The following is a 91,679-nucleotide window of genomic DNA, read 5'->3' as shown; positions in this document are numbered from 1 at the left end:
GACGTTGATAGGCTGGGTGTGTAAGTGCAGCGATGCATTGAGCTAACCAGTACTAATGACCCGAGAGGCTTAACCTTACAACACCAAAGGTGTTTTAGAGTGGCTCTGAAGTAGATTTTCAGCTGAAGTTCCGAGATTGGTTCGTAGTGCAAGCCTGATTTAAGGTGCGCGTTATGGATGAAACAGAATTTGCCTGGCGGCACTAGCGCGGTGGTCCCACCTGACCCCATGCCGAACTCAGAAGTGAAACGCCGTAGCGCCGATGGTAGTGTGGGGTCTCCCCATGCGAGAGTAGGGAACTGCCAGGCATCAAACAAGTGGAAAGCCCTGTACTGACGTACAGGGCTTTTTGCTGTGTGGAATTTGAGTAATCGTGTTCATTAATTGTTCAATTACCCGCATAAATTGACATCCTGAAGCATTCTTTTTATCTCTCTCCGCCCCTTATTTTCCTTTCTTTATAACCAGATCCTCTAAATTAATAACCTAAGCTGAAACATTTTCACTTACCGGATGCAGGCTCGACATTGATTCAAAAAACCGTTATCTTCGGCTGTCTAGAAGTCTAAACGTATAAATGGATGCAGTGAGGAAGTTGTTATGCCGATCCGGGTTCCAGATGATTTACCAGCCGTTAATTTCCTGCGCAATGAGAATGTCTTTGTCATGACCTCTTCACGTGCGAAAACCCAGGAAATCCGTCCTCTTAAGGTGCTGGTTCTCAACCTGATGCCGAAAAAAATTGAGACTGAAAATCAGTTTTTGCGGCTGCTTTCCAACTCTCCATTGCAGATAGATGTGCAGCTGCTGCGTATCGACAGCCGCGAGTCAAAAAATACACCCGCCGAGCATTTGAATAATTTCTACTGTGATTTCGAAGATATCCAGCATGACAATTATGATGGTCTGATCGTCACGGGCGCACCTCTTGGTCTGGTCGATTTTTGTGATGTAGCTTACTGGCCTGAGATTGAACGGGTTATTCATTGGGCAAAAGAACATGTCACGTCAACGCTGTTTGTCTGCTGGGCCGTTCAGGCTGCTTTAAATGTGTTGTACGACATACCCAAGATGACCCGTGAAACCAAGCTCTCGGGCGTATATCCGCACCAGACGTTGCAATCTGTCGCACTGCTCACCCGCGGGTTTGATGAAACCTTCCTGGCTCCACATTCACGCTATGCTGATTTTCCGGCAGATGTGCTGCGTCAGTACACAGATCTCGACATACTGGCGGAGTCAGAGGAAGCGGGTGCTTACCTTTTCGCGACGAAAGATAAGCGTATGGCGTTCGTTACAGGCCATCCTGAATATGATGCAGGCACGCTGGCCGGTGAATATCTGCGAGATGTCGCGGCCGGTCTTTCTCCCGATATGCCCTATAACTATTTCCCGCAGGATAATGTAGAGCTCTCTCCTAAAGCGACCTGGCGTAGCCACGGGCATTTGCTCTTCACTAACTGGTTGAATTACTACGTTTATCAAATCACACCGTTTGATCTTCGCCAGATGAACCCTACCCTCGAGTAATACTTTGCACGTTCTGACAGACGATCCCCGCGATCGTCTGTTCCATTTCAACGTCTGCCAGATTTATCCCTTCTAAGAAATCCCCCTTCGTCATATTCCATATGCAATTACGAAATTCATTATCATTTTTTGAAAATTAATTTTCTTCATATCTTATTGATCATAAATACAAATTATTTTTATTTAAAATAAAATGGAAATCGTTTTTGATTTTGTGGAAATCCTGATTACGCTTAAATCTATCGGGCAATAAATAACCAGAGCCAAATCGTCAAACGTTGCATCTGACGACGCTGGATTGTTTTCTACCCTAAAAGTATCTGCTAAGTGAGGCGGTCTGGCAGATTAAGCAGATAAATCAGGAGAATAGCGATGTCAGAGCAAATTATCCGCAGTCAGCTTGGCTTCACACGCCGTTTTGGTGAGCACGAAACACATATTCTGACAGAGGAAGCCGTCGATTTTCTTGCGGAACTGGTCATGCGTTTCACGCCACAGCGTAATCGCCTGCTGGCCGAACGCATCGCTGTACAGCAGAGAATTGATCAGGGAGAGCTGCCTGATTTTATTTCGGAAACTGATTCCATTAAAAAATCCGAATGGAAAATCCGTAGTATCCCTGCTGATTTACAGGACCGGCGTGTTGAAATCACTGGCCCTGTTGAACGCAAAATGGTCATTAACGCGCTCAATGCCAATGTAAAAGTATTCATGGCGGATTTCGAAGATTCACTGGCTCCGGACTGGCAGAAAGTCATCGAGGGGCAGATTAACTTGCGTGACGCCGTTAATGGCACGATCAGCTACACCAATGAGTCGGGCAAGATTTATCAGCTCAGGCCAGACCCTGCCGTGCTGATTTGCCGCGTTCGGGGTCTGCATCTGCCGGAAAAGCATGTCACCTGGCAGGGCGAAGCCATTCCCGGTTCGCTGTTTGATTTTGCTTTGTACTTTTTCCACAACCATCGCGCCTTGTTGTCAAAAGGCAGCGGTCCCTATTTTTACCTGCCGAAAATGCAGTCTTATCAGGAAGCTGACTGGTGGAGCAAGGTCTTCAGCTTTGCCGAAGATTATGCGGGATTGTCGCGCGGCACGATCAAAGCGACGGTGCTGATTGAAACCCTGCCCGCCGTTTTTCAGATGGACGAAATTCTTTACCACCTGCGTGATCACATCGTTGGCCTGAACTGTGGCCGCTGGGATTACATCTTCAGCTATATCAAAACGCTGAAAAATCACGGCGATCGCGTTCTTCCCGATCGCCAGTCAGTCACCATGACGCAGCCCTTCCTCAATGCTTACTCACGATTACTGATCAAAACCTGCCATCGACGCGGCGCCTTCGCGATGGGGGGAATGGCGGCATTTATTCCCAGCAAAGATGCCCGGCGTAACGAATGGGTACTGAACAAAGTCAGAACGGACAAAGAGCTGGAGGCAAAAAACGGGCATGACGGTACCTGGATAGCGCATCCGGGGCTGGCTGACACCGTGCTTGAAGTGTTCGATAAAGTGCTGGGTAATCGCTCAAACCAGCTTGAGGTATTACGTGAAGAAGATGCTGGTATCACCGCAGAGCAGTTGCTGGAGCCTTGTGCCGGCGATCGCACTGAAGAGGGAATGCGCGCCAATATCCGCGTGGCCGTGCAGTATATCGAAGCCTGGATTTCCGGCAACGGCTGCGTGCCGATTTACGGACTGATGGAAGATGCGGCGACCGCAGAAATTTCCCGCACCTCGATCTGGCAGTGGATCCACTACGGTAAAACGCTCAGCGATGACCAGCTTGTTACCAAGCCGATGTTCCGGCGCATGCTGAATGAAGAAATGCTGGTGATCCAACAGGAGCTGGGGGAACAGCGTTTCAGCGCCGGTCGCTTCACACAGGCCGCTGCATTGATGGAAAAAATCACCACACAGGACGAACTCATCGACTTCCTGACTCTGCCGGGCTATCAGCTCCTGGCCTGATCTTTCTTACCCTACTTATAAAAAGACCGGAGCACTCGCCATGAAAACAACACGTAATCAGCAAATTCAGCAGCTTGAAGAAACATGGAAACAACCCCGCTGGGCAGGGATCACCCGCCCCTACACTGCAGCACAAGTGATCAGTCTGCGCGGTTCTGTCAATCCGGAATGTACTCTGGCTCAGCACGGAGCCTCCCGTCTGTGGAATTTATTGCACGGCTCGTCACGCAAAGGTTATGTGAACTGCCTCGGCGCGTTGACTGGCGGTCAGGCTTTACAGCAGGCAAAAGCCGGTATTGAAGCCATTTATCTCTCCGGCTGGCAGGTTGCCGCCGACGCCAATACGGCTTCGAGCATGTATCCGGATCAGTCGTTATATCCGGTGAATTCAGTGCCTGAAGTGGTGGCGCGGATCAATAACACCTTCCGCCGTGCAGATCAGATCCAATGGTCGAATAACATTGAACCGGGTCAGCCGGGCTATACCGACTATTTCCTGCCGATTGTGGCTGATGCTGAAGCCGGTTTTGGCGGCGTACTCAATGCCTTTGAGCTGATGAAATCCATGATTGAAGCGGGTGCGGCGGCGGTCCATTTTGAAGACCAGCTTGCTGCGGTGAAAAAGTGCGGTCATATGGGCGGCAAGGTGTTAGTGCCGACTCAGGAAGCGGTCCAGAAACTGGTGTCTGCGCGTCTGGCTGCGGATGTGCTTGGCGTGCCGACGCTACTGGTTGCCCGAACCGACGCCGACGCTGCGGATCTGCTGACGTCTGACTGCGACCCGTATGACAATCAGTTTATTACCGGTGAGAGAACACACGAAGGCTTTTACCGCACGAATGCCGGTATCGAGCAGGCGATCAGCCGCGGACTGGCGTATGCGCCTTATGCGGACATCGTCTGGTGCGAAACCTCTACGCCAGATCTGGCGCTGGCCCGGCGTTTTGCGGACGCCATTCACGCCAGATTCCCCGGAAAATTACTGGCTTATAACTGTTCGCCATCCTTTAACTGGAAGAAAAATCTCGACGACAAGACCATTGCCAGCTTCCAGGATCAGCTTGCTGCGATGGGCTATCAGTACCAGTTCATCACGCTGGCGGGTATCCATAGCATGTGGTTCAACATGTTTGATCTGGCACATGCCTACGCGCAGGGTGAGGGCATGAAGCATTATGTCGAAAAAGTTCAGGAACCGGAGTTTGCGGCGATAGGGCGCGGCTATACCTTTGCCTCGCATCAGCAGGAAGTGGGGACCGGTTACTTTGATAAGGTCACCAACATCATTCAGGGCGGACATTCTTCAGTCACTGCGTTAACCGGTTCGACGGAGGAACAGCAGTTTTCCCCAACGCCTCACTGATTTCTCTTCAGCCCGGTGTCAGCCGGGCATTTCGCCTTCAGGAACCCAGACTATGCGCATAGAGTTGTTGATTGCTCAGACGATTTTGCAGGGATTCGATGCACAGTATGGCCGTTTTCTGGAAGTCACTGCGGGGGCTCAGCGGCGTTTCGAGCAGGCAGACTGGTCAGCTGTACAGGCGGCGATGAAACAGCGGATCCACCTTTATGATCATCATGTCGGGCTGGTGGTCGCGCAGCTGAAATGCATTACCGGTCCGCATTTTTATGATGCGGCATTCCTTATCCGCGTTAAGCGCTGTTATTCCGGTTTACTGCCAGACTATCCGCGGGCAGAAATTGCCGAAAGTTTCTTTAATTCCGTCTACTGCCGGATCTTTAAACATCGGGATCTGACCGCAGACAAACTCTTTATTTTCAGCGAACAGCCGGTTCACCGTCCGCAACATTGCGCGCGTCCGTTAGCCAGACAGTATCCGGTACAGGGTCATCTCGCCGATCGCCTCGGGAAAGTGCTTGATGATTTGCCGATACGTTTACCCTGGGAAGACGCCCGGCGTGATGTCGGATTAATCATCACTGTGCTGAAGCAGCGTTTTGACGTGGCAGAACTCTCAGATGCGGTTCTTGAAATGGCGACTGAAATTTTCTACCGCAACAAAGCGGCGTGGGTCATTGGAAAAATCCGCGTTAATCAGCAGACTTTTCCGCTGTTGCTGCCGGTACATCTGAGCCATAAAAATGAATTATTTGTCGATGCCTGCCTGACGGGCAGCGATGACGCCAGCATCGTGTTTGGTTTTGCCCGTTCCTATTTTATGGTGTATGCCCCTCAGCCGGGCACGCTGGTGGAATGGTTGCGCGAGATTTTACCCGCTAAAACCACCGCTGAACTTTACAGCGCGATCGGCTGCCAGAAGCACGCCAAAACCGAATGTTACCGTGAGCATTTACGCTTTATGGCGCAGACAAATGAATCGTTCATTATTGCACCGGGCGTAAAAGGAATGGTGATGCTGGTGTTTACCCTGCCGGGCAGTGACCGGGTGTTTAAGGTGATTAAAGACCGTTTTTCACCTCAAAAAGAGGTCACCGAAGCGCAGGTTATGGCGTGCTATCAGCTGGTGAAAGAACACGACCGCGTGGGGCGAATGGCGGATACCCAGGAGTTCGAGCATTTTATTCTGGAGAAGAAAAATATCAGCCCTGAACTCATGGCAGAATTACTACGCGAAGTGCCGGCCAAAATAGAAGATCTGGGAAACAGCATTGCGCTTCGGCATCTCTACATTGAAAGACGCATGACACCGCTGAATATCTATCTGGAACAGGCGAGCGATCAGCAACTGTATGATGTGATTGAAGAATATGGCAACGCGATAAAACAACTGGCAGCGGCTAATGTTTTTCCGGGTGACATGTTGTTTAAAAATTTCGGTGTCACCCGCCACGGACGGGTAGTGTTCTATGATTACGACGAAATTTGTTATATGACAGAAGTGAATTTCCGCAATATCCCTGCACCGCGTTATCCCGAAGATGAACTCGCCAGCGAACCCTGGTACAGCATCGCGCCACAAGATGTTTTCCCGGAAGAGTTTCGGTATTTCCTGTGTACTGATCCGCGCATTCGGCATGTGCTGGAAAATCTACACGGCGATATCTTTAAAACAGATTACTGGCAAAGACTCCAGCAGAGGATCCTGAGCGGTCATGTGGAAGATGTTTATGCCTACAGACAAAAGCAGCGTCTGAAAAATATATCAGGGCATTGAATACCCTGATATATAATTAAAAATTCTGAGATTATTTAGCTGTTATATCCATCACTCATATTGGATGCTCTGCTGCAATGAGAGCCAAAGGAGGAAAAACTTGAAATATCGGACATGCCCCGCGAACTTGCAGAACCTGCCGAGCTAAATTGTCTGTCAGCGCCCGTACTCAGGCATTCAAAGTCATACGCACTAAAAAGGCTCTCCGGAAGGATTTTCTTAATATTAGGATAGAGATTCGTATGACGGCGATCCGGTGCAGGTTGATAATGCCCGCTCGCGTTACTCCATGATACTAAAGTACGATGATTGAAAAGCATGTCTCCGGCAAAAAGCACGTCCTGGCATTGTGTCAGTGAAGTATGCCCTTCAACTTCGCACCGGGTGGTCGAATTAAATACGTTACCCATTGCATCAGCGCCTCTGTCAGATTTATTACTGCCAGAACTTTCGAAGGCTAAAAACTGATTAATGGAGTCGTAAGCTAATCCGCAATAAATTTGTGCAGGGTTGCTGGAAAGAATAACAAACAAGAAGCGACCATTTAAAGGCGGATTAAATATAGAGGATCCTTCAATAGGCGTAATAGAATAACCTTCGGCCAGGCTATGTTGCAAAGTGAAAATCTTATCTCTTCTTGCCGGCGTTTGCGGGGTGTTCAACACAACCTCCATTGGCATTAAAGGATACTTTAGCGAATTGGCTTTTTTTATCCTTTCTAAATGTTTTTCCTTAAGTCCGAAAGAAAAATAGGTTTCCAGCAATTTTAATTCTCTGTGATTCAATGTGAAATATCCTTATAAAACACGGGTGCTATTTTTCAAAAACAGAGGTTATCCTGACTGTCTTTGAAAATCCGTAGCCTGCCTTTCGGCCCATTTGCTACCCCGCTATTTTCTCTTTTAATGCTTACCACCGCCATAGGCTTGCGTAATTTCTTTCGCTGCATGGATAACTAATGCACCTAACTCGGTCACACGATCGTCGGTGATGCGCGAGATCGGGCCTGAAATCGAAATAGCGGCATACGCATCATTATGCTCATCGTAAATGCAGGTCGCCACGCAGCGCAGGCCAAGTGCATGTTCCTCATCATCAAAGGCATACCCACGTTTACGGGTGTCGGCCAGCTCCTGTTTCAGGTTTACCGGAGACGTTTTGGTCAGCGGCGTATAGCTGTGCAATCCGATTTTATGCAGCAACTTCACCAGCCGCTCTTCCGGCAGCGTGGAAAGAAAAGCTTTCCCCGCGCCCGAAGCATGCATCGGTAATTTTCCGCCGATGGGGGCGGACATGCGCATCAGCGCATTGCATTGCACCTGATCGATGATGATCGCCTGATAATCACTGTGATCCAGTACCGCCAGATTCACCGTTTCTCCAGATTCCTCCATCAGACGGCGCAGCATCGGGTGCACCATCGCCAGTAAATTACGACTTTGCAGGAAGCTGCTGCCCACCACAAAGGCATGTGAACCTATGGTCCACAAACCCAAATCGCCGACCTGACGAACAAACCCCTGCTGTTGCATGGTGGTCAGCAAACGGTGGGTGGTGGAATTCGGTAAACCGGCCTGCTGTGCCAGATCAGTCAGCGCCACGCTGCCCTGAGCTTCGGCAATGTATTCCAGCAATTTCAGTCCACGTGTCAGGGATTGCACCTGCCCGGTGGCGGCGCTGCCTGTCGCGGCAGCGGCTTTAGGTTTTTTAACACGTTTGGCCGGAGTGGATGCGGAAGTTGCCATGAGTCTGTTCCTTATAAGATGCGCCAAAGACTGGCAAAGAAAAAATCGTTTTTGGAATTGGTTTTCGTTTTTACAGTATGGATCGCAACCTGCCTTTGCGCTCATCCGATGTGTTGCACGCTATTTGCGGGATGTCTTCCCGAATTGAAAAAGTCTCACGTCGGCACGGCCTTTTGGCCGGGGAAGGTATGCTAGGATGTTGACCATAATTTCCGGCGCAGAAATGAACAATTTGCCGGGTGTGCGTGATGGGTGATGAGGTGAAAGTGACTAATCGAGTAGAGGCGCTACATAAGCAGCTGGCACAGCGCATTTTGGTTCTGGACGGTGGCATGGGCACCATGATCCAAAGCTATCGTCTGGAAGAAGAGGACTACCGTGGCGAACGTTTTGCTGACTGGGAAAGCGATCTTAAAGGCAATAACGATCTTCTGGTGCTCTCCAAACCTGAAGTGATCGTCGAGATCCACAATGGCTACCTGGCTGCTGGCGCCGATATCCTCGAAACCAACACCTTTAACTCGACCACCATCGCGATGGCTGACTACCATATGGAATCGCTGTCAGCTGAAATTAACTACGAAGCGGCCCGGCTGGCGCGCCAGTGCGCCGATGAGTGGACCGCCCGCACGCCGGACAAACCGCGTTATGTGGCCGGTGTGTTAGGGCCGACTAACCGTACCGCCTCAATTTCCCCGGATGTGAACGATCCGGCGTATCGCAACGTTTCTTTTGATCAACTGGTAGAAGCCTACCGGGAATCTACCCGCGCGCTGGTTAAAGGTGGCGCGGATTTGATCATGATCGAAACCGTTTTCGACACGCTTAACGCCAAAGCCGCCACCTTTGCGGTAGAAACTGAATTTGAAGCACTGGGCATCGTGCTGCCGGTGATGGTTTCCGGCACCATCACCGATGCCTCTGGGCGAACCTTATCAGGCCAGACCACCGAAGCCTTCTACAACTCACTGCGTCACGTTAAGCCGCTGACCTTTGGTCTTAACTGCGCGCTGGGGCCGGATGAATTGCGCGAATATGTCGCCGAACTATCACGTATCGCGGAATGCTACGTCACCGCCCACCCGAATGCCGGTCTGCCGAACGCCTTTGGTGAGTACGATCTGGAAGCCAAAGAAATGGCGGAGCACATCGGTGAGTGGGCCCGTTCGGGCTTTCTGAACATCGTCGGTGGCTGTTGTGGCACCACGCCCGCGCATATCGCGGCGATGGTGAAAGCCGTAGAAGGCGTGCCGCCGCGCGTTCTGCCTGACATTCCGGTTGCCTGTCGTCTGGCCGGGCTTGAACCGCTGACCATCGATGCGAAAACGCTGTTTGTGAACGTCGGCGAACGAACTAACGTGACCGGTTCCGCCCGTTTTAAGCGGCTGATCAAAGAAGAAAAATACGCAGAAGCGCTCGCCGTCGCCCGCCAGCAGGTGGAAAGCGGCGCGCAAATCATTGATATTAATATGGATGAGGGGATGCTCGACGCGGAAGCGGCGATGGTGCGCTTCCTCAATCTGATTGCCGGTGAACCGGATATTGCCCGTGTGCCGATCATGATCGATTCCTCCAAATGGAACGTCATAGAACAGGGCCTGAAATGCATTCAGGGAAAAGGCATTGTTAACTCGATCTCCATGAAAGAGGGCGAGGAAGCTTTCCTGCATCATGCACGCATGGTTCGCCGTTACGGTGCCGCCGTGGTGGTGATGGCCTTCGATGAAACCGGGCAGGCGGATACCCGCAAACGCAAAATAGAAATCTGCCGTCGTGCCTATAAATTGCTGACAGAGAAAGTCGGTTTTCCGCCGGAAGACATCATTTTCGATCCGAACATTTTTGCGGTCGCCACCGGCATCGAAGAGCACAACAACTATGCTGTCGATTTCATTGAGGCCTGCGCAGATATCAAAGCGCAGCTGCCGCACGCGCTGATTTCCGGCGGTGTTTCCAACGTCTCATTCTCGTTTCGCGGTAATGACCACGTTCGCGAAGCCATTCACGCCGTTTTCCTCTATCACGCCATCCAGAACGGTATGGATATGGGGATTGTTAACGCCGGTCAGTTAGCCATTTATGATGATCTCCCGGCTGAACTGCGCGATGCCGTTGAAGACGTGATCCTTAACCGGCGCGACGACGGTACTGAGCGCCTGCTCGATCTGGCGGAGAAATATCGCGGCAATAAAGATGATGGGGAAGCCAATAAGCAGCAGGCCGAATGGCGCGGATGGGATGTAAAAAAACGTCTCGAATACTCGCTGATTAAAGGCATTACCGAGTTTATCGAACTGGATACGGAAGAGTGCCGCCAGCAGGCTGCGCGCCCGATTGAAGTGATCGAAGGGCCGCTGATGGACGGCATGAACGTGGTGGGCGATTTATTCGGCGCCGGTAAAATGTTTCTGCCGCAGGTGGTGAAATCTGCCCGCGTGATGAAGCAGGCCGTGGCTTACCTCGAGCCATACATTGAAGCCAGCAAAGAGAAAGGCAAAACCAACGGCAAAATCCTGCTGGCTACGGTGAAAGGCGATGTGCATGACATCGGCAAAAATATCGTCGGTGTGGTGTTGCAGTGCAATAACTACGAGATTATCGATCTTGGCGTGATGGTCGCGACTGACAAAATTCTGAAAACGGCCATCGAAGAAAAGGTCGATATCATCGGGCTTTCCGGCCTGATCACACCTTCGCTGGATGAAATGGTGAACGTGGCCAAAGAGATGGAGCGACGTGGCTTCACAATGCCGCTGCTGATCGGCGGCGCAACGACCTCCAAAGCGCACACCGCCGTTAAAATCGAGCAAAACTACAGCGGCCCGACGGTCTATGTACAAAATGCCTCGCGTTCGGTGGGCGTGGTGTCTGCGCTGCTGTCCGATGAACAGCGCGGCCCTTTCATCGAGCGCACGCGCAAAGAGTACGACACCGTGCGTATTCAGCATGGCCGTAAAAAACCACGCACGCCGCCGGTCAGTCTGGAGGTCGCGCGTGATAACGCCACCACCATTGACTGGGAAAGCTACACGCCGCCGGTGGCACACCGTCTGGGCGTACAGAAAGTGGAAGCCAGCATTGAAACGCTGCGCAATTACATCGACTGGACGCCGTTCTTTATGACCTGGTCGCTGGCCGGAAAATATCCGCGCATTCTTGAAGACGAAGTGGTCGGCGAAGAGGCGAAGCGCCTGTTTAAAGATGCCAATGACCTGCTCGATAAACTCTCCGCAGAGAAATTACTCAACCCGCGTGGCGTTGTCGGCCTGTTCCCGGCAAACCGCAGGGGCGATGATATTGAGATCTACAGCGATGAGCGTCGTCAGGATGTGCTGGTTGTCAGCCATCATCTGCGCCAGCAAACGGAAAAAACCGATTTCGCCAACTACTGCCTGGCTGACTTTGTCGCCCCGAAATCCAGCGGTAAGAAAGATTACATGGGCGCATTCGCCGTGACCGGCGGGCTGGAGGAAGACGCGCTGGCCGAGGCCTATGACAGGCAGCACGACGACTACAACAAAATCATGATCAAAGCGCTGGCTGACCGTCTGGCGGAGGCCTTTGCAGAATATTTGCATGAGAAAGTGCGTAAGGTCTACTGGGGCTTTGCGGCCAACGAGAACCTGAGCAATGAAGAGCTGATCCGCGAGAATTATCAGGGGATACGTCCGGCGCCGGGTTATCCGGCCTGTCCGGAACATACGGAAAAAGGTCAAATCTGGACGTTGCTGGATGTGGAAGCCAACACCGGCATGCAACTGACCGAATCTTTTGCGATGTGGCCGGGAGCAGCAGTTTCTGGCTGGTACTTCAGCCACCCGGACAGCAAATATTTCGCCGTGGCGCAGATTCAGCGCGATCAGGTCGAAGACTACGCCGCGCGTAAGAATATGCCGGTCGCCGAAGTTGAACGCTGGCTGGCGCCAAACCTGGGTTACGACGCCGACTAATACCTGTCATCCTTCATGCTGACTCTGCGTTGGCCTGCTATCACAAACCCCAGTCACTTTCTAAAATAAGTGACTGGGGTTCATTCAGTTGCCGCCTTGATTCATCCCGAATGATTCAGGGTATCCCGGCAGTGTTTTTGCCCACTGAAATCAATTCACTTCTACATCAATGTGCAGCGCGTCATAGCGCCAGTATTCCAGATCGCAGTCGATGACCCGATCGTGCTGGTCGCGGTTGGTGCGCGTAATAAACAGCGCCGGACTGCCGGAGGCGACTCTCAGCGCGCGTGAAGCTTGCTCGGACAGCAGCGTGGGCACCATATCAAAACGAACGCGTCCGTAATGAATATCATAGCGGGCAGCGTATAAATCTGTCAGAGATGTCGTGAGATCGGCGTCGAGAATACCCTGAAAATACAGCGGATTAAGGTAGTGCTCGACATACAAAACGGGGCGCTTGTCGATATAACGTAACCGGCGGATACAAATCACCTCACTCCCTGATGGCAACAGGAGTTTCTGGCAGACCGTCTCACTGGCAACGCAATATTTCGCATCAATGACTTCAGTTTGCGCATCGCGCCCCTGATCTTTCGCCATCGCGTGAAAATGACTTCTTTGCAACGGGTTATAGACAATGCGCGGCGGTGACACAAACCAGCCGCGCCGGACTTCGCGATAAATCAGCCCCTGCGCTTCGAGCTGGCTCAATGCTTCCCGCAGCGTGATGCGGGTTGTGGAAAAGTGGTCACTCAGCGCACGCTCAGAAGGCAGCCTTCCCTCGGCTGAAAATGCCCCCGTTGCGATACTTTCACTTAACGCCTTACAAATCACGGCAACGGTCGTCTGCGATTCACCCATCGGTCAGCAAGCCTCATTTCAGTGCGTTTTTGCACCAATCCGACCCTTTACTGTGTAAATAATGTGCGCCCGTTAACAGCTGTAAGCTTAAAACTGCTGCTTTTTCACGCTGACATATAATTATCACAATTGATCGTTAGATTGGCTTGGTTCTTGCTGGACTAGACCAGCACTTCACACACTACCATCTGGAGCATCCGTTATGAAACAGTTGTTCGCTTCTGTGTTAACCAGCGCGCTCGTATTGTCCACCTCTGCCGCTTTTGCCGCTGAGCCTCCTGCTGAACTCGTGAAAGCGGCGCAAGCTGAAGGCACGGTAAACAGCGTCGGTATGCCTGATGACTGGGCGAACTGGAAGGGAACCTGGAGTGATTTGAGCACCAAATATGGCCTCAAACACAGCGATACTGACATGAGCTCGGCGCAGGAAATCGCCAAATTCCTCGCGGAAAAAGACAACGCCAGCGCAGATATTGGCGACGTAGGAGCCGCGTTCGGGCCGGTAGCGGTGCAGAAGGGCGTCACCCAGCCTTACAAACCGACCACCTGGGATCAGGTGCCGGACTGGGCGAAAGATAAAGAAGGTATGTGGGCACTCGCTTACACCGGCACCATTGCTTTCATCATTGATAAATCTCAGGTGAAAGATGAGCCGCACAGCTGGGCCGATCTGCTGAACAGTAAATACAAAGTCACTATCGGCGATGTGAGCACCGCAGCGCAGGCCGCCAACGGCGTGCTGGCAGCCACTTACGCCATGGGCGGTAACGAAACTAACCTGAAACCGGGGCTGGAATACTTTGGCAAGCTGGCGAAAGCAGGGCGTCTGAGCCTCACTAACCCGGTGATCGCCTCTCTGGAAAAAGGTGAAGTGCAGGTCGGTGTGGTCTGGGACTTCAACGGTCTGAGCTATCGCGACAAAATCGACAAAACCCGCTTCGACGTGGTGATCCCATCTGATGGTTCCATCACTTCCGGCTATACCACCATCATCAACAAATTCGCCAAACACCCGAACGCCGCCAAACTGGCGCGCGAATACATCTTCTCTGATGCAGGCCAGATCAACTTAGCGCAGGGTTATGCCCGTCCGATCCGTGCCGACCACATCACCCTGCCTGATGATGTGAAAGCCAAACTGCTGCCATCGAGCGAGTACAAAAATGCGCATCCGATTGCGGATACGGCTGCCTGGGATAAGAGCGCTAAAACCTTGCCTCGCCTGTGGCAGGAAAACGTCATGATCAATATGCAGCAGTAAGCGTGGGATCAATAAAATAAAAGCGAACAGCGAAAGCATTGTTTTCATTACAACACCTGCACCAAAGGCAAACGTGTCATGAAGAGCATTCTGGTAGTACTGGACGGCCTGAATTATCAGGTCGGCCACGACGCAATGGGGTATTTACAGGCGCAGTGTGCCGCAGGACGCGGCCGCTTGTATCCGCTGGAATGTGCACTGCCTTCGCTGTCCCGGCCACTGTATGAGTGCATCCTCACCGGCATCACGCCGGTGATGAGCGGCATTGTGAATAATCAGGTTGACCGGTTATCCACACAGCGCAGTATTTTTCATTATGCCCGCGACGCCGGTCTGACGACGGCAGCTGCGGCCTATCACTGGGTCAGTGAGTTGTATAACCGCACGCCGTTCGACCCGCCGAGGGACCGCCATACCAGCGATGACACGCTGGCTATTCAGCACGGTCATTTTTATTACGACGACGTCTACCCGGATTCGCATTTGTTCGACGATGCCGAGAGTCTGCGCCGCCGCCACGATCCGGATTTCCTGCTGATCCACCCGATGAACATTGACGACGCCGGGCATAAATTTGGTCTGTCGACGCCTCAGTACCGCAACAAAGCGCGGACGGCAGACGGCATCCTGTCACGCTATCTGGGGGACTGGCTCGATGCGGGTTATCAGGTCATTGTCACCGCTGACCACGGCATGAACGACGATCGCAGCCACGGCGGCATTTTGCCGGAAGAGCGCCAGGTGCCGTTATTTGTTTTCGGCAGTGCGTTCAGCTTGCAAGACGCCGCGCCTCTGCAAACTGAGCTGTGCGGAACCCTTTGTCAGATCCTCAATATTGCCCACGATAAGCCACACTGCGCGGCATTACTGGCCTGAATCCCGTCACTTTTAAAGGATACCCGATGAAAGCTAAGTGGATTGCAGCGCTGTTTATGCTGCCGTTTCTGGTGTTCTTCATTGCCTTTCAGCTGGCGCCGCTGGCCTGGATTGCGGTCAGCAGCTTTTACAGTGAAACCTATGAAGCCTGGGGGCTGGGAAATTACACCGACATCCTGACCTCGCCGTTCTATCTGCAGGCCATGCGTTTCTCGCTGGATATTTCGATCTGGTCAAGCGTCTACGGTTTGCTGATTGCGTTAGTGGGCAGTTACTCACTTCGCCAGCTCGGCCCGACAAAGCTGCATGACTTCGTGATGTCGTTTACCAACATGACCAGTAACTTTGCGGGTGTCCCGCTGGCCTTCGCCTTTGTGATACTGCTCGGTCTTAACGGCTGCCTGACCCTGCTGCTGCAAAAATACGGGCTGATGGAAAACTTCAATCTGTATTCAAAAAGCGGACTGATCGTTCTCTATACCTATTTTCAGATCCCGCTGGGCGTATTGCTGATGTACCCGGCATTTGATGCGCTGCGCGAAGACTGGCGGGAGTCTGCCGCTTTGCTGGGGGCCGGCCGCTGGAGTTACTGGCGCTACATCGGTATGCCGGTACTGTTTCCGGCGCTGATGGGGACGTTCGTGATTTTGCTCGCCAATGCACTCGGCGCCTACGCCACGGTGTACGCCCTGACCACCGGCAATTTTAACGTTGTGCCGGTGCGTATTGCCGCGCTGGTGTCCGGCGATATTTCCCTCGACCCCAATATGGGCAGTGCGCTGGCGATGTTACTGGTGGTGCTGATGGCCTTTATCACGCTGATCCATCAGTGGTTATTGCGTAAAAGTTATCTCAGTCAGCGCAGCTGATTGCCGGAAAAAGGAACGTAACATGTCGCGGTCTGAAGCAATTTACCACCGTGTGGTGATCTGGGTTTTACTGATTTTACTGATGCTGCCGCTGCTGGCGACGCTGGTGTATGCGCTGGTGCAGGAGTGGGGCGCGACGATTTTGCCAAGCGGTTTTACGCTGAAATGGCTGGTGGCGTTATGGAGTGATCCGCGATTTCTTATCGCGCTCTGGCACTCGCTGCTGGTGTGTTTCGGCACGCTTTTCCTCTCGCTGGTGCTGATCCTGCCACTGATGTTTGTGATCGCTTACTATTTCCCTAAGCTCGATGCGCTGATGAATATCCTGATCCTGCTGCCGTTTGCGGTGCCGCCGGTGGTGTCTTCCGTCGGTCTGATGCAGCTCTACTCCGGCGACCCTTTTCCCCTCACCGGGACGCCGTGGATCCTGATTGGCTGTTACTTCACTATCGCGCTGCCGTTTATCTATCGCGCCATCTCCAACAACATGCAGGCCATCAACCTGCGTGACCTGATGGACGCCGCGCATTTGCTGGGAGCCAGCACCTGGAAAGCGGCGCTGCTGGTGGTTTTACCGAACTTACGCAAAGGCGGGATGATCGCAGTCCTGCTCTCATTCTCCTTCCTGATTGGTGAATTCGTGTTCGCCAACCTGCTGGCAGGCAGCCGTTATGAAACGGTGCAGGTCTATCTTTACAACATGCGTAATGGCAGCGGCCATTTCACCAGCGCGCTGGTCATCTCCTATTTTATGGTCGTCCTGATGTTTACCTGGGTGGCGAACATACTGAACAAAGGAAAGAGCTGATATGTCATATTTGCAGGTCACTCAACTCAACAAATCGTATGGCCCGACGCAGATTTTTCACAACATTGATTTCTCTGCCGAAGAGGGTGAATTTGTGACCCTCCTCGGGCCGAGCGGTTGCGGAAAATCAACGCTGCTGCGCTGTCTGGCCGGCCTGACCTCCGTCGACAGCGGAAAAATTCTGATCCAGGGGCAGGATATTGTGCCATTGCCGCCACAACAGCGCGGCATCGGCATGGTCTTCCAGAGCTATGCGTTGTTTCCCAATATGAGTGTCGAGGCTAACGTGTCTTTTGGCCTGAAAATGCAGAAACTGCCCGCTGCTGAAGTGCATCGCCGCGTCGGCGAGGTGCTGGAACTGGTGGAAATGAGCGATTATGCCAAACGTTATCCGCATCAGCTTTCCGGCGGGCAGTGTCAGCGTGTGGCGCTGGCGCGATCGCTGGTGACGCAGCCGCGTCTGTTGCTGCTCGATGAGCCGCTGTCGGCGCTCGATGCCCGCATCCGTAAGCATTTGCGTGAACAAATCCGCCGTATACAGCGTGAAATGAACCTTACCGCGATCTTTGTCACCCACGATCAGGAAGAAGCGCTGACCATGTCAGACCGGATTGTGCTCATGAACAAAGGACAAATCGTCCAAAATGCCGATGCCGAAACCTTGTATACTGAACCTGTCGATGCGTTCGCCGCAGGCTTTATCGGCAGCTACAATCTGCTGAGCCCTGAACAGGCGATGGCGCTGACCGGCATGACCTACACTGGCCGCGTCGCCATTCGTCCTGAATCGGTCACGATGTGCGAACTGATTGAAGGGATACCGGCAAAAATCCTCAGCCACAGCCTGCTCGGTAACGTTGTGCGCTATCGCGTTTTAGCGCACGGCGTGGAGCTTTCTGTGGATGTTTTAAACCGTTCTGTGGCCTCACTTCGCGCCGACGGCAGCGATATTGGTCTACAGTTAGATCTTGTTACGTTACGGGAAGTTGCATGAAACTGGCGCTGTTTGATCTCGATGAAACCCTGATTAGCGGCGACTGTTCCAGCCTGTGGTCAGCGTATATGGTGGCACAGGGCTGGGTGGCCGATAAACAGGCTTTCCTGCAACAGGACGCCGCCCTGATGCAACAATATGCGGTGGGAAAGATGGATATGCAGGAGTACATGCGATGTACCCTGATGCCGCTGACCGGTCGCAGTGAACATGACGTGGCGGCGATGGTTGGCCGGTACGTAGAAGAAATTATCGCACCGCGCATTTATGCGCAGGCGCGTGAGTGTCTGGCCACTCACCGCGCACAGGGCGACCGGACGGTGATTATCTCCGCGTCCGGTGAGCATCTGGTGCGACCGATCGCCCGTTTCCTCGGTGTTGAGGAAACGCTGGCGATCGGTATAGACATTCAGCATGGCCGCTTTACCGGGGCCACGCAGGGAACGATGACCTATCGCGAGGGCAAGGTTTCGCGATTGTTGGAACTCATCAATCAGGACGCATCCCTGCTGCAACAAGCCAGTTTTTATTCGGATTCTCATAACGATCTGCCGTTACTGACCAAAGTGGGTCAGCCGCATGCAGTGAATCCGGACGCCATCCTGCTCCAGCACGCCCGGCAGGCAGGATGGCCGGTCTATGCCTGGCGTTAATGGAGCTGTTTTTTCGTGTTAACCCTTCTTCATCTGTTATCTGCTGTCTCGCTGCTGGTGTGGGGGACGCACATCGTCCGTACCGGCATCATGCGTGTTTTCGGCGCCAATTTGCGCCGTGTGCTGAGCAGTAGCGTAGAAAAAAAACCGCTGGCCTTCGTGGCCGGTATTGGTGTGACCGCGCTGGTGCAAAGCAGTAATGCCACCGCGCTGCTGGTGACGTCCTTTGTTTCTCAGGGGCTGGTTGCGCTGGCACCTGCGCTTGTGATCATTCTCGGTGCGGATGTCGGTACCGCCGTGATGGCGCGTATCCTGACGTTCGATCTCTCCTGGCTTTCTCCGCTGTTTATCTTCGTCGGCGTGGCGTTTTTCCTCAGCCGTAAACAAACCCGTGCCGGCCAGATGGGGCGCGTCGGTATTGGCCTCGGGCTGATTTTACTGGCGCTTGAACTGATTGTTTCCGCGGCGACGCCGATCATGCAGGCGTCGGGCGTCAAAGTGCTGTTCTCCTCGCTGACCGGTGATGTGCTGCTTGATGCCCTGACCGGCGCGGTTTTTGCCATCATCAGTTACTCGAGTCTGGCAGCCGTTCTTCTGACCGCCACGCTGACGGCAACCGGCGTGATTTCCCTGAAAGTGTCATTGTGCCTGGTGATCGGTGCCAACCTTGGCAGCGGTTTACTGGCGATGATCAACGCCAGCAAAATGAATGCGGCGGGCCGCCGCGTGGCGCTCGGCAGCACCCTGTTTAAACTGATTGGTCTGGTGATTGTGCTGCCGTTTGTCGGGCCGCTCTCGACGCAACTGGCGCGGCTGGGCATTCCGGACGAAGAGCTGGTGATCTATTTCCACATGTTCTACAACCTGATCCGCTGTCTGGCGATGGTGCCACTGACCGCGCCGATGGCCAGAGTGTGCGAGATGATGATTGCTGATGTGCCGGAAGACGATCCGCGCCTGCGCCCGCGCCATCTGGACGTCAGTGCGATTGATACCCCCACGCTGGCGCTGGCCAATGCCGCCCGCGAAACCCTGCGCATGGGCGACGTGGTGGAACACATGCTGATCCTCAACCGGGAAGTTATGCACGGCAAACTGGCACAGGATCGCGAAGTGCGCCGTCTCGATGACGATGTGGACGTGCTGTACACCGCCATCAAACTTTATCTGGCGCAAATCAACAAAGAAGGGCTGGGCGAAGAGGATTCACGCCGCTGGGCTGAAATCATCGAAATGGCGCTCAACCTGGAGCAGGCGGGCGATATTATCGAGCGCATGACCGGCGATATTACGGCGAAATCTCATGCCACGCGCCGCGCATTTTCCCCTGAAGGGCTGGTGGAACTGGACGCGCTGCACGAAAAACTGCTGGATAACCTGCGTCTTAGCCTCGGGGTGTTCCTGTCGAATGACCTGACCAGCGCCCGTCGTCTGCGCCGTTCTAAACATCGTTTCCGTATTCTTGACCGCCGTTATGCGCACGCGCACGTTGACCGCCTGCATCAGCATAACGTGCAGAGTATCGAAACCAGTTCGCTGCACCTTGGCCTGCTGGGCGACATGAAGCGTCTGAATTCGTTGTTCTGTGCGGTCGCGTATAACGTGCTGGATCAGGACGAGCAGGAAGATGAACAGCGTGAACCGAATGATGATATGAAGCGGGTTTAATATCCGCTTTCATGAGTAAAAAAAACGGGCGCTGAGGAAGGCGCCCGTTTTTTATTGCTCTTTTAAATGTCTGAAATCAGTCTTTTTTGACCGGTTTACCCGACCAGTAACCGGCCAGCAACGAGCCGGAAAGATTGTGCCAGACCGAGAACAGGGCGCCTGGCAACGCGGCCAGCGGGGAGAAGTACATTTTCCCGAGCGTCGCGGCCAAACCCGAGTTCTGCATACCGACTTCCATCGCCAGCGTGCGGCAGGTGGTTTCGTCAAAGCCAAACAGCTTCCCGCCCCAGTACCCGCTCAGCAGACCGATACCGTTGTGCAGAATCACCGCCACAATCACCACTAAACCTACGGAACCGATAAAGCCCTGACTTCCGGCCACTACGGCGCTGATGATGGCGATGATGCACACCATGGAAAACAGCGGCAGCAGCGGTTCGATGCGTTTCACGATTTTCGTGAACAGATGATGAATGATAAGGCCAGCCAAAATCGGGATAACCACGATCTGCAAAATGCTCAGCAACATGCCTTCCACATCCACCTTGATGTGCGTATCCACATATAAGCGCGTCAGCAGTGGCGTGGCGAAAACGCCGACCAGCGTGGAAACCGCAGAAATGGTCACGGAAAGGGCGACGTCACCTTTCGCCAGATAAATCATTACGTTGGATGCCGTGCCGCTGGCAACGCTGCCAACCAGAATCATGCCGGCAGATAAATCCGCGGGCATGTGGAACAGTTTTGCCAGTACCCAGGCCGCCAGCGGCATGATCAGATAATGCAGGAAGGTGGCGGCGGCTACCGGGCCGGGGCGGGAAAGGACGCGTTTGAAATCCCCGAATTCAAGGGTGACGCCCATCGCGAACATAATCAGCATCAGCAGGGTAGACACATGGGGGCCGATAGGCGTGAAGGTGGTCGGCGAAAAATAGGCCGCGACGGATAACAGCACGGCCCACAGCGGAAACAGGCGGGTGATTATGGCTAACATTGAGGATGATCCTTGTCTTTGTTGTTTTGCAAAAGTACTGACAAAAAAAAGACCGGGCACAAGGCCCGGTCTTCTCAGATACCGCGCCCGTTATTGTTCGAATAGGTTGCGGTGCAGAGTTTTAACGACCTGATCGGCATCGCTGCCCGGCACCAGGAAGCACAGGTTATAGCTGCTCGCGCCGTAACAAATCATGCGGATATTGAACGGATCCAATACACCGAACACTTCTTTGCCCACGCCGCAGGCCTGCGACAGTTTGTTGCCGATAATGGCGATCAGCGCCAGATTCTCTTCCACTTCAACACGACACAGTGACGACAGCTCAGTCAGCAACGACGTGGTCAGCAGGCTGGCATCAGAAGACGTCGAGCCGGTGGTGTCGAGGGTCAGCGCGACGCTGACCTCAGAGGTGGTGATCAAATCAACGGAAATATTGTGGCGCGCCAGAATACCAAACACGTCGGCGAGGAAACCGCGTGAATGCAACATGCTCAGGCTGTGCAGCGTCACCAGCGTCTGCCGGCGACGCAGGGCAATGGCACGGAACAGCGGCGGGTTATCGGAGGTATCACACACCAGAGTGCCGCCGCCCGAAGGATCTTTGCTGGAGCCGACAAACACCGGAATGCCGCGACGTACCGCAGGCAGCAAGGTGGCCGGGTGCAGAACTTTGGCGCCGAAGGTCGCCATTTCCGCCGCTTCTTCAAACGCAATACGATCTATACGTTTTGCCGCCGGAACCAGACGCGGGTCAGTGGTGTAAATACCCGGTACGTCAGTCCAGATATCGACGCGCACAGCCCCCAGCGCTTCGCCCAGCAATGCGGCGGTGTAATCGCTGCCGCCACGGCCCAGCGTGGTGGTGCGGCCTTTGCCTTCCGAGCCGATAAAGCCCTGGGTGATCACCAGCGCATTCTGTAAACGTGGCTGCAATTGCTGAAGGGTCAGGTCGGTGAGCGCCTGCGTGTCCGGCTCTGCGCGGCCGAAATGGTCGCTGGTGCGCATGACTTTACGCACATCAAACCATTCCACGGGCACGTTGCGCTGGCGTACGATTTCAACAAACAGCAGGGTGGACATCAGTTCGCCGTGGCTGACCAGTTCGTCGGTCAGCGCGGTGGACGTCGCGAGGCTCGCCGCTTCTGACAGCATCGCAATATTTTCCAGCATGCGGCCAATTTCTTCACGAATAACCGTGGGGTTATCGAGACGATCAATAATGGCATTCTGGATACGGCGGATTTCATCAAGCAGGAACACGCGGCGCTCGGTTTCTTTACCGACGGCCAGCTCGACTAATAAATTGGTGACGCCCGCAGAGGCGGAGAGAACGACCAGACGAACTTCAGGGCGCGCAAGAACGATGTCTGCGCTGCGGTTCATCGCGTCGAAATCCGCCACGCTGGTACCGCCGAATTTGGCGACGATGACGCTGCCAAAAGGCTGTGGGTTGGCGTTGCGGGATGCTGCGTAATTCATGTAAAACCTCATGTCCGGGCCATCAACATCGTGACAGCCAGCTAATCCATAAGAATTGGCACAAGGGGAGAGCGGGAAACGGGGGCAGACGTAGAGATACTACGATACACCCAGAAGCGCCCCACCATGCCAATACCCTTTTTCGGGTATGTCGGTGACAACCCAGAGGATTCAGCCCCTGTGGTCGATCGTCTGCCTGCCGTCAGCATCTGACCTCGGCGCCGCTCCCCCTGATGCACCTTCGCAGGATTTCGGCTCCTCCGGTACACTGCCTGGGCGACGCGCCTCTTCTGGCTCACGCATACCCCGGCGACGTGAATGATTTCGGGGATAAGCTATGCGTAAGTTAGGTGCTTAGGAATAACGGGTTATGGCGCGTCTGTCAACGGTCTGACGGCTTAGCGCGCCACATTTTGAGCGATTGTCATCTAATATTGTTCTCAGTCATTGTGAATCCACAGATCTGGCCTATCGCAAGAAAAGGCATCTCATCTCGGGAAGTTCAGGATACAATCGGGACAGTTACCTCATATTTATTCTCAGCCTAAGAGCATTGCTATGAAAAATATCAATCCAACTCAGACCGCTGCCTGGCAAGCCCTGCAGCAGCATTTCGACACGATGAAAGATGTGCAGATTAGCCATCTGTTTGCTGAAGATGGTGATCGTTTCTCGAAGTTCTCTGCCACTTTTGAAGACCAGATGTTGGTCGATTTCTCTAAAAACCGCATCACTTCAGAAACTCTGGATAAGCTGCAAGCCCTGGCCAAAGAGACTGATCTTCAGGGTGCAATCAAATCGATGTTCTCTGGCGAGAAGATCAACCGCACCGAAGACCGCGCTGTTCTGCACGTTGCCCTGCGTAACCGCAGCAACACGCCGATTGTGGTCGATGGCAAAGATGTCATGCCGGAAGTGAACGCCGTGCTGGCGAAGATCAAAGGCTTCACCGAGCGCGTAATCGGTGGCGACTGGAAAGGCTATACCGGTAAAGCGATCACTGACATCGTGAACATCGGTATCGGCGGTTCTGACCTCGGCCCGTTCATGGTGACCGAAGCGCTGCGCCCTTACAAAAACCATCTGAATATGCATTTCGTCTCCAACGTTGACGGCACGCACATCGCCGAAACGCTGAAAGACCTGTCGCCGGAAACCACGCTGTTCCTGGTGGCGTCAAAAACCTTCACCACGCAAGAAACCATGACCAACGCCCACAGCGCGCGTGACTGGTTCCTGAAAACGGCGGGCGATGATAAACACGTGGCGAAACACTTCGCGGCGCTGTCTACCAACGGCAAAGCTGTGGGTGAGTTTGGTATCGACACCGACAACATGTTCGAATTCTGGGACTGGGTCGGCGGCCGTTACTCTCTGTGGTCTGCAATCGGCCTGTCTATCGCATTGTCCGTAGGTTTCGAAAACTTCGAACAACTGCTGAGCGGTGCTCACGCGATGGATAACCACTTCGCCAATACCCCTGCAGAGAAAAACCTGCCGGTTCTGCTGGCGCTGATCGGTATCTGGTACAACGATTTCTACGGCACTGAAACCGAAGCCATCCTGCCATACGATCAGTACATGCACCGTTTTGCGGCGTACTTCCAGCAAGGCAACATGGAATCTAACGGTAAATTCGTTGACCGTAACGGCAACCCGGTGGATTACCAGACAGGCCCGATCATCTGGGGTGAGCCGGGTACCAATGGTCAGCACGCGTTCTATCAGCTGATCCACCAGGGTACCAAAATCATTCCTTGTGACTTCATCGCGCCGGCTGTCAGCCACAACGCGCTGAGCGATCATCACGCGAAACTGCTGTCTAACTTCTTTGCTCAGACAGAAGCGCTGGCATTTGGTAAATCTCTGGACGTGGTTGAGAAAGAATTCGCCGACCAGGGTAAAAAACCGGAAGACGTTAAACACGTCGCGCCGTTTAAAGTGTTCGAAGGTAACCGTCCGACCAACTCCATCCTGCTGCGTGAAATCACGCCATACAGCCTGGGTGCGTTGATCGCGATGTACGAGCACAAAATCTTTACTCAGGGCGCTATCCTGAACATCTACACCTTCGACCAATGGGGCGTAGAACTGGGCAAACAGCTGGCAAACCGTATTCTGCCAGAGCTGGAAGGCGACAAAGACGTGACCGGCCATGACAGTTCAACCAATGGTCTGATCAACCGCTTCAAAAACTGGCGTGCATAAGTCTTTAGCAAAGTCGTAAATCGCTAAAGTCCGCCAAAATAAAAGGGTTAGCCGTAACAGGCTGACCCTTTTTTAATGCCGCTTTTACTGTGCGGACTCTGTGGTATTCTGCGGGTATTAATAACAAAAGTGGGATGTAGATCACATGGCAGGATCAAAACGTGCAACGATGATATCGGTCATCATGCAGCGAATTTTGAACGTTTTTTTATTAGGGCTGGCGGCGATCCTGATGATTTTTATCGGGCGCGAAACCTATCATCTGGCAATGGTACTGTTCGTGAATAACGATCAGTCATCGTCATATCTTCTGATAGAGGGGATTGTCATTTACTTCCTCTATTTCGAGTTTATCGCGCTGATTATCAAGTATTTTTCATCGGGCTATCACTTCCCGTTGCGCTATTTTATTTATATCGGCATCACGGCAATTATCCGCCTGATTATTGTTGACCACAAAAGTCCTTATGACACGCTGGTTTACGCCTGCGCGATTTTGGTTCTGGTTGTGACGCTGTTCCTGGCCAACAGTGAGCGTCTGCGCCGCGAGTAAAATGATGCGATTACTGCCTCGCATTCATGCGTTAGAATACGAGGCAGATAATTCATTGGAGGTATGAATACCTCCATTACGGAGCCGTTGATGTCTGATTCCCATTCCCCTGCACAACCCCCGATTCACTGGTTTAACGACCCGACAGATGTCCCTGCGGATGTTGCTGACTGGCTGATGGAAATGGGATCCATGACCCGTCGCTTTGAAAAACAGGGTGTTACTGTCACCGTTAAACCTCAAAATGAGTGTTTTGTGACCCGCGCAGAGCTTGGCGAAAGTGAAGCGCAGCAACTCCCGGAAAGCGCCCGTTACTGGGTTCGGGAAATTGTGCTGTTCGGTGATGCCGAGCCGTGGTTGCTCGGACGCACCGTGATCCCCGAAGAGACACTGACCGGGCCGGATTTGGCGCTGGTTGATCTCGGCACCGTGCCGCTTGGACGCTACCTGTTTAGCGGCAATAATCTGACCCGCGATTACATTCATCTCGGGCAGTTACAGAGTGAGCGGGGCGATCTGTGGGCGCGCCGCTCGCGTCTGCGCCTTTCTGATAAACCGCTGCTGCTGACGGAAATCTTCCTGCCAGATTCACCGGTTCACCGCCCAGAGGGCAAAGTGAGCGGGACATGACCCAAACTAATCAACAAGGAGAACAGAGAGTGTCCGCAAGTATGCCGCAGGGTACCTGGCGTGATTATTGCCGTCTGATGCGTATTGATAAGCCCATCGGTTCGCTGTTGCTGCTGTGGCCGACGTTGTGGGCGCTGTGGCTGGCCGGTGGCGGCATGCCTTCGGCTAAAATTCTCGTGGTGTTTGTGCTTGGGGTCTTCTTCATGCGCGCCGCCGGCTGTGTGGTGAATGATTACGCCGATCGCAAAATCGACGGCCACGTCAAACGCACTGCCAACCGCCCGCTGCCGAGCGGGACTATCAGCAGTACGCAGGCCAAAATGTTGTTTGTCGGGCTGGTGCTGGTGTCTTTCCTGCTGGTTCTGCTGCTCAACCGCATGACGATATTGTTATCTCTGGCCGGGCTGGCGCTGGCGTGGGTGTATCCGTTCATGAAGCGTGTCAGCCATTTACCGCAGTTTGTATTGGGTGCGGCTTTTGGCTGGGCGATCCCGATGGGGTACGCCGCCGTCAGTGAGACGCTACCGCTGAGCTGCTGGTTATTATTCCTTGCGAATATCTGCTGGACGGTGGCCTACGACACGCAATATGCGATGGTTGATCGCGATGATGATGTGAAAATCGGTGTGAAATCCACGGCAATTCTGTTTGGTCGTTTTGACACGCTGATTATCGGATTGCTGCAGCTGGCGACGCTGGTTCTGATGGCCGTTGTCGGGCATCTTTCACAGCTTGGCGCGCCATTCTACTGGTCGTTGCTGCTGGCCGCTGCGCTGTTTGTCCATCAGCAAAAGCTGATTGCCAAACGTGAGCGTGACGCCTGTTTTCTGGCCTTCCGCCAGAATAACTACGTGGGCCTGGTGCTGTTCCTCGGTATTCTGATGAGCCTGCAGGCGTTCACTTTCTAAGTTTTCAGCCAGCAGAGCGCGCATAAAAAAACGCCCGGACTTTTTACAGAGTCCGGGCGTTTTGTTTTCTGCCATTCATCGCGTTACTGCGGGCGATCAGTGGTCAGTGTCGCGCACATCCATCTTAGGCTCAGCCGGAGGTTCCGTTGGCTGTGGCAGCTCTGAAGGCATACCGGCGCTCTCGATAGTGAGTTTGATATCCGGCGTCATCAGGTCACTCAGCATGATGTAAATCTCACGCGTTTGTTCCTGAATCGCATCCCCGCTGTCGCTGATATAGCCTTCTGCGCGCAGAGTGCCGACCAGCGTCGAGAAGACGGCTTTATCGAAGAACTCAGGGGCATTGATGCCGTGCAGCACCGACAGGCGCTGAGCCATAATCCTGCTCTCTTTTTCCAGCGCACCACGGTTGATGCTTGGATTCGTGGTGAGCAGGGAGAAGGTGATCGCATAACGTTGCAGCGTTTCACGGACACCCGCAGCCAGCAGTTGCAGCGTGCGGATACGCGCCGGGTTCAGCGATAACTCATCATCTTCCAGATGAATAATCTGCTGACGCGCCAGCTCAAGCGTCAGCACATCCAGCACCTGCGGCAGTTCGGCTTTGTCGAAATGCATAAACAGTTCTGCTTTCAGCATCGGATAAATCAGCTCAACCTGACGCAGTAATTCCGCGCGGCTAACCTGACGATGGTGCATCACAATGCTCGAAATCAGCGACGGCAACACCAGCATATGATGGATGTTGTTGCGGTAATACGTCATCAGCACGGCCTGTTCCCGCGGCAGAACGATGATGTCGCCAATGTTATCTTTTTCGACCTGGAACTTGTTCATGTTCAGCGCGTGATCGAGCAACTGATTAGCGGTCAGATCAGGCACGGTCGAATCCGCGTTATACGGCACATTGCGCAGCAATTGCAGATAACAGTCGATCTGTTCGGTCAGTTGTTCGCGGGTCAGTGAGCGCTGACGCGATGCCAGCAGCGCGGTACAACACAGGTTCATGGCATTAGCCGCCGCTGAATTGTTGATGCGCACCATAATCTGCTCAGCCAGATCCTGCACCGTTGGCGTCAGCCAGCTCGGACGTTGCGCTTCAATAGGGTCGATCGCTTCACGCCAGGTTGGTACGTTCTGGTTCAGATAAGTGGTCAGATGCAGTGGCTCGCCGAAGTTCACATAACCCTGGCCGAGGTTGCGCAGTTTACGCAGGCCATTGAGCATCTGGGTCAGGCTCTCTTTTTCTTTCGTCGCGCCGCGCAACTCTTTGGCGTAAGTGCCCACTTCCATCACGTGCTCGTAACCGATGTAAATCGGCACCAGCGTAATCGGACGTGAACCGCCGCGCAGCATGGCCTGAATGGTCATTGCCAGCGTACCTGTTTTTGGCTCCAGCAGGCGTCCGGTGCGTGAACGGCCACCTTCCACAAAATATTCGACTGAATAACCGCGGCTGAACAGTTCGCCCAGATATTCGCGGAAAACGGTCGAATACAGTTTGTTGCCTTTAAAGGTACGGCGAATGAAGAACGCGCCCAGACGGCGGAAAATCGGGCCGGCTGGCCAGAAGTTCAGATTGATACCGGCAGCAATGTGCGGTGGCACCAGCCCCTGGTGATAAAGCACGTAAGACAACAGCAGGTAATCCATGTGGCTGCGGTGGCAGGGCACATACACGATTTCCTGTCCGTCTTGCGCTAACTGGCGAACGCGCTCGGCATTGTTGACGTTGATGCCCTTATACAGGCGGTTCCACGTCCAGCTCAGCACGCGGTCAGAAAGGCGCACGGCTTCATAAGAGAAGTTTGCGGCAATTTCTTCCATCAGTGCGATAGCGTTTTGCTGGGCTTTTTCGTGAGAAATTTTCTTGCTGCGCGCTTCGTCTTCAATCGCTTTTTCGATGGCTTTAGAGGCCAGCAGCTTATTGAACAAATCCTGACGGGCAGGAAGACGAGGACCGACGGCCGCCAGACGCAGACGGGAGAAGTGCATACGCGCCACGCGGGCCAGTTTCTGAGCGATGGTTTTATCCGTCCCGTGCTCGGTCGCCATGTAGCGCAACGAAACGGTATTAGAGAAACGGACAAAGCTGTCGCGGCCCAGCCACAATACGGCGAAGAATTTCTGGATCCCGTTCAGCACGCGCAGATGCGGCGTGTCCTGACCTTCACGGCCTGGTGCCCGGCCGAACATCACCGAGACCGGCAACATCTGAATGTCTAATTCCGGGTTATTGCGGTGCAGGTCCAGATAGTCATGGAACAGCTTTACGGATTCCTGCTTCGGCGTGTAATACGAGAACACGCGCGGGCCTTCCGCGATAAACACGTGGCTTGGCAGCAGCGTTCCATCGATATCCAGCGGGATCAGGGGATCGGGCAAATTCTGGGCGAGACACTGCGCACGCAGGGTCAGCAAATCTGCTTTGGAGTTATAAGGTAATACGTACAGGATCGGGCGCGTCGGGTCTAAGTGCAACTCGGTAACCGGATCTGTAGGTATGACTTTGCTCTTTACCAGCATCGAAAGCGGTAAATTCAATAATGTGTAATAAAGTCTACGCCAACCTGACATAAAAACGTGAAGCCTCTTGTTAGCCATTTCGCCGCAAGGATACCAGAAAGCTCAAATGAGATCTGTGGTGATGAGATACCATTAAACCGCTAAAATGCATCAAACACCCGAAGGACAACCCCTCAAGGATCAGTAACAGAATGGCGAACCAAGTCACTGGATTTACCCGAATTTATAAAGCAGCCGGTTACTCATGGAAAGGGCTGAAAGCGGCGTGGCAGAATGAAGCTGCCTTTCGTCAGGAAGCCAGCGCTGCTATCCCGTTAATTTTTCTCTCTTTCTGGTTCGATGTCAGCAGCATTGAACGCATCTTACTCATAGGCTCAGTGGTGCTGGTTTGCGTGGTCGAACTGCTCAACAGCGCCGTGGAATGTGCGATTGACCGCATCGGACCTGAGTTCCACGTTCTTTCTGGCCGTGCAAAAGATATTGGCTCGGCTGCCGTGCTGCTGACCATCATATTGGCGATTTTTGTCTGGGTCAGCATCTTTTGGCCGCGATGGTTCTGATTTGGAATCTGTCTTCCAGTAATCGTGCTTATGCACTGTTTTTATTCAATCTTAGGTTTTCATTGCCCGTTTAGCTGTATATACTCACAGCTAGACTGTATAAACAACCAGGGGGCGGAATGAAAGCTTTAACGACCAGACAACAAGAGGTCTATGACCTGATTCGCGATCATATCTCCACCACGGGTATGCCACCAACCCGCGCGGAGATTGCCGCTCGTCTTGGGTTCCGTTCCCCGAATGCTGCGGAAGAACATCTGAAAGCGCTGGCACGTAAAGGCGTGATCGAGATTGTTTCCGGCGCGTCACGCGGTATTCGTCTGCTGATGGAAGAAGAAGAAGGTTTACCGCTGATCGGCCGCGTTGCCGCCGGTGAACCTCTGCTCGCTCAGCAACATATCGAAGGGCATTATCAGGTTGATCCGGCGATGTTTAAGCCGAGCGCCGATTTCCTGCTGCGTGTCAGCGGTATGTCGATGCGTGATATCGGTATCCTCGACGGCGATTTACTGGCTGTTCATAAAACGCAGGACGTGCGTAATGGTCAGGTTGTCGTAGCCCGTATTGATGATGAAGTCACCGTGAAACGCCTGAAAAAACAGGGCAGCGTGGTGCAGTTATTGCCGGAAAACAGCGAGTTCCAGCCTATCGTGGTGGATTTACGTGAGCAGAATTTCAGTATTGAAGGGTTGGCCGTAGGCGTCATTCGCAACGGCGACTGGATTTAACCTTCGTACTTCGGGCTATCTCTGCGTTGGCTGCCTTCGCGAACCCTGGTCACATACTTGTGTATGCTCCCGGCGTTCGTTCAGTTGCCGCCTTGATGTAACTCGAATGACTGGGTCAAATTGTTGATCCAAAGGGTCATGTTTTTGATTTGCGGGTCGTGAGCCGCCTCTGACATACCGCTAAGCTTTAACGTTTCATCTCGTCGCCCCTCTCGGGGCGATGTCATTTACAGGCATATCCCGAACCTCCGGCATGAGATTCTCTATGCAACAACATTCCCTTCTGCAAAAGCTAAAACACACCTTTTTGAGCCCGACCGATAAAGCCCTCTGGATGCTCGCGCTACCGATGATTTTTTCTAATATCACCGTGCCGTTGCTGGGGTTAGTGGATACGGCAGTGATCGGTCATCTCGACAGCCCCGACTATCTTGGCGGCGTTGCAGTCGGTTCGATGATCACCACCTTCCTGTTTATGATGCTGCTCTTTCTGCGCATGAGTACCACCGGCATGACCGCTCAGGCGCTCGGTGCGCAAGACAACCTGTTGCTGGCCCGCGCATTCGTACAACCCTTTCTTCTGGCCGTGCTCGCCGGTGTGGTGATCTTGCTTTTCCGCCATCCCCTGATGGAAGGCGCTTTTCACATCGTCGGCGGTAGCCAGTCTGTGCTTGAACAGGCGCGGCTTTTTCTGGAGATCCGCTGGTACAGCGCCCCCGCGTCTCTGGCAAATCTGGTGATTTTGGGTTGGCTGCTTGGTATCCAGTACGTGCGTGGGCCGGTAATGCTGCTCATTGCCGGTAATCTGCTCAATATCGTGTTGGATCTTTGGCTGGTGATAGGGCTTGGCTGGAATGTCCGTGGTGCCGCCACGGCCACGGCCTGCTCAGAATATTTCACGCTGTTTATCGGGTTGTTTTTGGTCTGGCGCGTGATGCAGCGCCGGGGCATCAGTCCTGCGCTGTTAACCTCTGCCTGGCGCGGTGATCTGCGGCGGCTGTTAAGTCTTAACCGCGACATTATGCTGCGCTCACTGCTTCTTCAACTGTGCTTTGCCTCACTGACCATTCTGGGTGCGCGTCTGGGCAGCCATATTGTGGCGGTCAATGCCGTGTTGATGAATCTTCTGACCTTCACCGCTTTTGCGCTCGACGGTTTTGCTTACGCCATTGAAGCCCATTCAGGTGAGGCGTTTGGCGCCCGCAATCGCGAAAAATTGCTCAATGTCTGGCGTGCCGCATGCCGTCAGGCCGGGCTGGTCGCTCTGGCATTTGCACTGATATACGCGCTGACCGGTGAACAGATTATCAATGCGCTGACGTCATTACCGGAGCTGCGCCAGCTGGCCGATCGTTATCTTGGCTGGCAGATTGTTCTGCCGCTGGTGGCAGTGTGGTGTTACCTGCTCGACGGGATGTTTATCGGCGCCACGCGCGGAAGGGATATGCGTAACAGTATGGCGGTTGCTGCGCTGGGGTACGGGCTGACGCTGTTCACCTTGCCGATATTGGGTAACCACGCGCTTTGGCTGGCGCTGACGGTGTTCCTCGGATTACGAGGTATTTCACTGGGCTGGATATGGCACCGCTACTGGCAGCGCGACAGCTGGTTTTCATCGTCAGTTCACTGAATTAGCGGGCTTTTCAAACGGTGGGTAATCGCGGGTTGCCGTTATATCGTGCTTTGGAATAATCCTAATAATGGTTTTTATCCCTCCGATGGCAGGATAAATCGAAATTCTCTACTAACCTTTAAAGTGTTAAGCCCGAGCTGCAGCGGTAATCCGCAGCTCCACAACCCTAAGGTAACAGGAGATATTTTATGAATAAGGACCAAGCCGACGGTAACTGGAAGCAGTTTAAAGGCAAAGTAAAAGAAAAATGGGGCAAGCTGACCGATGATGACCTGACTGTCGTTGAAGGTAAACGTGATCAGCTGGTAGGGAAGATTCAGGAGCGTTACGGCTATCAGAAAGATCAGGCCGAAAAAGAGCTCAAAGATTGGGAATCAAGCAACAAATATCACTGGTAAAGCGCGACTCCCCCTCGCGTGTCAGTGACGTATCCTGAGATTTAGCTGCTCCTACCCGGAACGCTTCAGGATACGGGTACACGGATGTACCCAACTGCTTCACTGTACTAATTTGTGTAAAACATCCTTCATCCGAACATTTCACCCGCTAATTAACTTCCGCTATAAACTCCGCTTTAAACCCGACCCGTCAGCGTTTCTTCACCACAATTGAATGATCGTGATCGCAGTGATCGTGGCTTTCGCAGGTTTCAACGACTTTGCAGTCGCCGCACAAGCCATGCGCTTCGACCACGGAATGACGCAGTTCAAAACCCGAATCCAGTGCCAGTTTCGCTAAGCGTTCTTCGATGCCGTCAGTGGTTTTTTCTGTTACCAGCCCGCAGCGATCGCAGATAAACAGTGCAGAGGTGTGGCTCGGCTCTTCGAAATGGTGGCACAGCACATAACTGTTGGCTGACTCGACCCGATGAATAAAGCCCTGTTCCAGCAGGAAATCCAGCGCCCGGTAAACGGTGGGCGGTTTAGCCTGTGGCTCGCTGACACGCAACAGATCCAGTAAATCATAGGCGCTGATCGCACCGGGTTGTTGCGCCATCAGACGCAGTACTTCCAGCCGCTGCGGGGTAAGGCGAACATTGCGCTGCTGGCAAAGTTCTTCAGCTTGTGAAAGTAATTTTTCCGGATTATTCAGGGTCATAGCAACGTTCTCTGAGCGCAGATGGGGGTCGATAAGCCACATCATGCGGCCATCATTGATTTTATCATGCTTCGGCCAAATCGACGAATTATGCGCCGTTCAGCCCGCCATCGCGTCCAGTGCCTTTTCCACATACAGATAGCCAATGCCCATAATTTGCTGCTCCCGGCTCAGCGTGCCCGGTGCAATATGCGTCGCCTGAGTTTTGACATGATCGGTACGGTCAAAAGGATTGAGGCCGCTTTGTGCGCAGACGGTTTTCAGCCAGGCATCGCCAAAACCGCAACTGCGACCATAAAGATAAATGTGATTGATATTCAGAATGTTGAGGAAGTTATACAGGCTCAATCCCAGTGCGCGGGCGCCTTCCATCACCTGTTCGCAAATGGCGCTTTCGCCCTGATGATAGCGGTCGATCAGTTGCTGCGTTGAGGGCGTGCGGGTGAAAGAGTCCGCAGGCTCGAGCAGACGTGCTTTTTTCTTTAATGCCGACAATGACGCCAGTGTTTCGAGGCAACCATACCGCCCGCAGGCGCAGCGGTCGCCGTGAGGATCAACGATGGTGTGCCCAATCTGTCCGCTGCCAAACAGATTGCCGCGATAGATTTTGTCGTTGATTACGAAAGAGGAACCAATGCCGTAATCGACATTGATCACGCAAAAATCCTGATGATTATTAGTATGTTGCCATTTCTCCGCCAGCGCCAGCATGATGCAATCGTTATCCATCAGGATGTCGGTTTGCAGCTTTTCTTCCAGCAGATATTTAATCTCAATTTCACCGGTCCAGGGCGCCTGCGGCATCCGCTGTGACACGCCGGTGGTCGGATTGACCTGACCGTGGATCGCCAGCGCCAGCCGGATTTTCAGGCCGGGATAGTTTTTCCGGTACTGATGAAAGCAGGTTTCGATTTGCGCCAGCAGCGCATCCGGCGTTTTGACTGAAATTTCCGTCATCTGATATCCACTCAGCGGCAAAACCAGCCTGCTGACCAGAATACTTTCGATGCGGTAAGGCGTGATATTCAGGCACAGCACGGCGCTGCCGTCAGTGGCTATCTGATAACTGCCGCCACCCAGCCCGCGCGTGTGTAAATTCACCGGACTGTGGATGATCAATCCGTCACGTTGCAGATCGTCGAGGATCTTACTGACCGCCGGGATCGACAGACGGGAAAGCCTGGCCAGCGTGGATTTACTGGCATTTTTCTCACGGTACAGCAGCGTCATCAGCACCTGTTTATTGAACTGGCGCAGCCGCAGATTATTCAACCCGACCTCGGACATTTACTCAACCCCGTTTACTGAATTGCGTGACCGTAGCAAATTCCCCGCCCCGGTACGCTGCGTAGAATCCCGGAATTGATATTTCAGACTGGCGTACTGAGGGGAAATCATGAGCACAGCAGTAAAAGTCTGGCAGGAAGCGGTCGAACTCCCGACCTGGCTGACAGGAAAGCAGGACACGCACCCGATGTTTCTGGCGCACCGGGTTTATCAGGGCTCTTCTGGTGCGGTCTATCCGTACGGCGTGACGGATACGCTGACCGGTGAAAAGGTCATGAAAACCTATCAGGCGTTGTATCTTGAAAATGATTATCTAAAAATCATGCTGTTACCGGAGCTGGGTGGCCGTGTTCACCGCGCCTGGGACAAAATCAAACAGCGTGATTTTGTCTACTACAACGACGTCGTGAAACCCGCACTGGTCGGCTTACTCGGGCCGTGGATTTCAGGCGGTATCGAATTTAACTGGCCGCAGCATCACCGTCCGACCACTTTTATGCCGGTGGATTTCACCGTACAGGCGCACGATAACGGCGCTCAAACTGTTTGGATGGGCGAAGTGGAACCGATGCGCGGCCTGCAGGTCATGACCGGTTTTACCCTCTTTCCCGATAAAGCGCTGCTGGAAATCAGTGCCAAAATTTACAACGGCAACCCGACGCCACGCCATTTCCTGTGGTGGGCCAATCCGGCAGTCACCGGCGGAGACGGTCATCAGAGCGTATTTCCGCCCGATGTCACCGCCGTTTTCGACCACGGTAAACGCGATGTGTCTTCCTTCCCGATCGCCACCGGCACCTACTACAAAGTGGATTATTCGGCGGGCGTCGATATCTCGCGCTACAAAAACATTCCTGTCCCGACGTCCTACATGGCCGACAAATCTGACTATGACTTCGTCGGCGCGTATGACCACGAGCAGCAGGGCGGATTGCTGCATATCGCCGACCATCACGTGTCGCCGGGCAAAAAGCAGTGGACCTGGGGCAACTGCGATTTCGGCCGCGCGTGGGATCGCAACCTGACCGATAACAACGGGCCTTACATCGAGCTGATGACCGGCGTATTCACCGACAATCAGCCGGATTTCACCTGGCTGGATGCTTATGAGGAGAAGTGTTTCGTTCAGAACTTCCTGCCTTACAGCGACCTTGGCACGGTGCAGAATGCCTCTGAGCAGGCGGTGATCAAACTTGAACGTCACGGGCAAACACTGGCGTGGGGCGTTTACGCCGTCAGCCCGTTAATTGCCGCGCGAATTGAGATTGCTTCTGAGGATGGCACGCACATTCTGCTGGAAAAGGACATCACTTTGCAGCCGGGCGACGTGCTTCAGGGAGAACTGAGCGGGGAATTTCCGTCGCGCCTGCGGCTGCGTTTGCGCGATGATCAGGGGCATGAACTGTTGTCTTATCTGGAGCATCAGGCCAGTGAAACGCCGTTACCGTCGCCCGCCAGCGCGCCATTGCCCGCGCAGGACATCACTTCTGCCGACGAAGCCTGGTTTATCGGCCAGCATCTTGAGCAATACAACCACGCCAGCCAGGGAGCGGTGAATTACTACCGGCGCGGAGTGGAACTGGATCCACTGGATTACCGCTGCAATCTGGCGCTGGCTACGCTCAGCTACAATCAGGCGAATTTCAGTCAGGCGCTGGCGTTAGCTGATGCGGCGCTGAGCCGGGCGCACCGGCTGAATAAGAATCCGCAATGCGGTCTGGCGAGCCTCGTCCGTGCGAATGCCCTTGAGCAAACCGGTGATGTTGACGCGGCTTTTGACAGTTATTACCGCGCGGTCTGGAGCGGGAACGCCAAATCCGGGGGCTTCTTCGGCCTGGCGCGGATTGCCACCCGCCGCGGGCAGTACCCGCAGGCACTGAATTTCTGCGAGCAGGGGCTGGCGACGCAGGCCAACCATTACGGTCTGATTGGCCTGAAAGCCACCTTGCTGTGCCTTATGAATCAGGATGCCCGGACTTATATCGAAGAACATTTACAACGCTATCCGCTGCATTACCTGCTGCACTTCCTGCGCTATCACCTAACTCCGGATGCGCAATCAGCCGCGCAGTTGCGGGATGTCACCGGGCAGCGTGGTGAAAACGCCATGAATATTGCTGATCAGCTGACCGCTTGCGGGCTGGATGCGATGGCACTCGACGCGCTGAACGCCGTCAACAGTCAGGAAACACTGCCGCTGTATTTGCAGGCTTCCCTGCAAAAAGAAGGGCGCGAGGCATTGTGTCTGGCGGCGCGAAATGCTTTTCCGCAGCATGTCCGTTTCCCGCAATGGCTGGCGGAAGTGCGTATGCTTGCGGCTTTCCCTGATGACGCTTTTGCCCTGCACTTGCTGGCCTCTTTCCATTACAGCAAAGGCAATACACAAACGGCAGTGGCCTGCTGGCAGCGTTGTCTGGAGCTGGAACCTGACTTTGCGGATGCATGGCGCGGGCTGGGGATTGATGCGTGGAACCAGAAGCAGGACGCCACCGAAGCGCGCCGCTGTCTGGAAGAGGCGTGCCGGCTACAGCCACAGGATGCGCGGCTGTTATTTGAATCTGATCTGCTTAATCGTCTGACCGGCGTAGCGCCGCAAATCCGTCTGGCGCGGCTCGAGAAAGTGCTGCCCGTCGCCACGCAGCGCGACGACCTGACCGCTGAACTGCTCAGTTTATATCACCAGTGCGGCCAGCTACAGGCGGCAAGGGCGCTGCTGGCCGACCGGAAATTCCATCCATGGGAAGGCGGTGAAGGGCGCATCACCGGCCAGTATCTGCTGAACAAACAGTTGCTGGCGTTTGATTATCTAAACAGCGGGGATGTGGTTGCCGCGCAGGCGCTTTTACTGTCCGCGCTGAAATACCCGCAAAACCTCAGCGAAGGGCGGCTGGTCGGGCAAACGGATAACGATATCTGCTTCTGGCTGGGCATTTGCGCGCAAAAACTTCAGCAGCATAAACAGGCGCAGGCATGGTTTGAGCGTGCCGCCGCGGGCGACAAAGGGATTGGCGAGCGGCGTTATTACAACGATCAGCCGGTGGATTATGTGTTCTATCAGGGCATGGCGCTGCGCAAACTTAACGATGTGGTGCAAAGCCGTCAGGTCTTCTGGCAAATGCTGGAATGGGCGGAAAGCGCGGCGGAGAAGCCTGTCCACGCCGATTTCTTCGCGGTGTCATTGCCGGATTTAGTGGTGCTGACCGGCGATCGCCAGAAAGAACATCGCATTCACTGTCTTCTGGTGAAAGCGCTGGCGCTGCGCGGTCTGGAAGACGAAGCCTTTGCTGATGTGTTGCAGCAAATCTTCGCGCTGGATCCTGCCTGTGGCAAAGCGCACCTCTTCTCGCAGTTGCCGGATTGCTGAGTGAAGGAGAAGAGAAAAATGCCGCTGTATTCTCTGGAGAATCATCACCTTGCAATCACCGTGTCGCCCTCGGGCGGCACCCTCTTGCAACTGCTGGCAAAGCGGACGGAAGGCAATGTCCATCTGCTGCGCCCGTCAGTGTTGAGTGAGGAAACACCCGCCGCAGAATCGGCGTGTTTTCCGCTTCTGCCTTTTGGTAACCGACTGAAAGGCAATGCTTTTGATTTTGAAGGCCGTCATTACACACTGCCGCCCAACACCGGGGACGCGCACTATCTGCATGGCGATGGCTGGCTGGGAAACTGGCAATGCATTTTCCAGAGTGAGGACGCGCTGACGCTGGCCTTTACGCATCACAGCGAAAGTTACTGCTACCGTGCGGAGCAGCATTTTTCTTTGCAGGACAGCAGGCTGGATATGCGTCTGCGCATCACGAATCAGGGGGCAGATCCGTTGCCTTACGGGCTGGGATGGCATCCGTTTTTCCCGCTCAGCGAAACCACACTTTTACAGGCTAACGCGTGCGGTTACTGGCAGGAGGACGCGCAGTGGCTGGCGGGCAAACATCATCATGAACTGCCCGCCGGTCTGGATTTCTGCACGCCAAAGCCGCTTCCCCGCCGCTGGGTAAATAATGGTTTTTCCGGCTGGGATGGCAAGGCAGAGATTGTCTGGCCTGAATCCGGCCATCAGCTTCGGCTGACGACATCTCCGGAATGCCCGGTATTTTTCCTGTTTATCTCCGACAGCCGTTTCGACCCCGGCTATCAGCACGACTTCTTCTGCTTTGAACCCATGACCCATGCGGCAAATGACCATCATCTGCCACAGGGTGGCTCGCTGCGGGTGTTATCGCCCGGCGAATCTCTGACACAGCACATGTCGCTGCACAGCGCGACGATTAACATCCCGGAATGAGGAATGCTTATGTCTGATTCAAAAGCTTTAAATATGCCCTACGTGTGGATGATTTGTCTGGTGGCTGCCTGCGGCGGCTTACTGTTTGGCTATGACTGGGTGGTGATCGGCGGAGCCAAACCTTTCTACGAGGCGTATTTTGGCATCACCGACGCGGCAATGTCCGGCTGGGCGATGAGCTCCGCGTTGCTGGGCTGCGTGCTGGGCGCGGCGGGTTCTGGCACGCTTTCCGACCGTTACGGACGCCGCCTGCCTCTGATTATCGCCGCCGTGCTTTTCACCGCCTCGGGTGTCGGTACGGCGCTGGCTGACAGCTTTAACAGCTTTGTTTTCTGGCGGATCGTGGGCGGCGTCGGCATTGGTCTGGCCTCCGCACTGGCACCGGTTTACATCGCTGAAATCAGTCCGGCAGAAAAACGCGGGCGCTTTGTGGCGGTGAATCAGCTGACGATTGTGCTCGGTGTACTGGCCGCCCAGCTTATCAATCTGATGATTGCCGAACCGGTCGCCTCAGACGCCGTGCAGGCGGATATTTTACAAAGCTGGAACGGTCAGACCGGCTGGCGCTACATGTTTGGTGCCGAAGCTATCCCTGCCGCCATCTTCCTGGCCCTGATGTTTGTGGTGCCGGAATCCCCACGCTGGCTGGCGAAAGCTAACCGCTATACTCAGGCGGAAAAAGTGCTGCAACGTATCGGTTCAGTGGAATACGCCCGCGAGACGCTGGCGGATATCCGCCGTTCGCTGGGCTCGGAAAACCAGAAAGTGCCGTTTTCCGCGCTGTGGGAGCCACGCGTCAGGCCTGTGGTACTGATGGGCATTGTGCTGGCGGTTTTCCAGCAATGGTGCGGGATCAACGTGATATTCAACTATGCGCAGGAGATTTTTGCCTCTGCCGGATTTGATATCAACGATACCCTGAAATCCATCGTTGCTACCGGCCTCATCAACCTGATCTTTACCCTGCTGGCACTGCCGCTGGTGGATAGAATTGGCCGCCGTCGCCTGATGCAACTGGGTTCTGCGGGGCTGACGGTGATTTATATTTTGATCGGGCTGTCCTACTCGTTTGGTGTCACGGGCCTGCCGGTGTTGCTGCTGGTGCTGGTGGCGATCGCCATTTATGCCATGACGCTGGCGCCGGTGACCTGGGTACTGCTGTCTGAAATTTTCCCTAACCGGGTGCGCGGAAACGCGATGGCGGTGGGCACGCTGGCATTGTGGATCGCCTGTTTCCTGCTGACTTACACCTTCCCGCTGATGAACGCGGCGCTGGGGGCGGCGGGCAGTTTCTTCATCTACGCCGTGATCTGTCTGGCTGGCTGGATTTTCATTCAGTGCAAAGTGCCGGAAACCCGCGGGGTGACGCTCGAAGTGCTGGAACAGCGACTCAGCCGTACCGATGCCGAGCGGAAAGCCGAAAAAGCGGTGGCCTCTGAAAGCCACTAAACCCCGCAAGATGCCGAATCTTTGTTCTGTGGTATAATCAGCGATTACCTTCCCTCTGGCCGCCGCGCCGGAGGGAGTGCCGCAAACTCCTTCAGCGAATGTCAGGTCGATGTCAGAAACTCAACACGCAATGCCCCAAACTACTCCGTTTTCCGCCCAGCGTTTTTCCGTTGCGCCGATGCTCGACTGGACCGATCGTCACTGCCGCCATTTTCACCGGCTGATGACCGGCCAGACGCTGCTGTACACCGAAATGGTCACCACCGGCGCGATTATTCACGGTAAAGGGGATTATCTCGGGTTTGGCGACGCTGAGCATCCGGTGTCGTTGCAGCTTGGCGGCAGCAATCCGGCTGATCTGGCGCATTGTGCGAAACTGGCGGAAGAGCGCGGTTATGACGAGATTAACCTGAACGTTGGTTGCCCGTCGGATCGCGTACAAAACGGTATGTTTGGTGCCTGTCTGATGGGGCAGGTGTCGCTGGTCGCCGACTGCATTAAAGCCATGCGTGACGTGGTTTCTATTCCGGTCACGGTCAAAACCCGCATTGGCATTGACGATCAGGACAGCTACGAATTCCTGTGTGATTTCATCCGTCAGGTATCAGAAAACGGTGGCTGCGATACGTTCATTATCCATGCGCGCAAAGCCTGGCTTTCCGGCCTCAGCCCGAAAGAAAACCGTGAAATCCCGCCCCTGGATTACCCGCGTGTGTATCAGCTCAAGCGTGATTTCCCGCATCTGACGATGGCGGTAAACGGCGGCATCAAAACCCTTGAAGAAGCCAAAACGCACCTGCAATTTATGGATGGCGTGATGGTCGGTCGCGAGGCTTACCAGAATCCGGGCATGTTGCTGAACGTCGATCGCGAGCTGTTCGGCTCTGATGCACCGCTGAAAACCGGGCCGGACATCATCCGTGCGCTGTATCCGTATATCGACGCGGAGCTGAGTAAAGGCACCTATCTCGGCCACATTACCCGCCACATTCTTGGCTTGTTCCAGGGCGTGCCGGGTGCGCGTCAGTTCCGTCGCCATCTCAGCGAGAATGCGCATAAAGCAGGCGCGGGTATTGATGTGGTGGAACAGGCGTTGCAGATGGTGGCTCATCAGCAGCAGGAAGTCGCGGCGCAGGCCTGAAAACGGGTGAGTAAAATTACTATCTGTTAGTCAAAATCACTATCTTTCCGCAGGCCGTCCGCGCCTGCGGAATATTATCTTCCTTATATTTCAATGCATTATCTGTCAGAGCCAGTTGGCACGTTTCTTGTAATAGTGATCAGGGTTTTGACAACAGGTCTTAACACCCTTCGCTTATTAAGGAGCACCCGATGCTGGAAATTCTCTTTGTGCTTGGCTTTTTCTTTGTGCTGATGGTGACCGGCGTGTCTTTGCTGGGGATGGCTGCCGCACTGATTGTCGCGTTTGCGCTGATGATGCTCGGCGGGTTCCTGGCGATTGTTATTAAAATGTTGCCGTGGTTGGTTTTAGCCGTGGTCGCGGTCTGGATTTACCGGACATTTTTCCGTGCGGATGAGCCAAAATACCGCCGCCGTCGCTTACCCTGATAACAATTTCAAATTAGTCGTTATTGTAACCGCATGAAATCATGATGATTGCTGGCTGTGTTTTGAGCGCAAAAAAATGTAACTGTTGCATCAATAACTTTTGCTTATGTGCTAGCGATCACAAGCTGGATCAGAAAGTGCGGTCAAAAGTTATAAATCATATTTTTTAACATGGGTGACTGTTAGGATGACATTCATACGTGGTCAGCAGGCCATAAACTGAATTCATCAAGTCCGATGAGGTACACAATAGTCGCTTAAGTGACACCACCCTTCGGATTTACCTGGCAGTACCCTACGGCAGTACCCGTCTGACATCAGAGGTCGTCTGGATCAGACAGTAAGAAAGGCTTCCATATTCTGGAAGCCTTTTTTGCATTTAAGGGATCAGTAAGCTCGATCCTTGTGTCACCCGGCTCTCCAGCGTTTCATGCGCGCGTTGGGCTTCTGAAAGCGGGAATTTTTGCGCGTCGCTGACGTCCACTTTTATCGCGCCGCTGGCGATCAGTGAAAACAGCTCGCTGCTGGCTTCGGCCAGTTCTTCACGGTTGGTCACGTAGCCATTCAGGGAAGGGCGCGTGACGAACAGCGAACCTTTCTGATTGAGGATCGCCAGATCCACGCCTTTTACCGGGCCGGAGGCGTTGCCGAAACTCACCAGCAAACCGCGGCGTTTCAGGCTGTTCAGTGATTTCTCAAAGGTGTCTTTGCCAACGGAATCGTAAACCACCCCGACTTTTTCGCCGTCAGTCAGTTCTGCCACGCGGGTGGCGATATCTTCTTTCTGATAATTAATCGTTGCCCAGGCACCGGCCTGTTTCGCGCGTTCCGCTTTCTCGTCAGACCCCACGGTACCGATCAACTTCACGCCTAACGCTTTTGCCCACTGGCAGGCAATCAGCCCAACGCCACCGGCTGCGGCGTGGAACAGAATGGTTTCGCCGGCCTGCACTTCGTGGGTTTTGCGCAGTAAATAATACACCGTCAGCCCTTTCAAAAAGGACGCTGCCGCCTGTTCGAAACTGATGGCTTCCGGCAGCAGGGCGATTTTTTCCTGAGGCACGTTATGGAATTCGCTGTATGCGCCCAGCGCAGACTGCGCGTACACCACGCGATCACCCGGCTGGATGCCGGTCACGCCGCTGCCCACTTTGCTGACCACGCCAGCGGCTTCGGTGCCTAATCCGGCCGGGAAACTGGCCGGCGGATACAGGCCGCTGCGCACATAGGTATCAATATAATTAATGCCGATGGCTTTGTTTTCGACCTGCACTTCACCTGCCTGCGGGTCTTGTGGCTGATAATCAACATATTGCAGAACGTCGGGTGTACCTGTTTCAGAAAACTGGATGCGCTTTGCCATGCTTTTCCCTCGTGATGGAGTCTGATTTCAACCCTAGGCTAAATGCCGGGGACAATCCAGATTTTAGGCACAGCGGGTTAATACCCTTTTGAAATGAGACATGACAACCTATACTAACGCGCTAGTCTGGCTTTGGTTTTCTACAGGCCCGACGCTCACAAAACAGGCGCTTAGAGCAGGAAGTAACCCACAGATGGCAGCAAAAAAACCGACCTATCAACAGAACGAAACCCGCGATCGCCAGATGGAAGGCCTCAAGCTTCCGCCGCATTCGCTGGAAGCAGAGCAATCCGTTCTGGGCGGGCTGATGCTGGACAACGAACGCTGGGATAACGTCGCCGAGCGCGTGGTCAGCAATGATTTCTTCAGCAGGCCGCACCGTCTGATTTTTACCGAAATGCAGCGTTTGCTGGAAATGAGCAAACCGATCGACCTGATTACGCTGTCTGAATCTCTTGAGCAAAAAGGGGATCTGGACTCGGTCGGCGGCTTCGCCTATCTGGCAGAACTCTCAAAAAATACCCCAAGTGCGGCCAACATCGGCGCTTATGCGGATATCGTGCGCGAACGTGCCGTTGTGCGCGAAATGATTTCCGTCGCCAATGAAATTGCCGATGCCGGTTACGATCCGCAGGGCCGCAGCAGCGAAGACCTGCTGGATTTAGCCGAATCCCGCGTATTCCAGATTGCCGAAAGCCGCGCCAGTAAAGACGAAGGCCCGAAAAGCATCGACCGCATTCTGGAAAGCACCGTTTCCCGTATCGAAGAACTGTTCCAGCGCCCGCACGACGGCGTGACCGGTGTGTCTACCGGCTATGCGGATCTCGACAAGAAAACCGCCGGTCTGCAAAAATCGGATCTGATTATCGTGGCGGCGCGTCCGTCGATGGGTAAAACCACGTTTGCGATGAACCTCGCCGAAAACGCCGCGATGATGCAGGATAAACCGGTGTTAATCTTCAGTCTTGAGATGCCCGGCGACCAGATCATGATGCGTATGCTGGCGTCGCTTTCCCGCGTCGACCAGACCAAAATCCGTACCGGTCAGCTTGATGACGAAGACTGGGCGCGTATTTCCAGCACCATGGGCATTCTGCTCGAAAAACGTAACATGTATATCGATGACTCCTCCGGCCTGACGCCTACCGAAGTCCGTTCGCGTGCGCGACGTATTTTCCGTGAGCACGGCGGCCTGAGCCTGATCATGATCGACTACCTCCAGCTGATGCGCGTTCCGGCACTGTCCGATAACCGTACGCTGGAAATCGCCGAAATCTCCCGCTCGCTCAAAGCGCTGGCGAAAGAGTTGCAGGTGCCGGTGGTGGCGCTGTCGCAGCTGAACCGAAGCCTGGAGCAGCGCGCCGATAAACGCCCGGTCAACTCCGACTTGCGTGAATCCGGCTCCATCGAGCAGGACGCCGACTTGATCATGTTCATCTATCGTGACGAGGTTTATCACGATAACAGCGAAGAAAAAGGCATTGCGCAAATCATCCTCGGTAAACAACGTAACGGCCCGATCGGTACCGTCCGCCTGACCTTTAACGGCCAGTGGTCGCGCTTCGACAATTACGGTGGACCGCAATACGACGAGGATTAACCTCCCGGTTTTGAATTTATTCCTCCCCGTTCACATGGGGAGGTCAGGTGGGGTTTGGTTCTCCACCCGGCTATCAAAAAATCTCAATTTCATGCAAAGGACTCAAAATGAAAGCGGCTACGGCTGTCATTGATCGCCGCGCTATGCGACACAATCTGCAACGGGTACGTCATCTGGCACCACAAAGTCGTCTGGTTGCGGTAGTGAAAGCAAACGCTTATGGGCACGGTCTGCTGGAGACGGTGCACAGCTTGCAGGACGCCGATTTTTACGGCGTCTCCCGGCTCAGTGAAGCGTTATCGCTGCGTAAGGCCGGGATTGTGAAACCCATTCTGCTGCTCGAAGGTTTCTTTTCCGCCAGCGAATTGCCGCTTCTGGTGGAGCATCAGTTGCATACCGCCGTACACAGTCACGAACAGATCGAGGCGCTGGAAAACGCGCAACTGACCGCGCCCCTCAACGTCTGGCTGAAAATTGACACCGGTATGCACCGTCTGGGCGTTCAGCCAGCGCAGGCCGATGCGTGTTATCAGCGTCTGAGTGCCTGTCAGAACGTGGTGCAGCCGGTCAATATGATGAGCCATTTTTGCCGCGCCGATGAGCAGCAAAGCGATGCCACACCGAAACAGATGCGCTGTTTCACGGACGTTACCACAGGCAAACCGGGGCTGAAATCCATCGCGGCCTCCGGCGGGATCTTGCTGTGGCCGCAGTCGCATCTGGATTTGGTGCGTCCGGGTATTATCCTTTACGGCGTGTCGCCGATGGAAACCGGCGACGCCAGTGATTTTGGTTTACAGCCGGTGATGACGCTCACGTCCAGCCTGATCGCCGTGCGTGAACATGCCGCCGGTGAGCCGGTGGGTTACGGCAGCACCTGGGTCAGCGAGCGTGACACCCGCCTTGGCGTGGTGGCGATGGGGTATGGCGACGGTTATCCGCGCAGCGCACCCAACGGCACGCCGGTGCTGGTGAATGGCCGCATTGTGCCGATTGCCGGACGCGTCTCGATGGATATGATCACCGTCGATTTAGGGCCGCAAGCCACGGACAACGTCGGTGATGAGGTGATTTTCTGGGGCAAAGCGTTACCGGCGGAGCGCGTTGCTGCGGCCACCGGCATCAGTGCTTACGAACTTATCACTCAGCTGAGCGAACGCGTTACCCGCCAGTACATCGGTGATTAAGACTTACTTCTTCACCGCCAGCCACTGGCTGACAACCTTCTGATAGTCGCCGGTGGCTTTACTCAGGTGCAGCCACTGGTCGACATACATCTTCCAGCTCACATCATCACGCGGCAACATGTAGGCTTTCTCGCCATATTGCAGCGGCTTCTTCGGATTCACCGCACACAGTTTCGGATAGCGTTTTTGCTGGTACAACGCTTCGGATGCATCGGTGATCATCACGTCCGCTTTCTTATCCACCAGCTTCTGGAAGATGGTCACGTTGTCGCTGAGTGTCAGCGAGCCTTTTGGCAGATGGCTGTGAACGAAGGCTTCATTGGTGCCACCCGCCGGTTCGATCAGGCGAACCGAAGGCATATTCAGCTGGGCGACCGTCTGATATTTACGCACGTCTTCACAACGCACCAGCGGAATTTTGCCATCCTGATCCAGCACGTTGGCGAACCAGGCTTTCTGCTGGCGCTTGAGCGTGACCGAAATCCCGCCCATGGCGATATCACAATGCCCGGCGGTCATCTCATCCATCAGTGATTTCCAGGTGACCGGCACCCAGTTCACTTTCACGTCCAGACTGGCCGCCAGCGATTCCGCCATGGCGATATCAATGCCTTCGTACTGGCCGTTTTCTTTCAAAAAGGTATAGGGTTTATAGTCGCCGGTGGTGCAGACATTCAGGGAGCCTTTCTGAATAACGCGCTCAAGATGTGAGGATGTGGCGTCTGCCATTGCCAGCGTGGGGAAAAGGGCGAGCAGGGCGAGAGGGGTGAAGATCTTTTTCATTATTCTGTCCTTGCGATGAAATCATTCTGTTTGCAATTAATCTGCGCAAGTATAAGAAAAAACAGCCGATAAGTATTTACGTGGGTATAGTCTTTGCAACTGAAATTCATCACAGACAAAAAATATAATGACAGGAAAGGTGCCATGTACAGCATTGATGATTATGACCTGAAAATTTTGACATTATTACAAGCCAACGGAAGACTGACCAATCAGGAACTCAGCGAGCTGGTGGGATTATCTGCCTCGCAATGCTCACGCCGTCGTATCGGCCTGGAACAGGCGCAGATGATCCTCGGGTATCATGCCCGGCTTGCACCGGAAGCGGTGGGGCTTGGGATGATCGGCCTTATCGAAGTGCGGTTAATCAATCACTTGCCCGCGCAGGTCGAGGCATTTCACAGCATGCTGGGTGACGTGGACGCCATTATCGATGCCTACAAAACCACCGGAGATGCCGACTATTTGCTGAAAGTCGCGGTGAAAGATTTAGCCGGTTTAAGCACGTTGATAAGCCAGATCCTTTCTGTGCATAAAAGTGTCGCCCATGTAAAAACGTCAGTCGTGCTTAACCGCCTAAAAGAAAACGGCTTATTAACCGTAGGGTGAAATTCGCAAAGGGTTATTTTCCCCGCACTGTTATGGTGATTTATTTTGGTGCGCCCTCACTTTTGTGGTGCATAATTATTAATTAAAATGCGCAATTTGTGCATGTAAAGAATAATTAACGCCACTAAAAATCTTATTTTCGATTTTTAATGCAAATTCCGTGCGTGAATATTGCCTTGTTCGCGTATCTCCTTAATTATCGCTAAAACGACTTTAGTGATTATTCTTTGGGGAAATGGGTATTTATGGCAAGTCTCGACAGTTTAGAAAAGCCGGTGGAACAACCAGGCTCCACGCACACCGTGACAGAAGACGTGCTGGCGATAGTGATCGGCACGCTGATGGTGTCGTTTGGCGTGGTGATGCTGCGCCAGGTTGGCGCGCTGACCGGCGGCACGGCAGGCATGGCGTTTCTGGCGCACTACCTGACGCAAGTGTCATTCGGTACGGCCTTCTTTATCATCAACCTTCCTTTCTACTATCTGTCTTTTCGCCGCATGGGCTTGCAGTTCACCCTGAAAACTTTCGCCGCCGTGGCGATGGTTTCGGTCTTCTCCGATCTGCATCCGCTGTTTGTTCATTTCGATCATCTGCAACCTTTCTACGCCACGCTGTTTGGCAACGTGATCATGGGCATCGGCTTCATTGTGCTGTTTCGCCACAAAGCCAGCCTCGGCGGCATGAACATTCTGGCGCTGTTTCTGCAGGACAAATACGGCATCCGCGCCGGTAAACTGCAAATGGGCGTGGACTGCTGCATCGTGCTCGCTTCGCTGTTTGTCGTCAGCTATGAAATGCTGATTGCCTCGGTGCTGGGCGCGGTGATCGTCAATCTGATCATTGCGATGAACCACCGTCCGGGGCGTTACAGCGTCTGACCACATTGAGACAAGCATGGCGCAGGGTTCTGAGGGCTGCGCCATATTGAGATGCTCCGGTCGCTGAGGTGTCTGTATGATCCTGGTCTATGTGAGCCCAACAGCATCTCAGACGAACGGGCGGTTTTATATGCGGGGCGTGCCTGAAAAATGCCAACATAGTTGTCATTTTCTTTAACGAACTTTGATAGTCTGTGAAACAGTGTTGATCCGCCGCTCCGGCCGTGAGATCGCCGCGCTACTTAACCAAACCAAGGAGATCTATACCGTGTTCCAACATGTCGATGCCTATGCCGGTGACCCGATTTTGTCGCTGATGGAAAGCTTCAAGACCGATCCAAGACAAGACAAGGTGAACCTGAGCATCGGTCTTTATTACGACGAGCAGGGTATTATTCCGCAACTGGCGGCGGTGGAAAATGCAGAGAATCAGCTGAACGCCGGGCCGCAGGCCGCGTCAGTGTATCTGCCAATGGAAGGTCTGACCGCGTACCGCGCAGGCATTCAGGAACTGTTGTTTGGTGCCGCACATCCGGCGTTGAAACAACAGCGTATCGCGACGATTCAGACCGTCGGCGGTTCCGGTGCACTGAAAGTCGGCGCTGATTTCCTGAAGTTTTACTTCCCGAATTCTGAAGTGTTTGTGAGCGACCCGACCTGGGAAAACCACGTGGCCATTTTTGCCGGCGCGGGTTTTAAAGTTCACACCTACCCGTACTATGATCCGCAGACGCTGGGCGTGAATTTCACCGCGATGATCGAACGTCTGAACACCTTGCCAGCGCAAAGCATCGTGCTGCTGCATCCGTGCTGTCACAACCCGACCGGTTCTGACCTGACGCCGGCGCAGTGGGATCAGGTGATTGAAGTCACCAAACAGCGCGAGCTGATCCCGTTCCTCGACATCGCCTATCAGGGCTTTGGCGCGGGCATCGACGACGACGCTTACGCCATCCGCGCGATGGCCTCTGCGGGCGTAAACTGCTTCGTCAGTAACTCCTTCTCGAAAATTTTCTCCCTGTACGGCGAGCGCGTGGGCGGGTTGTCTGTGGTGTGTGAAGACAGCGACGCCGCAGGCCGTGTACTGGGCCAGCTGAAAGCGACCGTGCGCCGTAACTACTCCAGCCCGCCGAATTTCGGTGCAAAAGTGGTGGCGAAAGTGCTGAGTGACAGCGCGCTGAACGCCCAGTGGAAAGCCGAAGTGGAGAAGATGCGGACCCGTATTCTGGAAATGCGCCACACGCTGGTCGATACCCTGAAAACGGCGTTGCCGGGCCGTAACTTTGATTACCTGCTGCAACAGCGCGGGATGTTCAGTTATACCGGTTTCAGCGAAGCGCAGGTGGTGCGTCTGCGCGAAGAGTTTGGTGTGTATCTGATCGCCAGTGGCCGCGTCTGCATGGCTGGCCTGAATCACCATAACGTGAAACAGGTCGCTGAAGCCTTCGCTGCCGTACAATAATTCCCGTCATACTTCGAAAAGGCCGACAGACATGTCGGCCTTTTTTTATTCCGCCGAACTGACGTTAATCACTTCCACCTGATGATTTTTCAACACTTTTAGCAGCCCGGCAGCCGGAAGTTCATCGGTAAACAGCGCCGTGGCCTGCGAGACATTGCCTATTTCTACCGCAGCCGAGGCGTGATATTTGGTGTGATCCGCCGCCAGCAAGATATGCCGGGAGTGCGCCATCATGGTTTTCACCACGCTGGCCTCGTTGACATCAAACTCCAGCAATGCGCCGTCACTCTCAATCGCGCCGACGCTGGTGACCAGATAATCCGCCCGGAAACCGGCGACAAACGCCGTGGCGGACGGGCCAATAATCCCGCCATTGTGCGGACGCAGCGTGCCGCCCGGAACCATCACCTCAAAGCGCGGATTTTTATACAGAATATGCGCCACCCGCAGACAGTTGGTGATAATGCGCAAATGGCTGTGGTTGAGCAGGGCGTGCGCCACCTGCTCGACGGTCGTGCCGATGGTAATAAACACCGTGGAACCGTCGGGAATGTAATCGGCAATCGCTTCGGCGATGGCTTTCTTTTCTTCCGTCCAGGACATTTCCCGCTGCTCAAAGGCGGTATTGACCACGCTCGACGCCCGGCCCGCGCCCCCATGATGGCGGCTCACTAATCCCTGCTCGCTGAGTTTGCGGATATCGCGACGAACGGTTTGCGTCGAGACGTCCAGCAGCGCCGCCAGCTCTTCAATATTCATGTAACCGCGTTCAGCAATCAGTGCTAACAGCTGATCGTGGCGCGGGTTACCGGTCAGTTCAGTAAGACTCATAGCCATACCCCTAAAATGAGCGTCTGAGTCGTATTCTATACAGAAAGTGACATAAAAGACCGGGTTTGATCACAGTCGGGTATACCGGCCCGCCCGCCTGGCTGCGTACATTTCAGCGCCGCGACGCCGCTGGCAAACCGCACAGCCTCCGCCGCAGGCCGGTGTTGCGCGAGGCTTATCGCCAGCGCGCCATGAAACACATCCCCCGCACCGGTGGTATCCACCACGTCTACGCGAAACCCTGGCTGATGATGCAGCCTGTTGTTTTCCCACCAGAAGCATCCGTCTGCGCCATGGGTGACATACACCTGTCCGTTTGTGAGCGTTTTTGCATGCCTGAGCCCGCTTTCTGCATCACTGCTGCCAGTCAGCCGCTGTAAACCCGGTGCGGAGAAAGCCGCATGGTCGCTCAATGCCACCAGCGCCGAAATATCCTGCGGCGTGACATCGGCATCCAGTACCGTCATCACACCGGCGTTGCGCGCCAGGGTAAACGCCCGCCTGGTGCCTTCATGCCAGCGCACATCCGCCAGCACCACATCCCACTGCGAAAAATCGATATCGTTAAGCCATTCACCGCCTTGCGGCAGGTCCGGGCTGGGATAGTTGATGATGATGCGTTCGCCGCGCGCATCCACCAGAACGGCAGATTGCGATGACCTGGCCTGTTTAACGCGCAGGGCATAACGGGTATTTACCCCCAGAGATTCAAGCTCTTCGAGCAGTCGGTCGCCGGTGTCGTCATCCCCCACGCGGCCAATAAAATCCACCTGTGCCCCCAGCTTTGCCGCCGCAACCGCCGCCGTGGCAGTCGGGCCGCCTCCCACTTCGGCATAGGTGTGAGCGACATACTTCCCCCCTTCCGACGGTAAATTCTCCACGCAGTAAATGCGATCCATCACGGCAATTCCGACACAAGCAATACGAATCATGGCTATTCCTTAAGCATTTTTGGTGGATTTATTTTAATTAAGCCAATTGTTAAAAAAGTGATGGCTGTCAATTTTTTGACTTGAAATTACAAATACGATCAAAAAAAGACAAATAACAACATCGCCGATAATCAAAAAATGACACCCGCTGTCATTGAAAAGGAGACGTGCATGGCAACTATCGCATTTATTGGTCTGGGGCAGATGGGGTCACCGATGGCCAGCAATCTGATCAAAAAAGGGCACAGCTTGCGGGTTTTCGATCTGAACCCGCAGGCCACGCAAGTGCTGGTTAAGCAGGGGGCTACCGGCTGTGGCAGCGCCGCGCAGGCGGCAGAGGACGCAGAATTTGTGATCACCATGCTGCCCAACGGCGATCTGGTGCGTGAGGCTTTATTTGCGAAAGGCGGGGTTTGCGAAACCTTATCGGCGTCTGCGCTGGTGATCGACATGTCCACCATTCATCCGTTGCACACCGACAGCCTGATCGGCGAGATGCGTCTGAAAGGCTTCAGCATGATGGATGTGCCGGTGGGCAGAACGTCCGATCACGCCATTGCCGGCACCTTGCTGCTGCTGGCGGGCGGCACGCCGGAACAGGTTGAACGCGCCACGCCGGTGCTGATGGCGATGGGGTCGGAGCTTATCAATGCGGGCGGTCCGGGCAAAGGCATCCGTGTCAAACTGATCAACAACTACATGAGTATTGCGCTGAATGCGCTCTCCGCCGAAGCCGCCGTGCTGTGCGAAGCGCTGGATCTCTCCTTCGATGTGGCCCTGCAGGTGATGAGCGGCACACCCGCCGGCAAAGGCCATTTCACCACCACATGGCCGAATAAAGTCCTGAAAGGTGACCTGTCACCGGCCTTCATGATTGACCTCGCCCACAAAGATTTGGGGATCGCGCTCGACGTGGCAAACCAGCTTCACGTGCCGATGCCGCTCGGTGCCGCTTCCCGCGAAGTGTACAACCAGGCGCGTGCCGCAGGGCGCGGTCGTCAGGACTGGACCGCTATTCTCGAGCAGGTACGCACCAGCGCCGGACTCACTCAAAAATCCACACAGTAATGATTTAACAAAGGAAAGATGAATGAATAACTACACCCTCAGAGACATCGCCCGGCCTTCCGGCGGTTTTGCCATGCTGGCTGTCGACCAGCGGGAAGCGATGCGCTCAATGTTCGTGACGGCAGGCGCGAAGCCGCCGGTGTCCGATCAGACCCTGACTGATTTCAAAGTGAATGCCGCCAAAATCTTATCGCCTTTCGCGTCGGCCATTCTGGTCGATCAGCAGTTCTGCTACCGGCAGGTGGTCGAACAACGGGCCGTCGCGCAGAGCTGCGCCACGATCGTCGCCGCCGACGCATTTATTCCCGGCAACGGCATTCCGGTGGACAGCGTGGAGATCGACCGGCAGGTGGATGCGCAGGCTGTGCGCGATAACGGCGGCAAAGCCCTGAAGTTACTGGTGCTGTGGCGCAGCGATGAAGATCCGCAACAGCGTCTGGACATGGTGAAAGACTTCAATCATCTGTGCCACGCCCATGGCCTGCTGAGCATTATCGAACCGGTGGTCAGGCCGCCGCGTCGTGGCGATAACTTTGACCGCGAACAGGCAATTATCGATGCGGCAAAAGAACTCGGCGACAGCGGAGCCGATCTCTACAAAGTGGAAATGCCACTGCACGGCAACGGCCCCCAGGCGGCATTGCTCGCCGCCTCCCGCAAGCTGAATGAACAGATCAGCATGCCGTGGGTGATCCTCTCATCAGGCGTCGATGAAAAGCTGTTCCCGCGCGCGGTCAGCGTGGCGATGACGGCTGGCGCATCCGGTTTTCTCGCCGGGCGCGCGGTGTGGTCATCGGTTGTGGGGTTGCCGGATACCGGGCTCATGCTGCGTGACATCTCCGCGCCTAAGCTGCAACGCCTTGGCGAGATTGTTGATGAAATGATGGCCCGCCGCTAACCAGAGGACTGAATGATGAAATGGTTTAATACGTTGAGCCACAACCGCTGGCTGGAGCAGGAAACCGACCGGATCTTTGATTTCGGCAAACAGGCGGCCGTGCCCACCGGCTTTGGCTGGCTGGGAAATAACGGGCAAGTCCGGGCAGATATGGGCACGCATTTGTGGATCACCGCCCGCATGTTGCACGTCTATTCGGTTGCCGCGGGCATGGGGCGTCCCGGCGCGTATTCGCTGGTGGATCACGGTATCCGCACCCTCAACGGCGCGCTGGCAGATAAAAAATATGGCGGCTGGTACGCCTGCGTAAATGATGAAGGTGTGGCAGACGCGTCGAAGCAGGGATATCAGCATTTCTTCGTGTTACTGGGCGCGGCCAGCGCGGTCACTACCGGCCACCCCGACGCCAGAAAATTACTCGATCAGGCCATCGGCGTGATTGAAAAATACTTCTGGAGTGAAGACGAACAGATGTGTCTCGAGTCGTGGGATGAAGCTTTCACTCAGACGGAAGATTACCGTGGCGGCAATGCCAACATGCACGCCGTCGAGGCTTTCCTGATTGTTTACGACGTCACCCACGATCGCAAATGGCTGGATCGCGCGCTGAGAATTGCTTCGGTGATCATTCATGACGTCGCCAGAAAGGGCGAGTACCGCGTCAACGAGCACTTCGATGCGCAGTGGAACCCGATCCGGGATTACAACCAGGATAATCCCGCGCACCGTTTCCGCGCCTATGGCGGCACGCCGGGCCATTGGATCGAATGGGGGCGTCTGATGCTGCATCTCCATGCCGCGCTGGAGGCCCGCTTTGAAACGCCTCCGGGCTGGTTGCTGGAAGATGCCAAAGGGTTGTTCCACGCGACCCTTCGCGATGCCTGGGCGCCGGACGGCGCTGACGGCTTTGTCTATTCCGTCGGCTGGGACGGCAAACCGATTGTACGTGAACGGGTTCGCTGGCCGATCGTCGAAGCGATGGGCACAGCCTATGCGTTGTATTGCGTCACCGGCGATACGCAATATGAATCCTGGTATCAGACATGGTGGGAATACTGCATCACTTATTTAATCGACTATGAGAACGGTTCGTGGTGGCAGGAGCTGGATACCGATAATCGCGTCACCACCAAAGTCTGGGACGGCAAACAGGATATATATCATCTGCTCCACTGTCTGGTTATTCCACGGCTGCCACTCGCGCCGGGGCTGGCTCCCGCCGTGGCCGCAGGTTTGCTGGACATTAATGCAAAATAAAAACAGCGAAAAATATAAATTCCTGAACGCATTGATGACATAAAAAAATAGACGGAGTTCACCATGAGTACCCTACAAAATACCCTTTCTCATCTTGAATTAACGGCGGGTAATAATGAATTTTCGCTGGTATACCAACACCGGCTTATTCTGCGGCATACGCCAGATGCCCCCTGTTTATGGATTGGCGGCGGAGAAGCCGATATTGAAATGTTTCGCGGCAATTTCAGTATTAAAGATCGTCTGAACGAGAAAATCGCCCTGTGCGATGTGACGGTGACTCCTCAGTCCGACGGCTGGCTGTTCCATTTCAGCCGCACAAACCTGCTCACTGCGACGCTTCACGTCACCTGCGATGAGCGTGGCCGTTTGCGGATATCGCTGCAAAATCAGGACCGGGCGCACAACCGCATCTGGCTGCGGCTGGCGGCGCAGGCGGAAGATCATATCTACGGCTGTGGCGAGCAGTTCTCCTACTTCGACTTGCGCGGAAAGCCTTTCCCGCTGTGGACCAGTGAGCAGGGCGTCGGGCGCAACAAACAGACTTACGTCACCTGGCAGGCGGACTGCAAAGAGAATGCCGGGGGCGATTATTACTGGACCTTCTTCCCGCAACCGACGTTCGTCAGCACGCAAAAATACTATTGCCACGTCGAAAACAGTTGCTACATGAATTTCGATTTCAGCGCGCCCGAGTATCACGAGCTGGCGATGTGGGAAGACAACGCGACGCTGATTTTTGAGTGTGCGGACACTTACATCAGCCTGCTGGAAAAACTCACGGCTCTGCTGGGGCGACAGCCTGAATTACCGGACTGGGTGTTTGATGGTGTGACGCTGGGCATTCAGGGCGGCACCGACGTCTGCCAGCAAAAACTCGATGCCATGCGCGACGGCGGCGTGAAGGTCAACGGCCTCTGGGCGCAGGACTGGTCCGGGATCCGCATGACGTCCTTTGGTAAGCGCGTGATGTGGAACTGGAAATGGAGCCGCGAATTGTACCCGCAACTCGACGAGCGTATTAGCCGGTGGAAAGAGGAGGGCGTGCAATTTCTGTCGTACATCAATCCGTATGTCGCCAGCGATCGTGACCTGTGCGCAGAAGCCTCGGCAAAGGGCTATCTGACCAAAGATGCCAGCGGTGCGGATTACCACGTCGAGTTCGGTGAGTTTTACGCCGGTGTGGTCGATCTGACCCATCCGGCGGCCTATGACTGGTTTAAGAACATCATCAAAAAGAACCTGATTGAACTGGGCTGTGGTGGCTGGATGGCCGATTTTGGCGAATATCTGCCGACCGATACCTTCCTGCACAACGGCGTCAGCGCAGAAATCATGCACAACGCCTGGCCCGCACTGTGGGCGAAGTGTAACTACGAGGCGCTGCAGGAAACCGGCAAGCTCGGCGAAATCCTGTTCTTCATGCGCGCCGGTTACACCCACAGCCAGAAATACTCGGTGATGATGTGGGCGGGCGACCAGAACGTGGACTGGAGTCTGGACGATGGGCTGGCATCCGTCGTGCCTGCCGCACTCTCTCTGGGGATGAGCGGTCACGGCTTACATCACAGCGACATCGGCGGTTATACCACCCTGTTCGGGATGAAACGCAGCAAAGAGCTGTTGCTGCGCTGGTGCGATTTCAGCGCCTTCACGCCGATGATGCGCACCCACGAAGGCAACCGTCCGGGAGATAACTGGCAGTTTGACGGCGATGCCGACACCATTGCGCATTTTGCGCGCATGACGGACGTCTTCACCCGCATGAAGCCTTACATCAAACAGGCCGTGGCGCAGAACGCCCAACGCGGCCTGCCGGTGATGCGTCCGTTGTTCCTGCATTACGAAGACGATGCGCACACCTATTCGCTGAAATACCAGTATCTGTTTGGTCGCGATCTGCTGGTGGCACCGGTGTATGAGGAAGGACGTCGCGAGTGGTCGCTGTATCTGCCGCAGGACACCTGGATCAACCTGTGGACCGGGGAAACCTGCCACGGCGGCGAGAAAACCGTCGATGCTCCGCTGGGCAAACCGCCGGTATTTTACCGTGCCGACAGCGAGTGGGCAGCGCTGTTCAGTGGTTTCCGGCATATCTGATAAGGCTCAACCGCCGGTGCGCTGTCATCAGGTACCGGCGGCACAAGGAGAAGAATAATGAGTCAGACCCGCACTGCTGATCCCGCCACCCTGCGCTTACCTTTCAAAGAAAAACTGGCGTACGGAATGGGGGATTTAGGTTCCAATATCCTGCTGGATATCGGCACGCTGTACTTGCTGAAATTCTATACCGATGTGCTGGAATTACCGGGCACCTACGGCGGCATCATCTTCCTGATTGCCAAATTCTTCACGGCTTTCACCGATATGGGTACCGGCATCATGCTGGATTCCCGGCGTAATATCGGTCCGAAAGGCAAGTTCCGCCCGTTTGTGTTGTACGCCGCGTTCCCGGTCACCTTACTGGCGGTGGCCAATTTCGTCGGCACGCCGTTTGAGATCACCGGTAAAACGGTGGTGGCGACGGTGCTCTTCATGCTGTACGGGCTGTTCTTCAGCATGATGAATTGCTCATACGGCGCGATGGTGCCTGCCATCACAAAAAATCCGGACGAGCGCGCCTCACTGGCGGCGTGGCGGCAGGGCGGTGCAACGCTGGGCCTGCTGTTGTGTACGGTGGGGTTTGTACCGGTGATGAATCTGCTGGAAGGCAATTCGCAGCGCAGTTATATCTTCGCCGCCACGCTGTTTTCACTGGTGGGATTACTGTTTATGTGGCTGTGCTATGCCGGGGTAAAAGAGCGGTATGTCGAGGCGCAGCCCGCCAGTTCAGCGCAAAAACCGGGGCTGCTGGCATCTTTTCGCGCCATCGCCGGTAACCGTCCGCTGTTCATTCTTTGCATCGCCAATCTCTGCACGCTGGGGGCGTTCAACGTCAAACTGGCGATTCAGGTGTATTACACGCAGTACGTGCTCAATGATCCTATCCTGCTCTCCTATATGGGTTTTTTCAGTATGGGATGCATTTTCATCGGCGTGTTTATGATGCCCGGCGCGGCGCGGCGGTTCGGCAAGAAAAAAGTCTACATCGGCGGGCTGGCGCTGTGGATTATTGGCGACGTTCTCAACTACTTCTTTGGCGGCGGTTCGGTCAGTTTTGTGGCGTTCTCCTGCCTGGCGTTCTTTGGCTCGGCGTTTGTGAACAGCCTCAACTGGGCGCTGGTATCGGACACCGTGGAATACGGCGAATGGCGCACCGGCGTGCGCTCGGAAGGCACGGTTTACACCGGTTTCACCTTCTTTCGCAAAGTGTCGCAGGCGCTGGCCGGGTTCTTCCCTGGCTGGATGCTGACGCAGATCGGTTATGTGCCTAACGTGGTGCAGTCGGCGGGGACCCGCGAAGGGCTGCGCCAGCTGATCTTCATCTATCCCTGTGCGCTGGCGGCGATCACCATTGTGGCGATGGGCTGCTTCTATAACCTCAACGAAAAAATGTACGTGCGCATCGTTGCTGAAATAGAAAACCGAAAACGTCAGGCGTAATTCAGTCAACAGAATGGCGCGCCTGCGGGCGCAATGAGGATCGATTATGACGCATTTACACTCCGATGATCCGCTGACGCTGCGTGAGAAGTGCGCCTACGGAATGGGCGATTTTGGCTCAAACCTGATGTTGTGCATCGGCACCTTGTATCTGTTGAAGTTTTACACCGATGAACTGGGGATGCCGGCGTTCTATGGCGGGGTGATCTTTTTAGTCGCGAAGTTCTTCACCGCCTTTACCGACATGCTGACCGGCGTGTTGCTTGATTCACGCCGTCGCCCAGGCGCCAGAGGAAAGTTCAGGCCATTCATTCTCTATGCGTCGGTGCCGGTCGGGCTGGTGGCGACGGCGCAGTTCATGGCGAATGATTTCAGTCTGCCGGTGAAAACGGCGCTCGCCACCGTGCTGTTTATGTTGTTCGGCCTGTTCTACAGCCTGATGAATTGTTCCTACGGCGCGATGGTTCCGGCCATGACCAAAAAATCCCATGAACGCGCGCAGCTTGCCGCGTGGCGTCAGGGCGGGGCAACGCTGGGTTTACTGTTGTGTACGGTCGGATTTATGCCAGTGCAGGCGTTGTTCAGCCAGTCGCCTTCGCTGGGATACCTTATCGCCGCGCTGATCTTCGCCACCTGCGGCGTGTTTTGCATGTGGTGGTGTTACAGCGGCGTAAAAGAGCGCTACGTGACGATCACGCCGGAAGGGCATCAGCCCAGCATTCTGCGATCCTTTCGTGCCATCTTCCACAACCCGCCGTTGCTGGGCATCGCCAATTTATGCACGCTGGCCGCCTTCAACATCAAACTGGCGATTCAGGTCTATTACACCCAGTACGTTCTCAACGATATCGGTTTGCTGTCGTGGATGGGTTTTTTCAGCATGGGCTGCATTTTGTTCGGGGTGCTTCTGGTTCCCGGCGCGGTGAAGCGGTTTGGCAAAAAACAGGTCTATATGGGCGGGTTAGGGCTGTGGGCGGCGGGAGATGTGATGAATTTCCTGTGGGGCACCAGCTCACTCTCTTTCGTGTTGTTTTCCTGCATGGCCTTTTTTGGCACCGCTTTCGTCAACAGCCTCAACTGGGCGCTGGTGCCGGATACGGTGGATTACGGCGAATGGAAAACCGGAATCCGCGCCGAAGGGTCGGTGTACACCGGCTATACCTTCTCCCGCAAAATTTCTGCTGCGCTCGCCGGTTTCCTGCCGGGGATCATGCTGACGCACATCGGTTACATCCCTCATGCGGTGCAAAGCAGCCAGACGTTGCTGGGGTTGCGCACGCTGATATTTCTCTGGCCCTGTGCACTGGCTATCAGTGCGGCGATCATTATGGGCGTATTTTACACACTCAATGAAGCGCGCTTTGCCAAAATCATTCAGGAAATCAGTGCGCGCAAAAAGGGGGAGATGCCCGAACCTGCTATTGAAACAGAAAAGACGTCAGTGCTGAGCCTTTAACGCGTTCAGGTTTGCTATGGTTAACCGAGGGCATTTTTATCCCCCCAGCCATCACGTTACAAGGAGACACCTAAACATGACCAGTTCGGAACTGCTGACATACTGCATGGCAAAGCCCGGTGCAGAACAAAGCGTCGAAAATCAGCGCGGTGCAAATCAGGTAAAAGTGGGCGAGGCGATGTTTGCCATGGTGTGTGAAGTTGACGGGCGCGAAGCGATTTCGCTGAAAACCAGCCCGGAACTGGCCGAACAACTGCGCACCCGCCACCCGGAAATCGTGCCGGGCGATCATCTCAATAAATCCCACTGGAACACGGTCTATCTCGACGGTTCGCTGCCGGATTCGCAATTCTATTATCTGATTGACGGCTCCTACCAGCTGGTCGTCTCCGGTTTGCCGGAAGCCGTTCGCCACGAGTTAGGCATCTGACTTCAGGGTGCAGCGGCGGGCCATAACCCGCTTTTCAGCGTGGTGGGCGCGTACTCCACCGCGTGAGCGCGCCAGGGCAACGCGGCGCGAAAACGCCACAAACGGGTAATATCCAGCGTCCAGTAGCGTTCTGCGCCCGCCGGGCCAGGGATCTCCTGCGGCTGCCAGTGGATCTGCGTGGTGCCCTGAACATGCAAAATATCGCCGTTGTCGAAATCCATAAACAGCAGCGCGGCGCGGGGTTCGGCCAGTAAATTTCCCAGCGTGTTCATGTACTTGTTACCCCGAAAATCCGGCACCCACAGCCGGTTACCCACCAGATGCGCAAATCCCGGCTGACCGCCGCGGTGCGAGACATCCGCGCCGTCGTGCCCGTGGCTGGCGATGAAAAAGGTATCAGAACGCGCTATCAGCGCGCGGGCGTCGGCATCCGCTTGCGTCATCTCTTCCCGTGCGGGCAGCGGCAAACTGACCGGCACATCGGTCAGCGTGCGGATCTGAATATACTGCGGGCAGTTACCAAAACTCTGATCGACCAGGATCTCGATCCGATTTTTATCCATGCGCCCGATCCTGCCGTTCACCCGATTGCGCCGCCGGTTCGAAAAGTCGATCCCCAGCGCGCCGATCTGTTTTCCCGGCTGTAATGCCGCCAGCGCCGGATCGTCCGTGCGTCGCGGCGCATTCACCCGCAAATGTCCGTCATCCGGCGTGCGGATAAAACCGGCCGGTCCGCTCAGCAGCGTCGCTACCGGCCAGCCGTTGTCATCCAGCGTTGAGATAAACAGATAAGGCAGCGCCGCGAAAAACAGCTGGTGCTGCTCCGGCATTGCCTCGCGGATCCCATGCGCGACGACGTCAAAACCGGCCAGCTGCTGCGCCTGAAGTTCGCCGGTATGGAACGGGCTTTTCATGGCGCTTACTCAGCCTGAACAGGCAGCGGCAGGGCGGGCAGCGGCGTAAAGCCGGGCAGGCTTTCCACCCGTTGCAGCCAGCGTTGGATCGCCGGGTAACCGGCCAATGAAACGCCGCCTTCCGGTGCCGTCGCCACATAGCTGTAACAGGCCAGATCGGCGATGGTGGCGCGATCTGTCGCCAGAAACTCACGATGTTGCAGATGATCTTCCAGCTGCGGCAGGAATTTCGCCGTCACTTTCAGCGCGCTTTCATACACTTCCGGCGCGGAAAACTGCTTCACCATCCGGGCCGACGCCGGGCCGTAACGCACTTCACCGGCGGCGTGGGATAACCATTTTTGCACTTCTGCGGCTTTCAGCGGATCTTCCGGCAGCCAGTGGCTGTCCGGCGCGTAACGTTTCACCAGATACACCAGAATCGCATTGCTGTCGGTGAGCACAAGTTCGCCGTCGGTCAGAACGGGGATTTGTCGAAGCGGATTCAGCCGGGCAAATTCTTCGGTCTGGCGCACGTCGGCACCGGCTTCAGTGGCCTCAAACGGCAGATTGAGCATAGTCAGCAACAACGTCACGCGGTGGCAGTGGCCGGAAAGCGGGGTGCTATAAAGTTGAATGGCGGGCATAGGTGTCTCCTCTGTGGCAGTGAGTCCAGATTACTCTTGCATTAAATGAATGAGATCCACGAAGATTGAAATTGAGTGTTTCACTTTGTGGAAGAATCTATGGACCGTTTAGACGAAATGGCGATTTTTGTCGCCGTTCTTCAGTATGGCAGCCTGGCGGAAGCCGCCCGTAAACTTCACCGTTCACCTCCGGCGATCACCCGCGCCATTGCCTCGCTGGAACACCGCTTCGGCGCGAGGCTGGTGGAGCGCACCACGCGCAGCCTGGCACCGACCGAGGCGGGCGCACGGCTGGCAGAAAAGGCGAGGCTGCTGCTCAGCCAGTATCAGGACGCCGTGCAGGACACCGCTGAAACTCAGCTCAGCGGCCTGCTGCGCATCACCGCGCCGGTGCAGTTTGGCCGCAAACACGTCGCGCCGCTGGTGATGGAATTTCTGGCGCAGAACCCGGACATGCAGATCGAAATGATGCTCAACGACCGTAATCTCGATCTGATCGACGAAGGATTAGACCTGGCGGTACGCATCGGCCATCAGGACGATTCCGGCAAAGTGGCGCGCAAAGTCGCTGAAGTCACCCGCGTGCTGGTCGCCAGCCCGGCGTATCTGGCGCAGCATGGCGAACCGCAGCATCCCTCGGAACTGGCCGGCCATCAGACCGTCATGGGCACCTTGCGGACCCCACTGCGCGAATGGCGTTTCGGGCCGCACGAGGATGAACTGCGCGTCCGGCTTTCGCCGCGTTTGCTGCTCAACGACGTCGAGTCGCAGCTGCTGGCGGTGCGCAGCGGTCAGGGGATTGCCCGGCTATTGTCGTATCAGGTGAGGGATGATGTGCTGGCGGGCAACATGGTGCGGCTGTTAACCGATTTCGAACCGCTGCCGTTGCCGGTACAACTGGTGGCGCAGCAGGTACAGCAGATGCCGCGCAAAGTGCGGACATTCTGGGATTTCGCCTGTCAGCGGCTGAGTGTGCTGCCGCAACTTCATGCGCTGAACGCATCTTCGGAACAGTGACTCAGGTCACGCTCGTGTGCGGTAAAAATAACCTACTCTGAGAGTTGTGCAAAAACAGTGAGTTACTTCAGGACAGGTTGTCCGCTTGCTCACACCAACCCAGAAGGAAAGGATGATGACCCGTAACCGGCTGAATCTTGCCACGCTTTTGATACTGGCGCTCAGTGCGCCGCTTCCCCTGACGGCGTTCGCGCAGAGTTTGCCACAGGATCCTGACCCGGCCACGCCGGCGAAAACCTACATCAGCGCCGTGAACCCCGATCGCACTATCACTTACCGTCTGTATGCCCCGACGGCGCAGCATGTGGACGTGGTAACCGGTTCAACGCCGGTCACGTATATTCCGCATCAGATGAGCAAAGACGACAAAGGTGTGTGGAGCTGGACGTCGGAGGCGCAAAAACCTGATCTCTATGAGTATTTCTTCAACGTTGATGGCCTGCGGATTGCCGATCCCGGCAGCGCGATGCCGAAACCGCAGCGTCAGGTCAATACCAGTCTGATCCTGGTGCCGGGCAGCATTCTGGATGTGAAAAATGTGCCGCACGGCGAAGTCCGCACGCTGACCTATCATTCCGCCGCGCTCAATTCCGAACGTCAGGTCGCCGTCTGGACGCCGCCGGGTTACACCGATGCGTCACAGCCGCTGCCGGTGCTCTATTTCTACCACGGCTTTGGTGATACCGGCCGTTCGGCGCTGGATCAGGGGCGTATCCCGCAAATCATGGATAACCTGCTGGCGGAGAAAAAAATCGCGCCGATGTTAGTGGTCATTCCGGATACCGAAACCGACGCCAAAGGGGTGGTGCCGGAAGATTACGTCACCAAAGATCGCCGCAAAGAGTTTTATCCGCGTAACGCAGCGGCAGCAGATAAAGAGCTGACCGGCGACATTATCCCGCTGATTGCCAAAACCTTCCGCGTCCGCGATGACGCCGTCGGGCGCGCTCTGGCCGGTCTTTCGCAAGGCGGTTATCAGACCCTGGTCAGCGGCATGACGCACCTGGATCAGTTCGGCTGGCTGGCGACCTTCAGCGGTGTGAGCACCACCACGGTGCCGAATGAAAACGTGGCGAAACGCTTCGCCGAACCGGAAAAAATCAACGCACAGCTGAAAAACTTCACGGTTGTGGTCGGTGAAAAAGACGTGGTGACAGGCAAAGACATCGCCGGGCTGAAATCCGAACTGGAGGAGAAAAAGATTAAATTTGATTACCACGAATACCCGAATCTCGGCCACGAAATGGACGTCTGGCGTCCGGCCTATGCGGAGTTTGTACAGAAGATATTTAAGTAGGGTTTCAGGAGTAACGCCTCCCTGTGAGGGGAGGCGTTAGTTGACGTTAAGCGCTTTTCTTCGCCTGCTGGCTGTGGCGTTCCAGCAACGGTTTCAGGAAGCGTGCGGTATGCGATTCTTTGCATTCCGCCACGGTTTCCGGCGTACCCGCCACCAGAATCTGACCGCCGCCTGCACCGCCTTCCGGCCCGAGATCGACAATCCAGTCTGCAGTTTTAATTACGTCCAGATTGTGCTCAATCACCACGATGGTATTGCCCTGATCGCGCAACTGATGCAGCACTTCCAGCAACTGCTGAATATCAGCAAAGTGCAGGCCGGTGGTCGGTTCATCGAGAATATACAACGTCTGACCTGTGCCGCGTTTTGAGAGCTCACGCGCCAGTTTCACACGCTGCGCTTCACCGCCGGACAGCGTGGTCGCTGACTGGCCGAGGCAGATATAAGTCAGACCGACGTCGATCAGCGTCTGCAATTTACGCGCAAGGGCAGGCACGGCGTCAAAGAATTCACGGGCTTCTTCGATGGTCATTTCCAGCACTTCGTGGATGCTCTTGCCTTTGTATTTCACTTCCAGCGTTTCGCGGTTATAGCGTTTACCACGGCACTGATCGCAGGGCACATAGATGTCCGGCAGGAAGTGCATCTCTACTTTGATCACGCCGTCGCCCTGACAGGCTTCGCAGCGGCCGCCTTTCACGTTGAAACTGAAACGCCCCGGCGTATAGCCGCGCGAACGCGATTCCGGCACACCGGCAAACAGTTCACGAACCGGCGTAAAGATGCCGGTGTACGTCGCCGGGTTCGAGCGTGGCGTACGGCCAATCGGGCTCTGGTCGATATCAATGACTTTATCGAAATGCCCCAGGCCTTCAATTTCACGGTAAGGCGCGGCTTCAGCAAGCGTTGCGCCGTTCAGTTCGCGCTGTGCCAGCGGGAACAGCGTGTCGTTGATAAGCGTCGATTTACCGGAGCCGGAGACACCGGTGATGCAGGTAAACAGGCCTACCGGCAGCGTCAGCGTCACATCTTTCAGGTTATTGCCTTTGGCGCCGGAAAGCTTCAGCACTTTGGTGGCGTCCGCCGGCACGCGCTGCGCCGGTACGGAGATTTCGCGTTTACCGCTGAGGAACTGACCGGTCAGGGAATCTTCCTGCGCCATGATGTCATCGGCTGTCCCCTCGGCGACAACGCGGCCGCCGTGGACACCCGCACCCGGACCGATATCAATGATATGGTCGGCGGCGCGGATCGCGTCTTCATCATGCTCTACGACAATCACGGTATTCCCGAGATCGCGCAGGTGGATCAGGGTTTCCAGCAGACGTTCGTTGTCGCGCTGATGCAGGCCAATAGAAGGCTCATCCAGCACATACATCACGCCCACCAGACCGGCGCCGATCTGGCTCGCCAGACGAATACGCTGAGCTTCACCGCCGGACAACGTTTCCGCAGAACGGGACAGCGAGAGGTAATTCAGGCCGACGTTCACCAGGAATTTCAGGCGATCGCCAATCTCTTTCAGCACTTTCTCGGCGATCTGTGCACGCTGGCCGCTGAGTTTCATATTGCGGAAGAAATCCATCGCATGACCGATGCTGAAATCAGAGATTTGCGGCAAGGTCGTTTCTTCCACAAACACGTTACGCGCTTCTTCCCGCAGGCGGGTGCCTTTACAGGATGCGCACGAACGGTTGCTGATGTATTTCGACAGCTCTTCACGCACCGCGCTGGATTCCGTTTCTTTATAACGGCGCTCCATGTTGTGCAGCACGCCTTCAAACGGATGACGACGAATCGACGTGTCACCGCGATCGTTAATGTATTTGAATTCAATGGTCGTTTTGCCGGAACCATGCAGAATGGCGTGTTGCACATCGCTGCTCAGGTCGTTGTACGGCGCTTCCACATCAAAATCATAATGCTCGCCGAGAGAGCGCAGCATCTGGAAGTAATAGAAGTTACGGCGATCCCAGCCACGGATGGCGCCGCCTGCCAGTGAAAGCTCAGGGTTTTGCACCACGCGGTCCGGATCGAAGAACTGCTGAACGCCCAGGCCGTCACAGGTCTGGCAGGCACCGGCCGGGTTGTTGAACGAGAACATGCGCGGTTCGAGCTCGCTCATGCTGTAGCCACAAATCGGGCAGGCAAAGTTCGCCGAGAACAGCATTTCTTCCGCTTTCGGGTCATCCATGTCGGCGACCACGGCGGTACCGCCGGAAAGCTCAAGCGCGGTTTCAAACGATTCCGCCAGACGCTGCTGTAAATCCTCACGGACTTTGAAACGGTCAACCACGACTTCGATGGTGTGCTTTTTCTGCAATTCCAGCTTCGGCGGATCGGACAGATCGCAGACCTCGCCGTCGATACGCGCACGGATGTAACCTTGCGACGCCAGGTTTTCCAGCGTTTTAGTGTGCTCGCCTTTGCGATCTTTAATGATCGTGGCGAGCAGCATCAGGCGCTGACCTTCCGGCTGTGCGAGGACGTTATCCACCATCTGGCTGACGGTCTGTGCTGACAGCGTCACATTATGATCCGGGCAGCGCGGCTCACCCACGCGGGCAAACAGCAGGCGCAGATAATCGTGAATTTCCGTGATGGTCCCGACGGTAGAACGCGGGTTATGCGATGTGGATTTTTGCTCAATCGAAATCGCCGGAGACAGACCTTCAATGTGGTCGACGTCCGGTTTTTCCATTAAGGATAAAAATTGACGAGCATAGGCTGACAGCGACTCAACGTAACGACGCTGGCCTTCGGCGTACAGCGTATCGAACGCCAGAGAGGACTTGCCTGAACCCGATAAGCCGGTGACAACAATCAGTTTGTCGCGCGGGATAATCAGGTTGATATTCTTGAGATTATGGGTACGTGCGCCCCGAACTTCGATCTTATCCATTCATCATTCCCGGATTAACGTGATAGCTCACCGTGCCGGTGACCTGCGGAAAATGGAGCATCGCGCCGGTCAGCGAGTCAGGCACAGAGAAGAACGTAACGCGCAATTATGACACAAATCACAGTCTATGCCACCCCGAAACCTGAATGTATATCCAGTACTCGATGTAACAGCGGAACGTTTGCTGAACAATCTGGAAAGAATGCCGCATCCTCAGACATCCATGGTACGAAGGTATCGTTTTATGGTTATAATGCTGCAAAGTGTGACCTTCCACACCTCGGATTGTGGTTTCAACCACGACATACATCATCAGGAGAATCCACATGGCCAGCAGAGGCGTAAACAAAGTAATACTCGTCGGTAATCTCGGACAAGATCCGGAAATCCGCTACATGCCAAACGGCGGCGCAGTGGCCAACATGACACTGGCGACCTCCGAAAGCTGGCGTGACAAAGCCACCGGCGAGCAGAAAGAAAAAACCGAATGGCACCGCGTTGTGTTGTTCGGCAAACTGGCGGAAGTTGCCGGTGAATACCTGAAGAAAGGTTCTCAGGTTTACATCGAAGGCGCACTGCAAACCCGTAAATGGACCGATCAGGCTGGCGTTGAAAAATACACCACCGAAGTTGTCGTTAACGTGGGCGGCACCATGCAGATGCTCGGCGGCCGTACCGGCGGCGGCGCACCAGCAGGCGGCGGCCAGGCAGCAGGCGGCCAGTCAGGCGGTCAGCAAGGCGGTTGGGGTCAGCCTCAGCAGCCACAAGGCGGCAACCAGTTCAGCGGCGGCCAGCAGGCTCGTCCGGCTGCGCAAAACAACGCGCCAGCACAGAACAACGAACCCCCAATGGATTTCGACGACGATATCCCGTTCTGATACCTGCCTTCGGGCATCCATGTCAGAAATGAAAAAAGCCCCGAAAGGGGCTTTTTGCTGTCCGGCATTCAGGAATCTCTCATCCTTCAAACTTTCCCCACCGCACCAAACACTAATCTGCCCTGATGGAACGTCGCTTTCACCTCGGATACCCTGGCTACCGCTTCGGCGGAGCAGCTGGCGTCGACCAGGATCATTTCGGCGTTATCGTTCACCGCGGGCCACTGGCGGTTGCCGCTGTCGTCGAGCGGCAGGACGTTGCCGGTGGCGATGGCGAGGGAGCGCGTCAGGCCGAATTCGTCGGAGTTGCCGTAGAGCTGGGCGTACAGGCTGGCTTTTTCCAGCATGCTGCCGGTGCCAAACGGCGACCAGTGGTCGATCACGCTGTCGGTGCCGGTCATCACGAATACACCGTTCTGGCTGAGCTGCGGCAGCGGCATGTTCAGTTTGCCGAGCGGAATGGTGGAAGCGACGGTGAACTGCTGCTCGGAAAGCCCGGCGATCACGCCTTCCAGTTCCGCACCCTGCATCATCGCCAGCGCGAAACCGTGGCTGAGCGTCACTTTGCCTTTCAGTTGCGGGTTTTTCTCCACGGTCTGAATCATGTATTTCACCGCCGCAATCCCGGCTGGCGTGGTTTCATGCAGATGAATATCCACGCCTTTGTTTGTGTCCAGCGCAATCTGGAACATCGCATCGAGGGATTTTTCCATCGCGCCGTCTACATTCGTCGGGTCCAGCCCGCCGACGTACTGCACGCCCATTTGCATCGCTTCGCGCATCAGCCCGTCGACTTTTGAGTGCAGTAAACCGTGCTGCGGAAATGCCACAATTTCACAACTGAAATCCTGCTGATGTTTTTCCAGTGCGATTTTCAGATGCTCGAGGCTTTTCAGGCCGCTCACCGGGTCGATATTACAGTGGCTGCGCGCCACGGTGGTGCCTTTGGAATGCAGCAGGCCGATGATCGCCTCTGCGTGTTCCACCGAGGTCGGTAACAGTTGCGGGATCAGCACCTGTTCGCGGGCAATCATGTCCATGATGGTCTTGCCTTTACGCGGGCGCGGCGCTTCCCACTTGCCGCCGTAGAAGGTCTTGTCGAGGTGAATATGCATGTCGCGCGTGGCGGGCAGCAGGAGTAATCCCCGCGCATCAAAGGCAGGTAAGGTGCTGGCCGGGGCCTCTTTTGCAGGGTGGATCGCCACGATTTTGCCGTTGTTGATGTCCAGATTATACAGGCCGGTTTTGGTGGCAATGACTGTCTCGCCTTCGCGCTCAAAACCCTCTTCCAGCCGCACATTACGCAGCTGATAGTGCGGCGCAGTAATCGCGTTGATCTGGCTGGCATCGTCACATTTTTCATCCATCGCGCCTGCTTTAAACGGCGCTGCTGATGCGATACCGGAGGCCATGCCTGCGGTCAGCAGTGCGCCGGTCGCGGTGATTTTGGCGCTATGAGAGAGAAAGTGTCTGCGGCTTTGTTGCTGAGGATTTTGCACGTCGAATTCCTTAATCATGATGCGGGAGGATGCTGCTTTCCTTTCACCCTAAAAGATATCGCCGGTTCCGGCTGCGATTTTTCCCACTGCCAGCTAGTGGGAAACCTAATGGCTAACTGAGCTGACAAAAATCCTTTAATTTTCCGGCCAGTGCGATTTGCGCAGGCGTGGCATCGGGGCGGTAAAACAGCGCCAGTTCGACGTTATCCACTTGCGGTAATCCGCTTTCGGTGCCCAAAACCCGGTGCGCCGGCAGGCGGCAACTGGCGGGCAATAAGGTGACGCCCAGTCCGGCGGCGCTGGCGGCCACCAGCGCGGCGAGGCTGGCGCTGCTGTAACTGATGCGCCAGCTGCGCCCGAGGGCATCCAGCGCCTGACACAGTTCTTCGCGATACAGCGCATTGAGCGGAAACAGCACCAGCGGCACCGGATTGCGCTCAAATGCCGGATACTCGGCGCTGTCGAGCCACAGCATCGGCTCGGGGCGTGAGGCATTGGCTTTTTCGCCGGTCAGCTGTTTCACCAGAATGATGTCCAGCATGTCCTGCTGCCAGGCGCGGCGCAGTTCGTGGCTCAGGCCGCTGGTAACGTCGAGGCGGATATGCGGATGGGCGCGGCAAAACTGCGCCAGCAGGGAGGTGGTCGCTGCCGCAAAATCTTCCGGTACGCCGAGGCGCACCACGCCGTCAGGCCACTGGTCGCTCAGCGCATCGTGTGCTTCACCGTTGAGCGCAATGATCCGCCGGGCATAGCCGAGCAGACGTTCGCCCTCTTCGGTGAGCTGAACCTGATGGGAAGTGCGTTCCAGCAGCGGTTTTGCTAACGCCTCTTCCAGGCGGCGGATTTGCTGGCTGACCGTCGATTGCGACAAATGAACGCGGTCGGCGGCGCGGGTAAAACTGCCGGTTTCACACACGGCGACAAAACTGAGTAACTGCTGCGGGCTGAACATGGGATAGCGATTCATTTCATCACTACTTATGGTTGTGGTATTTGAAATTTGAATACCGGGGAGAGTATCAACCTTCGCGTCGCCGCACCAGACTGGCTCATTGCGCGGTGGTTTCGTGCCTCCTGCTCCAAAAGGACGCCTTGTTTTAGGGCATCACTCCCGCACTCCGGCAGTTTCTGATTTCACTTAAGATTGTATACAAGGCTTCGGCGGCAAATTGTCTTTCTGGTACAGAAATTGCTTTTTCCTTGTGAGACTTCAAGGAGAAAAACATGAAAGCGATCGTGATTGGTGGCGGTATTGGCGGTGCATGTGCGGCGATTGCGCTGAAGCGTTTTGGGATCGAGACGGCGGTCTTTGAGGCGGTGAAAGAGATCAAACCGGTTGGCGCGGCGATTTCCATCTGGCCCAACGGCGTAAAGTGCCTGAACTATCTCGGCATGAAAGACGCGCTGCGCGAGCTTGGCGGTAACATGCGTTTTATGGCCTACAAAGAATATCAGCAAGGCCAGACCATGACGCGATTCAGTATGGATCCGCTGATTCAGAGCGTTGGCGAGCAGCCTTATCCGGTGGCACGCGCGGAACTTCAGGCGATGTTGCTCGACACGTACGGCCGCGATCGGGTGCAGTTTGGCAAGCGCGTGACGCACGTTGAGGAATCCGCCGACAGCGTCACCGCCTGGTTTGATGACGGCACCTCTGCCACCGGCGATTTACTGATCGCCGCCGACGGCACTCATTCCATTATCCGCCAGCATGTTTTGGGCTACGCCACAGAGCGCCGCTACGCTGGTTACGTTAACTGGAACGGTCTGGTGGAAATCGACGAAAGCATCGCCCCTGCCGATCAGTGGACGACGTTTGTCGGCGAAGGCAAACGCGTTTCCCTGATGCCGGTGAGCGGCAACCGTTTCTACTTCTTCTTTGACGTGCCGCTGCCGAAAGGTTTACCGCAGGATCGCACCACCGTACGCGATGATTTGCAGGGCTATTTTGCAGGCTGGGCGGAACCGGTGCAGAAGCTGATCCGCCAGATTGACCCGCAGACGACTAACCGCGTCGAAATCCACGACATCGACCCGTTTATGCAACTGGTGAAAGGGCGAATTGCGCTGCTCGGCGATTCCGGCCACAGCACCACGCCGGATATCGGGCAGGGCGGTTGCGCGGCGATGGAAGACGCCGTGGTACTGGCGAATATGTTGCAAACCAATTCGTTAGGCATTGAAGATGCGCTGCTGCGTTATCAGGAAAAACGCGCGTACCGCGTGAAAGATCTGGTGCTGAAAGCCCGCAAACGCTGCGACGTGACCCACGGCAAAGAGATGGCCGTCACCGAACAATGGTACGAAGATCTGAAAACCGAAACCGGCGAGCGCATTCTCTCCGGCATGTGCGAAACCATTCTGGGCGGCCCGCTGGAATAACCTGTAATGCGCAGGAAATAAGTTTTTACAACTCCTTAAAGTTTCCTGTGTTTTTGCCGAAAATAACATCAGAAGGATCAAGGTATCCACTGGCGCTATGACGCAAAAACATAGGGACTCATCAGGATGACAGTTATCTCTGCGACAGGTAATCAGGCGCTTAATACGCTGCTTACCGCCACCAAAACGACGGCCACGGTGTCTCCGGTGGCCAGTCAGCAGCAAGCGACAACGGCGCAATCCGCCGCGGTAATGATTGGCCAGACTGACGCCACGTCGCCGGTCTACAACATCACCAAACCGGCACTGGTCTGGGAACGTTCTTCCAGCGACCTGATGTCTTCAAAGCTCGCCTCGAATTTCAGCAACGCCGGTAATGCGGCGCGTTTTTCCGGACTCGGTGCCGCCCTGCTTGAACGCTTTACCACCGACAGCGGCAGTTATTCGCAATCGGTGATGAAGCAGACCTCCGCTCAGTCCGCCAGTTCTGCGGGTAACGTCGCCGCCCAAACCCAACTCCACACCAAAGCCGACAATCAGATCAGCCTGAGTATCAAAACCGCCAGCGGCGCGCTGGTGGAGATCACGCTCGGCAGTGATGATGACGGGCTGGGTGTGCAGGTGAATGTCAGCAAAGGCACACTGAGCGATGCCGACCGCAAGGCGCTGGCGAACATGGCGGAAGGTTTTCAGAAAGCGATTGATGGCCTGACGGCGCAGCCGCCGAAGCTCGATCTGAGCGGGCTGACAAAGTTTGATACCTCGGTGCTGACGTCGGTGGATTTGCACGCCAGTCTGGGCACTGAAAACACCCGGACGCTGGATTTTCACGCTGACGCCAGTACCCGCTCGGTGAAATCCACCGGGATCGACGGCACCGTGAATATCAGCGTGGATATGAGCAAGTGCGCCCTGTTGGGTACGGAAAATCAGCAGACGCAGGCGCTGAACCAGTATCTGAAACAGTTCGACAATGCGGGAAGCCGGGGTAACGCGGACGATGCGCTGATGACCATGTTCAGGGATGCTTTTACGGCGCTGAATTCGAATTATGGCGAGAGCGCGACCACGCACAAAAGCAGCGCCAGAGAACCGGTGTATTTCTCGCTGACCCGGACCGATAAAAACATGGTATCCGGTCTGGCAGATTTCACGGCCTCCGTCTCTCAGACGCCGGTGGATAAAACCAACCCGATGCGCCCGGACGAGGTGGACACCTTCTCTTATCAGGTGTCGCAGTCGAGCAGCATTACCGGTACCGGCACGCAGGATCGGCATATCTCGCAGAAGCAGCAGTCACATCTGGTCGCCAGCTACCACAAAGCGCTGACGTCGGGTTTACAGCTCAACCTGACGACCGACAGAAACTCGCAGAATTATCTGTATTATCAGATTGATGACAAGGCCGAGAGCACCACCAATATCCAGTATCAGAAGGGGGCTCTGGTGAGTGCGTCGGTGGATCAGCGCGCCAGTACTTCCACGCATATCCAAAAATATGTGAAGGGATGGCTGGAGTCAGACACCACCACGCCGGTGCACACCTCGAAAACCACTGATCTGCTCGGTAAGCTGCAATCAGACTGGGAGAGCAACCATTCGCGCCTCTCCTTTGAAGATTATCTGCGTCAGCAAAACCAGCCAGATCTCAGCAGTCTGGTGCTGCTGGAGTCTGATCCGGGCGCGCTGAAAAACCGATGAACACGGGCCTGACGGCCTTTTTAACAGCCCCGTGAGGGGCTGTTACTGTTATCACAATATCTCAAACTTCGCCCCTTTCAGCACGATATCCGCAAATTGCAGATGATGCATAAACTCGCGCAAAATCAGCAGGGTTGCGGCGAAATCATTGCCATCGGGGATGCCTTCGAACTGCGCAGGACGTCCGTTAATCACCAATGCCAGCCGGTCAAACGTGCGCTCCACGGCCTCGAGAGACAGCGTCATCACTTCATTTTCAGCCACGCCTGCAATGCGTGCCAGTGCGCGAATATCATTGTCGGTACTGAACAATTGTGCGCCCGGCGGGATATCGTGGCGGATGCGGATGATTTCATCCTCGACCACCATAATGGCGTTTTCCATTTCATCCGGCGTTGGCGGCGTATGACGAAAATAGCCGACGGAAGTCAGCTGTGAGCCCAGCGTCAGCGGCAATATTTTATCGTCGATATCGTCATGCCGGACGGTAACCCGGGTTTCTTCGCGGCCAATATGCAGCAATACAGCAGGTTGGGTCATCGGCGTCTCCTGATATTTAGCCTTTCAACGTAGCGGGTTCAGACCTGAGAAATCTACTATGTCAGATGCGGATCGCGCCGCGCAAACTCTTTGACCATCCAGTCAATGAATACCCGCACGCGTGGCGAAAGCTGGCGGTTGCGGGGATAAAGCAAAGCCACCGGCATCTTACCCACCGGAAAACCGGCCAGGATCTGCACCAGTTTTCCCTGCGCGAGATCGTCAGTCAGCGCGTATTTTGGCACCTGAATAATGCCCATTCCGCGCCGTGCGGCTTCTTTCATACTCTCCGCGCCGTTGACCGAAAATGGCGTCGGCAGCAGAATTTCACGGCTTTTGCCCTGAACCTGAAAAACCAGCGGCAACAGCCCGCCGGTCGCACTGGAGCGGTAGCCAATCATCCGGTGTCCGGTGAGATCGTCCGGTGTGTCTGGCGTGCCGAACCGTTGCAGATAGTCCGGGCTGGCGCAGGTGATTTCCGGCAGCGTGCCGAGCGGGCGCGCCACCATATCGCTGTCTTTCAGCTCACCGGCGCGGATCACGCAGTCGATGCCTTCGCGCACCAGATCCACCAGCCGGTCGCCCTCGCTCAGGTAAAACTCAATATCAGGATATTGCGCCAGAAAATCTGGCAGGCCGGGCAACACGAAATGCCGCGCCAGCGTGCCGTGCACATCCACCCGTAACAGCCCTTTCGGCTGCGCCCCTGCGAAGGCCATTTCGGCATCTTCCACCTCTGCCAGAATGCGCAGACAGCGCTGGTAATAGGCTTCGCCATCCAGCGTCGGGCTGACGTGGCGGGTGGTGCGCTGCAAAAGCCGGATGTTGAGCCGCGTTTCCAGCTGTTTAATGGCGTCAGTCACCGTCGAGCGTTTCAGGTTCAGCGCCTGCGCGGCCTGCGTAAAACTCCGCAGTTCCACCACGCGGGTGAACAACGCCATGCTGTCGAGTTTATCCATGATGATTGTTCGCCTTTTCCGGATAGTGATAACGAATATCAGGGAATTATCCGGCAGCGTCAATCGGCTACTCTTTCTTCAGCGACAACGAATCCGAATCACTCAAAAAGGAAACACATCATGACGTCATCCAATCAAAAAGTGGCGCTGGTTACCGGCGCATCCCGTGGCATCGGCGCGGCTATCGCAGCGCGTCTGGCGCGGGACGGTTTCACCGTGATCGTGAACTATTCACGCGGTGCGGCAGAGGCTGACGCGGTCGTCAGTAAAATCGAAAAGGCAGGTGGCCGGGCTATCAGCGCGCAGGCCGATGTCAGCGACGCGGCGGCGGTCAGCCGGATGTTTGCCAGTGCGCAACAGGCATTTGGCGGCGTGGATGTGCTGGTGAATAACGCCGGGATCATGACGCTTTCGGCGATTGCTGACACCGACGATGCTGCATTCGATCGCCTCATCGACATTAACCTGAAAGGCACCTTCAACACCCTGCGCGAAGCGGCGAAACACCTGCACAACGGCGGGCGCATCATCAACTTCTCATCGACCGTTGTCGGGTTATACCAGCCGACGTACGGCGTGTATGCCGCCACCAAAGCGGCCGTCGAGGCGCTGAGCCGCGTGCTGACCAAAGAAATGCGCGGACGCCAGATCACCGTGAATACCGTGGCACCCGGCCCGACGGCAACGGATTTGTTCCTCAACGGCAAATCTGAGCAACTGGTGGAAACCCTCGCCAAAACCTCACCGCTCGAACGCCTCGGCCAGCCGGAAGATATCGCCTCCGTGGTGGCTTTCCTCGCCGGCCCCGATGGCGCCTGGGTGAACGGCCAGACGCTGAGGGCGAATGGCGGGATTATCTAACCGTCCCGCTTAAAGAGGAGATGAATCGCCGGAATACAGATCGCAAAACCCGGATCAGGAATACTGCTACGGGTTTTAACGACGTGCCCGCGCGCATCATTCCGCGGATTGGCGGGGGGAGTTTATTGGGCTGATTTAAAGCGACACCACCGCCTTGCGCCTGAACATCTCCAGCCATGCCGGGCGGCAGAACATCACCAGATTACCGAGCAGGATCAGCGCCAGCCCGATGACGGCATTGATGTGCCACTGATACCCTTCGTAGAAAGTGGAAACGGTCAGGGCGACCAGCGGGAACAGCAGCGTGCTGTAGGCTGCCTGGCTGGCGCCAATGCGTCCGACCAGCGTGAAGTAAATGCCGAAGGCCAGCACGGAGCCAAATACCGACAGGTAGACCAGCGAACCGAGGTATTGCGGCGTCAGGTCGATGGCGAAAGAGGCACCCTGAAACACGCTCAGTGCACCCATCACCGCTGTGCCGTAGAACATCGCGTAGGTGTTGGTGGACAGAACGTCCAGCCCCCGACGCTGATGACGGGCGCTGATCATATTGCCGAGCGAAAAACCGTAGGTACCGAGCAGGCTCAGGCCAATGCCTTTGAGCAGTTCCGGTGCAATGTGGGCGGCGCTGAAATCGTGCCAGAACAGGGTGATGATTCCCGCCAGCCCGAGGACGGTCGCCGGAATAACCGCCGGTGCCAGTTTCTGGCGGAAAAACACCATGCCGTTGAACGCGTTGAACAGCACGGCCATCGAGAAAATCACCGATTCCAGCCCGCTGGTGATGTAAGCCGCTGCGTGATAGAAGCAGTAAAAATTGAAGCAAAAGACGCAGCAGCCCTGCACGATGCAAAAAAGATGATCTTTCAGGGCGAGCCTGCGCAGGCGACGGGCCGCCAGCAACGCCACCAGCATAATCACCGCCGCCAGCAGGAAACGGTAAAAGATCGACACCGTCACCGGCACATCGCCCTGTTGCAGGTAAATCGCAAACCAGGTGGTGCCCCAGATAATAATCACCGAAATATAAAGCAGTGCGTTCATCGACTTCTCTCATTGAAAAATAATGGTCTGAGGGAAGTGTGCGGTAATCCGGTGACCTTGGCTTTCAACGGCTTGCGGTTGAGTTGCATATTCTTGCGCATTTCTTTGTGCGCCGGCGTGGCAATATCTGGCTCTCATGCCGTCAAAACCCGTAAACTAAGCCTCTTCTTTTTCCTCCGGGTGCAGGTCATGACCAAGGTTTATCAGGCTTTCGACACGCTGCGTAAGCATAAAGCGGTTCTGCACGACAGTGTGGAGCTGAGTTCAGGTATTCAGCTGGCGGCCTGGTCGAATAAAAATGACACCGTGACCCAGGAAAGCCCGGATCACCATACGCTGAGTCTGTACGTCGCTGACGGCTACGAGTGTTATCACAAAACCCGTGGTGGCTGGCGCAACGGCGGCGGCCCGGACCGCTTTTGTCTGATGCCAAAAAACAGCATGTCGAGCTGGGATGTGCGCGATGATTTGTCATTCGTGCATGTCTATTGCTCTGATGAGCATCTGCGTCATCTGGTGGAGCAAACCTGGGATCGCAGCCCGGCAGCGATTCAGATGGAAGAACGCACGTTCGAAGAAGATCCGCAGATCACGCTGCTCTATCGCCACTTTTTGCTCAGCAGCCAGTGGCAGGAAAACAGTAATCAGCTGATGCTGAGCAGTGCGGCAAATCTGCTGATGGCGCATCTGGTGAAGAACTACACTCACCTGCAATGGGCGTTGCCGACGGTGCGCGGCGGACTGGCACCGCATATTCTGAACCGGGTAAAAGACTACATTCACGCTCACCTTGCGCAACCCCTGATGCTGCCGGAACTGGCGCTTCTGGCTGAACTGAGCGAATTTCATTTCGCCCGCATGTTCAAACAAAGTATGGGCATGGCGCCGCATCAGTACGTGATGAACGCCCGTCTGATCCGCGCCGAACATCTGCTGAAAAGCACCGGCATGGAGATCACCACCATCGCGCTGGAATGTGGTTTCAGCTCCGCCAGCCACTTCAGCCACCGCTTCAAATCCGTGCGCGGTATCACGCCGAGCGCACTGCGCAGCGGATCTTAATTTCTTTCTCCGCCCGCACTTCCCGTCTTTTCAACTTCAATGCTAACGTGATGGTCATTCTGAGAAATGAGGAGCAACCATGCACGCCCAAGCGCCTGTTATTGAAACCGAACGTCTGATTTTACGTGGTCATCGCATTGATGATTTTGATGCTATTGCCGCGCAGTGGGCGGATCCTGCCGTGGTGAAATACATTGGCGGTACGCCGTCCAGCCGCGAAGCCAGCTGGAGCCGGTTACTGCGCTATCCCGGCCACTGGCAGATGCTGGGCTTTGGTTACTGGATTGTGTTTGAAAAACACAACGGTAAAGAAGGGGCGTTTGCCGGTGAAATTGGTCTGGCGGATTATCAGCGGGAGATGACGCCATCGCTCAACGGCATGGCGGAAATGGGCTGGGTGGTGGCACCGCAGTTTCACGGCAAAGGCTATGCTGTCGAAGCGGCCAGGGCGGTACTGTCCTGGGCCGATGAAAACCTCGATCGTCAGCTATGCTGCATTATTGCGCCGGAGCATCAGGCGTCTGTCCGGCTGGCGGAAAAGTGCGGATTTGTGGCGCACACCGACACCACCTATCACGGCTCGGCAACGCGGATTTTTCTCCGTCAGCCCAAAGCCTGATAGTTATTGCGGTTGTTCCATTTTGTCAGGGGAAGTCATGCTGAAGATTCTGGGTAAATCGACGTCGATCAATGTGCGTAAGGTGTTATGGACCTGCCACGAGCTGGGGCTGGAATGTGAGCAGGAACAGTTTGGTTCAGGTTTTCAGTCTGTGCAGACGCCACAATTCAGGGCGCTGAATCCGAATGCCATGGTGCCGGTGGTGCTCGATGGCGAATTCGTATTGTGGGAATCCAACGTCATTTGCCGATATCTGGCGGCGAAGGAAGGGCGGGAAGACCTGCTGTCATCGGATCCGAAACGGCGTGCGCTGACCGAACAGTGGATGGACTGGCAGGCGGGTGAGCTGAATAATTCATGGCGATATGCGTTTCCGGCACTGGCGCGCAACAGCCCTCAGCACACCGATCCGGCGCTGATTGATGCCGGTGTCAGCGAATGGAACCGTCATATGCAGATGCTGGAAGAGCAACTTCAGCGCAGCGGCGACTATGTGCTGGGCGATAATTTTACGCTGGCCGATATTGTGCTGGGGCTTGCCGTTAACCGCTGGTCGATGACGCCGATGTCGCGCCCGGCCCTGCCTGCCGTCTCGGCGTATTACGATCGGCTGAATCAGCGCGAAGGTTACCGGCTGTTTGGTCGCAACGGCATGGTCTGATGCGGATGCCGGGCTGAAAATAAAAAAAGACGCGGCAATGTCCTGTGCCGCGTCCTGTTATTCTAAACCTTCTCTATTTTTCAACAGACGCATCGGTTTATTTAAAATCGACTCTCATGAGTTCAGGAATTGTCTGACCATGCGTCGAGAAAACACACTTATCAATATAACTCTTAAATGCCGCCGGTTTAGGAATGCCCATATCCATCAACCGGGAATTATCAAACTTCACGTTTAACTGCGCGAATCCGCCGTACAATTTAATGGCACGTAAAATAATTTTGTCATTACACGGCCCTAAAACATCTTTAAATTGTTTGCGAATGCCGGTGAATTCCTGATAACTGATCTGCTCGTATTCATTAATAATACGCGAAGTATTATTGGCTTTTGCCACCGAGGTATCTATTTCATGGAACGGTGTACACATTTCCGCGCCGGACGAAATATGATAGAAGCTGTGGCTCAGTTCGGCGGCCAGGCATAATTTCACCAGCACCATGGCGCAATAATCGACTGGAATAACATCGACTTCATCGTCGAGGTTACAGGTGAATTTCTTCAGCTTGATCGCCATCATAAAGACCCAGAAAATGCTGCTCGACGGCTGGCAACCGTACTGGGTGTGACCGACGATAATCGACGGACGTGCCACCACGAACGGCAGTGTCGGGCACTCTGAACGCACCAGATTCTCGATAGCACGCTTGGAAATGGTGTACTGCACCAGGTCTTCGTTGTGCTCGTTGTCCGGCATTCCTTCATAGAACACGCTGTCTTTGTCCGGCATGGAGGCCATCGCCGTGCCGACGTGAACGAAACGCTGCAAGCCTTTCACCTGCGCCATGCGTTTGGCGAACACCAGAGAGCCTTCGACATTGACGCGCCACATAGCCGGATTATTGCCGAACGAGGCAATCGCCGCACAGTTGATCACGTGAGTCACCTGATCTAAACGCGGGTCGTGAATAAAGCTTTCGGGTTCGGCCAGATCGCCGGTTAAAATAGACTGTTCATTTAAGGCAGAAAGCAGTTCGTCGCTTAATTCAAATTTCTTTAAATTATCGATGATTCTGGCGAGTCCCGTCGCATTATCGTCTGCTCTGACTAATAACAATAACTGGCTCTTCGCCGTTAATTTTTGACGTAAAAGATATTCAACAACTGCACCGCCGACAAAACCAGTGGCACCGGTAATTAAAATACTGTTCATTATTAAGACCTGCAACGGGAAAGTATTGAGACAGTATCACCCGGACTGTAAACAGAACGTATACCGTTTTTTGCGCTAATTAAACGGCAGTTAAACAGCACGAAAAGCTTAAAAAATCAGGAAAGTTCATTTTAATGAAAAACTAAATATATGGCATTCGTTGGTTACACCGGGAAACATCTCAATAATACATTCGTTCTCTCTTCTCGTTATTTAAGCCAAATTAACAGCGAATAAACCGGATGGGCAACAGGGCGCGCAGGGGGCCATTTTTACGCATAATAGCGAGAAGATACGTGCAGAAAGTATCCACCATGCTGTCACTACGTTAAACTACTCATGTTTAGGGGGGTCTGTCTTTGGACTGCTCCGGAGCGATAACGAGGATGACGCGAACGGCGTGTCTGGTGTGTAATGCAGGGAATATTGCGCAGGTCATTCCCTCACGCGCTGAAATAAGGTACAAGGCTGCATGAAAATCCCAAATAGAATCCAACCTCTGGTGGATGACGGCCTGATAGACGATGTGGTCCGTCGACTGAAAAGTGGCAAAGAAGCCGACGTTTACACTGTTTTATGCGGTGAAGAGATCCGTTGCGCCAAGGTGTACAAAGAAGCTACGCAGCGTAGTTTCAAGCAGGCCGTTCAGTATCAGGAAGGCCGAAAAGTCCGTAACAGCCGCAACGCCCGTGCGATGCAAAAAGGCTCGAAGTTTGGCCGCAAGCAGCAGGAAGAGTCCTGGCAGACGGCGGAAGTCGATGCGTTGTTCCGTCTGGCGAATGCCGGTGTGCGCGTACCGCAGCCCTATATTTGTCTGGATGGCGTGCTGCTGATGGAGCTCATCACCGACGGCGATGGCGTGGTAGCGCCACGTCTGAGTGATGTGATCCTGACGGAAGAAGAAGCCGTGGCGGATTTCGAGACGATGATCCGCAATATCGTGCGGATGTTGTGTGCGGGTATCGTTCACGGAGATTTGTCAGAGTTTAACGTGCTGATGGATGCCGAGGGGCCGGTGATTATCGACCTGCCGCAGGCCGTGGATGCCGCGGCGAATAACCACGCCGAATCCATGTTCGAACGCGATGTGAATAACATGACCGAATACTACAGCCGCTTTGCGCCGCAGTTGCAGACGACCCGCTACGCGAAAGAAATCTGGGCGTTGTATGAAGATGGCAAACTGACGCCAGAAACCCTTCTTACCGGGCACTTCGCCGAAGATACGCATAAAGCCGATGTGGATTCACTGCTCGATGAGATCATTGCCGCCGAAGATGAATACTACGATCGTCAGCGGGCAATGAAAGAACGCGATCTCGATCACTAAGCCGTCATCAGTCCGGCATCACCGAATGTTTCCCGCAAAAACCGGCGTTCTGCAAAATATGCTGGCCGGTTTCTGACAGGACAAACTCCGCCAGCGGTTTCGCTTTCTCCGTACAGGTGGCGAGCGCATAGCTGGCGCGCACGTTGTAATCCGCAGGAATATTAAACACCTCCAGCTCATCATTTTCCCGCAGCAGGGTGGCGTAACTGGTGTAGCCGATAAAGACGTCGGCCTGCCCGGTGCAAATCAACCATTCTGCCGCCAGTTTCCCCTCCGGCACTTTCGCCGACTTCTCGCCGCCTACCAGACGCAACGCTTTATTGCGCAGCACCGCGCCGAAATCGGGATGACGTCGTTCAATCAGTTCGAACATTTGCCAGGTGTAATCACCGGAAGGATCGCTTTGCGGCGTCGATGTTGCCAGGCGAAAACGCGGATCGAGCAGTACGCTCAGCCAGTTAAGCTTCTCCAGTTCCGGCACCTTACGCGCGGTGACGCACAGGCTGTTGCCGCAAAAGGTCTGCACGTCCAGCGCTTTGCCGTGCTGTTGCAACGCCAGCGGATGCGCGGTGTTGGCAGAGGCGAACAGATCGGGTTTTTCACCTTTTTCGATTCGTTCACGCAGCAGCCCGGCAGGGCCGAATTCGGTGACCACGCGGATGCCCGTTTCTGCCTGAAATGCCTCACACAGTGGCGCCCACGCCCGCCGCAGACTGCCCGCGGCGAGCACTTTGATCGATTTTGTCATCAGATCTCCTTGTCACATTGCTTCAAAATAGTCGTTGAAACGCAGTGATTTCAACAGCATGTACGACGTGGAGAAGCGCATTATTTCCCCGCGTGCGGGGCTTCTGCGGCGGGTTTGAAATCCGTCCGGTAGAAGCGCTGATAGTAAGCATCTGCCTGTTTCTGCATGTCGATGTCAGCAAATTTTTGCGGATACAGCTTTTTCGCCATCCACAATTCACCGATCGCCATCGCTTCAGGCATCGGGTAGCCCCAGGCTTTGGCGTATTCCGGCATCAGGTATACGCGGTGGTTTTTCACTGCATCGATGCTCTGCCAGTTCGGATCGTGGTTGATCTGCCCGACCACTTCCGGGTAACGATCCTGCACGAAGATCACCTGCGGATCCCAGGCGATGACCTGTTCCAGCGACACCTGTTTGTAACCTTTCACCGTCGCGGCCGCCACGTTCATGGCACCGGCACGCGCCATCATCAGCCCGGTATATTTACCGGATCCGTAGGTGGTCAGGTCAGGATTGGCCATATACGTGCGGATACGCTGCGCCGGCGCAATGTTTTTCAGCCGTTCGCCGGTGAGCTGACGCTGAGAAAAAGTATAGTCGATCAATGCCTGTGCCTGTTTCTGGCGGTTCATCACGTCGCCGATAAGCGTAATGCCTTTTTTCAGCCCTTCGGTATACGCCCGGTCTTCATCCGGCAGCGCCGGGTTCATTTTGTGTTCTTCGCCTTTCGGATCGTCACGCAGTGAGACCGCCACCACGGCGATACCGGTCTGACTTATCTGGTCGATCATTTCCTGCGGCGCATAGTTAGTAACGAACACCACCTGCGGATGCAGCGCGACCACGCTTTCCAGATTGACGCTGGTCAGATCGCCGACCACCGGCGTGTTCACCAGTGAAGGCGCGAGCCGTACATAACCGCTGCCAAGCTGCTGTTGCCAGTTATTGAGCACACCGACGATGTTGCGGGTGGCGTCGAGCTGTACCAGCAGATTCAGGGTCTGATGTTGCAGCACCACCACGCGATCAACCTTGTCAGGCAGGGTCACCTGCCGGCCCAGCTGGTCGGTTATCAGGCGGGAAGCAAAAGCGGAAGGGACGGAAAAGCTCAGTACAAGTCCGAGAAGGACGGTGGATGAACATGAACGCACGGCGGGATCCTCTGATTTCGTTATGCATAGGATTATATAGCGTTAAGGGCGAGATGAATATGACCGCCGACAATCCCGCGTCGGGCAACGGTTTTGGGCTGAGGTTATGCGGGGCATGTCACCGTTTGTTCATGATTTCCTCCCTGAATTGTCATACACGCGTGCCAAGGTTACCGCCGGATAATTGTTAAGCTTTTCAACCGGAGCGATCATGAAAAACCCTGTAATGCGCGCCACGCTGATGAGTGCGCTGGCGGTAATGGCCTTTGGCGCACAGGCGCAAACGACGCTGACTTTCTGGCATTCCATGGACGGTGATTTAGGTAAAGAGGTCAGCGCGCTGGCTGACCGTTTTAACCAAACTCATCCGCAATACCGCGTGGTGCCGGTCTACAAAGGCAATTATGAGCTGGGGCTGGCCGCAGGCGTTTCGGCGTACCGCAACGGTAACGCGCCGGATATTTTGCAGGTGTATGAAGTGGGCACGCCGAACATGATGGCCAGCAACGCCGTGGTGCCTGTGGCGCAGGTGTTTAAGGATGCGGGCATCCCTAACGACGAAAGCGCCTTTGTGCCTTCCGTGGCGGCCTATTACAGCGACAGCAAAACCGGGCATCTGATCTCGCAGCCGTTTAACAGCTCGACGCCGGTGCTGTATTACAACAAAGATGCGTTTAAAAAAGCCGGGCTGAATCCCGACGAGCCGCCAAAAACCTGGAATGCGCTGGCGACGGACGCCGCGGCACTGCGCGCGGCGGGCATGACATGTGGTTACACCAATGCCGGTCAGCAGGGTTGGATCCAGATCGAAGGCTTCAGCGCATGGAACGGTTTACCGGTGGCGACGCGCAACAACGGCTTCGACGGTACCGATGCCGTGCTCAACTTTAACGGCCCGTTGCAGACGGCACACATTACGCAGCTCAATGAGATGCACAAGAAAGGGGATTTCTCGTTCTATGGCCGTAACGACGATGCCACCACCAAATTCTACAGCGGCGATTGCGGCATCCTGACCACCTCGTCGGGCTCGCTGAACAGGATCCGTCAGTACGCAAAATTCGATGTGGGCGTCGGCATGATGCCTTATCAGGATGGCGCGCCGGGCGCACCGCAAAATGCCTTCATCGGCGGCGCGAGTCTGTGGGTATTCAAAGGCAAAACGCCTGAAACCTACAAGGGCGTGGCTGAGTTCCTGCACTTCCTGGTTGAGCCGGACATCGCCGCCGAATGGCATCAGAAAACCGGTTATCTGCCGATCACCAACGCGGCCTACACGCTGACCCGCGAACAAGGTTTTTATCAGACCCATCCGGGGGCCGATATCGCGATGAAACAGATGATCAACAAGCCGCCGCTGCCGTTCACCAAAGGGCTGCGGCTGGGCAATATGTCTCAGGTGCGCACTATCATGGACGAGGAACTGGAGAAAGTCTGGAACGGTCAGGAAACCCCTCAGGCCTCGCTCGATAACATGGTGACCCGCGGAAATCTGCTGCTGCGCCGGTTCGAAACGTCGATTGCAGCCAAACAATAGCCGGTGATTTTTTCCCGATGTCAGGAGTGATGATGAAAGCGTTAACCCGATCTTTGATTTCTCCGGAGAACCCGGATGTACTGGTTATTGCCCACCGTGGCGTATGGCAAACCACCCCCGAAAATTCACTTGCTGCGCTGCATGAGGCGATTCATCAGGGCGCAGATATTATCGAGATTGATGCGCAAACCACCGCCGATTCGCAGGTGGTGGTGATCCACGATGCCCATCTTGACCGCACCTGTGATTATCAGGGCGAGGTGGCGACCATGTCGCTGGCAGCCGTTCGCCGCGCGAGGCTGAAGGCCGCAGACGGACGCGAAGGCATGGTGCTCACCAGCGAACGCGTTCCTTTGCTGGAAGAGTTACTCGAAGAAGCCCGCGGGCGCATCGTGGTGAATGTGGACATCAAGTATGCGCGGGATTTCGATCGCATCGTAGCGCTGATCCTCAGCATGAACATGGCCGACGGCGTGCTGCTTAAAAGCAAAATTGATCTGAAAACCCAGCGTTTTCCGCTGCAAGTGACCGATGCGCGGATCCCTTATATGCCAATCCTGCACGCCCGTCCGGGCAAGTTTTCGGATGATTTGCGCAAAATCGCGCAGTTCGGTGCGCAGATGATTGAACTGAACTTTACCGATCTGGCCGACGTGATCGCCGCCCGCGAGCAACTTAAACGCCTCGGCGTCCGGCTGTGGGTCAATACGCTGGATGTCTCCCATTCGCTGGATTACTGTGACAGCCGCGCTGCGGTGGATCCCGACGGTGTATGGGGTGTGCTGGTGGATGCCGGCGTCCGGGCGTTTCAGACCGACCATGTCGGGCAACTGGTACGCTGGCTTAAAAACAGAGGTAACCAATGACGATCACGCTTTCCGCCAAACTGGCGATTGCCAGCTCTATTGCCGCTCAGGCAGCCGAACTGGCGCTGGGTTTTTTCAACCGTCGCGACAGCATTGAAGTCAACAGCAAGCGCCCGCAGGATTTCGTTTCAGAAGCCGATGTGGCAGTGGAGCAGTTTATCCGTGCGCAGCTGGCACAGCATTTTCCGCAGGATGCGATCATCGGTGAAGAGATGGGGGGCGTGCTGACGGACGCCGCCTGCTGGGTGATTGACCCTATCGACGGCACATCGAATTTCCTGCGCGGTTCGCCGCTGTGGGGCGTCTCGCTCGGGCTGGTGGAAAACAAAAAACCGACCCTCGGCGTGATTGCGCTGCCGGTGCTCAACGATCTGTTTGCCGCAGAATCGGGTAAAGGCCTGTTCCTTAACGGCAAGCGGTTTCACCGCGACGATCGCTTTGGGGATGTGCAGATTGTGTCGCTCGGCGACAGTTCCGATGACAAGCTGGATGAAGCCTCGGCGTTTTATCGCGGCCTGCGGGCCGCTGAGTGGTCGGTACATTGTTACCGCTGTACCACCATCGGCATGGTGTTCGCCGCCAAAGGCATTATCGACGGGCATCTGCAACGTCGCACCACGCTGTGGGATATCGCGGGAGGCGTTGTGCTGTGTCAGGAAGCCGGGCTGGATACCGTTGTCCATTTCGCCGGTACGGCCGGAAATGAAAACTACCGGCACATGTCGGTCGCCACCGGCACGCCGTCACTGATGGCCGCCGTTGGGCCGCTGTGGCCGGATTTTGCGCCACGTTAACGCCTCCTTGCCCACTAACTCGCTGCTCCCGGCCATTTCGGGAGCCTGGCGGGAAATGCGGGCGGCATCCTGTTTTTTCCTGCCTGAAGTAACATCCTGAATTCTTCAGGTAACCCTCTGATTACAGGATAAAGAACAGCATTTAACAAAATGAAATATTGTTTCATTTCACCATAAAGTTCCTCAGGCTTATGCCGTTATCTCTGACTCCTGTCACTCACTTTGCTGTGTCCTGATGAATAAATTAACCCAACTTTCCGTGCTCGCCCGCCTGATGGGGGCGTTTGCCCTTGTTCTTTCCCTGATGCTGGTTTTGGCCGCGACCTCTGCCTGGCAGCTAAAAAATATTAATCAGCAGATTGAAGATTACCGCGCGTACCGGCTGCCGGGCGTTCAGTACCCGCTGGTGATGCGCGGCACGCTGGCCGAGCTGCGTCTGCAACAGGTGCAATACATCGCTTCACCGCAGGGCGCGCCGCGCGACGGTCACCGGGTGGAAATCATGCAGGCGGTGGCTAACTTTAAAGCCGCGGAACATGCCTATCAGAATCTCAACAGCGGCGGCAGCCAGTCGGCGCTGTTTAAGCAAATCGTCGATAACTTTCAGCGCTTTTCGCTGGCGAACGATCAGGTCATTGAAGCGATGGATCGCAATGATGTGGCGCAGGCCACGCAAATCAGCGGCGATAACTCACGAAAATACCGCACACAGCTGATGGCCGATCTCGCCACGCTGGTTAAAGACGAAGTCAGCAACAGTGAGCACGCGGCGGCACAGGCGCGCAGCCATTACCACTCTGCCAGCGTGCTGTTCCTGGTGCTGGTGGTGTTTGCGCTGCTGCTGTCTGTGGCGATGGCGCTCTTGCTGGCGCGAAATCTCAACCGGCAGCTGGGCGGCGAACCGGCGTACGCGGCGGCGATCATGCAGGAGATTGCGGCGGGAAATCTGGCGACGGAGATCGTCCTGCGGCCCGGCGACAGCGGCAGTTTACTGGCGTCGCTGAGCCGCATGAATCAGCAACTGAACCAGACAATCCATCAGATCATGAACGGCAGCGAGTCCATCAATCATGCCGCCAGCGAGATTGCGCAGGGCAACATTGATTTATCGCAGCGCACCGAAGAGCAGGCGGCCTCGCTGGTGCAGACCAGCGCCAACATGCAAAACCTGACCACCACCGTCAGCCAGAATGCGGAGAACGCCCGCGAGGCCAGCCAGCTGGCACACGCGACGTCAGAAACCGCTTCGCAGGGCGGGTCGATCGTCAGCGGGATGCAACTGCATATGCGGGATGTTTCAGGCAGTTCAAAAGAAATCATCAATATTATCAGCGTGATCGAAGGTATTGCCTTCCAGACCAATCTTCTCGCGCTGAATGCGGCGGTAGAAGCGGCACGCGCCGGCACGCAGGGCAAAGGCTTTGCGGTGGTGGCCAGCGAAGTGCGCGTTCTGGCGCAGAAAAGCGGGCAGGCGGCGAAAGAAATTAAAAATCTGATCCACGGCACCGTTTCTAAAATTGCCGAAGGTTCGCAGCAGGCTGACCGCGCGAGTCAGGCGATGAACGACATCGTGAATTCAGTGAATAAGGTGGCGGGAATTGTCAGTGAAATTTCGACTGCCAGCACCGAGCAGCATACCGGCATTCATGAGGTGGGCATTGCGGTGGATCAGATGGACCGGGTGACGCAGCAAAACGCCGCGCTGGTGGAGCAGGCCGCGGCGGCGGCGCAATCGCTGACGGAGCAGAGTGTCGAGTTGCGCAATGCCGTGCGGTTCTTCCGCACGGCTGCCGTCTGATATCAGCCGCTGTCAGGGCTGTTGCGTGATGGTGAGCTGAGGTTCCCAGGCCGAATCCGGGTGCCGGGCGATTTGCTCCGGCGTCATTGGCCGCCCGAGCAGATAGCCCTGCAAGGTGTCACACCCCAGCTGGGTGAGGAAATCCTGTTGCTGGGTGGTTTCCACGCCTTCGGCCACCACTTTCAGATTCAGCGTCTGGCCGAGGGCAATAATGGCAGACACGATGCTGGCATCTTCGCTTCCGGCGATCAGATCGTTGATAAATGCGCCGTCGATTTTCAGCTCGCTGGCGGGTAAACGCTTGAGATAGAGCAGGCTGGAGTAACCGGTGCCGAAATCATCAATCGAGGCTTTGACACCGTATTTTGTCAGGCGCTCGAGTATCGCCACGCTGACGTCCGGGTTGCGCATCGCGGTGGTTTCGGTCACTTCCAGCGTCAGCATTTCCGGCGGAATGTGGTGGCGTTCAACGGTATCGATGACCATTTCCACCAGATTCGCCTGCTCGAATTGCAGCGCGGAAAGGTTTACTGCCACCGTCCAGGTGGTGTGCCCGGCGAGGTGCCATTCACGCAGCTGGCGGCAGGCTTCATTCAACACCCATTCGCCAATAGGGATGATCAGACCGGTTTTCTCCGCCAGTGGCAGGAACACGTCCGGGCTGAGGGTTTTACCTTCGCGCTCCCAGCGCAGCAGGGCTTCAAAGCCGCTGACCGGCCCGTAAGGCGCGATAAATTTCGGCTGATAATGCAGACGTAATTCGTGATGCTCGATCGCCAGACGCAAGTCGTTAAGCATCTGCAACTGATTTTGCGCATTGGCGTTCATTGAAGGCTGGAAGAAACTGTGGCCGTTGCGGCCTGAGTTTTTGGTGTGATACATCGCCGCATCGGCGTTAAGCATCAGTTCGCGTTCGTTCTCGCCGTCGCCCGGATACACGGCAATACCAATACTGGCGGATACCAGCAGTTCGTAACGCGAAACGTGGAACGGGCGGGCAATCAGGTGCACCAGTTTATCCGCCAGCTGTGAGGCATCGGTCGGCTCGGTGATTTCTGTCAGCAGGACAAACTCATCGCCGCCCAGCCGTGCCAGCGTATCCGACGCGCGTAAATGCGACAGCAGCCGCTCGGTCACCGACACCAGCAGTTGATCGCCAATGTGATGGCCAAAAGCGTCATTGACCGCCTTGAACCCGTCGAGATCGATAAACAACACCGCAAATTCGGATTCTCCCCGCGTGGCTTTCTGCACGGCCTGGCCGAGACGATCTTCCAGCAGCAGACGGTTGGGCAACTTGGTCAGGTTGTCATGCAGGGCTAACTGGGTCAGCTCGCGATTGGCCTGCGCCAGGGAAGACGCGAGCACCGACGTGCGCGCCTGCATACGGCCATCGAGCACCGAGATAATCAGCGTGATCGCCAGAATCGCCAGCGTCACCACAATGACCAGCAGCGCCAGCCAGTTGTTATCCACACCGCTGTTGGCGGCCATGCTGTGGCTCATCGGCGGGAACGTGGCGGCGGCCATGCCGGTATAATGCATGCCGACAATGGCGGTGCCCATGATCACGGCGGCGCTGATGCGCAACAGACGCACGTTAGGCGACTGCTGACGTAAATGAAACGCCATCCACAGCGCCGCACCCGACGCCACCACAGCCACCAGTACGGACACCATCACCCACGGCACGCTGTAGATAACAGGCGGCATCATGCGCATCGCGGCCATGCCGGTGTAATGCATCGCGGCAATCCCGCCGCCCATCAACAGTGAACCGGCCAATAAACGCATCATCGGTAACTGCGGCAGGCACACCAGCCACAGCGCAAAGGCGGAGGAAATAATGGCGATAAGCATGGAGAGTAAGGTGATCAGCGGGTCATAACCCATTGATACCGCTGAGTTGAATGCCAGCATTCCGATGAAATGCATCGACCAGACGCCGATCCCCATGGCGATTGCGCCACCGGTTAACCAGAGACGGGAGGCCTTTCCCTGAGTGGTCGCGACCCGTCCGGCCATATCCAGCGCGGTATAAGAGGCAAGCATTGCAACAATGAATGAAAACATCACCAGCACATTGTTGTAATTACTGGAAAACATGTAAGGCTCCACACAAGCAGGGGTCAATGAGACGGGCTGTTTTTATATTCGGCGTTAATCGCATCACGAGTTATTAAAGGCGAATGAAGTCACGAAAATCTGTTTTCGCGTAATTAAGATTAATCTGTAAGTGGTTTTAATCAAATAAAAAAAACGCATGCAAAATTACACCTGATGAATGCAAGGTTTTTTTAAAGCGTGATAAACAGAGAACCAAAGTCTTGTCTATAGTTAACAAATAATTAAACGTCACGGGATGGAACAGATTCATGATTAAAGTACATCATTTAGATAATTCACGTTCACAGCGAATTTTGTGGATGCTTGAAGAAGTGAGCGTCCCTTATGAAATTCAGCGTTATCAGCGGGATAAATCGACCATGCTGGCGCCCGCATCTTTGAAGAAAGTGCATCCCTTGGGAAAAGCGCCTGTGCTGGAAGATAACGGGCTGATCCTGGCCGAGTCTGGCGCCATCATTGAATACTTACAGGAAACCTATGACGCCGAAGGGGTGCTAAAGCCATCGGCTCTGGCCGAGCGTCAGCAGTACCGCTACTGGATGCATTACGCCGAAGGGTCACTGATGCCGCTGCTGGTCATGAAACTGATTTTCGGGCGCTTAGGCAAACCACCGATGCCGTGG

76 protein-coding genes, 2 rRNA genes and 1 riboswitch (1 of these 79 cut by a window edge) are annotated in these 91,679 nt (G+C 55.1%); of the genes, 54 read left to right on the top strand and 24 right to left on the bottom strand.

What is annotated here, in order from left to right; all coding sequences use genetic code 11:
• From J1779_RS19230 to aceK, 6 genes are all read left to right on the top strand, one after another.
• Positions 1-77: ribosomal RNA gene (locus J1779_RS19230) — 23S ribosomal RNA — on the top strand; the annotation flags it as partial.
• A 115-nt stretch (positions 78-192) separates the two neighbouring features.
• Positions 193-308 (top strand): 5S ribosomal RNA (gene rrf, locus J1779_RS19225).
• Between the two features lie 292 nt (positions 309-600).
• On the top strand, positions 601-1,530 hold the full coding sequence (metA, locus tag J1779_RS19220) for a homoserine O-acetyltransferase MetA (protein ID WP_056775984.1): 930 nt from the start codon (positions 601-603) through the stop codon (positions 1,528-1,530).
• Between the two features lie 372 nt (positions 1,531-1,902).
• Positions 1,903-3,501 (top strand): malate synthase A, encoded by a 1,599-nt coding sequence (gene aceB, locus J1779_RS19215; protein WP_217204523.1) that lies wholly within the window; start codon positions 1,903-1,905, stop codon positions 3,499-3,501.
• Positions 3,502-3,541: 40 nt separating this feature from the next.
• Positions 3,542-4,864: an isocitrate lyase gene (gene aceA, locus J1779_RS19210; protein ID WP_217204522.1), complete on the top strand. Its 1,323-nt coding sequence runs from the start codon at positions 3,542-3,544 to the stop codon at positions 4,862-4,864.
• Between the two features lie 52 nt (positions 4,865-4,916).
• On the top strand, positions 4,917-6,638 hold the full coding sequence (aceK, locus tag J1779_RS19205) for a bifunctional isocitrate dehydrogenase kinase/phosphatase (RefSeq protein ID WP_217204521.1): 1,722 nt from the start codon (positions 4,917-4,919) through the stop codon (positions 6,636-6,638).
• Between the two features lie 35 nt (positions 6,639-6,673).
• Here the strand turns inward: aceK and J1779_RS19200 are convergent, their stop codons facing one another.
• Together J1779_RS19200 and iclR are read right to left on the bottom strand one after the other, a co-directional pair.
• Positions 6,674-7,423 carry a hypothetical protein gene (locus tag J1779_RS19200; RefSeq protein ID WP_217204520.1) on the bottom strand — a complete coding sequence of 250 codons (750 nt, stop codon included), beginning with the start codon at positions 7,421-7,423 and terminating at the stop codon, positions 6,674-6,676.
• A 117-nt stretch (positions 7,424-7,540) separates the two neighbouring features.
• Positions 7,541-8,383, bottom strand: a complete 843-nt coding sequence (gene iclR / locus J1779_RS19195; RefSeq protein WP_056775992.1) for a glyoxylate bypass operon transcriptional repressor IclR — start codon at positions 8,381-8,383, stop codon at positions 7,541-7,543.
• 248 nt (positions 8,384-8,631) lie between these two features.
• Here iclR and metH point away from each other — a divergent pair, with 248 nt between their 5' ends.
• Complete coding sequence (gene metH / locus J1779_RS19190) at positions 8,632-12,333, top strand: methionine synthase (protein ID WP_217204519.1); 3,702 nt, start codon at positions 8,632-8,634, stop codon at positions 12,331-12,333.
• A 150-nt stretch (positions 12,334-12,483) separates the two neighbouring features.
• Here metH and J1779_RS19185 read toward each other — a convergent pair whose 3' ends face one another.
• Positions 12,484-13,194 (bottom strand): UTRA domain-containing protein, encoded by a 711-nt coding sequence (locus tag J1779_RS19185; RefSeq protein WP_217204518.1) that lies wholly within the window; start codon positions 13,192-13,194, stop codon positions 12,484-12,486.
• Between the two features lie 202 nt (positions 13,195-13,396).
• Here J1779_RS19185 and J1779_RS19180 point away from each other — a divergent pair, with 202 nt between their 5' ends.
• The 7 genes from J1779_RS19180 to J1779_RS19150 all read left to right on the top strand — a co-directional run bounded on the left by J1779_RS19180 (position 13,397) and on the right by J1779_RS19150 (position 20,323).
• Positions 13,397-14,455 (top strand): ABC transporter substrate-binding protein, encoded by a 1,059-nt coding sequence (locus J1779_RS19180; RefSeq protein ID WP_056775999.1) that lies wholly within the window; start codon positions 13,397-13,399, stop codon positions 14,453-14,455.
• A 78-nt stretch (positions 14,456-14,533) separates the two neighbouring features.
• Positions 14,534-15,331 carry an alkaline phosphatase family protein gene (locus J1779_RS19175; protein ID WP_183848295.1) on the top strand — a complete coding sequence of 266 codons (798 nt, stop codon included), beginning with the start codon at positions 14,534-14,536 and terminating at the stop codon, positions 15,329-15,331.
• Between the two features lie 26 nt (positions 15,332-15,357).
• Positions 15,358-16,200, top strand: a complete 843-nt coding sequence (locus J1779_RS19170; protein WP_056776004.1) for an ABC transporter permease — start codon at positions 15,358-15,360, stop codon at positions 16,198-16,200.
• 22 nt (positions 16,201-16,222) lie between these two features.
• Complete coding sequence (locus tag J1779_RS19165) at positions 16,223-17,008, top strand: ABC transporter permease (RefSeq protein WP_183848296.1); 786 nt, start codon at positions 16,223-16,225, stop codon at positions 17,006-17,008.
• 1 nt (position 17,009) lies between these two features.
• Entirely contained in the window at positions 17,010-18,002 is a 993-nt protein-coding gene (locus J1779_RS19160) for an ABC transporter ATP-binding protein (RefSeq protein WP_056776008.1), read from the top strand.
• The gene (locus J1779_RS19155; RefSeq protein ID WP_217204517.1) at positions 17,999-18,655 is read left to right on the top strand and encodes an HAD family hydrolase; all 657 of its coding nucleotides are present in this window, start codon (positions 17,999-18,001) and stop codon (positions 18,653-18,655) included. Before J1779_RS19160 ends, J1779_RS19155 begins: the two co-directional genes overlap by 4 nt.
• 15 nt (positions 18,656-18,670) lie before the next feature.
• On the top strand, positions 18,671-20,323 hold the full coding sequence (locus J1779_RS19150) for a Na/Pi cotransporter family protein (RefSeq protein WP_056776013.1): 1,653 nt from the start codon (positions 18,671-18,673) through the stop codon (positions 20,321-20,323).
• Positions 20,324-20,399: 76 nt separating this feature from the next.
• Here the strand turns inward: J1779_RS19150 and panS are convergent, their stop codons facing one another.
• Complete coding sequence (gene panS / locus J1779_RS19145) at positions 20,400-21,317, bottom strand: ketopantoate/pantoate/pantothenate transporter PanS (RefSeq protein ID WP_056776016.1); 918 nt, start codon at positions 21,315-21,317, stop codon at positions 20,400-20,402.
• A gap of 90 nt (positions 21,318-21,407) precedes the next feature.
• On the bottom strand, positions 21,408-22,799 hold the full coding sequence (lysC, locus tag J1779_RS19140; protein WP_056776018.1) for a lysine-sensitive aspartokinase 3: 1,392 nt from the start codon (positions 22,797-22,799) through the stop codon (positions 21,408-21,410).
• Between the two features lie 106 nt (positions 22,800-22,905).
• Positions 22,906-23,097, bottom strand: a riboswitch (Lysine riboswitch).
• A 260-nt stretch (positions 23,098-23,357) separates the two neighbouring features.
• Here lysC and pgi point away from each other — a divergent pair.
• The 4 genes from pgi (at position 23,358) to ubiA (ending at position 27,098) form a co-directional block, all read left to right on the top strand.
• Positions 23,358-25,007, top strand: coding sequence for a glucose-6-phosphate isomerase (gene pgi, locus J1779_RS19135; protein ID WP_056776020.1), 1,650 nt, complete (start codon positions 23,358-23,360; stop codon positions 25,005-25,007).
• 145 nt (positions 25,008-25,152) lie between these two features.
• Positions 25,153-25,560, top strand: a complete 408-nt coding sequence (psiE, locus tag J1779_RS19130) for a phosphate-starvation-inducible protein PsiE (protein WP_056776022.1) — start codon at positions 25,153-25,155, stop codon at positions 25,558-25,560.
• 90 nt (positions 25,561-25,650) lie between these two features.
• On the top strand, positions 25,651-26,190 hold the full coding sequence (gene ubiC, locus J1779_RS19125; RefSeq protein ID WP_056776024.1) for a chorismate lyase: 540 nt from the start codon (positions 25,651-25,653) through the stop codon (positions 26,188-26,190).
• 41 nt (positions 26,191-26,231) lie between these two features.
• The gene (gene ubiA / locus J1779_RS19120; protein ID WP_217204532.1) at positions 26,232-27,098 is read left to right on the top strand and encodes a 4-hydroxybenzoate octaprenyltransferase; all 867 of its coding nucleotides are present in this window, start codon (positions 26,232-26,234) and stop codon (positions 27,096-27,098) included.
• A gap of 96 nt (positions 27,099-27,194) precedes the next feature.
• Here ubiA and plsB read toward each other — a convergent pair whose 3' ends face one another.
• Positions 27,195-29,675: a glycerol-3-phosphate 1-O-acyltransferase PlsB gene (gene plsB, locus J1779_RS19115; RefSeq protein ID WP_056776028.1), complete on the bottom strand. Its 2,481-nt coding sequence runs from the start codon at positions 29,673-29,675 to the stop codon at positions 27,195-27,197.
• 140 nt (positions 29,676-29,815) lie between these two features.
• Between plsB and J1779_RS19110 the strand changes: the two genes are divergently transcribed.
• The 4 genes from J1779_RS19110 to J1779_RS19095 all read left to right on the top strand — a co-directional run bounded on the left by J1779_RS19110 (position 29,816) and on the right by J1779_RS19095 (position 32,943).
• Positions 29,816-30,184, top strand: a complete 369-nt coding sequence (locus tag J1779_RS19110; RefSeq protein WP_056776031.1) for a diacylglycerol kinase — start codon at positions 29,816-29,818, stop codon at positions 30,182-30,184.
• A gap of 119 nt (positions 30,185-30,303) precedes the next feature.
• Positions 30,304-30,912, top strand: a complete 609-nt coding sequence (lexA, locus tag J1779_RS19105) for a transcriptional repressor LexA (RefSeq protein ID WP_056776034.1) — start codon at positions 30,304-30,306, stop codon at positions 30,910-30,912.
• 265 nt (positions 30,913-31,177) lie between these two features.
• On the top strand, positions 31,178-32,542 hold the full coding sequence (gene dinF / locus J1779_RS19100) for an MATE family efflux transporter DinF (protein ID WP_136375667.1): 1,365 nt from the start codon (positions 31,178-31,180) through the stop codon (positions 32,540-32,542).
• Positions 32,543-32,733: 191 nt separating this feature from the next.
• On the top strand, positions 32,734-32,943 hold the full coding sequence (locus tag J1779_RS19095) for a CsbD family protein (RefSeq protein ID WP_056776037.1): 210 nt from the start codon (positions 32,734-32,736) through the stop codon (positions 32,941-32,943).
• Positions 32,944-33,133: 190 nt separating this feature from the next.
• Here J1779_RS19095 and zur read toward each other — a convergent pair whose 3' ends face one another.
• Both zur and J1779_RS19085 read right to left on the bottom strand, forming a co-directional pair.
• Entirely contained in the window at positions 33,134-33,643 is a 510-nt protein-coding gene (gene zur / locus J1779_RS19090; RefSeq protein WP_056776039.1) for a zinc uptake transcriptional repressor Zur, read from the bottom strand.
• 99 nt (positions 33,644-33,742) lie between these two features.
• On the bottom strand, positions 33,743-34,930 hold the full coding sequence (locus tag J1779_RS19085; protein WP_217204516.1) for an ROK family transcriptional regulator: 1,188 nt from the start codon (positions 34,928-34,930) through the stop codon (positions 33,743-33,745).
• Positions 34,931-35,039: 109 nt separating this feature from the next.
• Here J1779_RS19085 and J1779_RS19080 point away from each other — a divergent pair, with 109 nt between their 5' ends.
• From J1779_RS19080 to pspG, 5 genes are all read left to right on the top strand, one after another.
• Positions 35,040-38,294 carry a DUF5107 domain-containing protein gene (locus tag J1779_RS19080; protein WP_217204515.1) on the top strand — a complete coding sequence of 1,085 codons (3,255 nt, stop codon included), beginning with the start codon at positions 35,040-35,042 and terminating at the stop codon, positions 38,292-38,294.
• Between the two features lie 18 nt (positions 38,295-38,312).
• Positions 38,313-39,212, top strand: coding sequence for an aldose 1-epimerase (locus tag J1779_RS19075; RefSeq protein ID WP_217204514.1), 900 nt, complete (start codon positions 38,313-38,315; stop codon positions 39,210-39,212).
• 9 nt (positions 39,213-39,221) lie between these two features.
• A complete protein-coding gene (locus J1779_RS19070) occupies positions 39,222-40,661 on the top strand; it encodes a sugar porter family MFS transporter (RefSeq protein ID WP_217204513.1) in 1,440 nt (479 codons plus the stop codon).
• A gap of 130 nt (positions 40,662-40,791) precedes the next feature.
• Entirely contained in the window at positions 40,792-41,802 is a 1,011-nt protein-coding gene (gene dusA / locus J1779_RS19065) for a tRNA dihydrouridine(20/20a) synthase DusA (RefSeq protein ID WP_217204512.1), read from the top strand.
• Between the two features lie 191 nt (positions 41,803-41,993).
• Positions 41,994-42,230, top strand: a complete 237-nt coding sequence (pspG, locus tag J1779_RS19060; protein ID WP_217204511.1) for an envelope stress response protein PspG — start codon at positions 41,994-41,996, stop codon at positions 42,228-42,230.
• A 379-nt stretch (positions 42,231-42,609) separates the two neighbouring features.
• Here pspG and J1779_RS19055 read toward each other — a convergent pair whose 3' ends face one another.
• The gene (locus tag J1779_RS19055) at positions 42,610-43,593 is read right to left on the bottom strand and encodes a quinone oxidoreductase (RefSeq protein ID WP_056776054.1); all 984 of its coding nucleotides are present in this window, start codon (positions 43,591-43,593) and stop codon (positions 42,610-42,612) included.
• A 193-nt stretch (positions 43,594-43,786) separates the two neighbouring features.
• Between J1779_RS19055 and dnaB the strand changes: the two genes are divergently transcribed.
• Positions 43,787-45,193, top strand: coding sequence for a replicative DNA helicase (dnaB, locus tag J1779_RS19050; protein ID WP_056776056.1), 1,407 nt, complete (start codon positions 43,787-43,789; stop codon positions 45,191-45,193).
• Positions 45,194-45,300: 107 nt separating this feature from the next.
• Positions 45,301-46,380: an alanine racemase gene (gene alr, locus J1779_RS19045; protein ID WP_217204510.1), complete on the top strand. Its 1,080-nt coding sequence runs from the start codon at positions 45,301-45,303 to the stop codon at positions 46,378-46,380.
• A 3-nt stretch (positions 46,381-46,383) separates the two neighbouring features.
• Here alr and J1779_RS19040 read toward each other — a convergent pair whose 3' ends face one another.
• Complete coding sequence (locus tag J1779_RS19040) at positions 46,384-47,163, bottom strand: transporter substrate-binding domain-containing protein (RefSeq protein WP_217204509.1); 780 nt, start codon at positions 47,161-47,163, stop codon at positions 46,384-46,386.
• 144 nt (positions 47,164-47,307) lie between these two features.
• Between J1779_RS19040 and J1779_RS19035 the strand changes: the two genes are divergently transcribed.
• The 3 genes from J1779_RS19035 (at position 47,308) to J1779_RS19025 (ending at position 50,112) form a co-directional block, all read left to right on the top strand.
• On the top strand, positions 47,308-47,772 hold the full coding sequence (locus J1779_RS19035) for an Lrp/AsnC family transcriptional regulator (protein ID WP_056776062.1): 465 nt from the start codon (positions 47,308-47,310) through the stop codon (positions 47,770-47,772).
• Between the two features lie 245 nt (positions 47,773-48,017).
• The gene (locus J1779_RS19030) at positions 48,018-48,650 is read left to right on the top strand and encodes a YitT family protein (protein WP_056776065.1); all 633 of its coding nucleotides are present in this window, start codon (positions 48,018-48,020) and stop codon (positions 48,648-48,650) included.
• Between the two features lie 268 nt (positions 48,651-48,918).
• Positions 48,919-50,112 carry an amino acid aminotransferase gene (locus J1779_RS19025; protein ID WP_122094617.1) on the top strand — a complete coding sequence of 398 codons (1,194 nt, stop codon included), beginning with the start codon at positions 48,919-48,921 and terminating at the stop codon, positions 50,110-50,112.
• 45 nt (positions 50,113-50,157) lie between these two features.
• On the opposite strand, the gene J1779_RS19020 is transcribed toward J1779_RS19025, so the two are convergent.
• Positions 50,158-50,943, bottom strand: coding sequence for a DeoR/GlpR family DNA-binding transcription regulator (locus tag J1779_RS19020; protein ID WP_217204508.1), 786 nt, complete (start codon positions 50,941-50,943; stop codon positions 50,158-50,160).
• Between the two features lie 35 nt (positions 50,944-50,978).
• Complete coding sequence (locus tag J1779_RS19015; RefSeq protein WP_217204507.1) at positions 50,979-51,875, bottom strand: sugar kinase; 897 nt, start codon at positions 51,873-51,875, stop codon at positions 50,979-50,981.
• A gap of 171 nt (positions 51,876-52,046) precedes the next feature.
• On the opposite strand from J1779_RS19015, the gene yihU reads away from it, so the two are divergent.
• The 7 genes from yihU (at position 52,047) to J1779_RS18980 (ending at position 60,527) form a co-directional block, all read left to right on the top strand.
• Entirely contained in the window at positions 52,047-52,943 is an 897-nt protein-coding gene (gene yihU, locus J1779_RS19010; RefSeq protein WP_217204506.1) for a sulfolactaldehyde 3-reductase, read from the top strand.
• Between the two features lie 22 nt (positions 52,944-52,965).
• Positions 52,966-53,841, top strand: coding sequence for a sulfofructosephosphate aldolase (yihT, locus tag J1779_RS19005; RefSeq protein WP_056776076.1), 876 nt, complete (start codon positions 52,966-52,968; stop codon positions 53,839-53,841).
• Positions 53,842-53,856: 15 nt separating this feature from the next.
• Entirely contained in the window at positions 53,857-55,098 is a 1,242-nt protein-coding gene (yihS, locus tag J1779_RS19000) for a sulfoquinovose isomerase (protein WP_183848984.1), read from the top strand.
• A 63-nt stretch (positions 55,099-55,161) separates the two neighbouring features.
• On the top strand, positions 55,162-57,198 hold the full coding sequence (locus J1779_RS18995) for an alpha-glucosidase (RefSeq protein WP_217204505.1): 2,037 nt from the start codon (positions 55,162-55,164) through the stop codon (positions 57,196-57,198).
• A gap of 57 nt (positions 57,199-57,255) precedes the next feature.
• On the top strand, positions 57,256-58,641 hold the full coding sequence (locus J1779_RS18990) for an MFS transporter (protein WP_217204504.1): 1,386 nt from the start codon (positions 57,256-57,258) through the stop codon (positions 58,639-58,641).
• Between the two features lie 46 nt (positions 58,642-58,687).
• Entirely contained in the window at positions 58,688-60,097 is a 1,410-nt protein-coding gene (locus J1779_RS18985) for an MFS transporter (RefSeq protein WP_217204503.1), read from the top strand.
• 76 nt (positions 60,098-60,173) lie between these two features.
• Positions 60,174-60,527, top strand: a complete 354-nt coding sequence (locus J1779_RS18980) for an MmcQ/YjbR family DNA-binding protein (RefSeq protein ID WP_056776086.1) — start codon at positions 60,174-60,176, stop codon at positions 60,525-60,527.
• A gap of 2 nt (positions 60,528-60,529) precedes the next feature.
• Here J1779_RS18980 and J1779_RS18975 read toward each other — a convergent pair whose 3' ends face one another.
• Together J1779_RS18975 and J1779_RS18970 are read right to left on the bottom strand one after the other, a co-directional pair.
• Positions 60,530-61,441, bottom strand: coding sequence for a pyridoxamine 5'-phosphate oxidase family protein (locus tag J1779_RS18975; protein ID WP_217204502.1), 912 nt, complete (start codon positions 61,439-61,441; stop codon positions 60,530-60,532).
• Positions 61,442-61,446: 5 nt separating this feature from the next.
• On the bottom strand, positions 61,447-62,067 hold the full coding sequence (locus J1779_RS18970; RefSeq protein ID WP_217204501.1) for a glutathione S-transferase family protein: 621 nt from the start codon (positions 62,065-62,067) through the stop codon (positions 61,447-61,449).
• A gap of 99 nt (positions 62,068-62,166) precedes the next feature.
• Between J1779_RS18970 and J1779_RS18965 the strand changes: the two genes are divergently transcribed.
• Both J1779_RS18965 and J1779_RS18960 read left to right on the top strand, forming a co-directional pair.
• Entirely contained in the window at positions 62,167-63,084 is a 918-nt protein-coding gene (locus J1779_RS18965) for a LysR family transcriptional regulator (RefSeq protein WP_056776092.1), read from the top strand.
• A gap of 115 nt (positions 63,085-63,199) precedes the next feature.
• A complete protein-coding gene (locus tag J1779_RS18960; RefSeq protein WP_217204531.1) occupies positions 63,200-64,381 on the top strand; it encodes an esterase in 1,182 nt (393 codons plus the stop codon).
• 46 nt (positions 64,382-64,427) lie between these two features.
• Here J1779_RS18960 and uvrA read toward each other — a convergent pair whose 3' ends face one another.
• Positions 64,428-67,283, bottom strand: a complete 2,856-nt coding sequence (gene uvrA, locus J1779_RS18955) for an excinuclease ABC subunit UvrA (protein WP_217204500.1) — start codon at positions 67,281-67,283, stop codon at positions 64,428-64,430.
• Positions 67,284-67,609: 326 nt separating this feature from the next.
• On the opposite strand from uvrA, the gene J1779_RS18950 reads away from it, so the two are divergent.
• Positions 67,610-68,161, top strand: a complete 552-nt coding sequence (locus J1779_RS18950) for a single-stranded DNA-binding protein (RefSeq protein WP_056776099.1) — start codon at positions 67,610-67,612, stop codon at positions 68,159-68,161.
• Between the two features lie 86 nt (positions 68,162-68,247).
• On the opposite strand, the gene J1779_RS18945 is transcribed toward J1779_RS18950, so the two are convergent.
• Positions 68,248-69,660, bottom strand: a complete 1,413-nt coding sequence (locus tag J1779_RS18945; RefSeq protein WP_338019871.1) for an amidohydrolase family protein — start codon at positions 69,658-69,660, stop codon at positions 68,248-68,250.
• A gap of 112 nt (positions 69,661-69,772) precedes the next feature.
• Positions 69,773-70,627, bottom strand: a complete 855-nt coding sequence (locus tag J1779_RS18940; RefSeq protein WP_056776103.1) for a LysR family transcriptional regulator — start codon at positions 70,625-70,627, stop codon at positions 69,773-69,775.
• A 257-nt stretch (positions 70,628-70,884) separates the two neighbouring features.
• Between J1779_RS18940 and hpxO the strand changes: the two genes are divergently transcribed.
• Positions 70,885-72,042: an FAD-dependent urate hydroxylase HpxO gene (gene hpxO / locus J1779_RS18935; protein WP_217204498.1), complete on the top strand. Its 1,158-nt coding sequence runs from the start codon at positions 70,885-70,887 to the stop codon at positions 72,040-72,042.
• Between the two features lie 126 nt (positions 72,043-72,168).
• Entirely contained in the window at positions 72,169-73,743 is a 1,575-nt protein-coding gene (locus J1779_RS18930; RefSeq protein ID WP_217204497.1) for a hypothetical protein, read from the top strand.
• A gap of 51 nt (positions 73,744-73,794) precedes the next feature.
• On the opposite strand, the gene J1779_RS18925 is transcribed toward J1779_RS18930, so the two are convergent.
• Both J1779_RS18925 and J1779_RS18920 read right to left on the bottom strand, forming a co-directional pair.
• Positions 73,795-74,283: a hypothetical protein gene (locus J1779_RS18925; protein WP_217204496.1), complete on the bottom strand. Its 489-nt coding sequence runs from the start codon at positions 74,281-74,283 to the stop codon at positions 73,795-73,797.
• Positions 74,284-74,339: 56 nt separating this feature from the next.
• Positions 74,340-75,242, bottom strand: a complete 903-nt coding sequence (locus tag J1779_RS18920) for a LysR family transcriptional regulator (RefSeq protein WP_217204495.1) — start codon at positions 75,240-75,242, stop codon at positions 74,340-74,342.
• A gap of 120 nt (positions 75,243-75,362) precedes the next feature.
• Here J1779_RS18920 and J1779_RS18915 point away from each other — a divergent pair, with 120 nt between their 5' ends.
• On the top strand, positions 75,363-76,103 hold the full coding sequence (locus J1779_RS18915) for an SDR family oxidoreductase (RefSeq protein ID WP_217204494.1): 741 nt from the start codon (positions 75,363-75,365) through the stop codon (positions 76,101-76,103).
• 135 nt (positions 76,104-76,238) lie between these two features.
• Here J1779_RS18915 and J1779_RS18910 read toward each other — a convergent pair whose 3' ends face one another.
• Positions 76,239-77,147, bottom strand: coding sequence for a DMT family transporter (locus J1779_RS18910; protein WP_217204493.1), 909 nt, complete (start codon positions 77,145-77,147; stop codon positions 76,239-76,241).
• 189 nt (positions 77,148-77,336) lie between these two features.
• On the opposite strand from J1779_RS18910, the gene J1779_RS18905 reads away from it, so the two are divergent.
• The 3 genes from J1779_RS18905 to J1779_RS18895 all read left to right on the top strand — a co-directional run bounded on the left by J1779_RS18905 (position 77,337) and on the right by J1779_RS18895 (position 79,489).
• Complete coding sequence (locus tag J1779_RS18905) at positions 77,337-78,209, top strand: helix-turn-helix domain-containing protein (protein ID WP_217204492.1); 873 nt, start codon at positions 77,337-77,339, stop codon at positions 78,207-78,209.
• 79 nt (positions 78,210-78,288) lie between these two features.
• Complete coding sequence (locus J1779_RS18900; protein WP_122094516.1) at positions 78,289-78,828, top strand: GNAT family N-acetyltransferase; 540 nt, start codon at positions 78,289-78,291, stop codon at positions 78,826-78,828.
• Between the two features lie 37 nt (positions 78,829-78,865).
• A complete protein-coding gene (locus tag J1779_RS18895; RefSeq protein WP_136374991.1) occupies positions 78,866-79,489 on the top strand; it encodes a glutathione S-transferase family protein in 624 nt (207 codons plus the stop codon).
• A gap of 97 nt (positions 79,490-79,586) precedes the next feature.
• On the opposite strand, the gene J1779_RS18890 is transcribed toward J1779_RS18895, so the two are convergent.
• Positions 79,587-80,702, bottom strand: a complete 1,116-nt coding sequence (locus J1779_RS18890) for an SDR family oxidoreductase (RefSeq protein ID WP_056776122.1) — start codon at positions 80,700-80,702, stop codon at positions 79,587-79,589.
• Between the two features lie 472 nt (positions 80,703-81,174).
• On the opposite strand from J1779_RS18890, the gene J1779_RS18885 reads away from it, so the two are divergent.
• A complete protein-coding gene (locus tag J1779_RS18885; RefSeq protein WP_122094513.1) occupies positions 81,175-82,032 on the top strand; it encodes a PA4780 family RIO1-like protein kinase in 858 nt (285 codons plus the stop codon).
• 7 nt (positions 82,033-82,039) lie between these two features.
• On the opposite strand, the gene J1779_RS18880 is transcribed toward J1779_RS18885, so the two are convergent.
• Together J1779_RS18880 and J1779_RS18875 are read right to left on the bottom strand one after the other, a co-directional pair.
• Positions 82,040-82,780, bottom strand: coding sequence for a molybdate ABC transporter substrate-binding protein (locus J1779_RS18880; protein ID WP_217204491.1), 741 nt, complete (start codon positions 82,778-82,780; stop codon positions 82,040-82,042).
• An 80-nt stretch (positions 82,781-82,860) separates the two neighbouring features.
• Positions 82,861-83,934, bottom strand: coding sequence for an ABC transporter substrate-binding protein (locus J1779_RS18875; RefSeq protein WP_122094509.1), 1,074 nt, complete (start codon positions 83,932-83,934; stop codon positions 82,861-82,863).
• Positions 83,935-84,145: 211 nt separating this feature from the next.
• Here J1779_RS18875 and ugpB point away from each other — a divergent pair, with 211 nt between their 5' ends.
• The 4 genes from ugpB to J1779_RS18855 all read left to right on the top strand — a co-directional run bounded on the left by ugpB (position 84,146) and on the right by J1779_RS18855 (position 88,929).
• Positions 84,146-85,471: a sn-glycerol-3-phosphate ABC transporter substrate-binding protein UgpB gene (ugpB, locus tag J1779_RS18870; RefSeq protein ID WP_217204490.1), complete on the top strand. Its 1,326-nt coding sequence runs from the start codon at positions 84,146-84,148 to the stop codon at positions 85,469-85,471.
• Positions 85,472-85,503: 32 nt separating this feature from the next.
• Positions 85,504-86,337, top strand: a complete 834-nt coding sequence (locus tag J1779_RS18865; RefSeq protein ID WP_217204489.1) for a glycerophosphodiester phosphodiesterase family protein — start codon at positions 85,504-85,506, stop codon at positions 86,335-86,337.
• Positions 86,334-87,131, top strand: coding sequence for an inositol monophosphatase family protein (locus J1779_RS18860; RefSeq protein WP_217204488.1), 798 nt, complete (start codon positions 86,334-86,336; stop codon positions 87,129-87,131). The genes J1779_RS18865 and J1779_RS18860 overlap by 4 nt, the downstream gene beginning before the upstream one ends.
• 235 nt (positions 87,132-87,366) lie before the next feature.
• Positions 87,367-88,929 (top strand): methyl-accepting chemotaxis protein, encoded by a 1,563-nt coding sequence (locus J1779_RS18855; RefSeq protein ID WP_217204487.1) that lies wholly within the window; start codon positions 87,367-87,369, stop codon positions 88,927-88,929.
• Positions 88,930-88,941: 12 nt separating this feature from the next.
• Here the strand turns inward: J1779_RS18855 and J1779_RS18850 are convergent, their stop codons facing one another.
• Positions 88,942-91,035 carry a putative bifunctional diguanylate cyclase/phosphodiesterase gene (locus J1779_RS18850; protein WP_217204486.1) on the bottom strand — a complete coding sequence of 698 codons (2,094 nt, stop codon included), beginning with the start codon at positions 91,033-91,035 and terminating at the stop codon, positions 88,942-88,944.
• A gap of 269 nt (positions 91,036-91,304) precedes the next feature.
• On the opposite strand from J1779_RS18850, the gene J1779_RS18845 reads away from it, so the two are divergent.
• Positions 91,305-91,679 carry the 5' portion of a glutathione S-transferase gene (locus J1779_RS18845; protein ID WP_122094497.1) on the top strand. It continues 294 nt past the right edge of the window, so 375 of the gene's 669 nt are visible here — the first part of the coding sequence; the start codon lies at positions 91,305-91,307; its stop codon lies off the right edge, out of view.

Origin of the sequence: Rahnella rivi (genome assembly GCF_019049655.1) — a bacterium.
Classification (GTDB): domain Bacteria; phylum Pseudomonadota; class Gammaproteobacteria; order Enterobacterales; family Enterobacteriaceae; genus Rahnella; species Rahnella rivi.
The sequence above is the reverse complement of the archived record's forward strand: the minus strand, read 5'-3'. Positions and strand labels throughout refer to the sequence as shown.

Bases quoted from the DNA above. Each gene is read 5' to 3' on its own strand.
- metA (WP_056775984.1), top strand. From the start codon at position 601: ATGCCGATCCGGGTTCCAGATGATTTACCAGCCGTTAATTTCCTGCGC.
- aceB (WP_217204523.1), top strand. From the start codon at position 1,903: ATGTCAGAGCAAATTATCCGCAGTCAGCTTGGCTTCACACGCCGTTTT.
- aceA (WP_217204522.1), top strand. From the start codon at position 3,542: ATGAAAACAACACGTAATCAGCAAATTCAGCAGCTTGAAGAAACATGG.
- aceK (WP_217204521.1), top strand. From the start codon at position 4,917: ATGCGCATAGAGTTGTTGATTGCTCAGACGATTTTGCAGGGATTCGAT.
- iclR (WP_056775992.1), bottom strand. From the start codon at position 8,383: ATGGCAACTTCCGCATCCACTCCGGCCAAACGTGTTAAAAAACCTAAA.
- metH (WP_217204519.1), top strand. From the start codon at position 8,632: ATGGGTGATGAGGTGAAAGTGACTAATCGAGTAGAGGCGCTACATAAG.
- J1779_RS19185 (WP_217204518.1), bottom strand. From the start codon at position 13,194: ATGGGTGAATCGCAGACGACCGTTGCCGTGATTTGTAAGGCGTTAAGT.
- J1779_RS19180 (WP_056775999.1), top strand. From the start codon at position 13,397: ATGAAACAGTTGTTCGCTTCTGTGTTAACCAGCGCGCTCGTATTGTCC.
- J1779_RS19175 (WP_183848295.1), top strand. From the start codon at position 14,534: ATGAAGAGCATTCTGGTAGTACTGGACGGCCTGAATTATCAGGTCGGC.
- J1779_RS19170 (WP_056776004.1), top strand. From the start codon at position 15,358: ATGAAAGCTAAGTGGATTGCAGCGCTGTTTATGCTGCCGTTTCTGGTG.
- J1779_RS19165 (WP_183848296.1), top strand. From the start codon at position 16,223: ATGTCGCGGTCTGAAGCAATTTACCACCGTGTGGTGATCTGGGTTTTA.
- J1779_RS19160 (WP_056776008.1), top strand. From the start codon at position 17,010: ATGTCATATTTGCAGGTCACTCAACTCAACAAATCGTATGGCCCGACG.
- J1779_RS19155 (WP_217204517.1), top strand. From the start codon at position 17,999: ATGAAACTGGCGCTGTTTGATCTCGATGAAACCCTGATTAGCGGCGAC.
- panS (WP_056776016.1), bottom strand. From the start codon at position 21,317: ATGTTAGCCATAATCACCCGCCTGTTTCCGCTGTGGGCCGTGCTGTTA.
- lysC (WP_056776018.1), bottom strand. From the start codon at position 22,799: ATGAATTACGCAGCATCCCGCAACGCCAACCCACAGCCTTTTGGCAGC.
- pgi (WP_056776020.1), top strand. From the start codon at position 23,358: ATGAAAAATATCAATCCAACTCAGACCGCTGCCTGGCAAGCCCTGCAG.
- psiE (WP_056776022.1), top strand. From the start codon at position 25,153: ATGGCAGGATCAAAACGTGCAACGATGATATCGGTCATCATGCAGCGA.
- ubiC (WP_056776024.1), top strand. From the start codon at position 25,651: ATGTCTGATTCCCATTCCCCTGCACAACCCCCGATTCACTGGTTTAAC.
- ubiA (WP_217204532.1), top strand. From the start codon at position 26,232: ATGCCGCAGGGTACCTGGCGTGATTATTGCCGTCTGATGCGTATTGAT.
- plsB (WP_056776028.1), bottom strand. From the start codon at position 29,675: ATGTCAGGTTGGCGTAGACTTTATTACACATTATTGAATTTACCGCTT.
- J1779_RS19110 (WP_056776031.1), top strand. From the start codon at position 29,816: ATGGCGAACCAAGTCACTGGATTTACCCGAATTTATAAAGCAGCCGGT.
- lexA (WP_056776034.1), top strand. From the start codon at position 30,304: ATGAAAGCTTTAACGACCAGACAACAAGAGGTCTATGACCTGATTCGC.
- dinF (WP_136375667.1), top strand. From the start codon at position 31,178: ATGCAACAACATTCCCTTCTGCAAAAGCTAAAACACACCTTTTTGAGC.
- J1779_RS19095 (WP_056776037.1), top strand. From the start codon at position 32,734: ATGAATAAGGACCAAGCCGACGGTAACTGGAAGCAGTTTAAAGGCAAA.
- zur (WP_056776039.1), bottom strand. From the start codon at position 33,643: ATGACCCTGAATAATCCGGAAAAATTACTTTCACAAGCTGAAGAACTT.
- J1779_RS19085 (WP_217204516.1), bottom strand. From the start codon at position 34,930: ATGTCCGAGGTCGGGTTGAATAATCTGCGGCTGCGCCAGTTCAATAAA.
- J1779_RS19080 (WP_217204515.1), top strand. From the start codon at position 35,040: ATGAGCACAGCAGTAAAAGTCTGGCAGGAAGCGGTCGAACTCCCGACC.
- J1779_RS19075 (WP_217204514.1), top strand. From the start codon at position 38,313: ATGCCGCTGTATTCTCTGGAGAATCATCACCTTGCAATCACCGTGTCG.
- J1779_RS19070 (WP_217204513.1), top strand. From the start codon at position 39,222: ATGTCTGATTCAAAAGCTTTAAATATGCCCTACGTGTGGATGATTTGT.
- dusA (WP_217204512.1), top strand. From the start codon at position 40,792: ATGCCCCAAACTACTCCGTTTTCCGCCCAGCGTTTTTCCGTTGCGCCG.
- pspG (WP_217204511.1), top strand. From the start codon at position 41,994: ATGCTGGAAATTCTCTTTGTGCTTGGCTTTTTCTTTGTGCTGATGGTG.
- J1779_RS19055 (WP_056776054.1), bottom strand. From the start codon at position 43,593: ATGGCAAAGCGCATCCAGTTTTCTGAAACAGGTACACCCGACGTTCTG.
- dnaB (WP_056776056.1), top strand. From the start codon at position 43,787: ATGGCAGCAAAAAAACCGACCTATCAACAGAACGAAACCCGCGATCGC.
- alr (WP_217204510.1), top strand. From the start codon at position 45,301: ATGAAAGCGGCTACGGCTGTCATTGATCGCCGCGCTATGCGACACAAT.
- J1779_RS19040 (WP_217204509.1), bottom strand. From the start codon at position 47,163: ATGAAAAAGATCTTCACCCCTCTCGCCCTGCTCGCCCTTTTCCCCACG.
- J1779_RS19035 (WP_056776062.1), top strand. From the start codon at position 47,308: ATGTACAGCATTGATGATTATGACCTGAAAATTTTGACATTATTACAA.
- J1779_RS19030 (WP_056776065.1), top strand. From the start codon at position 48,018: ATGGCAAGTCTCGACAGTTTAGAAAAGCCGGTGGAACAACCAGGCTCC.
- J1779_RS19020 (WP_217204508.1), bottom strand. From the start codon at position 50,943: ATGAGTCTTACTGAACTGACCGGTAACCCGCGCCACGATCAGCTGTTA.
- J1779_RS19015 (WP_217204507.1), bottom strand. From the start codon at position 51,875: ATGATTCGTATTGCTTGTGTCGGAATTGCCGTGATGGATCGCATTTAC.
- yihU (WP_217204506.1), top strand. From the start codon at position 52,047: ATGGCAACTATCGCATTTATTGGTCTGGGGCAGATGGGGTCACCGATG.
- yihT (WP_056776076.1), top strand. From the start codon at position 52,966: ATGAATAACTACACCCTCAGAGACATCGCCCGGCCTTCCGGCGGTTTT.
- yihS (WP_183848984.1), top strand. From the start codon at position 53,857: ATGAAATGGTTTAATACGTTGAGCCACAACCGCTGGCTGGAGCAGGAA.
- J1779_RS18995 (WP_217204505.1), top strand. From the start codon at position 55,162: ATGAGTACCCTACAAAATACCCTTTCTCATCTTGAATTAACGGCGGGT.
- J1779_RS18990 (WP_217204504.1), top strand. From the start codon at position 57,256: ATGAGTCAGACCCGCACTGCTGATCCCGCCACCCTGCGCTTACCTTTC.
- J1779_RS18985 (WP_217204503.1), top strand. From the start codon at position 58,688: ATGACGCATTTACACTCCGATGATCCGCTGACGCTGCGTGAGAAGTGC.
- J1779_RS18980 (WP_056776086.1), top strand. From the start codon at position 60,174: ATGACCAGTTCGGAACTGCTGACATACTGCATGGCAAAGCCCGGTGCA.
- J1779_RS18975 (WP_217204502.1), bottom strand. From the start codon at position 61,441: ATGAAAAGCCCGTTCCATACCGGCGAACTTCAGGCGCAGCAGCTGGCC.
- J1779_RS18970 (WP_217204501.1), bottom strand. From the start codon at position 62,067: ATGCCCGCCATTCAACTTTATAGCACCCCGCTTTCCGGCCACTGCCAC.
- J1779_RS18965 (WP_056776092.1), top strand. From the start codon at position 62,167: ATGGACCGTTTAGACGAAATGGCGATTTTTGTCGCCGTTCTTCAGTAT.
- J1779_RS18960 (WP_217204531.1), top strand. From the start codon at position 63,200: ATGACCCGTAACCGGCTGAATCTTGCCACGCTTTTGATACTGGCGCTC.
- uvrA (WP_217204500.1), bottom strand. From the start codon at position 67,283: ATGGATAAGATCGAAGTTCGGGGCGCACGTACCCATAATCTCAAGAAT.
- J1779_RS18950 (WP_056776099.1), top strand. From the start codon at position 67,610: ATGGCCAGCAGAGGCGTAAACAAAGTAATACTCGTCGGTAATCTCGGA.
- J1779_RS18940 (WP_056776103.1), bottom strand. From the start codon at position 70,627: ATGAATCGCTATCCCATGTTCAGCCCGCAGCAGTTACTCAGTTTTGTC.
- hpxO (WP_217204498.1), top strand. From the start codon at position 70,885: ATGAAAGCGATCGTGATTGGTGGCGGTATTGGCGGTGCATGTGCGGCG.
- J1779_RS18930 (WP_217204497.1), top strand. From the start codon at position 72,169: ATGACAGTTATCTCTGCGACAGGTAATCAGGCGCTTAATACGCTGCTT.
- J1779_RS18925 (WP_217204496.1), bottom strand. From the start codon at position 74,283: ATGACCCAACCTGCTGTATTGCTGCATATTGGCCGCGAAGAAACCCGG.
- J1779_RS18920 (WP_217204495.1), bottom strand. From the start codon at position 75,242: ATGGATAAACTCGACAGCATGGCGTTGTTCACCCGCGTGGTGGAACTG.
- J1779_RS18915 (WP_217204494.1), top strand. From the start codon at position 75,363: ATGACGTCATCCAATCAAAAAGTGGCGCTGGTTACCGGCGCATCCCGT.
- J1779_RS18910 (WP_217204493.1), bottom strand. From the start codon at position 77,147: ATGAACGCACTGCTTTATATTTCGGTGATTATTATCTGGGGCACCACC.
- J1779_RS18905 (WP_217204492.1), top strand. From the start codon at position 77,337: ATGACCAAGGTTTATCAGGCTTTCGACACGCTGCGTAAGCATAAAGCG.
- J1779_RS18900 (WP_122094516.1), top strand. From the start codon at position 78,289: ATGCACGCCCAAGCGCCTGTTATTGAAACCGAACGTCTGATTTTACGT.
- J1779_RS18895 (WP_136374991.1), top strand. From the start codon at position 78,866: ATGCTGAAGATTCTGGGTAAATCGACGTCGATCAATGTGCGTAAGGTG.
- J1779_RS18890 (WP_056776122.1), bottom strand. From the start codon at position 80,702: ATGAACAGTATTTTAATTACCGGTGCCACTGGTTTTGTCGGCGGTGCA.
- J1779_RS18885 (WP_122094513.1), top strand. From the start codon at position 81,175: ATGAAAATCCCAAATAGAATCCAACCTCTGGTGGATGACGGCCTGATA.
- J1779_RS18880 (WP_217204491.1), bottom strand. From the start codon at position 82,780: ATGACAAAATCGATCAAAGTGCTCGCCGCGGGCAGTCTGCGGCGGGCG.
- ugpB (WP_217204490.1), top strand. From the start codon at position 84,146: ATGAAAAACCCTGTAATGCGCGCCACGCTGATGAGTGCGCTGGCGGTA.
- J1779_RS18865 (WP_217204489.1), top strand. From the start codon at position 85,504: ATGAAAGCGTTAACCCGATCTTTGATTTCTCCGGAGAACCCGGATGTA.
- J1779_RS18860 (WP_217204488.1), top strand. From the start codon at position 86,334: ATGACGATCACGCTTTCCGCCAAACTGGCGATTGCCAGCTCTATTGCC.
- J1779_RS18855 (WP_217204487.1), top strand. From the start codon at position 87,367: ATGAATAAATTAACCCAACTTTCCGTGCTCGCCCGCCTGATGGGGGCG.
- J1779_RS18850 (WP_217204486.1), bottom strand. From the start codon at position 91,035: ATGTTTTCCAGTAATTACAACAATGTGCTGGTGATGTTTTCATTCATT.